The 109,991-nt window shown below is 66.3% G+C and carries 120 protein-coding genes, 1 tRNA gene and 2 pseudogenes (2 of these 123 cut by a window edge); 64 read left to right on the forward strand and 59 right to left on the reverse strand.

Annotated features, from left to right (window positions below; genetic code table 11):
* Together D3D02_RS07500 and D3D02_RS07505 are read right to left on the reverse strand one after the other, a co-directional pair.
* Window positions 1-425: the 5' portion of a type II toxin-antitoxin system VapC family toxin gene (locus tag D3D02_RS07500; protein WP_121569359.1), read on the reverse strand. It extends 4 nt beyond the left edge of the window; only the first 425 of its 429 coding nucleotides appear in the window; the start codon lies at window positions 423-425; its stop codon lies off the left edge, out of view.
* Entirely contained in the window at window positions 422-697 is a 276-nt protein-coding gene (locus D3D02_RS07505) for a hypothetical protein (protein WP_199723033.1), read from the reverse strand. Before D3D02_RS07505 ends, D3D02_RS07500 begins: the two co-directional genes overlap by 4 nt.
* A 570-nt stretch (window positions 698-1,267) precedes the next feature.
* On the opposite strand from D3D02_RS07505, the gene D3D02_RS07510 reads away from it, so the two are divergent.
* On the forward strand, window positions 1,268-2,101 hold the full coding sequence (locus D3D02_RS07510; RefSeq protein WP_121569361.1) for a universal stress protein: 834 nt from the start codon (window positions 1,268-1,270) through the stop codon (window positions 2,099-2,101).
* A 211-nt stretch (window positions 2,102-2,312) separates the two neighbouring features.
* On the opposite strand, the gene D3D02_RS07515 is transcribed toward D3D02_RS07510, so the two are convergent.
* Window positions 2,313-3,605: an MFS transporter gene (locus tag D3D02_RS07515; RefSeq protein WP_121569362.1), complete on the reverse strand. Its 1,293-nt coding sequence runs from the start codon at window positions 3,603-3,605 to the stop codon at window positions 2,313-2,315.
* Between the two features lie 178 nt (window positions 3,606-3,783).
* Here D3D02_RS07515 and D3D02_RS07520 point away from each other — a divergent pair, with 178 nt between their 5' ends.
* The gene (locus D3D02_RS07520) at window positions 3,784-4,518 is read left to right on the forward strand and encodes a helix-turn-helix domain-containing protein (protein WP_121569363.1); all 735 of its coding nucleotides are present in this window, start codon (window positions 3,784-3,786) and stop codon (window positions 4,516-4,518) included.
* A 182-nt stretch (window positions 4,519-4,700) separates the two neighbouring features.
* On the opposite strand, the gene D3D02_RS07525 is transcribed toward D3D02_RS07520, so the two are convergent.
* Together D3D02_RS07525 and D3D02_RS07530 are read right to left on the reverse strand one after the other, a co-directional pair.
* On the reverse strand, window positions 4,701-5,111 hold the full coding sequence (locus D3D02_RS07525) for an SRPBCC family protein (RefSeq protein ID WP_121569529.1): 411 nt from the start codon (window positions 5,109-5,111) through the stop codon (window positions 4,701-4,703).
* 77 nt (window positions 5,112-5,188) lie between these two features.
* Window positions 5,189-6,301, reverse strand: coding sequence for an alanine--glyoxylate aminotransferase family protein (locus tag D3D02_RS07530; RefSeq protein WP_121569364.1), 1,113 nt, complete (start codon window positions 6,299-6,301; stop codon window positions 5,189-5,191).
* 224 nt (window positions 6,302-6,525) lie between these two features.
* Between D3D02_RS07530 and D3D02_RS07535 the strand changes: the two genes are divergently transcribed.
* The 4 genes from D3D02_RS07535 to D3D02_RS07550 all read left to right on the forward strand — a co-directional run bounded on the left by D3D02_RS07535 (window position 6,526) and on the right by D3D02_RS07550 (window position 9,205).
* Complete coding sequence (locus D3D02_RS07535) at window positions 6,526-7,203, forward strand: energy-coupling factor ABC transporter permease (protein WP_121569365.1); 678 nt, start codon at window positions 6,526-6,528, stop codon at window positions 7,201-7,203.
* Window positions 7,203-7,526, forward strand: a complete 324-nt coding sequence (locus D3D02_RS07540; protein ID WP_121569366.1) for a cobalamin transport operon protein — start codon at window positions 7,203-7,205, stop codon at window positions 7,524-7,526. Before D3D02_RS07535 ends, D3D02_RS07540 begins: the two co-directional genes overlap by 1 nt.
* Before the next feature lie 6 nt (window positions 7,527-7,532).
* Complete coding sequence (locus tag D3D02_RS07545; protein ID WP_121569367.1) at window positions 7,533-8,336, forward strand: energy-coupling factor transporter transmembrane protein EcfT; 804 nt, start codon at window positions 7,533-7,535, stop codon at window positions 8,334-8,336.
* Window positions 8,337-8,404: 68 nt separating this feature from the next.
* Window positions 8,405-9,205, forward strand: a complete 801-nt coding sequence (locus D3D02_RS07550; RefSeq protein ID WP_121569530.1) for an energy-coupling factor ABC transporter ATP-binding protein — start codon at window positions 8,405-8,407, stop codon at window positions 9,203-9,205.
* 11 nt (window positions 9,206-9,216) lie between these two features.
* On the opposite strand, the gene D3D02_RS07555 is transcribed toward D3D02_RS07550, so the two are convergent.
* Entirely contained in the window at window positions 9,217-10,551 is a 1,335-nt protein-coding gene (locus D3D02_RS07555) for a RimK family alpha-L-glutamate ligase (protein WP_121569368.1), read from the reverse strand.
* A 172-nt stretch (window positions 10,552-10,723) separates the two neighbouring features.
* Window positions 10,724-11,644, reverse strand: coding sequence for a sodium:calcium antiporter (locus tag D3D02_RS07560; protein WP_121569369.1), 921 nt, complete (start codon window positions 11,642-11,644; stop codon window positions 10,724-10,726).
* Between the two features lie 159 nt (window positions 11,645-11,803).
* Between D3D02_RS07560 and D3D02_RS21480 the strand changes: the two genes are divergently transcribed.
* The 3 genes from D3D02_RS21480 (at window position 11,804) to D3D02_RS07570 (ending at window position 12,962) form a co-directional block, all read left to right on the forward strand.
* Entirely contained in the window at window positions 11,804-11,938 is a 135-nt protein-coding gene (locus tag D3D02_RS21480) for a hypothetical protein (RefSeq protein ID WP_255410148.1), read from the forward strand.
* A gap of 212 nt (window positions 11,939-12,150) precedes the next feature.
* Window positions 12,151-12,558, forward strand: coding sequence for a hypothetical protein (locus D3D02_RS07565; protein WP_121569370.1), 408 nt, complete (start codon window positions 12,151-12,153; stop codon window positions 12,556-12,558).
* Window positions 12,555-12,962, forward strand: coding sequence for a hypothetical protein (locus D3D02_RS07570; RefSeq protein WP_121569371.1), 408 nt, complete (start codon window positions 12,555-12,557; stop codon window positions 12,960-12,962). Before D3D02_RS07565 ends, D3D02_RS07570 begins: the two co-directional genes overlap by 4 nt.
* Window positions 12,963-12,997: 35 nt before the next feature.
* On the opposite strand, the gene D3D02_RS07575 is transcribed toward D3D02_RS07570, so the two are convergent.
* The 3 genes from D3D02_RS07575 to D3D02_RS07585 all read right to left on the reverse strand — a co-directional run bounded on the left by D3D02_RS07575 (window position 12,998) and on the right by D3D02_RS07585 (window position 15,241).
* Window positions 12,998-13,735, reverse strand: coding sequence for an isopentenyl phosphate kinase (locus tag D3D02_RS07575; protein WP_121569372.1), 738 nt, complete (start codon window positions 13,733-13,735; stop codon window positions 12,998-13,000).
* Complete coding sequence (mvk, locus tag D3D02_RS07580) at window positions 13,732-14,805, reverse strand: mevalonate kinase (protein ID WP_121569373.1); 1,074 nt, start codon at window positions 14,803-14,805, stop codon at window positions 13,732-13,734. Before mvk ends, D3D02_RS07575 begins: the two co-directional genes overlap by 4 nt.
* 139 nt (window positions 14,806-14,944) lie before the next feature.
* Complete coding sequence (locus tag D3D02_RS07585; RefSeq protein ID WP_121569374.1) at window positions 14,945-15,241, reverse strand: hypothetical protein; 297 nt, start codon at window positions 15,239-15,241, stop codon at window positions 14,945-14,947.
* 105 nt (window positions 15,242-15,346) lie between these two features.
* Here D3D02_RS07585 and D3D02_RS07590 point away from each other — a divergent pair, with 105 nt between their 5' ends.
* From D3D02_RS07590 to D3D02_RS07625, 8 genes are all read left to right on the forward strand, one after another.
* Window positions 15,347-16,411, forward strand: coding sequence for a M20/M25/M40 family metallo-hydrolase (locus tag D3D02_RS07590; protein ID WP_121569375.1), 1,065 nt, complete (start codon window positions 15,347-15,349; stop codon window positions 16,409-16,411).
* Between the two features lie 123 nt (window positions 16,412-16,534).
* The gene (locus tag D3D02_RS07595; RefSeq protein ID WP_121569376.1) at window positions 16,535-17,014 is read left to right on the forward strand and encodes a 50S ribosomal protein L11; all 480 of its coding nucleotides are present in this window, start codon (window positions 16,535-16,537) and stop codon (window positions 17,012-17,014) included.
* A 348-nt stretch (window positions 17,015-17,362) separates the two neighbouring features.
* Complete coding sequence (locus tag D3D02_RS07600) at window positions 17,363-18,001, forward strand: 50S ribosomal protein L1 (RefSeq protein WP_121569377.1); 639 nt, start codon at window positions 17,363-17,365, stop codon at window positions 17,999-18,001.
* The gene (locus tag D3D02_RS07605) at window positions 17,998-19,050 is read left to right on the forward strand and encodes a 50S ribosomal protein L10 (RefSeq protein ID WP_121569378.1); all 1,053 of its coding nucleotides are present in this window, start codon (window positions 17,998-18,000) and stop codon (window positions 19,048-19,050) included. Before D3D02_RS07600 ends, D3D02_RS07605 begins: the two co-directional genes overlap by 4 nt.
* An 18-nt stretch (window positions 19,051-19,068) precedes the next feature.
* A complete protein-coding gene (gene rpl12p / locus D3D02_RS07610; protein WP_121569379.1) occupies window positions 19,069-19,407 on the forward strand; it encodes a 50S ribosomal protein P1 in 339 nt (112 codons plus the stop codon).
* Between the two features lie 188 nt (window positions 19,408-19,595).
* Window positions 19,596-20,873: a tripartite tricarboxylate transporter permease gene (locus D3D02_RS07615; RefSeq protein WP_121569380.1), complete on the forward strand. Its 1,278-nt coding sequence runs from the start codon at window positions 19,596-19,598 to the stop codon at window positions 20,871-20,873.
* Window positions 20,874-20,918: 45 nt separating this feature from the next.
* Window positions 20,919-21,098, forward strand: a complete 180-nt coding sequence (locus D3D02_RS07620; protein ID WP_081927459.1) for an HVO_2753 family zinc finger protein — start codon at window positions 20,919-20,921, stop codon at window positions 21,096-21,098.
* Between the two features lie 3 nt (window positions 21,099-21,101).
* Entirely contained in the window at window positions 21,102-21,368 is a 267-nt protein-coding gene (locus D3D02_RS07625; protein ID WP_121569381.1) for an elongation factor 1-beta, read from the forward strand.
* 15 nt (window positions 21,369-21,383) lie between these two features.
* Here D3D02_RS07625 and D3D02_RS07630 read toward each other — a convergent pair whose 3' ends face one another.
* A complete protein-coding gene (locus tag D3D02_RS07630; RefSeq protein ID WP_121569382.1) occupies window positions 21,384-21,668 on the reverse strand; it encodes a hypothetical protein in 285 nt (94 codons plus the stop codon).
* A 148-nt stretch (window positions 21,669-21,816) separates the two neighbouring features.
* On the opposite strand from D3D02_RS07630, the gene D3D02_RS07635 reads away from it, so the two are divergent.
* The 8 genes from D3D02_RS07635 (at window position 21,817) to D3D02_RS07670 (ending at window position 28,219) form a co-directional block, all read left to right on the forward strand.
* Window positions 21,817-22,107, forward strand: a complete 291-nt coding sequence (locus tag D3D02_RS07635) for a 50S ribosomal protein L21e (protein ID WP_121569383.1) — start codon at window positions 21,817-21,819, stop codon at window positions 22,105-22,107.
* Between the two features lie 12 nt (window positions 22,108-22,119).
* Window positions 22,120-22,476 (forward strand): RNA polymerase Rpb4 family protein, encoded by a 357-nt coding sequence (locus D3D02_RS07640; protein ID WP_121569384.1) that lies wholly within the window; start codon window positions 22,120-22,122, stop codon window positions 22,474-22,476.
* 64 nt (window positions 22,477-22,540) lie between these two features.
* The gene (locus tag D3D02_RS07645) at window positions 22,541-23,185 is read left to right on the forward strand and encodes a DUF655 domain-containing protein (RefSeq protein ID WP_121569385.1); all 645 of its coding nucleotides are present in this window, start codon (window positions 22,541-22,543) and stop codon (window positions 23,183-23,185) included.
* Between the two features lie 185 nt (window positions 23,186-23,370).
* Window positions 23,371-24,237: a 16S ribosomal RNA methyltransferase A gene (locus D3D02_RS07650; protein WP_121569386.1), complete on the forward strand. Its 867-nt coding sequence runs from the start codon at window positions 23,371-23,373 to the stop codon at window positions 24,235-24,237.
* 10 nt (window positions 24,238-24,247) lie between these two features.
* Entirely contained in the window at window positions 24,248-25,444 is a 1,197-nt protein-coding gene (locus D3D02_RS07655; protein ID WP_233560601.1) for a mechanosensitive ion channel family protein, read from the forward strand.
* A 38-nt stretch (window positions 25,445-25,482) separates the two neighbouring features.
* Complete coding sequence (locus D3D02_RS07660) at window positions 25,483-26,085, forward strand: HemK2/MTQ2 family protein methyltransferase (RefSeq protein ID WP_121569532.1); 603 nt, start codon at window positions 25,483-25,485, stop codon at window positions 26,083-26,085.
* A gap of 59 nt (window positions 26,086-26,144) precedes the next feature.
* The gene (locus tag D3D02_RS07665) at window positions 26,145-27,158 is read left to right on the forward strand and encodes a 5-methyltetrahydropteroyltriglutamate--homocysteine methyltransferase (RefSeq protein ID WP_121569387.1); all 1,014 of its coding nucleotides are present in this window, start codon (window positions 26,145-26,147) and stop codon (window positions 27,156-27,158) included.
* Window positions 27,155-28,219 carry a methionine synthase gene (locus tag D3D02_RS07670; RefSeq protein ID WP_121569388.1) on the forward strand — a complete coding sequence of 355 codons (1,065 nt, stop codon included), beginning with the start codon at window positions 27,155-27,157 and terminating at the stop codon, window positions 28,217-28,219. The genes D3D02_RS07665 and D3D02_RS07670 overlap by 4 nt, the downstream gene beginning before the upstream one ends.
* A gap of 104 nt (window positions 28,220-28,323) precedes the next feature.
* Here D3D02_RS07670 and D3D02_RS07675 read toward each other — a convergent pair whose 3' ends face one another.
* The 5 genes and pseudogenes from D3D02_RS07675 to rpl7ae all read right to left on the reverse strand — a co-directional run bounded on the left by D3D02_RS07675 (window position 28,324) and on the right by rpl7ae (window position 30,002).
* Entirely contained in the window at window positions 28,324-28,596 is a 273-nt protein-coding gene (locus D3D02_RS07675) for a hypothetical protein (RefSeq protein ID WP_147435584.1), read from the reverse strand.
* A 156-nt stretch (window positions 28,597-28,752) separates the two neighbouring features.
* Window positions 28,753-29,217 carry a nucleoside-diphosphate kinase gene (gene ndk, locus D3D02_RS07680; RefSeq protein WP_121569390.1) on the reverse strand — a complete coding sequence of 155 codons (465 nt, stop codon included), beginning with the start codon at window positions 29,215-29,217 and terminating at the stop codon, window positions 28,753-28,755.
* A gap of 5 nt (window positions 29,218-29,222) precedes the next feature.
* Window positions 29,223-29,405 (reverse strand): annotated as a pseudogene (locus D3D02_RS07685) (50S ribosomal protein L24e); the annotation flags it as partial.
* A 3-nt stretch (window positions 29,406-29,408) separates the two neighbouring features.
* Complete coding sequence (locus D3D02_RS07690) at window positions 29,409-29,633, reverse strand: 30S ribosomal protein S28e (RefSeq protein ID WP_049986948.1); 225 nt, start codon at window positions 29,631-29,633, stop codon at window positions 29,409-29,411.
* 6 nt (window positions 29,634-29,639) lie between these two features.
* Window positions 29,640-30,002 carry a 50S ribosomal protein L7Ae gene (gene rpl7ae / locus D3D02_RS07695; protein ID WP_121559418.1) on the reverse strand — a complete coding sequence of 121 codons (363 nt, stop codon included), beginning with the start codon at window positions 30,000-30,002 and terminating at the stop codon, window positions 29,640-29,642.
* 285 nt (window positions 30,003-30,287) lie between these two features.
* On the opposite strand from rpl7ae, the gene tmcA reads away from it, so the two are divergent.
* The 3 genes from tmcA (at window position 30,288) to D3D02_RS07710 (ending at window position 33,690) form a co-directional block, all read left to right on the forward strand.
* Window positions 30,288-32,582, forward strand: coding sequence for a tRNA(Met) cytidine acetyltransferase TmcA (gene tmcA / locus D3D02_RS07700; RefSeq protein ID WP_121569392.1), 2,295 nt, complete (start codon window positions 30,288-30,290; stop codon window positions 32,580-32,582).
* A 51-nt stretch (window positions 32,583-32,633) separates the two neighbouring features.
* Window positions 32,634-33,113, forward strand: a complete 480-nt coding sequence (locus D3D02_RS07705) for a DUF456 domain-containing protein (protein WP_121569393.1) — start codon at window positions 32,634-32,636, stop codon at window positions 33,111-33,113.
* Window positions 33,114-33,198: 85 nt separating this feature from the next.
* Entirely contained in the window at window positions 33,199-33,690 is a 492-nt protein-coding gene (locus D3D02_RS07710) for an N-acetyltransferase (RefSeq protein WP_121569394.1), read from the forward strand.
* Between the two features lie 33 nt (window positions 33,691-33,723).
* Here D3D02_RS07710 and D3D02_RS07715 read toward each other — a convergent pair whose 3' ends face one another.
* Window positions 33,724-34,572: a translation initiation factor eIF-2B gene (locus tag D3D02_RS07715; protein WP_121569395.1), complete on the reverse strand. Its 849-nt coding sequence runs from the start codon at window positions 34,570-34,572 to the stop codon at window positions 33,724-33,726.
* A 91-nt stretch (window positions 34,573-34,663) separates the two neighbouring features.
* Window positions 34,664-34,939: a DUF5822 domain-containing protein gene (locus D3D02_RS07720; protein ID WP_121569533.1), complete on the reverse strand. Its 276-nt coding sequence runs from the start codon at window positions 34,937-34,939 to the stop codon at window positions 34,664-34,666.
* Between the two features lie 125 nt (window positions 34,940-35,064).
* Here D3D02_RS07720 and panB point away from each other — a divergent pair, with 125 nt between their 5' ends.
* Window positions 35,065-35,850, forward strand: a complete 786-nt coding sequence (gene panB / locus D3D02_RS07725; RefSeq protein WP_121569396.1) for a 3-methyl-2-oxobutanoate hydroxymethyltransferase — start codon at window positions 35,065-35,067, stop codon at window positions 35,848-35,850.
* A gap of 68 nt (window positions 35,851-35,918) precedes the next feature.
* On the opposite strand, the gene D3D02_RS07730 is transcribed toward panB, so the two are convergent.
* Window positions 35,919-36,686 carry an alpha/beta fold hydrolase gene (locus tag D3D02_RS07730; protein ID WP_121569397.1) on the reverse strand — a complete coding sequence of 256 codons (768 nt, stop codon included), beginning with the start codon at window positions 36,684-36,686 and terminating at the stop codon, window positions 35,919-35,921.
* Window positions 36,687-36,877: 191 nt separating this feature from the next.
* Here D3D02_RS07730 and D3D02_RS07735 point away from each other — a divergent pair, with 191 nt between their 5' ends.
* Window positions 36,878-37,126, forward strand: coding sequence for an Hsp20/alpha crystallin family protein (locus D3D02_RS07735; RefSeq protein WP_121569398.1), 249 nt, complete (start codon window positions 36,878-36,880; stop codon window positions 37,124-37,126).
* Entirely contained in the window at window positions 37,123-39,384 is a 2,262-nt protein-coding gene (locus tag D3D02_RS07740; RefSeq protein WP_121569399.1) for a CDC48 family AAA ATPase, read from the forward strand. Before D3D02_RS07735 ends, D3D02_RS07740 begins: the two co-directional genes overlap by 4 nt.
* A 41-nt stretch (window positions 39,385-39,425) precedes the next feature.
* Here D3D02_RS07740 and D3D02_RS07745 read toward each other — a convergent pair whose 3' ends face one another.
* The 6 genes from D3D02_RS07745 to D3D02_RS07770 all read right to left on the reverse strand — a co-directional run bounded on the left by D3D02_RS07745 (window position 39,426) and on the right by D3D02_RS07770 (window position 45,077).
* Complete coding sequence (locus D3D02_RS07745) at window positions 39,426-39,836, reverse strand: hypothetical protein (protein ID WP_121569400.1); 411 nt, start codon at window positions 39,834-39,836, stop codon at window positions 39,426-39,428.
* 328 nt (window positions 39,837-40,164) lie between these two features.
* Complete coding sequence (gene bcp / locus D3D02_RS07750) at window positions 40,165-40,635, reverse strand: thioredoxin-dependent thiol peroxidase (RefSeq protein WP_121569534.1); 471 nt, start codon at window positions 40,633-40,635, stop codon at window positions 40,165-40,167.
* Window positions 40,636-40,685: 50 nt separating this feature from the next.
* Window positions 40,686-41,804 carry a hypothetical protein gene (locus D3D02_RS07755; RefSeq protein WP_121569401.1) on the reverse strand — a complete coding sequence of 373 codons (1,119 nt, stop codon included), beginning with the start codon at window positions 41,802-41,804 and terminating at the stop codon, window positions 40,686-40,688.
* A complete protein-coding gene (gene priS, locus D3D02_RS07760; RefSeq protein WP_121569402.1) occupies window positions 41,801-42,958 on the reverse strand; it encodes a DNA primase small subunit PriS in 1,158 nt (385 codons plus the stop codon). The genes D3D02_RS07755 and priS overlap by 4 nt, the downstream gene beginning before the upstream one ends.
* A gap of 176 nt (window positions 42,959-43,134) precedes the next feature.
* Window positions 43,135-44,193: an HTH-type sugar sensing transcriptional regulator TrmB gene (gene trmB / locus D3D02_RS07765; RefSeq protein WP_121569403.1), complete on the reverse strand. Its 1,059-nt coding sequence runs from the start codon at window positions 44,191-44,193 to the stop codon at window positions 43,135-43,137.
* A gap of 143 nt (window positions 44,194-44,336) precedes the next feature.
* Window positions 44,337-45,077 carry a proteasome assembly chaperone family protein gene (locus D3D02_RS07770; protein WP_121569404.1) on the reverse strand — a complete coding sequence of 247 codons (741 nt, stop codon included), beginning with the start codon at window positions 45,075-45,077 and terminating at the stop codon, window positions 44,337-44,339.
* A gap of 103 nt (window positions 45,078-45,180) precedes the next feature.
* On the opposite strand from D3D02_RS07770, the gene D3D02_RS07775 reads away from it, so the two are divergent.
* Complete coding sequence (locus D3D02_RS07775) at window positions 45,181-46,314, forward strand: mechanosensitive ion channel family protein (RefSeq protein ID WP_121569405.1); 1,134 nt, start codon at window positions 45,181-45,183, stop codon at window positions 46,312-46,314.
* 33 nt (window positions 46,315-46,347) lie between these two features.
* On the opposite strand, the gene D3D02_RS07780 is transcribed toward D3D02_RS07775, so the two are convergent.
* The 6 genes from D3D02_RS07780 to D3D02_RS07805 all read right to left on the reverse strand — a co-directional run bounded on the left by D3D02_RS07780 (window position 46,348) and on the right by D3D02_RS07805 (window position 50,462).
* Window positions 46,348-46,755: a universal stress protein gene (locus D3D02_RS07780; protein WP_121569406.1), complete on the reverse strand. Its 408-nt coding sequence runs from the start codon at window positions 46,753-46,755 to the stop codon at window positions 46,348-46,350.
* A 103-nt stretch (window positions 46,756-46,858) separates the two neighbouring features.
* Window positions 46,859-48,253, reverse strand: coding sequence for a bifunctional UDP-sugar hydrolase/5'-nucleotidase (locus D3D02_RS07785; RefSeq protein WP_121569407.1), 1,395 nt, complete (start codon window positions 48,251-48,253; stop codon window positions 46,859-46,861).
* Between the two features lie 101 nt (window positions 48,254-48,354).
* On the reverse strand, window positions 48,355-48,564 hold the full coding sequence (locus D3D02_RS07790; protein WP_121569408.1) for a dodecin: 210 nt from the start codon (window positions 48,562-48,564) through the stop codon (window positions 48,355-48,357).
* A 105-nt stretch (window positions 48,565-48,669) separates the two neighbouring features.
* Entirely contained in the window at window positions 48,670-49,332 is a 663-nt protein-coding gene (locus D3D02_RS07795) for a hypothetical protein (protein WP_121569409.1), read from the reverse strand.
* Complete coding sequence (locus tag D3D02_RS07800; RefSeq protein WP_121569410.1) at window positions 49,329-50,039, reverse strand: hypothetical protein; 711 nt, start codon at window positions 50,037-50,039, stop codon at window positions 49,329-49,331. Before D3D02_RS07800 ends, D3D02_RS07795 begins: the two co-directional genes overlap by 4 nt.
* A gap of 81 nt (window positions 50,040-50,120) precedes the next feature.
* The gene (locus tag D3D02_RS07805) at window positions 50,121-50,462 is read right to left on the reverse strand and encodes a hypothetical protein (protein WP_121569411.1); all 342 of its coding nucleotides are present in this window, start codon (window positions 50,460-50,462) and stop codon (window positions 50,121-50,123) included.
* 99 nt (window positions 50,463-50,561) lie between these two features.
* Here D3D02_RS07805 and D3D02_RS07810 point away from each other — a divergent pair, with 99 nt between their 5' ends.
* Window positions 50,562-50,939: a hypothetical protein gene (locus tag D3D02_RS07810; RefSeq protein WP_147435585.1), complete on the forward strand. Its 378-nt coding sequence runs from the start codon at window positions 50,562-50,564 to the stop codon at window positions 50,937-50,939.
* Window positions 50,940-50,968: 29 nt separating this feature from the next.
* Here D3D02_RS07810 and D3D02_RS07815 read toward each other — a convergent pair whose 3' ends face one another.
* Window positions 50,969-51,220 carry a DUF5816 domain-containing protein gene (locus tag D3D02_RS07815; RefSeq protein WP_121569535.1) on the reverse strand — a complete coding sequence of 84 codons (252 nt, stop codon included), beginning with the start codon at window positions 51,218-51,220 and terminating at the stop codon, window positions 50,969-50,971.
* A 110-nt stretch (window positions 51,221-51,330) separates the two neighbouring features.
* Entirely contained in the window at window positions 51,331-51,696 is a 366-nt protein-coding gene (locus D3D02_RS07820) for an iron-sulfur cluster assembly accessory protein (RefSeq protein WP_121569413.1), read from the reverse strand.
* A gap of 111 nt (window positions 51,697-51,807) precedes the next feature.
* Here D3D02_RS07820 and D3D02_RS07825 point away from each other — a divergent pair, with 111 nt between their 5' ends.
* Complete coding sequence (locus D3D02_RS07825; protein WP_121569414.1) at window positions 51,808-52,233, forward strand: universal stress protein; 426 nt, start codon at window positions 51,808-51,810, stop codon at window positions 52,231-52,233.
* Window positions 52,234-52,294: 61 nt separating this feature from the next.
* Here the strand turns inward: D3D02_RS07825 and D3D02_RS07830 are convergent, their stop codons facing one another.
* The 9 genes and pseudogenes from D3D02_RS07830 to D3D02_RS07870 all read right to left on the reverse strand — a co-directional run bounded on the left by D3D02_RS07830 (window position 52,295) and on the right by D3D02_RS07870 (window position 62,192).
* A complete protein-coding gene (locus D3D02_RS07830) occupies window positions 52,295-53,101 on the reverse strand; it encodes a bifunctional 2-polyprenyl-6-hydroxyphenol methylase/3-demethylubiquinol 3-O-methyltransferase UbiG (protein ID WP_233560602.1) in 807 nt (268 codons plus the stop codon).
* 6 nt (window positions 53,102-53,107) lie between these two features.
* A complete protein-coding gene (hisD, locus tag D3D02_RS07835; protein ID WP_121569415.1) occupies window positions 53,108-54,454 on the reverse strand; it encodes a histidinol dehydrogenase in 1,347 nt (448 codons plus the stop codon).
* Between the two features lie 91 nt (window positions 54,455-54,545).
* Window positions 54,546-55,094, reverse strand: a complete 549-nt coding sequence (locus D3D02_RS07840; protein ID WP_121569416.1) for a hypothetical protein — start codon at window positions 55,092-55,094, stop codon at window positions 54,546-54,548.
* A 166-nt stretch (window positions 55,095-55,260) separates the two neighbouring features.
* Window positions 55,261-55,605, reverse strand: a complete 345-nt coding sequence (locus D3D02_RS07845; RefSeq protein WP_121569417.1) for a hypothetical protein — start codon at window positions 55,603-55,605, stop codon at window positions 55,261-55,263.
* A 111-nt stretch (window positions 55,606-55,716) separates the two neighbouring features.
* Window positions 55,717-57,025, reverse strand: a pseudogene (locus D3D02_RS07850) (RNA-guided endonuclease InsQ/TnpB family protein).
* A gap of 193 nt (window positions 57,026-57,218) precedes the next feature.
* Window positions 57,219-57,950 carry a cyclase family protein gene (locus tag D3D02_RS07855; protein ID WP_255410151.1) on the reverse strand — a complete coding sequence of 244 codons (732 nt, stop codon included), beginning with the start codon at window positions 57,948-57,950 and terminating at the stop codon, window positions 57,219-57,221.
* 24 nt (window positions 57,951-57,974) lie between these two features.
* Complete coding sequence (locus tag D3D02_RS07860) at window positions 57,975-59,690, reverse strand: glutamate--tRNA ligase (RefSeq protein WP_121569418.1); 1,716 nt, start codon at window positions 59,688-59,690, stop codon at window positions 57,975-57,977.
* 95 nt (window positions 59,691-59,785) lie between these two features.
* Window positions 59,786-60,832, reverse strand: coding sequence for a geranylfarnesyl diphosphate synthase (idsA3, locus tag D3D02_RS07865; RefSeq protein WP_121569419.1), 1,047 nt, complete (start codon window positions 60,830-60,832; stop codon window positions 59,786-59,788).
* 1 nt (window position 60,833) lies between these two features.
* Window positions 60,834-62,192, reverse strand: a complete 1,359-nt coding sequence (locus D3D02_RS07870) for a ribonuclease J (protein WP_121569420.1) — start codon at window positions 62,190-62,192, stop codon at window positions 60,834-60,836.
* Window positions 62,193-62,738: 546 nt separating this feature from the next.
* On the opposite strand from D3D02_RS07870, the gene D3D02_RS07875 reads away from it, so the two are divergent.
* The 4 genes from D3D02_RS07875 (at window position 62,739) to ilvD (ending at window position 65,899) form a co-directional block, all read left to right on the forward strand.
* Complete coding sequence (locus D3D02_RS07875; protein WP_121569421.1) at window positions 62,739-62,972, forward strand: LSM domain-containing protein; 234 nt, start codon at window positions 62,739-62,741, stop codon at window positions 62,970-62,972.
* Window positions 62,969-63,145: a 50S ribosomal protein L37e gene (locus D3D02_RS07880; RefSeq protein WP_121569422.1), complete on the forward strand. Its 177-nt coding sequence runs from the start codon at window positions 62,969-62,971 to the stop codon at window positions 63,143-63,145. Before D3D02_RS07875 ends, D3D02_RS07880 begins: the two co-directional genes overlap by 4 nt.
* 141 nt (window positions 63,146-63,286) lie before the next feature.
* Window positions 63,287-64,042, forward strand: a complete 756-nt coding sequence (locus D3D02_RS07885) for a molybdenum cofactor biosynthesis protein B (protein ID WP_121569423.1) — start codon at window positions 63,287-63,289, stop codon at window positions 64,040-64,042.
* 105 nt (window positions 64,043-64,147) lie between these two features.
* Window positions 64,148-65,899 (forward strand): dihydroxy-acid dehydratase, encoded by a 1,752-nt coding sequence (ilvD, locus tag D3D02_RS07890; RefSeq protein ID WP_121569424.1) that lies wholly within the window; start codon window positions 64,148-64,150, stop codon window positions 65,897-65,899.
* Between the two features lie 199 nt (window positions 65,900-66,098).
* Here the strand turns inward: ilvD and D3D02_RS07895 are convergent, their stop codons facing one another.
* Window positions 66,099-66,581 (reverse strand): redoxin domain-containing protein, encoded by a 483-nt coding sequence (locus tag D3D02_RS07895; protein WP_121569425.1) that lies wholly within the window; start codon window positions 66,579-66,581, stop codon window positions 66,099-66,101.
* An 85-nt stretch (window positions 66,582-66,666) separates the two neighbouring features.
* Window positions 66,667-67,701 (reverse strand): aspartate-semialdehyde dehydrogenase, encoded by a 1,035-nt coding sequence (gene asd / locus D3D02_RS07900; protein WP_121569426.1) that lies wholly within the window; start codon window positions 67,699-67,701, stop codon window positions 66,667-66,669.
* Window positions 67,702-67,973: 272 nt separating this feature from the next.
* Here asd and D3D02_RS07905 point away from each other — a divergent pair, with 272 nt between their 5' ends.
* A complete protein-coding gene (locus D3D02_RS07905; protein WP_121569427.1) occupies window positions 67,974-69,821 on the forward strand; it encodes an acetyl-CoA carboxylase biotin carboxylase subunit in 1,848 nt (615 codons plus the stop codon).
* Between the two features lie 10 nt (window positions 69,822-69,831).
* Window positions 69,832-70,794: a biotin--[acetyl-CoA-carboxylase] ligase gene (locus D3D02_RS07910; RefSeq protein ID WP_121569428.1), complete on the forward strand. Its 963-nt coding sequence runs from the start codon at window positions 69,832-69,834 to the stop codon at window positions 70,792-70,794.
* Between the two features lie 156 nt (window positions 70,795-70,950).
* Here D3D02_RS07910 and D3D02_RS07915 read toward each other — a convergent pair whose 3' ends face one another.
* Window positions 70,951-71,232: a hypothetical protein gene (locus D3D02_RS07915; protein WP_121569429.1), complete on the reverse strand. Its 282-nt coding sequence runs from the start codon at window positions 71,230-71,232 to the stop codon at window positions 70,951-70,953.
* Between the two features lie 266 nt (window positions 71,233-71,498).
* Here D3D02_RS07915 and D3D02_RS07920 point away from each other — a divergent pair, with 266 nt between their 5' ends.
* From D3D02_RS07920 to D3D02_RS07930, 3 genes are all read left to right on the forward strand, one after another.
* The gene (locus D3D02_RS07920) at window positions 71,499-72,296 is read left to right on the forward strand and encodes an inositol monophosphatase (RefSeq protein ID WP_121569430.1); all 798 of its coding nucleotides are present in this window, start codon (window positions 71,499-71,501) and stop codon (window positions 72,294-72,296) included.
* An 89-nt stretch (window positions 72,297-72,385) separates the two neighbouring features.
* Complete coding sequence (locus D3D02_RS07925) at window positions 72,386-72,835, forward strand: Lrp/AsnC family transcriptional regulator (RefSeq protein ID WP_121569431.1); 450 nt, start codon at window positions 72,386-72,388, stop codon at window positions 72,833-72,835.
* A gap of 89 nt (window positions 72,836-72,924) precedes the next feature.
* On the forward strand, window positions 72,925-74,064 hold the full coding sequence (locus tag D3D02_RS07930; RefSeq protein WP_121569432.1) for a DUF63 family protein: 1,140 nt from the start codon (window positions 72,925-72,927) through the stop codon (window positions 74,062-74,064).
* 356 nt (window positions 74,065-74,420) lie between these two features.
* Here D3D02_RS07930 and D3D02_RS07935 read toward each other — a convergent pair whose 3' ends face one another.
* Window positions 74,421-76,115 (reverse strand): YcaO-like family protein, encoded by a 1,695-nt coding sequence (locus tag D3D02_RS07935; RefSeq protein ID WP_121569433.1) that lies wholly within the window; start codon window positions 76,113-76,115, stop codon window positions 74,421-74,423.
* A 141-nt stretch (window positions 76,116-76,256) separates the two neighbouring features.
* On the opposite strand from D3D02_RS07935, the gene tbsP reads away from it, so the two are divergent.
* The 3 genes from tbsP (at window position 76,257) to D3D02_RS07950 (ending at window position 79,441) form a co-directional block, all read left to right on the forward strand.
* Window positions 76,257-77,078, forward strand: a complete 822-nt coding sequence (tbsP, locus tag D3D02_RS07940; RefSeq protein ID WP_121569434.1) for a transcriptional regulator TbsP — start codon at window positions 76,257-76,259, stop codon at window positions 77,076-77,078.
* Window positions 77,079-77,207: 129 nt separating this feature from the next.
* Window positions 77,208-78,455 (forward strand): serine hydroxymethyltransferase, encoded by a 1,248-nt coding sequence (glyA, locus tag D3D02_RS07945; RefSeq protein WP_121569435.1) that lies wholly within the window; start codon window positions 77,208-77,210, stop codon window positions 78,453-78,455.
* 98 nt (window positions 78,456-78,553) lie between these two features.
* Complete coding sequence (locus tag D3D02_RS07950) at window positions 78,554-79,441, forward strand: bifunctional methylenetetrahydrofolate dehydrogenase/methenyltetrahydrofolate cyclohydrolase (RefSeq protein ID WP_121569436.1); 888 nt, start codon at window positions 78,554-78,556, stop codon at window positions 79,439-79,441.
* A 41-nt stretch (window positions 79,442-79,482) separates the two neighbouring features.
* On the opposite strand, the gene D3D02_RS07955 is transcribed toward D3D02_RS07950, so the two are convergent.
* The 5 genes from D3D02_RS07955 to D3D02_RS07975 all read right to left on the reverse strand — a co-directional run bounded on the left by D3D02_RS07955 (window position 79,483) and on the right by D3D02_RS07975 (window position 82,835).
* Window positions 79,483-79,896, reverse strand: a complete 414-nt coding sequence (locus D3D02_RS07955; RefSeq protein WP_121569437.1) for a hypothetical protein — start codon at window positions 79,894-79,896, stop codon at window positions 79,483-79,485.
* Window positions 79,897-80,095: 199 nt separating this feature from the next.
* A complete protein-coding gene (locus D3D02_RS07960) occupies window positions 80,096-80,674 on the reverse strand; it encodes an HAD family hydrolase (RefSeq protein WP_121569438.1) in 579 nt (192 codons plus the stop codon).
* Between the two features lie 60 nt (window positions 80,675-80,734).
* Entirely contained in the window at window positions 80,735-81,940 is a 1,206-nt protein-coding gene (locus tag D3D02_RS07965; protein WP_121569439.1) for a DHHA1 domain-containing protein, read from the reverse strand.
* 76 nt (window positions 81,941-82,016) lie between these two features.
* Window positions 82,017-82,544, reverse strand: a complete 528-nt coding sequence (locus tag D3D02_RS07970) for a multiprotein-bridging factor 1 family protein (protein WP_121569440.1) — start codon at window positions 82,542-82,544, stop codon at window positions 82,017-82,019.
* Window positions 82,545-82,750: 206 nt separating this feature from the next.
* A tRNA-Leu gene (locus tag D3D02_RS07975) sits at window positions 82,751-82,835 on the reverse strand.
* Between the two features lie 121 nt (window positions 82,836-82,956).
* On the opposite strand from D3D02_RS07975, the gene D3D02_RS07980 reads away from it, so the two are divergent.
* Window positions 82,957-83,517: a DUF420 domain-containing protein gene (locus D3D02_RS07980; protein ID WP_121569441.1), complete on the forward strand. Its 561-nt coding sequence runs from the start codon at window positions 82,957-82,959 to the stop codon at window positions 83,515-83,517.
* A gap of 136 nt (window positions 83,518-83,653) precedes the next feature.
* Window positions 83,654-84,046, forward strand: a complete 393-nt coding sequence (locus D3D02_RS07985) for a MoaD/ThiS family protein (RefSeq protein ID WP_233560603.1) — start codon at window positions 83,654-83,656, stop codon at window positions 84,044-84,046.
* A 66-nt stretch (window positions 84,047-84,112) separates the two neighbouring features.
* Here the strand turns inward: D3D02_RS07985 and purF are convergent, their stop codons facing one another.
* The 6 genes from purF to D3D02_RS08015 all read right to left on the reverse strand — a co-directional run bounded on the left by purF (window position 84,113) and on the right by D3D02_RS08015 (window position 91,587).
* Window positions 84,113-85,687, reverse strand: a complete 1,575-nt coding sequence (gene purF / locus D3D02_RS07990; RefSeq protein WP_121569443.1) for an amidophosphoribosyltransferase — start codon at window positions 85,685-85,687, stop codon at window positions 84,113-84,115.
* Window positions 85,688-85,792: 105 nt separating this feature from the next.
* Complete coding sequence (locus D3D02_RS07995) at window positions 85,793-86,143, reverse strand: hypothetical protein (RefSeq protein WP_121569444.1); 351 nt, start codon at window positions 86,141-86,143, stop codon at window positions 85,793-85,795.
* 150 nt (window positions 86,144-86,293) lie between these two features.
* Entirely contained in the window at window positions 86,294-88,207 is a 1,914-nt protein-coding gene (gene dnaK / locus D3D02_RS08000; protein ID WP_121569445.1) for a molecular chaperone DnaK, read from the reverse strand.
* 226 nt (window positions 88,208-88,433) lie between these two features.
* The gene (locus D3D02_RS08005) at window positions 88,434-89,177 is read right to left on the reverse strand and encodes an alpha/beta hydrolase (protein ID WP_233560604.1); all 744 of its coding nucleotides are present in this window, start codon (window positions 89,175-89,177) and stop codon (window positions 88,434-88,436) included.
* A gap of 87 nt (window positions 89,178-89,264) precedes the next feature.
* A complete protein-coding gene (locus tag D3D02_RS08010) occupies window positions 89,265-90,278 on the reverse strand; it encodes an amidohydrolase family protein (protein WP_121569446.1) in 1,014 nt (337 codons plus the stop codon).
* Between the two features lie 79 nt (window positions 90,279-90,357).
* Window positions 90,358-91,587 (reverse strand): HD domain-containing protein, encoded by a 1,230-nt coding sequence (locus D3D02_RS08015; RefSeq protein ID WP_121569447.1) that lies wholly within the window; start codon window positions 91,585-91,587, stop codon window positions 90,358-90,360.
* Between the two features lie 649 nt (window positions 91,588-92,236).
* Between D3D02_RS08015 and D3D02_RS08020 the strand changes: the two genes are divergently transcribed.
* The 4 genes from D3D02_RS08020 (at window position 92,237) to D3D02_RS08035 (ending at window position 96,328) form a co-directional block, all read left to right on the forward strand.
* Window positions 92,237-93,904: an ATP-binding protein gene (locus D3D02_RS08020; protein WP_233560605.1), complete on the forward strand. Its 1,668-nt coding sequence runs from the start codon at window positions 92,237-92,239 to the stop codon at window positions 93,902-93,904.
* Between the two features lie 75 nt (window positions 93,905-93,979).
* A complete protein-coding gene (locus D3D02_RS08025; protein WP_121569448.1) occupies window positions 93,980-94,309 on the forward strand; it encodes a cupin domain-containing protein in 330 nt (109 codons plus the stop codon).
* Between the two features lie 99 nt (window positions 94,310-94,408).
* On the forward strand, window positions 94,409-95,398 hold the full coding sequence (locus tag D3D02_RS08030; RefSeq protein WP_121569449.1) for a beta-ribofuranosylaminobenzene 5'-phosphate synthase family protein: 990 nt from the start codon (window positions 94,409-94,411) through the stop codon (window positions 95,396-95,398).
* 93 nt (window positions 95,399-95,491) lie between these two features.
* Complete coding sequence (locus D3D02_RS08035; protein WP_121569450.1) at window positions 95,492-96,328, forward strand: HTR-like protein; 837 nt, start codon at window positions 95,492-95,494, stop codon at window positions 96,326-96,328.
* Window positions 96,329-96,347: 19 nt separating this feature from the next.
* Here the strand turns inward: D3D02_RS08035 and D3D02_RS21145 are convergent, their stop codons facing one another.
* A complete protein-coding gene (locus D3D02_RS21145) occupies window positions 96,348-98,684 on the reverse strand; it encodes a response regulator (protein WP_121569451.1) in 2,337 nt (778 codons plus the stop codon).
* Window positions 98,685-98,829: 145 nt separating this feature from the next.
* Here D3D02_RS21145 and D3D02_RS08045 point away from each other — a divergent pair, with 145 nt between their 5' ends.
* Window positions 98,830-99,624 (forward strand): VOC family protein, encoded by a 795-nt coding sequence (locus D3D02_RS08045; protein ID WP_121569452.1) that lies wholly within the window; start codon window positions 98,830-98,832, stop codon window positions 99,622-99,624.
* Window positions 99,625-99,672: 48 nt separating this feature from the next.
* On the opposite strand, the gene D3D02_RS08050 is transcribed toward D3D02_RS08045, so the two are convergent.
* Window positions 99,673-99,957 (reverse strand): DUF5779 family protein, encoded by a 285-nt coding sequence (locus D3D02_RS08050; RefSeq protein ID WP_121569453.1) that lies wholly within the window; start codon window positions 99,955-99,957, stop codon window positions 99,673-99,675.
* Between the two features lie 428 nt (window positions 99,958-100,385).
* Here D3D02_RS08050 and D3D02_RS08055 point away from each other — a divergent pair, with 428 nt between their 5' ends.
* From D3D02_RS08055 to ptsP, 11 genes are all read left to right on the forward strand, one after another.
* Window positions 100,386-101,645 carry a LeuA family protein gene (locus D3D02_RS08055; RefSeq protein WP_121569454.1) on the forward strand — a complete coding sequence of 420 codons (1,260 nt, stop codon included), beginning with the start codon at window positions 100,386-100,388 and terminating at the stop codon, window positions 101,643-101,645.
* A 117-nt stretch (window positions 101,646-101,762) separates the two neighbouring features.
* Complete coding sequence (locus D3D02_RS21485; RefSeq protein WP_255410152.1) at window positions 101,763-101,885, forward strand: hypothetical protein; 123 nt, start codon at window positions 101,763-101,765, stop codon at window positions 101,883-101,885.
* Between the two features lie 168 nt (window positions 101,886-102,053).
* Window positions 102,054-103,802 (forward strand): biosynthetic-type acetolactate synthase large subunit, encoded by a 1,749-nt coding sequence (gene ilvB, locus D3D02_RS08065; RefSeq protein ID WP_121569456.1) that lies wholly within the window; start codon window positions 102,054-102,056, stop codon window positions 103,800-103,802.
* Window positions 103,799-104,464 carry an acetolactate synthase small subunit gene (gene ilvN, locus D3D02_RS08070; RefSeq protein WP_121569457.1) on the forward strand — a complete coding sequence of 222 codons (666 nt, stop codon included), beginning with the start codon at window positions 103,799-103,801 and terminating at the stop codon, window positions 104,462-104,464. The genes ilvB and ilvN overlap by 4 nt, the downstream gene beginning before the upstream one ends.
* Window positions 104,461-105,501 carry a ketol-acid reductoisomerase gene (gene ilvC, locus D3D02_RS08075; protein WP_121569458.1) on the forward strand — a complete coding sequence of 347 codons (1,041 nt, stop codon included), beginning with the start codon at window positions 104,461-104,463 and terminating at the stop codon, window positions 105,499-105,501. The genes ilvN and ilvC overlap by 4 nt, the downstream gene beginning before the upstream one ends.
* Before the next feature lie 52 nt (window positions 105,502-105,553).
* Window positions 105,554-106,975, forward strand: a complete 1,422-nt coding sequence (leuC, locus tag D3D02_RS08080) for a 3-isopropylmalate dehydratase large subunit (protein WP_121569459.1) — start codon at window positions 105,554-105,556, stop codon at window positions 106,973-106,975.
* Window positions 106,972-107,580 (forward strand): 3-isopropylmalate dehydratase small subunit, encoded by a 609-nt coding sequence (gene leuD, locus D3D02_RS08085; protein ID WP_121569460.1) that lies wholly within the window; start codon window positions 106,972-106,974, stop codon window positions 107,578-107,580. Before leuC ends, leuD begins: the two co-directional genes overlap by 4 nt.
* A complete protein-coding gene (gene leuB / locus D3D02_RS08090; protein WP_121569461.1) occupies window positions 107,573-108,553 on the forward strand; it encodes a 3-isopropylmalate dehydrogenase in 981 nt (326 codons plus the stop codon). Before leuD ends, leuB begins: the two co-directional genes overlap by 8 nt.
* A gap of 47 nt (window positions 108,554-108,600) precedes the next feature.
* Window positions 108,601-109,077, forward strand: coding sequence for a PTS sugar transporter subunit IIA (locus D3D02_RS08095; RefSeq protein WP_394337720.1), 477 nt, complete (start codon window positions 108,601-108,603; stop codon window positions 109,075-109,077).
* Window positions 109,077-109,346, forward strand: coding sequence for an HPr family phosphocarrier protein (locus tag D3D02_RS08100; RefSeq protein ID WP_121569463.1), 270 nt, complete (start codon window positions 109,077-109,079; stop codon window positions 109,344-109,346). Before D3D02_RS08095 ends, D3D02_RS08100 begins: the two co-directional genes overlap by 1 nt.
* Window positions 109,347-109,350: 4 nt before the next feature.
* Window positions 109,351-109,991: the 5' portion of a phosphoenolpyruvate--protein phosphotransferase gene (ptsP, locus tag D3D02_RS08105; protein WP_121569464.1), read on the forward strand. Its footprint extends 1,060 nt past the window's final position; only the first 641 of its 1,701 coding nucleotides appear in the window; the start codon lies at window positions 109,351-109,353; its stop codon lies off the right edge, out of view.

The raw sequence follows: 109,991 nt of genomic DNA on the forward strand, positions 1-109,991 counted from the left end.
TCCCCTGGATCTACTCGTTCTACGAGGCCGCCAAAATCATCGTCGAAGCTCAACACCGCGTCGATGCCACGCGAGTCACACAGGTGGATACTGGATGCGTCCGTGAAACTCAGCTCCTGGTCTCTGTATCGCCGAAGCGTCTCTAACGACGCCTGCACGTCGTCGGGCCCGAGATGGATCGTTTCGAATACGTTCGGAAACGGATCCTCACCGAGGATACGGCTAGCCACGGTATCTGCGGCATCGAATGAACCGGTTCGGACGCGGGTGAGAGTCACCGTCTCGTCAAGAACGTAGTCGCTCGTGTACGGTTGTCCGTACTCGCCATCGAGAAGTTTATCGAACGCTGTCACTGCGTCTGCGTGTCGTTCGGCATCGGTGTCGTGATGCGCAAAGAAGACGCCGGTATCGACGAAGACGCTCATCCGTAGAGGACGTCGTCGATGTCGTCTTCGCCCGTCGATGTCCCGGACGATACCATCTCGTCGTGGAAGGCCTCACGGTCGGTCTCGGAGACGGGAACGCGTTGTTCTCGAAAGGAATCGACGAGATCTGCCTTCGATTCGATTGCTCGCTCGACGAGCCGGGACAAAATCTCCTGCTGTGTGACCCGCTCTCCTGTCTTTAGCCGAATTTCCGCCTGCAAGCGCTCCAGGCGGGACTTAGTGTCGTCGTCCATCTTCACCGAGGTAGCCATACGCTAGAGTGGAATGTTCTACTGGGTAAATGTTACTACCCGATTTGCGTCATTCACAGCTACTGGTAGCCTCTCGCCCGGTAGTGTTCCGGGCGATATCTTCAACTTTACCGGTAGAATCCAGTCACCGACGTTGAGTTCGGGGTACCAGGGTCTCGTCGTCGGAGATCTCGACTTTGGCCCGTCCACCCTGGTCAAGAATTCCCACGGTGGACGAGGCGACATCGCTCTCGCCGTCACCGAGACATCCCGGGAGTACGGAGACCCCCATTCCACCCATCGTAATCAACAGACAGCGACGTTCCTCGTCGGGGCAGATTCCGATGGTTTGCAGCGCTTATCTTCGGGCCGCAGGACGGTTGGCGAGCGCTGGGGGTCTGTCGTTCGTCCATACGCTTGAGAAATGGCGGCATCGACAGAAGCCATACTGTCGCAACACAGCCGGTGATTTGGGTTCACTTGCTCGTTCTCGTCTTTCGTAGCCCCCTTGGTACACGTCTTCCACACAAACCACGTGTCCACGACGTATGGTACACAAGAACATAGTAACGTGGCCGCCAAGATTACTCTATGTACGACCGGATACTCGTTCCGACCGATGGAAGCCCCTCTGCCGAAGCCGCCGCTCGTCACGGACTCGTGATCGCAGAGGCATTCGACGCTTCCCTCCACGTCATCAGCGTCACTGGTGATACCGAGCGTTCCGAGCGCCTGGCAGACGCACAGGCTCAAGACGCCATATCGAAACTAGCGGAACTCATCGAACAGGAATCAGACCTTTCCTGCCAATCAGCCATCGAGCACGGGCGTCCGCACGAAGCGATCCTTTCCTATTCATCGGAGAACGATATCGATCTCATCGTTATGGGGACGCACGGGCGACGTGGGCTGAGTCGGGTCCTCCTCGGCAGCGTCACCGAGCGCGTGATTCGGTTGAGCAACGATCCCGTGTTAGCAGTACCACCACACGCAATCGGTCGAGAGCGCGAGGGATACGACAGAATTCTCATCCCGACGGACGGGAGCCCTGGTGCTGCTGCGGCGGTCGAACACGGAATATCAATTGCCGAACGGTCGGGTGCCTCTGTACGCGTGCTCTATGTGATCGAAGGTGAGACGGGACTGCCGCCAATTGGTGACTCGCTGCGCGATGAAGCGGTCGAGGTACTTGAAGCAGTTACGGAAGAAGCATCTGACCGCGACGTGTCTCTCACTACCCATATACAGCCTGGGACACCCCACGAGGTGATCAACAATTTCGTCAGTGCTCACGGAATCGACCTCGTTACGATGGGAACACACGGACGCTCGGGAATACGCCGCCATCTACTTGGCAGCGTCACTGAGCGGGTCTTGCGCACGAGCGATGCACCCGTACTCACCGTACGACAAGACACTGAATGACGTCATTCGGGACTGGAATTTGCCAATTATGAGCTCGATCGATTAGTCAGATGGACGGTGTTTACGTTCCCTTGCCGTCGACTGTGTTCGGCCGGAACGCGCGGACTCTTCTCGAAATCCATTACCTGATCGGTCGTCAGATCTCTCCAGAATAGCACAAACCGTCGATATCACTTTCGCGGTACCCAGAATTCAATTGCAAACGCGAAAGTTAGTCTTGCGCGACCGTCTGACTCGCCTGCTCAGGCGCGGGCGCAGGCGGTTCGTGGGTTCCGAAGTCGGGGTGCGTCTCCTCCATCCAGACGTACACGACCGCACCGGAGACGAACATCAGAGCGGCAATGATGTAGAACGCCGCCTCGGCGTTCACGAACTCCATCGAGAGGCCGATCAGGATCGCACCGACGCCATACCCCGAATCGCGCCACATACGGTAGACGCCCATCCCGGTCGCGCGCCACGTCGGATGGGCGGCGTCGCCGGGAACGGTCATCAGATTCGGGTAGAGCAACGCCATTCCGAGCCCGGACACACCAGAGAGCACGGTCCACGGGAGATAGCCCTCGACGAGGACCATCCCGAGGACGCCAGCCCCCGTGAGGAACATTCCGGCGAGGACAGGTGGCCGGCGGCCGATGCGGTCGGCGAGTCCGCCGGTCGCAATCTGCAGGAAGTACATCGCGCTGTGAACGCCGACGACGAACCCGACCGCCGCGATTCCAAGCCCCTGGCTGGTGAGATACAGCGGGACGGCGAGCCAGAACAGCGTATCGACGAACTTCTCGATGTGGCCGGCCTGTGCCGCCGCGAACAGCGTCTTGTCGCCGTAGGTCGCGCGCTTCAGTACGTCGACGAACGGGAGGTTCGCGTCGTGGTGGTCTTCGTCGTCGACCTCCGCCTCTGCGAGTTGGACGGTCTCTTTGATCAGGAAGATCGAGATGAGGAACGCGAGCACGACGACGGCCGCGAGGAAGTAGAACGGCTCTGGCCGGAGGCTCGTCCGGGCCGCGATGACGCCGGTGATCCAGGCCCCGACGGCGACGCCGGTGTACCCGAACGCCTCGTCGATGCCGACGGCGAGACCGCGCTGATCCGGCCCCGCGATGTCGATTTTGGCGTTGATCGCCATACTCCAGGTCAGCGCCTGGTTGATGCCCAGCAGGACGTTCCCGACGGTGATCCAGCCCCAACTGGGCGCGAAGATGAGAATGACGGGAAGCGGGAGCGCAGTCGCCCACCCGAGGACGAGCACGGGCTTGCGGCCGTACTCGCCGCCCCACTTGCCGGCGTAGAGGTTCAAGAGCCCTTTGACGAAGCCGAAGGAGACGACGAACGAGCCGATCACGAACAGCGACTCGACGCCGAGCACGTCCCGGCCGAGAACGGGGACGACCGCCCGTTCGGACCCGATAGTCAGTCCAGTCGCGAACACCAGGAGGACGTGCAGCGAGAACTGCCCGAGGTGTTCGCGGATGCCCTGTTCGAGTGCAGTGTCTGTACTCATAGATCACTCTCGTCGAACGTCACGGCGCGCTGCGCTCTGTTGCCGTCCGGTAATTCGTTACTGGCTCGATCAGGGCCGCGTTCCGGCATCAGTATACACCCGTATGAGACATACTAAAATATAGATACTGCCGGACATAGCCGGCACCGTTAATGTATTTTAGCACAGATACGACACGATGAGTCTGTACGAGGCTTCGTTTCGGGTCAAACACGAGTGTCCGTATCGCGAAATTTCGGAGCGTCATCCGGATCTCACGATCCGGGAGTGGTATCTGAGCGACTGTCAGGTGGTCGAACTCACGTCGCCAGGAACGCCGGCGAGTGAACTCCTCGACGAGATAGACGACCTCGGAACGGTTCTGCACAGGTCGGTCGACGAATCGGGCCTGCACGTCGTCACCCAGTCTTGTCTCTGCTCGCTCGAAGACTCGATCATCGAACGGTTCGAGAAGTACAACACCCTGTATCAGCCACCGACGGTTCACCGCCAGGGTTGGGAGCACTACTCGGTGATCGCATTCGACGAGAGCGACGTCCGCGCACTCCTGCGGGATCTGGAAGCCGACCGCGACATCGAGGTGCTCTCGAAGACAGCGATCACGGAACAGCAGATTCCCCACAGTATGCTCGCCCCGGTCGATCAGTTGTTCGAAGACGTGACCGACCGACAGCTGGCGGCGTTGCGGTTGGCGTTAGAGAGCGGGTATTACGAGCAGCCCCGGAAGACGTCGCTCCGAGCGCTGGCAGAGCAGACGGCCGTCGCGCGCTCGACGTACGAAGAACACCTCCGGAAGGCGGAGAACAAGATTCTCACGAACGCCGGACAGTTTTTGCGACTGGTTACGACGACGTCGACGGGAGACCCATTAGTGGTAGAACGGAACCGACAGCCCGAGCAGCGAGCAGACTGATCAAGCCGTTTCATACGGACGGCATCGGTACTCCGGCCGGGGCGATCGTGAGGGTTGTAACGGCGCCCTCGACGATCCCGAGACAGTCCTGTTGTCTCGTGTGACTGCACGCACTGGTATCGAGCACGTTTCAGACAGACAGAATCCACCGACTCGCATCCAGATGCTGGAGTCGGCGCCGCTCAGGACGTGGTCGCGAGCGCGTCGAGATTCCGCAGCGCCCGCCGGCAGACGGCCGCGTACGGGGCTGCGAGCAGCGGGATCTCGAAGGCGGCGCGGCAGCCCTCGTCAACTCTCTCGACGCGGTGTCCCGTCGCCGGAATGCCGGCGACGCGCCAGGTCCAGCGGTGGTCGGCACAGGCGGTGACGACGAACGAGACCCGGAGGCCGCCGACAGTTCGAATGCGGCCAGTCGTCCCCTGGCTGATCCGACGGTCCCGACACTCGACGGCAGTTATCGATGGCCCCCACCGCGGCCACTGCTGGGTGTCGATGAACAGGTCCCACACGCGGTCGGGGGCGGCGTCGATCTGCCGGGAGACGATCAGTCGGCGGCCGTCCGGCGTCTCCGCGATCTCGCGGTGCGTCGTCACAGCGTAACTGACGACCGCCGTGTGAATAACACTCACGGCGGCGCACGGCGGTTGCCGAGGAGTTGCTCGCCGCTCGATTAGATGCCGGCGACGTCTTCGATGGCGTCCGTCAGGGCCTTGATCGACTCGAGGTCGTGTTCGCCCATATGACCGATGCGGAACGTCTTCTCGCCGAGGGTCGAGCCGTAGCCGTTCGAGAAAACCATATCGTACTGCTCGGAGACGGCGTCGATCGTTTCGGCGACGTCGATGCCCTGCGTGTTCTCGATGCAGGCCACCGTCTGAGACTCATAGCCCGTCTCGGGGAACATATCGAAGTGTTCGTGCGCCCACTCGCGCGTGTACTCGGCCATCTCCCGGTGACGGTCCGAGCGCCCCTCGTGACCCTCTTCGAGCATATACTTCATCTGCTTGCGGTACGCCAGCATTATCGGGATCGCCGGCGTGGAGTGCGTCTGACCTTTCCGGTCGTAGTAATCGAGGGCGCGCTGGAAGCCGCCGTACCACGACGCCTCGTCCTTCTCGAGTTCGCGCTCGTAGGCGTCGTCGCTGACGGCGCAGACGGCCAGTCCCGGCGGCATCGCGAACGCCTTCTGCGTCGAGGCGAAGATGACGTCGATGTCGTGTTCGTCGATGTCGACGTAGTCGCCGCCCAGCGACGACACCGCGTCGACGACGAAGTAGGTATCGGGGTACTCGGCGACGACGTCGCCGATCTCCTCGATGGGGTTTCGGACGCCGGTCGAACTCTCGTTCATCACGCACGCGACGACGTCGTAGTGTTTGTCGCTCTCTTCGATCGCCGCCCGCACGTCTTCGGGTTTGACCGCCTGCCCCCACTCGTATTCGAGGCGGTCGACGTTCTTGCCGAGCCGCTCGGCCACGTTGGCGTGGCGCTCACTGAAACTTCCGCAGGTCGGCACGAGGATGTTCTCGTCGACGAGGTTCAGCGTGGACGCCTCCCAGAACTCCGTCCCCGACGCCGTGAGGATCATCACGTCGTTGTCGGTGCCGAGGAAGTCCTTCGTGTCCTCGACGATCGTCGTGTACAGGTCAGTCATCCGGTCCATTCGGTGACCGAACATCGGCTGGCACATCTCCTCGATGACGTCCTCGCGTACCTCTGTCGGCCCCGGAATGTACAGCGTCTTCTCCGGATAGTCGTCTTTGTATTCGCGTTTCTGGGTCACGGAATCACCTAGCTACGGTCCACTGCGCAGCGGGAGGTCATGGTACTTTTGATTCCCCACTGGGATGGACGGCGGTGCTCCTGGCGTGGCTACCTGTGCGGGGCCAGTTGGGATCTGACCATTGATGAGCTGTCCTCGCCTGCTGCTGTACCGCGAGCCACATTAATAACAAGAGAATATCGAATAGCCAAATTTATTATTTTGTGTCGTAGAATTATTACTCGATGGCACACATTCACCTCGGTGAAGGTTCGTTCCCGCTCTGGGCGCTCGCTCTCTGGACACTCATCGGTGCCGGGCTAATCGGCGTGGTCGTCTACCGCATTCGGAAAGGCGGTATCGAGACCCGCCAGATCGCGCTCGCTGGCATCGCCGGCGCGGCGAGTTTTGCGGTCTTTCAGCTGAACATCCCCGTGTGGGGCGGGATCCATATGAACCTCACCGGCCTCGTCGGCATCCTCGCCGGGCCGCTCCTCGGCGCGCTGATCGCGCTCGTGGTGAACATCTTCTCGGCGGCGCTCGGGCACGGGGCCGTCGGACTGTTGGGTGCGAATACCCTCGTCAACGCGTCAGAGGCTGTCGTGGCCTACTACGCGTTCCGCACGCTGGTCGGATTGGACTGGGACGTCTTCCCCGCGAGCACGGGGGCGGCGACGCTCGGTCTCTCGGCCGGCGCGGTGTTGATGGGTGCGATCATCGTCGTCAGCGGCGTCAACGGGAGTGCCCTCCCCCGTGCTGACCTCACGGTCGCCGTCGCCGGATTGGTCGGGTTGAATCTGGGCGTCGCCGTGATCGAGGGGCTCTTGACCGGGTTCGTCGTGCAGTTCCTCGCGTCAGTCCGCCCCGACCTCGTCGGCCTCGTCGACCGTCTCGGCCGCGACGCCTCGGAGGTGACGGCCTGATGAAGCGCTGGACGCAGTACGGCAGCCTCCTGGGCCTCCTGGCGGTGTTCTTCGCCGCGGGGCTGTGGGGCTTCGCTGCCACCGGCGGCGCGGTTCCGTGGGCCAAACGGTCGGCGACGACGCTGCAGCGCGGGATTCAGGAGGGCGGCGGCGCGCTCGTCGACCTCGGACGCGGAGTCGTCGTCGCCGGCCCGATCCGGAACGGTGGTCTGGTCGTCGAGTTCCTCGCCGTCGCGACTCTCTTCGCGCTCGTCGGCGTCGGACTGTACGTCTACGCCGACCGATACCGCGGCCTCGACGAGGCAAAACGGACGGGACGGTAACCGAAGATGCTCTCGAATCACGTGCCGGACCCGCGACTCGTCACGGCCTACGCCGAGCGCCGCGACGGGCCGCTTCACCACGTCAACCCCTGGACGAAACTCGGCGTCGTCGGCGCGCTCGTGCTCGCCGTGACGGTGGTCGACCGGGCCGCGGTGCTTGCAGGCCTCTACGCCGTCGTCCTTCTCGTGTACGTCGCGGCGGGACTCCCGGCCGGGCGGTTGCTGCGCTGGTACACGGTCCCGATGCTCTTCATCGTCTCCGTGGCGGGCCCGCTGGCGTTCCTCGAACCGGGCACGCCGATCGGTGCCGCGTTCGCGACGCCGCTCGGCGACGTTTCGGTGACGGTCGCCGGTCTCGTGTTGTTCCTCGAACTCGGCTTCCGGTCGCTGACCGTCGTCACGTTCACGCTGGCGGCCGCGATGACGACCCGGTACTCCGACGTCGCCTACGTCTTGGGTCGGGTCCTTCCGCGGCCGGTCGACCAAGTCGCGCTGCTCACCTACCGGTTCACGTTCGTGATGATCGAGACGCTCGAAGACCTGGTGAAAGCCGCTGTGGCCCGCGGCGGGAACCTCTCGGAGTTCTGGTCGAACAAGCGCCTCTACGCACGCATCCTCGGTATGACGATGCTGTCGGCCATCGAACGGGCCGAACGGCTCGTCAAGTCGATGGAAGCGCGCGGGTACGACGGCGATCTGACGCTGTACGGTGACGTGCCGCGGCCGCCGGTCCACGAAACCCTTCTGGTCGGCGGTTCCTACGCCGCCGTGCTCGGGTACGCCGCGGCCACGACGGGGGTGGTGCTGTGAACCGCGCGGAGACGCCCCTCGTCGATCTGCGATGTGAAGCGCACACGTACCCGGACGGAACGGTCGGAATGCACGACGTCGAGTTCAGCGTCTACCCCGACGAGGTCGTCGCGCTACTCGGCGGGAACGGCGCGGGGAAGTCGACGTTGCTCGAACATCTGAACGCGACGCTCGTCCCCGACGAGGGCGAACTCGTGATCGAGGGAACGCCGGTCGCCAACGGCGACGAGCGACGCGCCCGGAAGACGGTCGGCTTCGTCTTCCAGGACGCAGACGCCCAACTCGTCGCGCCGACCGTCCGCGACGACGTCCTGTTCGGGCTCCAGAACTACGGCGTCTCGGGCGACGAAGCGATCGAACGCGCTCGCGACGCGCTCGATGCGGTCGACGCTGGCCACCTCGAAGACCGGATTCCGCACTACCTGAGCGGCGGCGAAAAACGGCTCGTGGGGCTGGCCGGCGTGCTGGCGCTGCAGCCGAGCGTGATCGTCCTCGACGAACCGCTCGCGGGGTTGGACCCCGAACGCTCTCGGCTGGTCGCCAGACAGATCGAACAGGTCCACAGGGACGGCGTCAGCGTCGTGCTCTCGACGCACGATCTCGATTTCGCGGCCGAGGTGGCAGACCGCGTCTGCGTGATGGCCGACGGCAACATCGTCGGCTGTGGGACGCCGCGAGAGGTGTTCTACGACGACGAACTGCTTGCGACGGCGAACCTCCACCCCCCGAGTCCGGTCCGCGTCGCCCGGTCGGCGGGCCTCGACACGTCCGAACGGCCGGTCACCGAGAGCGAACTCGCCGCCGCCATCGCGGACGGGTCGACGGCCGATCGAACCGCTCGCGCAGTCACAGACGGACCGGACGCCTGAGCGCTGGGGGATTACTCCTCGCCGGACACTTCCGCGTGATCTTCGACGCGGCGGCTCACGTCGAGGCGGTAATTCTTCAGGATGTCGCGCCCCAGGAGAAGCGGATGCGTCATATGCGTCCGGTCTTCGATGTTCGCGGCGACGGTGTACTGCTCGCCGCCGATCCCGACGACGAGGTCGACGACCGGCCGCGTCTTGGACTGCTTCGAACTCCCCGAGCGCACGCGCGAGACAGTATGGATCGGGCCCGCACCGATGTCCGCGGCGAGCCGCAGATCGATGCTCGTTCTAGACGCTCCGGAGTCTGACTTGGCCACGACCGTCTTCCGTCCGCTGGTCCCGCTGACGACGACCTGTTCGGTGAAGCCGATCGTGATCGCCTCATCGGGAGAGACCGACGTCGGCGCCGGTTTGCAGGCGGGCACCGAGTCGTCGAGCGTCGACGAGAGACTCTCCACCCGCTCGGGGTCGACGGAGGCGCCAGCGTGTTCGATCGCCTGCCGAGCGATGTACGGGGCCGGGCTGCGCCCCGTCGCCTGATAGAAGCCTTTGAAGCCGGCCGTCGGGTTCACTTCCAGAATGTACCAGCCGTCGTCGCCCTCGATGAGATCGACGCCGGCGTAGTCGAGGTCGACCGCCGCCGCTGCCTGCCGAGCGAGTTCCAAGACCTCCGCTGGAACGGATTCTGTCACGTCCTCGACACTCCCGCCGCGGGCGACGTTCGTTCGCCAGTCGCTGTCGGCGGCGTAGCGGCACATGGCGCCGATCACCTCGTCGGCGACGACGTACACGCGGAGATCGTGCGGGGGTTCGTCGTCCCGACCGACGAGCTCCTGCAGAAACGCCCGTCGCTTCCCGACGCGGGCTGTCAGCGGATCGCTAGTTTTCACCTTCCACGCGCCGCCGCCGTGCGTCCCGATAGCCGTCTTGTAGACGGCTTCCTCCCCGAACTCCCCGCGGAGTTCGTTGAGCCGGTCGTTGCTGAGCGCCAGTGCGGTGCGCGGAACCGGCAGCCCCTCGTTGATCAGTTCGACTGCGGCGGCGGTCTTGTGCGCCGCCCGCGCTGTCGCATCCGGAGTATTCAGCATCGGTCGCACGCCCGCCAGCGTCCGCGCTAGCCCGAGTTCCTCGGCAGGCTGATCCGTATTCGAGAGGAGGAGTCGATTGACGACCACGTCGACGTCGGGATCGAGCGTCGCCTCGTCGCCGCCGAATCGCACGACTGTGTTCTCAGACCGAAGCCACTCGGTGTCGTGGCCGAGCGCCTCGACGGCGTTCAGAATCGCTTTCGTCTCCTTGCTGTTGTGGAGACTCAAGACGCCGACGCGGACCGGCGTCTCACTCATCAGTAGGTCTCTCCGCGTATCGGATGATTTCGTCCATCGGTGGCACGCTCCGGGGCGGACCGTACCGTCACGAGTGCAATTGTTATGCGGAGATTTCTCACGGACCGAGAACGAATACGGCCGGATTACCGGACGCTGCCGGTCGAGAACGGCGACGCACTCCGCCCCGATCTCAGAAGAGCACGAACGAGGGGAGATACAGCAGCACGCACACGACTGCACCTCGCCGGTCGATGCCGCGCTGCCAGTACATCAGCCCGAGGACGGCCAACGAGACGGCCAGCATATACCCGGTCGAGACGAACACGGTCTGTGAGTTGGTGACCGCCACGTCGGCGACGAGCGCCCCGACGCCCAGCGAGAACACCGGATCCGTGATGTTGCTCCCCAGGAGCGAGCCGACCGAGATGCCGGCTTCGCCGCGCCTGGCCGCGAGTCCGGCGACGGCGATCTCGGGCGCGGTGGTTCCGAGGCCGGTCAGGAGGCCGACGAGAAATTCGGGGACGCCGAGGAGTCGAGCGATGGCGATCCCGTTCGTCACCATCAGATACCCGCCGACGACGACCAGCGCGATCCCGGCGACGATCCAGGGAATCGCCCGCTGTGGTGGCGTCTGCTCTTCGGCGACTTCTCGTGTCACCTCCCCGCCGCCCTCGTGTGAGTAGAGGTCGTGGATGAACGCGACGTACGCGAGCATCATCAGCGCCCCCTCCGAGCGGATCATCTCCCCGTCTTCGAGAACGAGGATCATAATCACCATCGCGAGAATCATCGCGCCGCCGTAGACGAGGACGTTCCGTCGCTCGGCTTCGATCCGGGCGATGAAGGCGACGACGCCGATCGCGAGCGTGATCTGCGCTGTCTCCGACCCGACGATGTTTCCGACGAGGAGGTCGCCGGCGCCGTAGACCGCCGCGTAGATCGAGGTGGTCATCTCGGGGATCGACGTCCCGATCGAAATGACGGTGACGCCGATGAAGAAGGCCGGCACCCCGTAGTACAGTGCCAACTCCGCAGCCGCGTCGATGGTGCGGTCGGCACCGACTAACAGGAGCGCCAGGCCGGCGAGAAAGCCGGCGGCTTCGAGGAGCATCCGATATCGGACAGACGCTCTGATCCGAGTAAAAGGTGGGCGCCGACGGCGGCGGATGCCGTTCCTCCGAGACGGGGACAGTGCTACGAGGTGGGGGCTGCTTCCAAGAAAACAAGAACCGAAGTGAGAGTAAAACACGAATAGATCGAACAAGCGGATATGGCGGGGCCACAGCAGTCCAGCGGTGGGGACGACGACGCGCTCGAGGAGGGCGAACTGCCGAGCCCGGAGAGCGATGCCGCACGCTCCTGTAAGGCATTCATCGACCGGGAGTGGCGCAAACTGCAGGAGTGACCGACAGCCCGGCGCACTGCGGCAGGTCTGCGCGCTACGCTTCGCTGTGGTTCGTCCCCACATAGTCGCCGGTGGGGAGAGCGCGCCGGCTGCAAACCCGAAGAAAGCGGACTTAATCGGGCTGAAACGGGGCCGAAGCTGCTGAAATCCGCACGCACCGTTTTCACCTTTGATATGGCATCCGCACCGAGGGCGGACCGGAGGCACCACCGATGAAACTCCAGACGATGGTCGCGATCGGTCTCGCAGCACTGATGCTCACCACGGGAGCGGCCGTGGCTGTGCCCGGTGCAGCGCCGACCGACGCAGCCGGTTCGACGAACGGCGCCGCCGACGCACACGGCGAAGCCACCCACGGAGCCGATACAGCAGCCGCTGACCGAGCGGCCGACCGACCAGAAAACGCGGCGGAAACACCTCACGACGCGAGCGCCGCGTCGGTGGGCGGTCCGCGCGCGGACCTCCCCGGCCCGGTCCCGGACCGCGTCGCGCAGATCCATTCGCTGATCCGCCGGTCGCTGGACGGGACGCTCGGTGAGCCGCTCGGCCAGGCGATCGACGGCCTGAGCAGCGACGACACAGCCGCTGAACACCCCGCTGACGGACCTCGATACCGATGATCGCTCTCCAGTACACCGGACCCCCGCCGCTGGCCGGCGGATTCGATCCCCTCGAAGGGCTCGTCGTCTTCGCCGTGAGTCTCCTCATCGGCGGGGCGGCGATCCACGTCGCGGCCGAACACGTCGTCTCTCGGCGACGGACAGCCAGCCTGACGTTCGAACACGCCATTCTCACAGCGCTCCTAGGTGCGGTCGTCTGGGCGCTGCTCGCCTGGATCCCGCTTGTCGGCTCGCTGCTCGCACTCGTCGGCTGGGTCAGCGTCATCCGCTGGCGCTATCCGGGCGGCTGGGTCAAGGCGGGCGTGACCGGTGCGGCCGCCTGGGCCGCCGCGGTCGTCGCGCTCGCGGCCCTGGAACTGCTCGGCATCAGCGCCGTGTCTGCCCTGGGCGTTCCCGGGGCCTGACGGACACCCGATTCGTCTCCGTAGCCGGCGCGGCGCTACCCGCTGATGACGGTTCCCGCGGCGTCGCCGGCCAGGAACGCCTCCAGCGTGTCGGGACCGAACACGTGCGCCGGCGCGCCGAGTTCGAGGAGCGCGCGCACTTTCGCGGCCATACCTCCCGTCACATCCGTCGACTCGGAGCCGCCGAGCGCGTCCGCGACGTCGTCGAAAGCCGTGATTTCGGGGATGACCTCGTCGTCGTCGTCGTAGACGCCGGGCACGGTCGAACAGAGCCCGACGCGGTCGGCGTCGAGACCGATCGCGAGCCGTGTAACCAGTTCGTCGCCGCTAATGATCGTCGCACCCGCGTCCGCCTGCGCGATGACGTCGCCGTGGAGGACGGGAACGAACCCCTCGTCGAGCATCGTCGCCGAGGAGTCGAGCGGGAACGCCAGATCGGCGTCGGCGTCGCGCGCCCCGACGGAGAACGGGTGGACCGGGAGCGCCGGGACGCCGGCGTCCTGCAGCCGTCGGATGACTTCGTCGTTCAGGCGACGCATCGCGTCGTGGATCGCCCACACGCCCGCGGCGTCGTGACTCCCCTCCGAGAGGCTGACGCCGTGTTTCTCCGCCTGGTGGTGGCCGAAGCTCCCCCCGCCGTGGACGAGCGCGAGCCGGGAGACGTCGGCCGCGGCGATCGTCTCGACCGCCGCGTCGAGAGCTGCGTCGTCGACAGTCTCGGGCGTCTCCTTGTCGGTGACGACGCTCCCGCCGAGTTTGAGGACGACCGTCACCGGCGCTCACCCTCCGCGTTCGGCTCCGCGTCGGAACGCGCGCTCGCGTCCGGCCCCGACGCCTCCACGCGGACGCCCTCGCGGTCCAGTTCGGCCCGGAACGCGTCGCGGCACTCGGCTGTGTAGCGCAGCGCCGTCCGCGTCTCCGGCGTCTCGTCGAGCGCGACGATGCAGCCGCCGCCGCCCGCGCCGGTGAGTTTCGCGCCGTGGGCCCCGGCCTCGCGGGCAGCCCAGACCATATTGTCGAGCGTGCGCGAGGAGACGCCGAGCGCTTCGAGCAGCCCGTGATCGAAGTTCATCAGCCGGCCGAGTTCGGAGAGCAGTTCGTCGGTGGGTTCGGCTTCGGGGTCGGCGTCGGAGAGCATCGACTCGCCGGTGCGGACGATGTCCCCGATGCTCTCGACGGTGTCGGCCGCGAAATCGTACTCCTCGCGGAGCGTCCGGACGCCCGCGACGAGTTCGCCGGTGTCGCCCGCGCCGCCGTCGAAGCCGACGACGAACGGGAGGTTCGGCGTGTCGATCTGTCGGCAGTCGTCGCCCTCGACGCGCACGGCGCCGCCCATCGCCGAACAGAACGTGTCCGCCCGCGAGGCCTGGCCGTCCTGGACGTCGTACTCCGCGCGGTAGGCGCGGTCGGCCAGTTCCTCGGGCGCGAGTTCGACGCCGAGTTCGCGCGTCGCGGCGTCGATGCCGGCGACGACGACGGCCGCCGAGGAACCGAGCCCCGCGCCGAGGGGGATCTCGCTCTCGACGGTGATGTCGAAGCCGGCGTCGGGTGCGTCTGCGGCGTCGCGAGCCTGTTCGACGGCGGCGTCGATGTAGCCCACCGCGGCGTCGACGAGCCCTTCCGGAACGTCGACGTCGGGGCGGTAGTCGGCGTCGCCGGCGTACTCGACGGTGAAGCCGTCGAGACTCAGGTCTCGCGCTTCGACTCGGATGTGGTCGTCCGTGCGCGCGTCGACGGTGACTGTGGCCCGGCGCTCGATCGCGCAGGGGACCGCCGGTTCGCCGTAGACGACCGCGTGCTCCCCGAAGAGATAGACCTTCCCGGGGGCGCTGGAGACGATCATAGGGGAGGAATACCGGGGGTCCCGCTTAAGCTATCCGACCGGAACCGAGCGACGCACCGGTAGGCGTACGGAATCCGACGGCGGGAACGAGCTACCGGAAGAAACAGAGACGACGGGAGAGACAGAGCCGACAGAGCGGTTACTCCTCGACGAAATCGTCGAGTTCGGTCACCTCGTCGTCTCCGCGGAGGTATTTCGCTGCGGCGGCGAGCGCGACGAGGAACCCGACCGCGACTAGCGCACCGAGGAGGCGACCGCCGGAGGTCGGGCACATCCCGCTCGATTCGTCGGTCGCGTCCTCGGTCGCGTCGCCGTCAGACGACGCGCTGCCCTCGTCGTCAGTGGAACCGCCGATCGCGGGTGCGGTGTTCGTCGCCTCGAAGTTGAGGCCGTCGTGCAGATGAATCTCGAAGAGCGTGAACGATTTCTCGGTCATCTCACGTTTCGATACGCCGACACGAAGCATAATCGTTGTGGAGGCAGACGCGTGCGCGACACCGAGAGCCGGTGGTTTCAGGTGTCAGGCAATCAGAGCAGGCCTATGGACGACGACAGACACGCGTTTCTGACGGATCTGCTGACGACGCCCAGCCCCTCGGGATTCGAGGCGGTCGGGCAGCGAGTGTGGCTCGACTACGTGCGCCAGTTCGCCGACGAGGTCTGGACCGACGAGTACGGCAACGCCGTCGCGGCCCACGAGGGTAGCGGGGACGCCGACGTCTCCATCGCGTTCACCGGCCACGCCGACGAGATCGGCTACATCGTCCGCGACATCACCGAGGGCGGCTTCCTCCGGATCGGCGCGATCGGGGGCGCAGATCGGACGGTGTCGAAGGGCCAGCACGTCACCGTCCACGCCGAGACCCCCGTCGCCGGCGTCATTGGGCAGACAGCGATCCACCTGCGCGATTACGAGGGCGAGGAGTACGACGACATCGACGAGCAGTTCGTCGACGTCGGGGCCGACGGCGAGGACGAGGCGCACGACCTCGTCGAGGTCGGCGATCCAGTGACCGTCGAAACGCGCGTCCGCCCGCTCCACGAGACGAGACTCGCCGCCCGCGGAATGGACAACCGCGTCGGAATCTGGGCCGCCGCCGAGGCGCTTCGCTCGGCCGCCGAAGCCGACGTCGGCGCGACAGTCTACGCCGTGAGTACGGTCCAGGAGGAAGTCGGCGTCCAGGGGGCGAAGATGGTCGGATTCGACCTCGACCCCGACGCGGCTATCGCCGTCGACGTGACGCACGCGACCGACAACCCCGACATCCCGGGCAAACGCACCGGCCCCGTCGAACTCGGCGCGGGACCGGTCGTCTCCCGCGGTAGCGCGAACCACCCGTCGCTCGTCGACCTCGCTCGCGACGCCGCCGAAGACGCCGACGTCGACGTGCAACTTCAGGCGACCGGGACCCGAACGGGAACCGACGCCGACGCGTTCTACACCGCTCGCAGCGGCATCCCCGCGCTGAACGTCGGGATCCCGAACCGCTATATGCACACGCCCGTCGAAGTCGTCGACACCGACGACCTCGACGCCGTCGGCGAACTGCTCGGGGCGATGGCAGCCGCGGCCGTCGACGCCGCTCCGTTCGGCCTCGACCTGTGAGCCGTCCGGGGAGCACGGACGGTCGGTCGTCCGCTGGGCGTGGAACGAGCGGCGTGTCGTACCCTCACACGGCCGTTCGGGCGAAAGAAAACCGTTAAAAGTCGCCGCAGGGTGTTGTGAGGTATGGCTGGAACTATCGAAGTACTCGTTCCCGGCGGGGAGGCGAACCCTGGTCCGCCGCTCGGTCCGGAACTCGGACCGACTCCTGTGAACGTGCAGGACGTCGTCCAGCAGATCAACGACGAGACGGCTGCGTTCGACGGGATGGAAGTCCCCGTCACCGTCGAGTACGAGGACGACGGCTCCTTTACGATCTCTGTCGGCGTTCCGCCGACGGCCGAACTCGTCAAGGACGAGGCCGGCTTCGAGACCGGATCGGGCGAACCTCAGGAGAACTTCGTCGCCGATCTGACCGTCGAACAGGTGAAGAAGATCGCAGAGCAGAAGTCCTCTGACCTGCTCTCGTACGACTCGTTCAACGCCGCGAAAGAGGTCGTCGGTACGTGTACCTCCCTCGGCGTCACGATCGAGGGCAACGACCCGCGCGAGTTCAAAGAGCGGATGGAAGACGGCGAGTACGACGACGTCTTCGCCGACGAGTAACTCGCGGTTCAGACTCCCCCGACGGAATCGGGCACGGTGCGTTGTCGCCGTGACCCACTCACTGCGGACGCCTTTCTCTCTGCGGTTCGATCGGTCGCGAGCGGCGCGTCTCTCGACGCCGACCGTCGCCACAGGACCGTCAAGCGACCGCCACATCGGGGCCGGTGCGACCGCGTTCTACCGTGTCGACTATTCCCACGAATACGGGGTTTCGCGCCCGAAAACGGCCGGTACGTGGGATCTGCTTCGACGGACTTAAGTCCGCCATTCCCGTTCGATTCGACGAGACAGGCAGACGCCTGTTTCACTGACCCGTAGGAGCAATCCTGCGTACTACGGAGGTGAATAATGGCAGATACGATAGTTGACGCAGTCTCTCGCGCACTCGACGAGGCACCCCCACGGAACTTCCGTGAGACGGTAGACCTCGCCGTTAATCTGCGCGATCTCGACCTTAACGACCCGTCGAAACGTGTCGACGAGTCTGTGGTTCTGCCCAGCGGCACGGGCCAGGAGACACAGATCGTCGTGTTCGCGAGCGGTGAAACCGCGCTCCGAGCCGAGGAGGCCGCCGACCAAGTTCTGGACGGCGACGACCTCGAAGAACTCGGAGACGACACCGACGCGGCAAAAGACCTCGCCGACGAGACCGACTTCTTCGTGGCCGAAGCCAGCATGATGCAGGACATCGGCCGCTTCCTGGGGACGGTTCTCGGTCCGCGCGGTAAGATGCCGACGCCGCTCCAGCCGGACGACGACGTCGTCGAGACAGTGAATCGAATGAAGAACACGGTGCAACTCCGCTCCCGCGATCGCCGGACGTTCCACACCCGCGTGGGTGCACAGGACATGGACTCCGAGGAGATCGCGGACAACATCGACGTCATCATCCGTCGTCTGGAGGCGAACCTCGAGAAGGGTCCCCTCAACATCGATTCGATGTACGTGAAGACGACGATGGGACCGTCCGTGGAGGTGCCCGCATGAGCGAGAGCGCATCCGCCCGACGAACGGAGACGATCCCCGAGTGGAAGCGCGAGGAAGTCGCCGAACTCGTCGAGTTCCTCGAGCGTTACCAGTCGGTCGGCGTCGTCGCCGTCGCCGGCATCCCGAGCCGCCAGCTACAGAGTATGCGGCGCGACCTTCACGGCAGCGCCGAACTGCGGATGAGCCGCAACACGCTCGCTGTCCGCGCGCTCGAAGACGTCGACGACGGCCTCGAAGAACTCGTCGAGTACGTCTCGGGCCAGGTGGCGCTCGTCGGTACCAACGACAACCCGTTCGGGCTCTACAAACAGCTCGAAGCGTCGAAGACGCCCGCACCGATCAGTGCCGGCGAAGTCGCGCCCAACGACATCGTCATCCCCGAGGGTGATACGGGCGTCGACCCCGGCCCGTTCGTGGGCGAGCTGCAGCAGGTCGGCGCCGCCGCGCGCATTATGGACGGTTCGATCCAGGTCACCGAGGACTCGAAAGTCCTCGAGGCCGGCGAGCCCGTCTCCGAAGAACTCGAAGGCGTGCTCTCCGAGCTCGGTATCGAGCCGAAGGAGGTCGGTCTCGACCTCCGCGGCGTCTTCTCCGAAGGCGTCCTCTTCGAGCCGGACGAACTCGCGATCGACGTCGACGAGTACCGCGCGGACATCGAGTCCGCCGCTGCCGCCGCACGGAACCTCGCGGTCAACGCGACGATCCCGACGGCGCAGTCCACGCCGACGCTGCTCGCGAAGGCCGCTGGCGACGCGAAGGCCCTCGGGCTCTTCGCCGCCATCGAGGACCCCGACGTGCTGCCTGACCTCGTCGCGAAAGCCGACGCCCAGGTCCGCACGCTCGCGGCGCAGATCGACGACGACGAGGCACTCCCGGAGGAACTCCGGGGGGTCGAGGCGCCCGCACCGGCTGCCGAGGAGGCGGCCGAAGCGGACGCAGAAGAGGAATCGGCCGACGAAGACACTGACGAACAAGAAGCCGACGCCGACGACACCGACGACGACGATGACGACGACGGTGCCGAAGGACTCGGCGCGATGTTCGGATAACACACGAGGTATACGACAATGGAATACGTTTACGCAGCTCTCATCCTGAACGAATCGGGCGAAGAGATCAACGAAGACAACGTCACCGCAGTTCTCGACGCCGCTGGCGTCGACGTCGAAGAGTCCCGCGTGAAGGCGCTCGTCGCCGCACTCGAGGACGTCGACATCGAGGAGGCCGTCGAGACGGCCGCCGCCGCACCCGCACCCGCTACGGGCGGCGCCGCTGGCGGCGAGCCCGCGGCCGCTGACGAGGGCGAAGAAGAGGAAGAAGCCGAAGAAGAAGCCGAAGAAGAAGCCGACGAGGAAGAAGAGGACGAAGAGGCCTCCGGCGAGGGTCTCGGCAACCTCTTCGGTTAAATCCGATACGCCCGAAGCCGACGACGCCGACCGTCCGATCCGGACGTCGCGCCGACTCGTCTTTCGATCCGATTTCTTTCGACGCTCCCGCTTGAGCGACAGCGATTCGTCGCAGTATCCAGTCGCCCGTCATCAGCGCCCCGTTCGACGCGAACGTTCAAATACGAGTCCGAGACCACTCCGTCGCGATGGCGACGCCGGCAACGATACTCGCGTACGCGTGTCTGGGCGTGGGACTCGGCACGCTCACCGGGCTCGTCCCGGGACTCCACGTCAACAGCGTCGCGTTCGTCCTCGTCGGCGTCGCACCGGGCATCGACGGACCGCCGGCCGCCGTCGGCGCGGCGGTTCTCGCGGCCGGCGTCGTGCACACGTTCCTCTCGGTCGTCCCCGGACTCGTGCTCGGCGTCCCGGACGCCGCGACCGCACCGGGAGCGCTCCCCGGGCATCGACTCGTGCTGGCCGGTCGCGGCCGCGAGGCGATCCGACTGTCCGCACTCGGAAGCGGTATCGCGCTCCTCGTCGCTGTCGGGGTCGCGCTTCCGCTGTCGCACGTCGTCGCCGGCGGACGGGAGTGGCTGCTCGCCGCCCTCCCAGTGCTGCTCGCGGGCGTCACTGCGCTGCTCGTCCTCGCCGAACCGACGCGTCGGAGCCGGCTGGGTGCCCTCCTCTGTGTGGCACTCGCGACCGGGCTGGGACTCCTGACGCTCGATCTCTCCGTGTCGGGGCCGCTGTCGCCCGACGGAGCGGCGTCGATGCTCGCCCCGCTGTTCGGCGGGTTGTTCGGCGCGCCCGTGCTACTGGACGCGCTGGACGCGCACGGATCGATCCCGCCACAGGACGGCGTGACGCTCGGCCTATCGCGGCTCGAAGCACTCCGGGCCGGCCTCGCGGGCGTCGGCGGGGGCGCGCTCGTCGGATATCTCCCCGGCGTCTCCGCGGGTGTCGCGGCAGTCCTCGCCCTCGGCGGTTCCGGAGGGAGCGGGCCGGCGGGCCGCGGCTCGGATCGGGCGTACGTCGTCGCCACGAGCGGTGCCGACACGGCGACGGCCGTGTTCGCGGTCGCGTCGCTCGCCGTCCTCGGCGCGCCGCGGAGCGGCGTCACCGTCGCGCTCACCTCGCTCGGCGTGGCGGGGCGGACGACGGCGACGGGTACGGGCGGAGCCGCGAGCGTCCCGTTCGGTCTCCTCGATATGCTGCTCGTGATCGCGCTGGCCGCGAGCCTCGGTATTGTGGTCCTCGTCACTCTCGGTGATCGGTATCTCCGTCTCGTGCGCGTGCTCCCGCGACGGCCGCTCGTCGTCGCCGTGCTCGGACTGCTCTTCGCGCTGGCGTTCGGGTTCGGTGGCGTCCTCGGAGGCGCGGTGTTCTGTCTCGCAGCGTTCGTTGGGCTGATACCGCCGCGCGTCGGCGCGCGACGCGTGCACCTGATGAACGTGCTCCTCGGTCCGATCGTCCTCGGATGAGCGGGAAAGACAACCGTTAAAAGTCGCGGACGGGTGCTGTAGTGTATGAGCCAGTCCGAGCAGCGACACGCCCGGCAGTGCGTGTCCTGTGGCATCAACATCTCCGGCATGAGCGCGGCAACGTTCAACTGTCCGGACTGTGGCCACGAGATCTCGCGGTGTGCGAAGTGCCGAAAGCAGAGCAACCTCTATGAATGCCCCGACTGTGGGTTTATGGGACCCTGAACGATGGGAAAGGTAGCCGCTAAGATCAAGGTGATGCCGAACAGCCCCGAAATCGACCTCGACGAACTGCAGGAGCGACTCGAACAGTCGCTCCCCGAGGGCGCGAAGATCAACGGCTTCGAACGCGACGACGTCGCGTTCGGGCTGGTCGCGCTGCTCCCCACCGTGATCGTTCCCGACGACGCCGGCGGAACGGAAGCGGTCGAAGAAGCGTTCTCCGACGTCGACGGCGTCGAAAGCGTCTCCGTCGAGAACGTCGGCCGAATCTAAAAGCGGCGACTGCGGTTACGCCTGCTTTCTCTCGTATCGCTGTAAGAAGAGAACACCGACCACTGGCGAGACGAGAAAGCCCAGCCCCAGCGCCACGAACAGGGGGACGGCACCGAAGTTGAGACTCGCCACGGCCGCGACGCCGAGCAATGCCCCGAGGAGGATACTCACAGAAACGCCCATCCCGAACTGTTCGAGACGCGAACTCGAGTCACTGTGCGACGATCCGTCGTCTCCATCAGTTAGCGCGGCATCGACCTCGTCGGGAAGCTGGCCGCCTGATGCGTATTGCTGTGCCATACCTGATGCTACGACGGCCTCCGTTTTAGATTTTGCCGGCGATTCCCAGCCTCACAGAAGCTCCCGCAGGAGCCACAGAGACGGCGCGGGCTCACGAGACGGGAACGTGCGTTTTATAACCGCGTCGAAAGTACTGACTCCAACGACTATGCCGAGTTCCAACGGTCCACTTCACGGAACGCGAGGAAAGCTTTCGAACAAGCCGCGCGACCGCGGGACGTCGCCGCCGCAGCGCGCGATCCAGGAGTACGACGAAGGTCAGAAGGTCCACCTGAAGATCGACCCGAGCGTGCGCGAAGGCCGCTTCCACCCGCGCTTCAACGGACACACGGGCGAAGTCGTCGGCAAACAGGGCCGCGCGTTCAAGGTCCAGATCGTCGACGGCGGCAAAGAGAAGACCCTCATCACGCGTCCCGCTCACCTGCGCGCCCAGGAGTAACACGCTCCGCCGATGACCATCTTCAAGGAAAAAGTCGACGAGGAGTATCTGACAGTCTCAGAAGTCAAAGCACTCCTCGAGGACGTCGAAGCCGAGCGTGCCGCGGACGAGGAGCGCGAACTCCAGTACGAACTGGCTCGCGCCGTCGAACACGTGAACCGGTTCGCCCACCTCGACCCCGAGGAGTCGCGTGAACTCGTCGAGGAACTGCTCGAACTGGAGAAGGTCGACGCCCCGACGGCGATCAAGATCGCGGACCTCCTCCCGCAGAGCCGGGACGAACTCCGCGCAGTGTACGCACAGGAACGGTACGCCCTGAGCGGCGAGGAACTCGACGACGTGTTGAACGTCGTCGCGAAGTACGTCTAATCCGAGCAGACGGTTCGTCGCCGTCGGCCAACTATTTAAATAGGCCGTGGGCGTACGTCATCGTATGACCACGACCGAGAGCGGAGACGCCGACGACGCGAGCGAGTCGGAAGGCGGCGACGACTCCGGCGCGCGGGGCGAGACGGACGCCGCAGCGATGCGCTATGCGGTCGTCCTCGATCACCTGCCGCACGGCCGCGCCGACGATGACCGCCCCCGACACCGGAAGTCTCCTCTCGCGTACGCGCTCGGTGAGCGCGATTTCCGCCTCTTCGAACTCACGCTGAGCGACGACGCCGACATTTCGATCGGCGACCGGGTCGTGATCGGCCCGACGGAAGCCCGCGACGCCGTCGAAGGGTTCAAAGAGGTGCCGTACGACGACATCTCGAACACGGCGAACGCCGAACTGGAGTACGCAATCGAGGAGATCGTCGACGCCAACGAGCAGCGCTTCGTCGACTTCTACAACGACGCCCAGCCGATCACGCTGCGGCTGCATCAACTGAATCTCCTACCCGGTATCGGGAAGAAACTCCGAAACAACGTCCTCGATCAGCGCAAGCGCGGTCCCTTCGAGAGCTTCGAGGACGTCGAAGAGCGGGTTTCGGGCCTCCACCGACCGAAAGAGATCCTCGTCGAGCGGATTATGGAGGAACTCCGCGACGACGACTTGAAGTACAAGACGTTCGTCGGACGCGAATCGTAGCGCGGCACCGCCGAGAGTCGTTCGGCGGCCGTCTACTTCCTACAGTAGTGTTTGCAAGTCTTCACGCACCGAATCGCACGCAGTCGCGCGATCGGCTGTGTGATCAGTTGCAAACGGTACTATCGCTCGAGTCGAGTAGACCACGAGCCGAGACGTTTACACGCGCCCGCCTGCAATCGACGCCAATGACAGATTCGACGCCCGACGCCGCGCCCGATCTTCGCGACCCCGACGAGTTGCGCCGTCGGGCCGGCGTGCGCGGCGACCCCGACCGCGATCAGCACTTCCTGATCGACGACCGGGTGCTCGATCGGATTCCGACGTACCTCCCCGAGGATGTGGACACGACACACATTCTCGAAATCGGCGGCGGGACCGGCGCGCTCACGGATCGCCTGCTCCGTGTCGCCGAGCGGGTCACCGTCGTCGAACGCGACCCCGCGCTCGCGGCGTTCCTCCGCGAGGAGTTCGACGACGAGGTCGAAGCCGGGACGCTAGAAATCGTCGAAGGCGACACCCTGGAGGTCGAACTCCCGGCGTTCACCGCGTGCGTCGCGAACCTCCCGTACGGGATCTCCTCTGAGATCACCTTCCGACTGCTGCCGACGCAGCGCCCGCTGGTGTTGATGTTCCAGCGGGAGTTCGGCGAGCGGATGGCGGCCGAGCCCGGCACCGACGACTACGGTCGGCTGTCGGTCAGCGCCCAGCACTACGCGGACGTCGAGGTCGTCGAGATCGTGCCGCCGGAGGCGTTCGACCCCGCGCCGGCCGTCGAGAGCGCGATCGTTCGTCTCCAGCCCCGAGAACCGGACTACGAAGTCGCAGACGAGGCGTTCTTCTTCGACTTCGTGAAGGCGCTTTTCACCCAGCGGCGCAAGACGATCCGAAACGGCATCCGCAACACCGCACACATCTCGGGGCTGTCCGATCCCGAGGCCGTCGTCGACGCGGTCGAGAGCGTAGACGAGGACCTCCTTCGCGCCCGGGCGGGATCGCTCTCGCCCGCGGCGTTCGCAGAACTGACCGCCATCGCCGACGAACACGGCCGCTGAGGTGTCTCACGTGGGAACCCTCCTCGCACTGCAGATCTTCTCCGACGGGGTCGGCAGTACGCTCGCGGGCCTCCCGCAACTCGTCCCGTCGACCGCCGGTCGGATCGCCGTCACGTTCGCCATCGGCGTCGCGGTGATGACACTGCTCGCCCGGACGGAGCGGCTCCACGCGATCGAGCCCGAGCAGGTCCCACAGACGCTGTGGCACGTCTTCGTGACGTTCGGCACGATGATCCTGGCGCTGACGGGCGGCGTCGCGATCGTTGCCGTGTGGGGGCTTTCGGCGGAACTGCTCGGCGTCTTTGGCGACAACTACGGTCCGGAGACCCTCGTCCGGGTCGGCATCTCGGTGCTGTTCCTGATCGGCGCGTACACGATGACGGGGCTCGTCCGACAGCTCATCGAGGAGATCGCCGAGACGCGGTCATCACTCGGTGAGCACGAGCGCGAGATCGCGTTCCGGATCGGGCAGGTCACGCTGTATCTCCTGGCGTTCACGATCGTGCTCTCGCTGTGGCGGGTGAACGTCGGCGGCATCCTCGTCGGGGCGGGGTTCCTCGGGATCGTCGTCGGTATGGCCGCCCGACAGACGCTCGGGGCGCTCATCGCCGGGTTCGTGCTGATGTTCTCGCGCCCCTTCGAGATCGGCGATTGGATTCAGGTCGGCGAGTACGAGGGGATCGTCACCGACATCACGATCGTCAACACCCGGATCCAGACGTTCGACGGCGAGTACGTGATGATTCCCAACGACGTCGTCTCTTCGGAGAGCCTCGTCAACCGGAGCCGGAAGGGACGGCTCCGCATCGAAGTCGAGGTCGGCGTCGACTACGATGCCGACCCGGAACGGGCCGCCAAAGTCGCACAGAAAGCGGTCTCGGGGCTCGACGATCCGATGAGCGTGCCGACGCCGCAGGTCGTGCTCAAGCGACTCGGCGACTCCGCGGTCGTCCTCGGCGTCCGGTACTGGATCGATAACCCGAGCGCGCGCCGGAAGTGGCGCTCACAGACCGCGGTGATCGGCGCGGTCAAGGAAGCGCTCGAAGCCGAGGACATCAAGATCCCGTTCCCGCAGCGCGAACTGACCGGTCGGGAGGAGGCCGGCGGCTTCGTCCTCGCGGGCGACGACACGGACGCCGAAGCAGCATCGAACGAGGAGCAAGCGCCGCCGGCGGAAGCGGCGAGTGACGGAGGTGAGTCGTCGTGAGCGAGGAGACGAAGCAGGACCTCGCGGATCGACGCGGGATGGAAACGAAAGTCTACCAGCCCGCAGAGGACTCCGGGCTCCTCGCGGCCGCCGTCGAAGCGCGTGGCCGCGGGCGGTTCCTCGAAGTTGGTACCGGCTCGGGGTGGGTCGCCGAACAGGCGGCCCGCGAGGTCGACGCCGTGACCGACGTCGTCGCGAGCGACCTCAGCCCGCACGCCTGCCGGGCGGCGCGTCGTAGGGCACTCGGTGACCGCGGATCTCCTCTCTTCGACGGTGTGCGCGGGAACCTCGTCGAACCGTTCGCCACCGGCGCCTTCGACACGGTCGCGTTCAATCCACCGTATCTCCCAACCGATCCCGAAAACGAGTGGGACGACTGGATGGAGCAGGCGCTCTCGGGCGGGGAGTCCGGCCGGGAACTCGTCGATCCGTTCCTCGACACCGTCGGTCGCGTCCTCGCACCCGGCGGCGTCGTCCTGTTGCTCGTGAGTTCGCTCACGGGATACGATGCTGTGATCGACCGCGCGGAAGCGTGCGGCTTCGCCCACGAGGTCGTCGTCGAGGAGTCTTATCCGTTCGAGTCGCTCTCGGTGGTCGCGCTGACACAGACGGAATCCGATTCCGCACCCGATAGCGAATAACCAACACGCATTTTCTGCTTTAGCAAATATTAAGCCGCGGCATTTCGTAGCGTCTGTCGATGACAGAACTCGTAGCGACGACGCCCGGCCTGTTCCCGCTGCCGGACTGGGCGAAGTCGGACCTATCGGACCTCAAAGGACACCAGAAAGGCGATCTGATCTCCGGCGACGAGTCCGAAGCGATCGTCTCCACGTACGAGAACGCGCGGTCGGAAGTCGTCGACGACCAACTCGATGCCGGCCTCGACCGCGCCGTCGAGGGACAGCTCCGCTGGGACGATATGATCGCGCACCCACTGACGGTCCACGACAACGTCGAGACCGGTGGCATCGTCCGCTACTACGACAACAACAACTTCTATCGCGACCCGCGCGTCGTCGACGACCTGACTCCCTCCGGTGACGTTGCGGCCGAATTAGCGCAGGCGTCCGAACTACTCGACGGCGCCGCACCGCTGCAGGCGGTTCTCCCCGGCCCGTACTCGCTCGCGGATCTGGCGACCGACGAACACTACGGCGACGCGGAGACGTTCCTCTCGGCCATCGCGGAGTTCCTCGGCGGCGAAGTCGAGGCGTTCCCCGAGCACGAGACCCTGTTCCTCTTAGAGCCCTCGCTCGTGGAGTCCGCACCCGACGACGACCTCGCCGAGGCCGTCCCCGAAGCGATCGACGCCGTCGCGAGCGCAACCGACGCCGACGTCGTCGTCCACACGTACTTCGGCGCGCTCGACGAGAAGACCTACGCGCACCTGCTGGACGCGGACGTCTCGGCGGTCGGCCTCGACGTCGTCGCCGGCGACCGCGAACAGACCGTCTACAACGCCAGCGAGTACGGCGTCACCGACGACGTCGCGCTCGGCCTCTCGGACGGGCAGAACACCCTCGTCGAATCGCCCGAGACGCTCCGCGAACGCGTCGAGTGGTTCGAAGAGCAGCTTCCTGCGACCGACTTCGAGACCGTGTATCTGAGTACGAACACCGAGCCGTTCTATCTACCCGTGAACAAACACCAAGAGAAACTCGCCGCCCTCGCTGCGGCCGCTGACCTCGACGCGGAGGTGACTGCGGAATGACGCGTCACGCCGACAACCGCGAGCAGTTCCGCCCGGACGACCACGACGCCGATCACTTCCTCCTGACGACCGTCGTCGGGAGCTACCCCAAGCCGAAGTGGCTCAACCGCGTGCGCGAACTCTCCGAGGACCCCGAATCGAAGTTCGACGCGGAGGACCTCGACGAAGCGCACGACGACGCGGCCCGCCTCATCACCGAGGAACACGAACGAGCGGGCCTCGACACCGTCGTCGACGGCGAGATGCGCCGCGAGGAGATGGTCGAGTACTTCGCCCACCGGATCCCCGGCTACGAGTTCAACGGCCCGGTGAAAGTGTGGGGCCACAACTACTTCGACAAGCCCTCGGTCGTCTCGTCGGTCGAGTACGACGAACCGTGGCTCGTCGACGAGTTCGAGTTCACCTCGAACGTCGCCACGAAGCCGGTGAAGGTTCCGATTACGGGGCCGTACACCCTCGCGCGCTGGTCGTTCAACGAGGCCTACGAGGACGAGGAAGCGCTCGCGTACGACCTCGCGGACCTCGTCAACGAGGAGATCGAACAACTGGTCGACGCCGGCGCGCGCTACATCCAGATCGACGAACCCGCGCTGGCGACGACGCCGGACGATCACGCGATCGTCGGCGAGTCGCTCGAACGCATCGTCGACGGCATCTCCGAGGACGTCCGCATCGGGCTGCACGTCTGCTACGGCGACTACTCGCGGATCTACCCCGAGATCAACGACTTCCCGATCGACGAGTTCGACGTCGAACTCTGTAACGACGGCTACGAGCAGATCGGCGTGTTCCAGGAGCCGGCGTTCGAGCCGGATCTCGCGCTCGGCGTCGTCGACGTTCACGACGCGGAAGTCGAATCCGTCGAGGAGATCAAGCGCAACATCAAACAGGGGCTGAAGGTCGTCCCGCCGGAGCGACTCACCATCTCGCCGGACTGCGGCGTGAAGCTCCTGCCGCGTGAGGTCGCCTACCAGAAGATCGAGAATATGGTCCAGGCCGCCCGCGAAGTCGAGGCCGAACTCGACGCCGGCGAGATCGACGTGACCGCGCCACAGGCGTAATCACAGCGGCTCTGTTCGGCATTTTTCTTGCCACTGCGTGTCTGCTGATCGCCCGGAGTGCCGGCTTCGAGACAATAAAAACTCGCGATAGCGCTGGGACGGCGTTACTCGGCGTCTTCGACGTCCGCGGCGTCCTCGTCGCTCTCGCTACCGCACGTAGAGCCGTATTCGAGCGCGAGGACGACGCCGCCGGCGAGGGCCGAGAGCGCCGACTGTGCGCGCGTCGCCGAGACGTACCACTCGGAGGGTTCGAGATCTTCGGGGTTCTCGTAGCCCACGAGGACGAACCGCTCGGCGAGGTCGAGGACGCGACGCGGGAACAGCGCCCCCACGAGGCCGAAGATCATCGTCGATGCCGCCATCAGCTTCGTACACATACCACGCATAGCCGCAGATAGGAACTGGTGAAAAAAGAGGGACGCGGTCGCTCCCAGTCGGTGAGAGCCGCGGGGGCTGTCGGACGGGGCCGACCGCGAAGCGCCGCTGGCGAGCGCAGAAAGCGAGAGCGAGAGAGAAAGACGCGTGTGGCCGCGTTATTCGTACAGCCAGGCCGCGTCGATCCGCTCGTAGTCGAGCAGTTCGTCCTCGTCGAAGAAGAGGTCGATCTCGCGTTCGTTCGCACCCTCGTCCTCGTGGTCCGACGCGTGGATGACGTTGCGACCGAGGTCGAGACCGAAGTCGCCGCGGATCGTACCGGGGTCGGACTCGGCGGGGTCGGTCTCGCCGACCATCGAACGGACCTGACGGGTCGCGTCCGCGCCTTCCCAGACCATCGCGAAGACCGGACCGGAGGTGATGAACTCGACGAGGTCGTCGAAGAACGGCTTGTCCTCGTGTTCACCGTAGTGGTCGTGTGCGAGGTCCTGGTCGATCTGGATGAACTTCCCGCCGACGAGCTTCAGACCGCGCTCTTCGAAGCGGGAGACGATCTCGCCGATCAGCCCGCGCTGGACGCCGTCGGGCTTGACCATCACGAAGGTGCGCTCGTCGTTGCTCACTGTTCGCCCTCGGCGGCGCTACCTGCTTCGGTCCACTCCAGATCGCGGGGCTCGCGACCGAGACGGTAGTTCTTCTCGGCCTTCGAGTCCACGAAGTGGAGGATCGTTCCGTCGTTTTTCACGAGCATCGTGCCCGTGCCGGGTTCGATCTCCTCGCCGGTGTAATCACACGTACGCGTTTCGACCATTGGTTATCGACCTCCGATGGAGTCGGCGTCGCGCTGCGTCTCGCGGAGCTGCAGGATGTCGCCCTCTCGGACGGGACCCAGGACGTTTCGGGTGATGATGCGACCCTGGTTCGAGCCCTCGCGGATGCGGCACTTGACCTGCATGGCCTCGCCGTGCATCCCTGTCTTGCCAACGATCTCGATGACCTCCGCGGACGTCGAGTCGCTGGCGGTCTCTTCTGCGCTCATCGTCGCTTACCGCAGTTCCTCGACCTTCGCGGCGATGTCTTCGACCTGACTCTGGGACTCGCCCGCGTCGACGATGGCGGCGGCGGCCGAACCGACTTCGAGGCCGGCGGCCTGACCGACTTCGTCCTGCGTCTCGATGAAGACGTAGGGGATGCCCTTCTCGTCTGCGAGTTCGGGCAGGTGCATCACGATCTCTTCGGGCGAGACGTCCTCGGCGACGAAGACGAGCTCGGCGGTGCCGCGCTCGACAGCTTTGGTCGTCTCGTTGGTTCCTTTCTTTACTGTACCGGTATCTCGGGCGACCTCGAGGGCCTCGAGGGCGTCCTCTGCGAGGTCGGCTGGGACGTCGAATTCTACGTAAACTGGCATTGGTTGTTCACCTCTCCTGCTCGCGGGCTCGACTGCCCCGCCGGCGAGTGCCGAGGACAACGGTCCTCGAAAGCGGATTTCCCTGACGGCGAGGAGCATCATCAACCCCGGGCAGGCTGTACACCTGGATAACTCGGGATGCCATAAAAGCGCTTTCAATGGCGTCCTGCCGTGGCACGCCGCCACACGCGGTCCCCCGATTGGCGAGAGCCCGTTCGACTCGATGCGGCTCGCTCCGCCGCGACCGAGCGCAATTCCCTTACTCTCGCGTCCCAATCCCGGCGTATGAACGTTGCCGCCCTCGCCGCGGACCTCCGCGCGGCAGCGCGTCGGACCGACCATCGACGCCTGCTCGTCCTCGCGGGCGATCGGGACGCCGGCATCGACGCCGCCTACGACGCCGTCGAGGGGGCCGAGATCCCTCCGTCGGAGACGACCATCGTCACGGCGCGGGAGGGGTTCAAATTCGACCGCGTTGACCCGAAGCAGGCGCGTGAACTCCTCGGGACGACGCGGACGGCCGTCGTCTGTGACGCCCACGAGTCGTTCTCGCCGAACGTCCTCGGGCGACTCGTCGGCACTGTCGACGGCGGCGGCCTCTTTATCCTCCTCACGCCCCCGCTCGACGCCTGGCCAGCGCGGCCGGGCTCTTTCGAGTCGTCTCTCGCGGTTCCGCCCTACGACGTCGACGACGTCGGCGGACGGTTCCGCGAACGCCTCGTCGCGACGCTCCGCGATCATCCAGGGGTCGCGATCGTCGACGTCGATTCCGGAACGATCGAACGCCGCGGCGCGGCCGCCGACGACGCGCCGATCCGCTCGTCGCCGACGCCGCCGCGGGCCGGGACCCGCGTATTCCCCCCGGCGGCCTACGAGGCCTGCGTGACCACAGACCAGTCACGCGCACTCCACGCGCTGGAGGCACTAGCGCGGCGTGAGACAGACGAGAAGCAGGCCGTCGTCGTGGAAGCCGACCGCGGCCGTGGGAAATCGAGCGCGGCGGGCCTCGCGGGGGCGTCGCTCGCGGCGGCCGGACGCGACGTCCTCGTCACCGCGCCGGACCGGCGGAACGCCGCAGACGTGTTCGCGCGGGCGCGAGAGCTGTGTGCCGATCTCGATCTGCTCGCGTCCGAGGAGGACTGGGATCTCCGAACGACGAGCGGCGGCCGCGTTCGCTTCCGCTCGCCGGCCGAGGCGGCGACGCTCCCGGGCGATCCCGACGTCGTCCTCGTCGACGAGGCCGCCGCGATCCCCGTCAGGCTTCTCTCGGCGTTCCTCGACGCGCCCTCGGTGGCGTTCTTCACGACCGTCCACGGATACGAAGGAGCCGGTCGGGGCTTCTCGGTGCGGTTCCGCGAGCAGTTGACAGAGGCCGACCACGACGTCGTCGACGTGTCACTCGGTGAGCCGATCCGATACGCGCCGAACGATCCCGTCGAGACGTGGGCGTTCCGGGCGCTGCTCTTGGACGCCCGGCCGCCGGTCGACGGGGTCGTCGCCGACGCGTCGCCGTCGTCGGTCACTTACCGGACGCTCACGGCGGACGAACTCGCCGCCGACGAGCACCTGCTTCGAGACGTGTTCGGGCTGCTCGTACTCGCACACTACCGAACCGAGCCGGACGACCTCGCGCGCCTCCTGGACGCGCCGAACCTCCGGGTTCGCGTCCTCGAACACGCGGGACACGTCGTCAGCGTCGCGCTGCTCGCGCGGGAAGGCGGCCTCGATGCGGAGACGCGCTGTGCGATGTACGAAGGCGAGCGCGTCCGCGGGAATATGCTGCCGGACGTGTTCACGAGCCAACTCCGCGACGAGGACGCCGGCGTGCCCGTCGGCTACCGCGTCGTGCGGATCGCGACCCACCACGCCGCGCGCTCGCGGGGACTCGGCTCGACGCTGCTGGCGGAGCTCCGCGCCGAGTTCGAGAGTGCGGCGGACTACCTGGGCGTCGGCTACGGCGCGACACCGGAGCTGCTCTCCTTTTGGGCCGAGAACGGCTACGAGACAGTTCACCTCTCGACGACGCGAAACACATCCAGCGGAGAGTACTCTGCGCTGATGCTCGACCCGCTTTCGGACGCGGGCAGCGCGCTCTGTGACCGCCACGCGGGGTGGTTCCGCGATCGGGTGCCCGACGTGCTCGTCGACCAACTCCGTGACGCCGACCCCGACGTCGTCCGAGGGACGCTCGCGGCCTGCTCACCGGACGGAGAAGTCGGCCGAGGCACCCCGAACCTCTCGGACCGCGAGTGGCGCGTCGTCGTCGGGGCCGCGTCGGGTCCCGGACAGTTCGCCACTGCACCGGGAGCGTTCCGCCGGCTCGCGCTTCACGCGCTCGTCGGGGGAGCGGCCGACGACGACGGCGGAGAGGCGGCTCGAACGCTGACCGCCCGGGAAGAGCGCCTGCTCGTCCGGAAAGTGTTGCAGGCCCATCCCTGGGAAGTCGTCGCCGACGAACTCGAATACATCTCGACGCGTCAGTGTATGCGGGCGTTCGGCACGGCCTGTGAGGCGCTCGTGGATCGGTACGGGGCTGGCATCGACGTCGTCGAGGCCGAGCGCGCGCGGTTCGAGGACTAGCGTTCCCGCTCGATCCGCCGCGTTCATCACCGTTGGCGACGACGTCTCCGTATGGAGCCGCTCACCTGGCTCGCACTCGTGCTCGTCGCCCTCGGCGTCCTCGGCGCGGTGCTGCCGCTCGTTCCCGGCGGATTGCTCTCCGTCGTCGGCGTTCTCGTCTACTGGTGGTCGACCGGCTACGCGGAGCCGTCAGTCCTCCTCGTGGCCGTCCTGGTCGGCGTCGGCCTGCTCACGATGCTCGTCGACTACTTCGGCGGGGCGATCGCCGCGCGGGCCGGTGGGGCCTCGGCCCTCACGACGGCCGCGGCGGTGCTCGTCGGCCTCGTACTCCTCCTCGTCGCCGGCCCGATCGGGTTCGTGCTCGGACTCGCAGCGACCGTTTTCGCCGTCGAGTTCGCCCAGCACGCGGACGCCGAGGCGGGACTCCGCGTGGCGCTGTACTCGACCGTCGGCGTGCTCGCCTCGACCGTCGTGCAGGTCGCGTTGACCGGCGCGGTCTTCGTCGCGCTCGCGCTCGTCGTCTGGCTGTGAGTGGCGCGTTACGACGACTTCGGGCCGGCCGGCAGCATTAGGAGGCGACGGAGGAATTATATCGGTCGTGGTTCTATTCAAGCGCGTGAGCGTCAACGTCGAGATGCGGGTGGACGCCCCAGGTTCCGCGGAGTACGCCGAAGACGCGTGGGACCTGAAAGAGCGCATCCGAACGCGCGAGGGGGTACTCAAACAGCGCCGGACGTTCTTCGTCGACGCCTACCGGCGCGCGCGCGATCACCTGCTCTACGAGGAGGAAGAACTCGTCGGCTTCGCGTCGGTTCGCCGGGACGGCTACATTCTGTTTCTCGCGGTCTCGCCGGAACATCGCGGCGAAGGCTACGGCAAGCGACTCGTCGCCGCCGCGCTCCAGGAGCACGATTCGATCTCCTGTCACGCCCGGGCGACCAACGAGTCCGCACTCTCGTTTTACGACCACCTCGGCTTCGAGATCCAGCGGCGGATCACCGGCTACTACGAGGACGGCGGCGACGCGTACTACCTCCGCCTCGGCGACGGCTCCTCGCTTCGCGAGAAGTTCGCCGACTTCTTCCGCCGGTCCGTCGTCGGCGGGTGATACTGTCCGACAGTATGAGTCGTCTCCGCGCGACTAGAGGTTCTCGACGCCGTTGTCCGTGATCACTTCGTCGACCAGTTCCACGGGCGTCGCGTCGTAGGCGGGATTCTCGATTACGACGTCCTCGATCGGTTCGAGCGAGACCTCCGCGGGCGAGCGGAACTCGTTCTCGAAGACGAAGCCGTCGTCGACGATCTTCGCCGCCGAGCCGACGACCGTCACGGGGACGTCGAGGTGGTTCGCGGTCGCGACGATCGGATACGTTCCGACGCGGTTGTACAGCGTGTCCTCGACGATGCAGTCCATCCCGACGACGACGCGGTCGCAGTCTTCGAGGAAGGTCCCGGCCGCGCCGTCGACCATCAGATGCGTGTCGACGCCGTCGACCTCGGCGAGGCGGCGTGCCGTCTTCCGACCGAGGAACCGTGGACGGGCTTCCGTGACGTACGCAGTGAGGTCGTTGCCGTCCGCTGCAGCCGTCTCGACCGCTTCGAGGACCGTCGACGAGAAGTCGTGTGTGAGGAAGGTCTCGCCGTCCTCGAAGATCGAAACGGCGTTTTGCGCCGCGCGGGATTTCCCCTGCTGGACGTCTTCGACGACTCGGTCGATCACGTCTTCGAGGAGCGACTTCGCCTCCGCGACGGTGTCTTCACGATCGACGACGTTGACGAGGACAGTCTGCATCGCGTTGAACAGCGACGCGTGCGAGGGGTTCGCGCGCTTGAGCGCGCTCACGTTGCGTTCGAGGTCGCGCTCGAACTCCTCGACGGTGGCGTGATCGCGCTCTGTGAGTTCCGAGAGCGCCCGCGTCGCCTTCACGGCGACGACCGACGAACTGTGCGTCTGCATCTCTCGGATCTCCGCTATGGTCTCGTCGATCATATCCGAGAGTCGGTGACTCGGGTGAAAGGCCTTCCGACGAGGCGCCGGAAGCGTCGGATGTCGCTGCCGAGGGCGGCGGGTCGGGGTCCGGTCAGTCGTCGCTGTCGGGGATCTCGTCGGGGTCGCGACCGCCGTCGCCGGCGTCGAACCGCCGCGCGTAGAGGAAGACCGCGAGGGCGACGACGATCCAGACCACCGCGCCCACTCGGATCGCGAACTCGACGCGCGCACCCCAGGTCGGCAGGGTCGTCTGGATCGAGAGCGCGGCGACGACCGGCGCGCCGACGACGATGGTGAGCACGAACGTGGTCTGCATCACCCACCCGTAGTCGACACCCTCGGGATCGGACGTCTCGACTGGTTGCACGTTCGAGCCTTCGTCGGCCGCGCAAAAGCGATGCCGGTTTTCGTCGGCGCGTGGGACGGTCCAACAGCCACTCGCCGGCTCGCCGGCAACGAACGATTTAATCGCGCTGACGACGACCTCGGCCTGTGACGACGGTACGCGACATCCGCGAGCGAGCCGGGGCCGACGCACAGCCGATCACGATGCTGACGGCGTACGACGCGACGACAGCCGCCGTCGTCGAGGAGGCGGGCATCGACGTGATCCTCGTTGGCGACAGCGTCGGTGACACGGCGCTGGGTTACGACTCGACGCTCCCGGTGACCTACGACGAGATGGCCTCCCGGAGCGCTGCGGTCGCCCGCGCGACCGACGAAGCGCTCGTCGTGGCCGACCTGCCGTTCCTCTCCGTCGGCGTCGACGAGAGCGAGAGCGTCCGCAACTGCGGGCGGTTGCTGAAGGAGGCCGGCGTCGACGCGGTGAAGATCGAATCCGGCGAGCACACCGTCGAACTCACCGGGCGACTCGTCCAGTTGGGGATTCCGGTGATGGCGCACGTGGGGCTGACGCCGCAGCGGGTCAAGGAACTCGGCTACGAGAAGCAGGGCACGGGTGCCGAAGACGCCGATCGGATTCACGACCTCGCGAAGCGCCACGCCGAGGCCGGTGCCTTCGCTATCGTTCTCGAACACGTGCCCGCGTCGCTGGCGGCACGCATCACGGCAGATCTTGACATTCCAACGATCGGAATCGGGGCCGGGCCCGACTGCGACGGGCAGGTGCTCGTCGTCGACGACGTCCTGGGGCTGAGCGAGCGCTCGCCGCCGTTCGCGCGCCGGTTCGGATCGCTCCGCGAGGAGATGTCCGACGCCGTCGAAGCGTACCGCGACGCGGTCGCGTCAGGTGAATTCCCGCCCAGCGAAGACAGCTAAGCGGTGAACACACCCGGGAGCGGGCTGAACCGGCAGACAGTCGATAAGAGCCGGAACGAGCCCCGCTGTCACTCCGTCAGGAACCCGCTGACGGCGTCGTTGAACTGTTCTGGGACCTCTAACATCGCGAGGTGTGCGGCGTCGTCGAGGACGGTCACTTCGCAGTCCGGCAGTTCGGCGCAGAGTTGTTCGTGGTAGTACGGTGGCGTGAGGCGGTCGTACTCCCCGACGAGCGCGAGCGTCGGCACGTCGATCACCGAGAGTTCGCCGCGAACGTCGAAGGCGTGGGCCGTCCGAAAGTCCCGTTCGAGGATGTCGCTCCCCGTCTCGCGAAGCGCCGCCTGCGACAGTTCTAGCGTGGCGTCGTCGGCGTCGTGAAAGAGGTGATCGGGCTCCTGGAAGAACTCGAGGACGCGCTCGAAGTCCGCTGAAACCCACCGAAGGAGGTCGTCGAGGACCGGCAGTCGCGCGCCAGCCCCTGCGAGGATCGTTTCCGAGACGTCGAGGTCACGCTCCAAGAGCGTCGTGAGCACGACTGCCCCACCGAGCGAGTTCCCCAGGAGGACGTCGGCGTCGACGGCCTCGGCGACCGCGACGACATCGTCTACGTACGCGGAGAGCGCTTCGTACCCGGGTTCGGCCGAGACGTCCTCGCTTTCCCCGTGACCGCTCAGATCGAGCGCGACGAACTGGAACTCGGTAGCGAGTTTCGACTGCGGGGTCCAGACGCGGTGCGTGCCGCCGCTGCCGTGGACGGCGAGGATCGTCGGCCCGTTCGCCCCCCGATCGAACGTCCGGTAGGCCGTCTCTCGGCCGTGGTGTGTCACGGTTTGCATACCGTTTCGTTGGACTGGCGGCGATATAAACCCTCAGCGCGGCCGTGTAGCGAACCGACGGCGTCACCGGAAGCCGACGCACACCCCCGAATCGCAATTCAACCGTTATTTCGGTATACCCTCCGCAGTGATGCGATTTGTGCGCGACAGATTTAAATATCTACGCGACTAACTTGGAGTTAGGAATACCAATGAGTAGCAATCAATTGGCCGGTGAAAACGAGCGGATCGTCCGCCGGTACGAGTACGACGACTGCTGGGTTCTCGCCGCAGACGTCGGCCTCGCCTCCGAGGACATCGACGTCGACGTCGTCGGTACGACCGCGATCGTCGTGGCCGACACGGGCGAGCAGATCTCCGAGACGGAGTTCGAACTCCCCGGTGAGGAGGCATCGGTCGCGACGAACAACGGCGTGCTCACGATCACGGTCGAAAAATGAATCTCACGGTCAAACCGCTCAAGCAGAAGGACGCCGGACGCGGCCTCGCGGCGATCGACCGCGAGGCGGCCGAAGAGCTCGGCCTCGAAGGCGGTGACTACATTCGCATCGACGGCAACGGCGGCACCGCCATCGCTCGCGTCTGGCCCGGCTACCCCGAGGACAGCGGCACCGGCGTGATCCGAATCGACGGCCGGCTCCGCCAGCAGGCGAACGTCGGCATCGACGACCGCGTCGAAGTCGAGAAAGCAGATATCAAGCCCGCCAAACACGTCTCTGTGGCCCTCCCGCAGAACCTCCGGATCAGCGGCAACATCGGCGCACACCTCCGCGACAAGCTCGCCGGCCAGCCTGTCACGCAGGGGCAGAACATCCGCGTGCCGTTCGGGTTCGGCTTTATGACCTCCTCGAATCAGCCGATTCCCCTGAAGATCGCTTCGACCGAGCCGAGCGGCACGGTCGTCGTTACGGACTCGACCGAGGTGTCGATCAGCCAGACGCCCGCCGAGGAGATCCAGTCCGCAGAGGAAGCCGAGAGCGAGACGCCCTCGGTGACCTACGAGGACATCGGCGGCCTCGACCGGGAACTCGAACAGGTCCGCGAGATGATCGAGCTCCCGATGCGACACCCCGAGCTGTTCCAGCGGCTCGGTATCGAGCCGCCGAAGGGCGTCTTACTCCACGGCCCGCCGGGCACGGGGAAGACCCTGATCGCGAAGGCCGTCGCCAACGAGATCGACGCCTCCTTCCACACCATCTCGGGTCCCGAGATCATGTCGAAGTACTACGGGGAGTCCGAAGAGCAGCTCCGTGAGATCTTCGAGGAGGCCGAGGAGGAAGCCCCCGCGATCGTCTTCGTCGACGAGATCGACTCGATCGCCCCCGAGCGCGGCGAGGCCGGCGGCGACGTCGAACGCCGGGTCGTCGCCCAGTTGCTCTCGCTGATGGACGGCCTCGACGAACGCGGTGAGGTCGTCGTCATCGGCGCGACGAACAGAGTGGACGCGATCGACCCGGCGCTGCGCCGCGGCGGCCGCTTCGACCGCGAGATCGAGATCGGCGTGCCGGACCGCGAGGGCCGAAAGGAGATCCTCCAGGTCCACACGCGGAATATGCCGCTCGGAGACGGCGTCGACCTCGACGAGTACGCCGACAACACCCACGGCTTCGTCGGGGCCGACATCGAGAGCCTCGCGAAGGAGGCCGCGATGAACGCCCTCCGGCGCATCCGCCCAAAACTCGACCTCGAATCCGACGAGATCGACGCCGAGGTGCTCGAATCGCTGTCGGTGACGACGAACGACTTCAAGGAGGCGATCAAGGGTATCGAACCCTCGGCGCTCCGCGAGGTGTTCGTCGAAGTCCCCGACGTGACCTGGGAGAACGTCGGCGGGCTCGAAGACACCAAAGAGCGGCTCCGCGAGACGATCCAGTGGCCGCTGGAGTACCCGGAGGTCTTCGACGCGATGGATATGCAGTCTGCGAAGGGCGTCCTGATGTACGGGCCGCCCGGGACCGGGAAGACCCTCCTGGCGAAGGCCGTCGCCAACGAGTCCGAGTCCAACTTCATCTCGGTGAAGGGGCCGGAACTCCTCGATAAGTACGTCGGCGAGTCGGAGAAGGGCGTCCGCGAGATCTTCAAGAAGGCCCGCGAGAACGCACCCACTGTGGTCTTCTTCGACGAGATCGACTCTATCGCCACCGAGCGTGGCCGCAACACGGGTGATTCGGGCGTCTCAGAGCGCGTCGTCTCACAGCTGCTAACCGAGCTCGACGGCCTCGAATCGCTTGAGGACGTCGTCGTCGTCGCGACGACGAACCGGCCTGACCTCATCGACTCGGCGCTCCTCCGCCCGGGCCGGCTGGACCGCCACGTCCACGTGCCCGTCCCCGACGAGGACGCGCGCCGGGCGATCTTCGAGGTCCACTCCGAGCACAAGCCGCTGGCCGACGACGTCGACCTCGACGAACTGGCGTCGCGGACCGAGGGCTACGTCGGCGCGGACATCGAAGCGGTCTGCCGCGAGGCCTCGATGGCTGCGAGCCGAGAGTTCATCAACAGCGTCTCGCGCGAGGAAGTCGCCGAATCCGTCGGCAACGTCCGCGTGACGATGGCGCACTTCGAGCAGGCGCTCGAGGAGGTCGGCCCCAGCGTGACCCAGGAGACGCGCGAGCGCTACGAGGAGATCGAACAGCGCTTCCAGACCAGCGAGGTCGAGCGCGAACCCGACGCCGAGTTCAGTCGGACGTTCCAGTAGGGGACGCCCACCGAACTGTTTCGTCTTTTTACCGACTCGCTTCACGCCGACGAATCGTCGCTGTCGGCGTCATCACTGTTGGACTGTGTGACCCCGGCATTCGGGAAGAAGTACTCGTAGTGAGTCAAGAGATACAGGAGCACGAGCAGCGAGACGACGACCGCGACGGCGAACCGTGAGTCGCCCGCGAGAATGTTGCTCATCGCGAACAACGCGCCCAACCCGTAGACGACCATCGCCCCCCACCAGCCCCATCGATGGCGCGTCCAGAGGAGCGCCGCGACTGCGACGAGCACGAGACCGTAGCCGACGCCGAGAACGCTCCCGGCGGTGGCGCCACCCACGACGAACACGAGTCCGTAGAGGCTCGTGAGGGCGGCCGCCACGCCGACGCCGAGGGGTGGCCAGGGGCGACCCCACCGATTCGATCGCTCTCCCGCTGTGTCCGACATATCCACCTCTCGGGGCCGACCCATCAAAGACCCACAGGTAGCCACGATTTTCGGTGGCTGATCGAGGATCGAGACCCGGCGGTGACCGCGATCTGACTCGATTGATCCGCCGGGACGTGCCCGCTCGGACCGCCCCACGTTCGACCGATCGACGAGTTTTTATCCGGACTGTGGAGTATGTAGTAGTACGTTCTTCTCGATAGCTTCAAGATACAACCAGTTTAGAGTTCATTTCAGCGGAACTCTGGTGTTCGCCCCGGTCGACCAGGACGCTATCGAGCCACCTATAGATTCGACCACGGTGTTCCAGATGCGACCTCGCTACGCCTTACGCGGCGTCGAGTTCCGCGAGATCGTCGAGGATCGCTCCGGCGTGTCCGTCGGGGGAGACGCCCTCGTACGCGAGGACGACGTCACCGTCGGGACCGACGACATAGGTGTTCCGGAAGACGCCGTCGAAGGTGTTGCCGAACATATTCTTCTCCCCGTAGGAGTCGTACGCGCTCGCGACGTCCCCGTCCGGATCCGAGAGCAGTCGGAACGGGAGGTCGTACTTCTCGGCGAACGACGCCAGGTCGTCGACGGAGTCGTCGCTGATCCCGACGACGGTCACATCGCGCGCCTCGAACGCCTCGAAATTGTCGCGAAACCCGCACGCCTCCGTCGTACATCCAGGGGTGTCCGCACGCGGGTAGAAGTAGACGACGACGTACTCGCCGCGGTGTGCTGACAGCGAGGCGGTCTCGCCGTCTTGATCGGGCAACTCGAAGTCTGGGGCGGTCTCTCCGGTGTCGAGCATCACCGGCAGTTTCGCAGAGAGGCGCTTCAACGTACCGCTCGGCGGTGCGGTCAGTCGAGGCGTTCGGCCGCGTCGCGGTCCAACAGCGGCCCCGCATTGGTCGACGGGAGCGTCACGACGTCCTCCGATGCGAGGTCGTACTCGCGCTCGTCGACGCCGAATATCTGCCCCACGTCTTCGGTGATGCGGAGCGTGACGCGGTCGGCGTCGTCGGTTTCGGAACTATCCGACGGACCAGCGTGGACGCTCTGTGTGGCGGCAGATTCCGGTGCTGCGTCTGCGTGTTCCGGCACCGGTGCGGCGCCGACGACGCCGCCGTCGGGTTCCCGGTCGTCGCCGTCGCCGTTACGACCGTCACCGACGCTCTCGACGACGGGCGCATCTTGCGCTGCGGCGTCCGGCGGCGCGTCCGGGGGCACGTCCGGCGACGGCCCAGACGACTCCCTGCCAGTGGAATCGTCGGCCGACGAGTCGGCGTCGGCGGAATCGGCGTCTGTCGCCCCCATCGCCTCCGCGAGGACGTCGTCGGGCGCTGTGGCCCCCGACGGGGTGGGTGCATCCACGTCCGCCCCGGTCTCGTGAGACTGGGGATTCGACGGTTCAGTGGTCGACGCCGACGTCTCGGGCGTCTCAGCAGCGTTCGCTTCGGACGGTGAGGGAGTGGACGGCGCAGGCGGCGTTGGGTCGGAATACTCCGCCGGTGCCGGCTCCTGGGACGACGACGCAGGAGCGGGCGCGTCCCCGGTCACGGCTTGGGTGTCGTCCGGCGTCGCATTCTCGCCTTCGCCCGAGAGGACGTCGAGGACGGTTCCGCGGCTCTGTTTGATCCGAGCGACGAGATCGTCGAACAGCGCTTTCTCCTCGGCGGTGAGTCCGTCGGTGTCGGCGCTCATATCCGCGGCCGCGAACGACGCGAGTTTGACCACTTTGCCGACGCGGCGCTCGTAGATCGACTCGACGACGTCTTCGGCCGTCTCGATCTCGTCGGTGAGCTGTCCGACCTCTGGATCGGCGAAGGGGTCCGCGGCTTTCTCGGCCGCGCGCTGTCGCTCGGCTTTGCGCTCTGCGATGTAGGCGGCGACGTCTTCGTAAAACGAGTCGCGGAGGTGCTGGAGGCTATCCTTTTGGCGCTCTGTGCGTCGGACGCTCCGCAACTCGTCTAAATTCATTCTTTAATTTTCTCCGCGCGCCCTCGGGTCATCAAGAAGATTCCGAGGCACTCTTCGAGGGATTGCTCTCCCTCCTCGATAGTAAACGTGTCGCCGTCGAACGTCGTCGGGCCGGGGTCGGTGACGTTCACCTTGATTTCCCGCCCGCGGAATCGGTCCGGGATCGCGTCTTCAAGCGGCCTGAAATCGTCGAGTTCCGCGCGATCCAACGGCATCACAGTCAGCCCCGAGCCACCGTGGAGACTCCCCGGGAGACGAATGAGCCGCTTCGTGTCGGTCGTCACCGGCTCGTCGATCGGTGCCGTCTCCGATTCGACGGCCTCGGCCGTGAGCGCGTCGACGAGAATGCGAGTCCCGGGACCGCCGGCCTCGACGTTGCCCTCGCGGATCGCCTCGAAGTTGTGCTGGATCTGCCCCAGAATCGTCTGTGCTCGTCCCTCGCCGATGCCGTCGAGTTCCTGGAGGCGGTCGAGCGCGTCCGCCTCGTCCATCTCGCGGAGCGATTCCGCCAGGTCGACGAGGCGGGAGTGGACGCGCGCGCCCCAGCCACCGCGACGGCGGAGCACGCGGCGGGTCGTACCGCGGTTGGATTCGGTGTCGATGAGGCCATCGACATCCAGGTCGATCGCGCGGACGTAGTCGACGATTTCGCGACGCGCCTCGCTGTCGAGGCCTCTGACGGACGGGTCGCGGACGTGGACGTGGTAGCCGCGGCCGCCGGAGAAGACGACTTCGGTCTCCTCGAAGTCGAAGTCGTCGTCGATGAACGACAGGAGGTTCAGCAGTTCGTCCTTGCAGGCCGCGAGCATCTCCGCGTAGGAGGTCTCCTCGGGGTCGACGCCCGGGAGGTGGTCGGCGTCGAGGTCGAAGACTAGATCGGCGGACTGCCAGCCCTTCTCGTCCATCGAACTCGCGCCGGGGTCCGAAAACCGGGCCGACGAGAAGTAGACGTGCCGCGGAGCCGTGCGGTGGAGGAAATCGCCCAGATCGCCCACGTCGAGCAGCGACTGGTGGCGGATCATCGTCGTCGCCCCGGCGCTCCAGGGGATGTGGCCCCACTCGCGGCGCTCGGCGGCGGGCGGGAGGGAGACGTCGCTACGGCGGTAGTAATCGCCGAATCGGCCTTCGAGATAGGTCCGCGTGCGCGCCTCCATCGGTCGATGGCGATAACAGAGGGACTCCTAAAGCGGTTGCGTCTCGCCGACGGCGGCACGGGACTCGTGACGCGCCGGGCGGGACGCGGGGCTGTTCATACCGTCGGACAGAACGGTGTGATGAGTATCGGCACCCGTGGGTGCCACCATCATTCGCGAACTGCTGTCCGGCAGTATCAGAACTGCTCGCGCTCGGGGACGCCGTCGCGGCCGAGGATGATCTCTTGGGCCTCGACGTCTTCGAGCGCGGCGACGAGTCCACCGACTTCGAGGACGCCGTCGTCCGTCTTGAGGCGAAGCGATGCGACTTCTTCGGTCTCCTCGAACGTCGTCGTCTCGACTTCCCCTTCGACGATCACCGGATCGCCCGTCTCGATGTCGCGGCCCGTGATCGACGCGTAGAACGGACCGTCGAGCTCGCGGACGTCCTTCACGGCGCGGCGGATCGACGCGTAGCGGCGTGGGAACGGGCGGCGCTTGCCGTCAGTGACGAGCGTCTCCGCGGTCGACCAGAGGACGGTCCCGAAGAAGCCCGAGACGAGGAATCCGAGCGCCGAGCGGTTGAAGATGACGCCGTAGCGGTCGCGGTCGTCGCGAAGCGCGTCCTGAGTCGCGTAAATCGAGTAGTTGCCGTCGGCGACGGCGAGCACCGGCGAGGTGATGCCGCGGCGGGCGCGGGCGACCGTCGCGACTTCCTGGTAGTCGAACTCCGAGGGATCCGGTGCGCGCGAGGCCGGCGTCACGAGCAGGTCGATGCTCACGCCGTCGTCGAGGGCGGCGGCGAGGTCGTCGCGGAAGCGGCGGAGCAGATCGGGGGTGAGCGAGAGCACCAGTTCGTACTCGGCGTCCTCGATGATCTCCTCGAAGTAGCGCAGGATCGTCGAGCGCGACTTGACGAGCGAGACGGCTTCGGTGTCTCGCGCCGGGGCCGTATAGCGGGCCTCCAGTTCGGAGACGAGGTCGTCGAGCGACTGCTGGACGTTGCCGAAGGCGTCGTCGGGCGCGACCGCGACGATCTTCATCGGCCGCGACTCACGGAGTTCGACGAGGCCGCGGTCCGAAAGACTACGGACGGTGTCGTACACTCTCGGCTGCGGGATCTCGGTTCGGTCGGCGATCTCGGAGGCGGTCAGTTCGCCGTGTTCGAGCACGGCCAGATACGCCTCGATCTCGTATTCGCCGAGGTTGAAGCGCTCTCCGACCCGCTCCAACGTCGTGCGGAGTTCGTCTGCCATACGTGAGCCTCTCGCCCCCCTCACTTACCATTTACTATTGTTCGAGTAGCACAGTGTTTCGGAACAGGGTTGCATCCGGCCGCGCGCGGCTGAGTCGGTCGCGTTTCCTCAACCAATCGACCACTGCGTGCCAGGCAGATCGGTCACATATACATCCTGTCTTCGGGGAGCTCGTCGTCACGCGTCTGCATTCGATCTACGAGTTCGGCGTAGTACTGCTCAACTTCGGCCGCGAACGCTTCGAGCGGCTCGGAATCGATGTCGATGCCGTACACGTCCCCGACCGTCTCGACCAGGCGGATCGCGGCCTCGACGTCCGGGACCTGCGCGTGGACGGGCGTGACGAACGTACAGACTCCGAGTGGCGAGTCGAGGCCGCGTTCGATGAGCGCAGCGTTGGTCCCGTCGAGAAAGCCCTGCCCCATCGGCGGTATCGACCCGTCGGCGAGTCGACGCTCGCGGTAGTCGTCGGTCGCGATGTAGTACGTCCGGTGTTCGTTCGGGCCGTGTGGGATGGGGACGCCCGAGAGGATAGCCACCTCGCGGACGCCGTTCGCTTCGGTCCAATCGAGGATCACGTCGGCGAACGTCCGGCCGGCCCCGACGGGGACGAACAGTTCTCCGACCAGAACGCTCACCTCGAGGTCGTCGCGGGAGAACAGCCGCGTGTGGTGTCGTGGACGCCCCTCCTCGAACGGCGTCACAGTCGGCAAGCCCTCCGCGGAGAGGTGTCCCTGCTCGGTCAGTTCGAGGTGGTCGACGAGGTAGTCGACGGCGGTCAACCCCGCGAGGCCGAACGACGAAAATCCCGCGAGGAGCGTCTCGCTCGGCTCGGAGTCGTGAGTGATCGTGAAATCCGGCTGTAGTGGCGGGGGATCGGCCATATTGAGTGTGACGGTAACATACCTCTTATGATTTTCTCGCAGACGACGCCTGCGCCGCCCTCGGGAAGAACGCTTATGCTTCGCCCCCGTCGTGGACGCAGATATGCAGTCGGCGACGACGTCCACGGGAACGCCGGTACCGACCCCTACGCCGTCCGTCGGCGAATCGCTCGGAGGCGTCGTCCCCCAGTGGCTTCAGTTCCCCGGCTGGCGGTGGGTGTTGGCCGCGCTGATCCTCGGATTCGGGATCCTCCTCTCACGATACGTCGTCCGACTCGTCGGGCGCTCCGTCGCGAAACAGTTCCACCGGCAGAGCGTCGCACAAATGGTGCTGCGGCTGGTTCGCCTCGGGGTGGTCCTCGTCGCGCTCGGCGTCGCCGCCAGCGTCCTCGGGCTGGAGATCGGCGACCTCGTCCTCTCGGTGACGGTTTTCTCGGCCGTCCTCGGTATCGTGCTCGCGCCGATCGTCGGGAGCATCATCAACGGGCTGTTCATCCTCGCCGACCAGCCGTACGAGATCGGGGATCTGATCGAACTGGACGACGGCCGGCGCGCCTTCGTCGACGAGATCACGATCCGCTACACGAAGCTGTTTACCCTCGACAACACGTTTCTCGTCATTCCGAACTCCGCGATCCGGGATCACTTCGTGACGAACTACTCCGCGGAAGACGAACGCGTCCGGCTCAGTCTCGACGTCGTCGTCACCTACGAATCCGATACCAAACACGCCCGAAAGTTGATGCGGCGCGCCGCCGCCAGAGACGACGAGGTCGTCGAGGGCGGGCCGGACATCCGGATCGGCAGTGCTCGGTATCCCGCCCGTCCGACGGTCCTCCGGTCAGCCTTCGGCGACGACGGCGTCGTCCTCACGCTCCGCTACTGGGCGCAGAAGCCCTACAAGATCCCGACCATCGAGTCGCGGGTCCGCGACCGGATCTGGGACGCCTTCCACGACGCCGATATCGAGTTCGCCTATCCGCACCGTCACCTCGTCTTCGACGACACCAGCGGCACGCTCGATGCACGAGTGAGCGGGCAACGCGGGCCGCTGGACGGACGCGAATCGAGCGGCGGGGTCGCACGCGGTGAGGAGGTAACAGGTGGAGAAGCAAGCGGTAGCGACGAACGAGGCGTAACCGAACACGCCGCAGTCGAGCGGGGGGCGGTCGACGAGTCACCCACCGAGACCGACGCGACCGACGACGCAGACGAGTCGTCAGTCGACGACGCATAGGAGACGCGTCGGGCCGTCGGAAAACGCCGTCCGCTACCCGTCGGCGCGGACGGTGATCACCGTGCAGTCGAGTTTCTCGCGGAGGTACGCCTCGATGTCGGGGTCGTCGAGGAACCGGCGGAGCATCTTCCGCCACCGACTCGCCTGCTTCGAGCCGAGGACCACGACGTCCGCCTCGTCGGCCGCGATCTCTTCGAGGATCGTCTCCTCGACGAGAAAGCCACGGCGAACGACGTAGCGCGTGCGTTCGAGCGGCCCGAACGACGCTTCGACGGCGCGCTTCAGTTCGGCGCGAGTCACGCCGCGGTTCTCCTGATAGAGGTCGACGTGGAGGACCGTCAACTCGGCCTCCCGGTCCTTGGCGATCCGGATGGCCTCCGAGAGCGTCGCTCGCGAGTGCTTCGACAGCGGATACCGGACGGGAACCACGACGCGCGTCATCGTCGGATCTGACGCCCCCACGGCTCCTGAACGTTTTCACTCCGGAGGGTTTCGCGGCCGCGACCGTCTCGAAAGCGCCGACGGAGTCCCTCGGTCGCGGCCGTCATTCGTCCGCTCCAGCGGGCGCCGTTCGACCGCCCGAAACGCGCTCGATCCGCCCGTCGACTGCGGCGTCGATACCGAACTCGCGAGCGTAGGCGGCGAGCACCTCGAACTGGATGTCGCCCTCGCCCGCGCGGTGCCGTTCTTCGAGCGTCGGGAACTCGTGGTCGGTGTGCAAGAGGTACGCGGAGGTCGCGATCGTGTAGGTTGCCTCGGGATCGATCGGCTCGCCGCCGACCCGCGCTGCGAGGAGTTCCGTCGCGTCGTCGTCCCACCGGAGTTCCGCCCCGGAGACGTGGCCGTGCCACCACTCGGGTTCGCCGAAGTCGACGACCGCCGCCGCCGACTCGCGGAAGACCTCCCAGAGTTCTGCGCCGGTGAGTTCCGCGCGGACGACGTGTTCCTCGAAGGGAATGACGCTCACGAGGTCGGCGACGGTGACGTCGCCCGAGAGCGGCGGACCGTCGCGGATTCCGCCGCTGTTCTGGAGGCCGACGTCGGTTTCCAGGGACCACCGGTAGGCGTCGGCGACGAAGTTACCGATTCGGGCCTCGCCGCCGAACACCGCCGGTTCGCTGCGGTCGATCGGCTGGTCGACGTGGGCGACGACCTCGTCGAGTCCGGCGGCGTCGACGCGCCCCTGGAGTGCGGACACGACGTCGTCGGCAACGGGGGCGTCGGCGGTCTCGTGGCGTTCGACGTCGATCGACCCTGACTCCTCGAGCGCCACCTCGAAGACGACTCGGCCGTTCGCGCCCGGACGGAGCAACAGCGTCTCGTCGACCCACTCACGCCGCTCCGCGTGGACGTGCCCGCCGAGGATCACGTCGACGTCGACGCGGCGCGCGAGGTCGTCGTCGCCGCCGCCGAGATGTGAGAGCGCCACGACGCGGTCGACGCCCGCCGCACGCAGTTCGGCGACGGCCGTCCCGGCGGCCTCGTAGGGATCGCTGAACTGCAGTTCCCCGGCCATCGGGTTGAGCGAGGGCGTCGCGGGATCGGTGACGCCGACGAAGCCGATCCGGACACCGTCGATCGTCTCGATCGTATGCGGAACGACGTCGTCGGCCGCGAAGCGCTCCCCGTCGCTCTCGTAGACGTTCGCCGACACCCACGTCTGGGGCGCGGCGGCGACGAGCGACCGCGTCGCCTCCGGGCCGTAGTCGAAGTCGTGATTGCCGAACGTCTCGACGTCGGCGTCGACGGCGCGAAAGAGATCCAACGCCTGTCGACCCCGTTCGATCAGCGAGAGCACGCCCGGTGCGGTGTTGTCGCCGCTCCCACAGACGAGCGCATCGTCGCCGGCCAGAGAGCGGAGCGCGCCGGCGAGGCGCCCCACGCGGGCCGGGTCGTCGTAGACGTTCTCGACGTCGGAGTAGTGGAGGAGACGCGGCATTCACGCTCTCTGGTGGGGCGACAGAAAAGAAGTCGTCGGTGTGTCGTCCATATCGCCACAGCGGGGTCGTACCGCCGCGCAGGGTGCGACGACCTCGTACGCTACTCCGCGCCCTCGCGGAGTTGGAACGCGACGGTGACTTCCGCCTGGTACTCCCGTCCTTCTACCGAGGCGACCTCGACGCCGAGTTCCTCCACTTCGATCCAATGTACGTTGTCGAGCGTCTCTTCCGCACGGTCGATCGCATCGTCGACCGCTCCGTCGAAACTCTCTCCGCTCCGTCCGATTAGTGTTACTTTTTTGAAGACCATCGCCGTGCTGGGATACAACACGGAGCACGATAAGTCTCGGGGCCGTCCGGCGGCCGCGTTGCACTCTGCTGCCGCCTCGGTAGCCGTCCCCGTGACGCTGTCGACTCACGGCCCGGCCCGCCGCTCTTCGAGCCGAGCCGTCAGTGCGTCGATCACCTCCCCGAGCTGTCTGCTGCCGAATATGGCGACGAGGATCGCCCCGACGGTGTCGAAGACGAGATCCAGCATCGAGTCTTCGAGCCCGTACTGCGTGAGGACGCCCTTCGTTCCGGTATGCGATGCGGCGAGGCCGATCCCGAACTCGATCACCTCCCAGAAGACGCCAAAGGCGAGGACGAAGAGCAGGATGAAGACGAAGTGAAACCGCGGCGGAAACGAGACCGAATCGGAGTGGATGTCGACCGCGCGGGTCGTCGCGTAGCCGACGGCGGCGACGAGACTCGCCGAGAGGGCGTGCGTGAGGTGGTCCCACCACCAGACGTTCGCGTAGGGCTTTCCGATTCCGGGGATCGTGAGCGTGCCGACTGCGTGGAGAAACACCGCCGCAGAGATCCAAAGCGTCAGCCCGGCGTCCATCGGAATCCCGGCGTCGCGTTCGAGGATGCCAGGGAGAAACGTCACGACGAGCCCGATGAGGGCGTTGACGACGACGCCGGCACTTCGGAGCAGCAAGCCCGCCAGGAGCATCAGCACCAGAAACGCCTGCATCCCGCGGGCGGCCTGTCGCTGGCGGCGGTCAGTGATGTGGAGGATGTCGCGGATCCTCATCGGTCATCAGCCTCCTCTGTGGAGACGCCGACCTCGCCTGGGGGCCGCGTCCCAGCGTCCTCATCCGGCCGTGCACCCGGGTCGCTCTCGGGGATGCGCCGGACGAGACGGGCGTGACGCCGGAAGTAATACTCGAAGAGAACACCCGCGAAGATCCCGGCGAACGTCGCGGCCACGAAGTCCCACATCAGCGCCTCCTCGATGACGGCCTCGGGGCGGCCGTCGTAGAGGAATCGCGTCCCGAGCAGGACGTCGGAGAGCCAGCGGACGACCGCCCAGATGCCCGCGGCGGCCATCGTGGTCACGACGACGAACACGACCGCGAAGCGGTGGCTCATCTTCACCTCGGTGAACACGTCGAGTTCGACTGCGATCAGGAGCGCCACAGCAGCGACGGCGACGTACGTGACGATCCGGCCGGAGAACGTCATCCCGCCGACGGTCTCGCCGGCGACGAGCGCTCGCGAGACGATGGGGAGGGCCGCGAGAAGCACGACCTCCCAGGGGAGCATCGCGGTCGGGCTCCGGCGGGCGATGGGCGGCACGAGCGCGACGGCGAGGACGGCAATCGTGAACCCGGCCCACTCGTGATCGCCGTCGACGAGCTGTGCGACCGCGGCGACGGCTAAAAACAGGAGGATCGAAGCGGCCAACGCGGCGTTGAGCCGCCGGCTCTCGACGACAGTCGATAGGCCGGAGTTCGACATACCGTCGGGTAGGCGGCTCTGGGTACAAAACGGTTCGTGCGGCCGCGGTCGAATCGCTGCGGCCGCAGATCGGAGACGGCGCTAGCTCGCGTCCGGGAGGTGAACGTCGTAGTCGCCGTCGTCGTCGACGCCGATCACGGCCCACTCGTAGCTCGGATCGACGCTCGCGAGTCGATTCTGTACGTCCCCTGTGGCATCTTTCGGTGCGACAAAGCATCGGAATCGATAGTCGTTAGACGGCTCGCCGCCGTCCGCGAGCACGCGGCGTCCGCGTAGATCTTCGCCGTCCGAAAGCGCCGTGACGCGAACGGTGCGCCACTTTCGCTCGGCGACGAAGTCCGGTCCGTCGCCCGAGACACTGTAGCCCAGCCGACTGAAAATCGCCCGGGCGTCCTCCGAGGGAGGCATGCTGACAGGGGGCATGTATCTGAGGATACTGCACCCGACAGCATAAATCTTGTTACGATATGACACACGGATGGTCGCGGACGTTTATCTCCCATTGGGAATCAGTTCGCCCGGATGAACTGCCCATCCTGCGGCACGTCGCGTCGGTACCGGTCGGTGCTCTGCTTCGCTTGTGTGCGAGCGGGCGTGGACCCAACAGCGGTTGCAGGCGTCGACAGCGCGGTCCGCGACCGACTGGAACGCTACTTCGTCGTCTCCGCGCTCAGGTGCGCCGACTGCGGCGATCCGCACGAAACTGTGACTGTCGGTGAAACGTCGTACACCGCCGCCGACTTCGGTATCGACTCTCCCGCCGAGTGGGTGCGAGAGATGGACAAAGAGGAGGCCTGGATCGCGAAACACGCCTCGGCCGTCGATCGCGCGCTCGACGCGCTCGAACGCGAGTGGCCGACCGCGGTCGCCGCCGTCCGCGACCGCCGTCACCCTCGGTGAGGCCGGCCCTGCTCACGCAGACGGAGGGGTCACTCGTGTGCTGCGTCCCACTCGTCGGGCTTTCGGATGTTACCGCAGACGTTGCACTCGATGCGTCCCATCGTGTCCATCGCGTTGTCCGTCGACTCGCAGTTCGAGCAGTAGTAGCCCCACCGTTGCTCGTGGTCAGGTGTCGTGTACACGACGAAGAACGGTCCCTTCGCACCCCGGAGCGTTTCAGTCCGGTCGACGTAGACGGTCTCTCCGTCGGGCGTCTCGACGGGATCGAGTTCGACAGCCATACCCGCGATTGACGGGGTGTCGGTATAGACCTCACGCTCGGTCGAGTCGCCGATAGATCGCGGAGCCGTCGCGGACCGGAAACGGTGAGTCCCGAAAACAGTCGACGTCGCTACGTCCGGAACGACTCGCCGCAGCCGCACTCGCTGACGACGTTGGGGTTCTCGACGTGGAAGCCGGCGCCCTGGAGACCGCCTTCGTAGCGCAGCGTCGAGCCGCCGACGTAGTTCTGGCTCGCGGGGTCGACGAACACCCGCAGGCCGTGCTGTTCGACGATCGCGTCGTCCGCTTCGGGTTCGTGGTCGAAGCGCATCCCGTAGGAGAGCCCCGCGCACCCGCCCTGTTGGACGAACAGTCGGAGACCCGCCACGTCGGTGTCGAGCCCTTCGGACTCGATGAGTTCGAGCGCTTCCGATGCGGCCTCCTGCGTGACGGTCACCGCCGGATCGCCACTGCTGTCGGCCGTTTCGGTACTCATATTGCTATATTATAGCAAGCGCAGCGTGTTAATGTTGACGCTGCCGGCGATGCACTCTGGCCAAGCCCTCACGACGGGAGATATTTGTCCGGGGGTTTCGAACCGCCGCGTATGTACGAGACGATTCTCGTTCCGACCGACGGCAGCGACCAAGCGGACGCCGCACTCGACCACGCCGTCTCGCTCGCCCGGGAAAATGACGCGACGATTCATCTCCTCTACGTCGCCGATACGAACCGCGACAGCGTCACGACGGTCGGCGGCCGGGTCGTCGACGCGCTCGAAGCCGAGGGCGAACGGGTCACCTCGGAGACGAGAGAGCGACTCGACAGCGACGTCGAAATCGTCGACACAGTCGAGACGGGCGACCCAGTGGAGACGATTCTCGATTACGGCGAAATGGTCGGCGCCGACCTCATCGTGATGGGGACCCACGGCCGCTCGGGCCTCGATCGATACCTCCTCGGCAGCACGACCGAGCGAATCGTCAGACTGTCGTCGATTCCGGTGTTGACCGTCCGCGAGGAGTCGGAGTGAGCCGCCAGGAGACGTAACCCGGCGCCTCAAGTCGTCGAACACCGCTACGCGCCGAGAACGGCTACTCGTCGAGCACCGGAGGGCCGGAGGTCCCCACGTCTGCGGGACCGCCGGTATCGACGGGGCGAACGCCGGCCCCGACGACGATGCCCGGCACGTCGCTCTCGCCGGCGACGAGGACGTTCTCGAACCCCGCCGTTCGGAGCGCCGCGGTGAGTCCATCGGCGGACGTCGTGTGGACCGCCCGCTTTTCGGTCGTGACCGCGGTCTTGCCCGTCCGGCGGTCGGAGATCCGATAGTCTATCGTGGCGACGCCGTCGGCCGCGACGTCGACCGCACGTTCGAGCAGGTAGCGCGACCCGCTGTAGGTCTCGACGCCGGAGTCGAGGACAGCGGTCGGATCGGTCGGCGCGGCGACGACGAAGATGCCGCCCGGCCGAAGCGCCCCGTAGGCCGCGACGGAGAGGTCGACCGGCGGCACGTTACTCGCCACGTCCTCGACGGCGCAGACGCCGTCGAATACCGGTCGGACGGGGGGCCGAGTCGGGTCGCCACGGACGACGGCCGCGCCGCGCGCCGCGGGGAACCGAACGTACTCGCGCCTGGAGTCGACGCCGACGACGTCGTACTCCGTTCCCAGTTCGCGGAGGAGCGCTCCCACGCCGCACCCCAGTTCGAGCACGCGGTCGACGTCCGCAGAGAAACGCGAGGCGACGAGTCGCTTCCGGCGCTCGCCCCACCCGTCGGGAATCGACCGCGCGTGCACGGGAGCGAGCGTCGTCTCGGCACCGTGGTCGTCTCCCGGATTCGAAAGCACGGCCTCACAGGCGTCCGCGAAGGTCGGAGGACGGCGACCGCGGTCCGACATCCCGGATCACTCCGCGTCCGTCGGTTCTGTACCCGCGCCGTCGGTGTCCACGCCCTCGAACCGCGTGCGGACGCTCTCGGCGTGCGCTTCGAGCCCTTCGGCTTCCGCGAGCGTCGTCACCGTCTCGGAGAGCGCCGCGAGGCCGTCGCGGTCGAGGCGCTGGACGGTCGTCGAGCGGAGGAACGTGTCGACCGAGAGCCCGCCGTAGCGCTTTGCCCCGCCGGAGGTGGGGAGGACGTGGTTCGTCCCGGAGGCGTAATCGCCGGCCGCGACGGGCGTGTACGGGCCGAGGAAGACGCTGCCGGCGTTCGTGATCCGATCGAGCAGCGCCTCGTCGTCGTCGGCCTGGATCGAGAGGTGCTCGGCGGCGTACTCCTCGGCGAACAGGACGGCCTCGGACATCGACCGCGCGTAGAGGACGCCCGAGGCGTCGTTTTCGAGCGCCGCGCGGACCACGTCCGCACGCTCGCGGTCGTCGGCCTGCGCTTCGGCCGCGGCGACGACGTCCTCTGCGAGGCTCTCGTCGTCGGTGACGGCCACGACGGACGCGTTGGGGTCGTGTTCGGCCTGCGCGACGAGGTCGGACGCGACTAACTCGGGGTCGGCGGTGTCGTCGGCGAGGACGAGCACCTCCGAGGGGCCGGCGAGGAAGTCGATGTCGACGTCGCCTCTGACTTCGGCTTTCGCCGCCGTGACCCACTTGTTTCCGGGGCCGACGACCTTCTGGACGGCGGTGACGCTCTCGGTCCCGTACGCGAGCGCGCCGATGGCCTGCGCGCCGCCGACGCTGTAGATTCGGTCCGCGCCGGCGACGTGTGCGGCCGCCAGCGTGACGGGATTGAGGTCTTCCGCCGGTGGCGTCGCGAGCGCGACGTGTTCGACCCCCGCGACCTTCGCGGGCACGACGCCCATCAGGACGCTCGAGGGGTACGCCGCAGTGCCGCCGGGCGCGTAGACGCCGACCCGTTCGAGCGGCCGGAAGCGCCGGCCGAGTTCTCGGCGCCCGCTTCCGGACTCGCCGCCGTCCGAACCGAACGACGCCCGCCAGTCGTCGGGGACCTGACGCTCGTGGAACTTTCTGATGTTTTCCGCGGCGGTCTCGATCGCCTCGCGCACGTCGTCGTCGATCGCCTCGTAGGCGCGCTCGGCGTCGTCGGTGATATCCAGGTTCCCGACCTCGACGCCGTCGAACTCACGGCAGTATTCACGGACGGCGACGTCGCCCTCCTGGCGCACGCGGCCGACGATCTCGCTGACGTCGGCCCGGACGTCGCTCACGCCGGCGTCGCGATCGAAGAACGCCGCTCGCTCGTCGGGCGAGAGGTCAGAAATAGCCCGAACTTCCAGCTTCATACGGCGCGATTCGACGCGGGCGGGTAAGGACGTTCCGGATATGCGACCGCAGACCACGGTCTCGTGGCCGATCGAACGGGCCTGCCGCTGATCAGGCGACCTGTCGTTCGTCGGTGAACGTGACGGTCTGGTCGGCGGTCTCGACAGTTGTCTGAACGGTGATCCATCCGTCGGCGTTCTGCACCGCCAGCGCATCCTGGAATCCGAGTTCGACGCGCCGCGTCGTCGTGTAGGACTGTCCGGGACCGAGCGTCCCGACGCCGGCGTCACCACGCCAGACGACGTCCCCGTCGGTCCCCTGACCGGCGAAGATGCGGGTGTAGACGACGACGTCTTCGGCCGTCGTGTCCTGCTGATTCGTCAGCGTCGACGTGACGTCGCGGCAGGTCTGGCCACACTCCTCGATGTTCTCGATCGTGAAACCGAACGGTGGGGTCGGTGTGGCCGTCGGCGTGGCCGTCTCCCCACCCGAGCCACTGGCGACCTGCGTCGTCTCCTGTGCCGACGGTGCAGCCGTCTCCGTCGGGAACGGGTCGGCCGCACCGTCGTCGTTGCCGGGAAGAACGTCCGTGCCCGTGACGACGAGGCCGGCCCCGAGTGCGATGACAAGCGCGATGACGATGATCGGTTTTCCTCTCATAACTCGTGTGTGCGTGTGATCGTGAGTTGGCGTGTAGCCGGGGTCGGATCCGAAGCCCGTGGGGACGTCCGGGACCGCACCGGCTGCCGTCGAATACCGGATTGGTCTTCGAGCACGCGGATATGGGTATCGATATCTGTGCTGACAGGTGAGTGCGCCGGTGGCGTCACGCGTCCGCCGTCGACTCTCCTGCGGTTCCGGCCGCGTCGGCCGCGTCGGCCTCGTCGCCGTTACCGGCGGCCTCGCTCACCTCGGGACCGAGTGAGTCGAGCGTCCCGTCGAGGAACTGCTGGATCACGCCGTGTATATTCGAGACGAAGTCCGGAACAGGGCCGGGGAGGTCGTCCGGCGGCCCGGCCTGTCCGGCCGCACCCGAACGATCGGTTGCGTCGGTCGCCGCTGGCCCGCTGCCAGTGTCTGCCGGGGCTGTACTGCCGGGCGTCGCGGCCGCCGCACCCGTCACCGCGAGGAGTGCGGCGAGCGCGACGGCGAGTAGCGTCGTTCGTTTCATCGTCGATCCTCATCCGGAGCCAACAGCTGCACTGACGTTAAACGGGCCGTCCGTCAATCGCGTTTTCGTCCGGTTTACGCGACGTTTTACTCGGATGTCAACTACCCCGCCCTACTCGCGCTGACGCGCTCGTTGAGGACGGGGCTTGTCCATGAACTCGGCCTCGAACCCTTCCGGGTGGGCGGTGAATCCGTCGCTCGGCGTCACTGTTCCAGACTTGAGGGCAAGTTGACTGTTGCCCGTCCGCCGAGACGACTGTTGGCCTCGACGGACGTACCGCAGTCCGATGTTCTTCGCCGTCGCAAAGTCACGCAGTGACTTTGCTGCCCGCCGGATGTAATCCGGCGACCGCGTTGTAATCCGCGTTCGCCTCCGCCTCGCACTTCACGCACCGGAAGTCGTTTCGAGTCGAGCGGTTCTCATCCGCCGTGAACCCACACTCGGCGCACCGCTGAGACGTGTACGCCGATCCCACTTGCTTCACCGAGATACCCTCTGGCTCGGCCTTGTACTCCACTTGCTCGTACAACGTTCGGAACGCCCATTTGTGCCCCCACGACGCACCCGTTCGGTCGCGGATGTCCGTCAAGTCCTCGAACGCTATCACGTCGCACTCATAGCGGAGTGCTTCGTCTACGATAGCGTTCGACGCCCGGTGAAGCACATCGCGGACGTAGCGAAGTTCGCGGCCACTCGACTGTTCGAGCGTTCGGTGGGCGCTTCGCGTCCCGGTCTGTTGGAGTCCAGCACGTACCTTCTCAAACTCACGGAGGTCGTGAGCTAGCTCTCGCCCGCTGAAGAAGGAGGCGGTACTGGTGACGGCGAGGTTTTCGATCCCGAGGTCAACCCCGAGGACCGTTCCGTCCTCGGCGGTGTTCCGCTCGGTGTCGGTCTTCGATCGGCGGAAGCCGATATGCAAGAAGTACTCGCCGTCACGGGCGGTGAGCGTGCTTTCCGTGACACTCCACTCGTCGGAGTCAAGGTACTGCCGTTGGTAGCCTTCGTCGGCATCGGGCAGCGCAAGGTCACATCGGACGCGACTCTCCGTGGTGGAGAGCGACACCGTATCGTCGTCGAACAGCGTCATAGTCCGCGTATCGTATTTCACGGTCGGTGCGGTGAAGGTGGGCTTGCTCACCGTCTTGCCTTTGGAGCGGCGTTCGATACAGCCGGTGATGGCTTGGGCGGCTTGGTGAGTGGCAAGAATCGCGTGCTGACTCCCGAGGTCGGTGTGTTCGCGTATGTCATCGTAGGCGAGGGGCTGGACGTCGCTCTTAGCGTTGCAGACGTTCCACGCCATATCCGTGGCGAGTTGGCAACCACGCTTCCACTCGGAGATGGTTTCTTCGAGGAGGTCGCGTTGCTCGTCCGTAACTTCGAGACGAGTGATTGCCGTCCGACGCACGTAGTCGTCTGCCACAGTTTCAATGTGGACCTACTGCTACTTATAAGCCAGTGCTCATTGTCTATACGAACGCGCTCCTCCCCTCCCTACTCACTCGCTCCGCTCATTCCTTGAGGAAGGGGACTCCGCGCTACCGCCTCAGTTGAACTCGGAGTTCGCGCCGCCGCCTGCCAGCGCGTGGAGTGGGGAAAAGGCGTGCCCAGAAATCTCAGACCCGCGCGAGAACGCGCGCCGGTGCGCCGTCGGCGTCGATCTTCAACGGGCAGACGATCAACTCGAAGACCCCTGTTTCAGAGAGCGCACCGAGGTTGCAGACGTTCTCGACGATGGGGAGTCCCGCGCCCAAGAGCGCGCGGTGGGCCGGGAGGTCGTGACCGGGATCGGCGTGAGACGCGTTGTCGGAATCTTCCGCTCCGCCCGATGGATCGGGACTGAGCGCGTCGGTCACGACGGCGACGTCGGCCTCGGCGCATCGGCGCGCGGTTTCGGGCGCTAGATACGGGTGCGCGAGCATCCGGTCGGACCCCCACGCGTCGGCCCACCCGGTGCGGAAGACGAGCGCGGACACGCCGTCGAGACCGGCGTTCGCCCCGTCGGGTTCCAGCACGTCGGGAGCGATCGCCTCACCGGCCCCGACGTCCCGGCAGTCGACGACGCGGGCGTCGAACCGGAGGTCCTCGAGGTCGAACGCGCCGAGCGTCGCCCCGTCCGGTTCGGTGTGCGCGGGCGCGTCGACGTGCGTGCCGGTGTGGGACCCAAGTCCGACCCGGGAGACGCGGTAGCCGTCGGCTTCGTGCGTCGCGTGCGGTTCGATCCGCACGTCGGGATCACCGGGGTACGTCGGCATCCCCGACTCGACGGCCCGCGTGAGGTCGATCAGGCTGCCGTCCGCCGCGGGTTCCGAAACCGAGTCCGAGTCCGGGTCCGCCTGGTCGCTCACGAATGTGCCCTCACGAATGCGTCCTCAGGGATGCGTCCAGTAGACGACCGACTCCTCGGCGCCGTGTTCGTCGACGCGGGCGAAGCCGATCCGCTCGAACTGGACCACGTCGTCGACCGCGGTGTCGGCGAAGTCGGGTTCGGCGACGCCCGTCACGTCGCCGTCGGGCGAGCGCATCCGGACGTCGACGACGTCTTCGGCGGGAGCCCAGTGGACGACGTCGACGTCGCCAGCGCGGACCACGTCGATGTCGTCGTCGGTCGCGACGAGGTCGTCGCCCTCGCGGCGGACGCAGGCGTAGCCCTTCAGCCAGACGCGCTCGCCCTCCGCGGGCACGTCGTCGGCTTCGAGCACGACGCCGTCGGTCGCGGGGATGGTCCGCTCGCCGCGCTCCTCGTGGTCGGGGTGCAGCGGCGGGTGGCCCGCGTCCGGACCGCCCGCGACCGCGAAGCGCTCGCCGTCGCGGACGAGGAAGTAGCGCTCGGCGTCGTCGTCGACGAGATCGCGGTTCTCGGCGTAGATCGAACTCATCGAGAGGTCGACGTTCGAGGTCGACGTGCCGAGCGTGGTCAGCGCCTCGACGACCGCCTCACCGCGGATTCCGCGGCGGCGGAGGCTCTTCAGCGTCGGCGCGCGCGGGTCGTCCCAACCGTCGAGTTCGCCGGCCTCGATCTTCTCCTTCAGCGTCGAGGTCGAGAGTTTCACGTCGTAGGCGTCGACCTGGACGTGGCCCCAGTGGATCACTTCGGGGTACTCCCAGTCGAAGTAGTCGTAGACGAACTGCTGGCGCTTCGCGGAGTCCTGGAGGTCGATGCCGCGGATGATGTGCGTGACGCCCGTGAGGTGGTCGTCGACGCCGGACTGGAAGTCGAGCATCGGCCAGCACCGGTACGCTGCCGCCTCCTCGCGCGGGTGGGGCGTGTCGATCATCCGGAAGGCGACCCAGTCGCGGAGCGCGGGGTTCTTGTGCTCGATGTCGGTCCGCACGCGGAGGACCATCTCGCCGGCGCTGTACTCGCCGTCGATCATCGCCTCGAACTCGTCCATCGTGGTCTCGGCGTCTTTGTCGCGGTGCGGACAGGCCTCGCCGCTGTTCTTCAGGTCGGAGAAGGTCTCGCCCGAGCACGAGCAGGTGTACGCGCCGCCGGCGTCGATGAGGTTCCGGGCGTGCTCGTAGTAGGTTTCCAGTCTGTCCGACGCGATGATGACGTCGTCGGGCTCGAACCCGAGGTAGTCGATGTCGTCGAGGATGGCGTCGTAGGCGTCGAGATCCGGGCGCTTGGTCTCGGGGTCGGTGTCGTCGAACCGGACGATGAACGACCCGTCGTAGCGCTCCTTGTAGGAGCCGATGACGGCGGGCATCCGGGCGTGGCCGATGTGCCAGGGGCCGTTCGGGTTCGGCGCGGCACGCATCCGCACCTCGTCGTACGCCTCGGCGTTCGGGAGGTCCGGGAGATCGTGTTCGTCGCCCTCGTCTTCGGCTTCGATCTCCTCGAGTTCCTCCGGTGCGAGCGTCTCCAGACGTTCGCGCTTCTCCTCGGTCGAGAGGTCGTTGACGCGGGCGACGACGCCGCCGACGACGCCGGGGATCTCATCGCCGTGCGGGCGGAAGTCGGGATTCTCGCCCATCAGCGGCCCCATCACGGCGCCCACGTCGGCGTCGCTCTCGTACTTGACTGCGTTGAGCAGCGCGTGCTTTTCGGCCTCGCGCTCGACCTGCTCGCGTAGATCGTCGTCCATTACGCGGCAGTGCGTCCTCCCCGGTAAAAACAGACCCGGATTGGGTGGGTGGACGGCGCAGCGGTCCACGCGAGCCGACCGCTGATCGGCGGACGCTAGTATCCGCGCGAGATCAGGTAGTCGGCGATGTCACACAGCAGCGCGCGCGCCTCGTTGTCCGGGAGGACGTCGAGGTGGTCTTTCGCGTTCGCCGTGAGCTCTTGGGCCTTCTGCTCTGCGTACTCGATCGACCCGGCGGCGTCGAGTTCGGCGACCGCCTGATCGATCTCGGCTTCGGAGACGGACTCGACGTCGTTGGCATCGACGAGGTCGTCGACGTCGACGCCCTGCTGCCGTGCGTGCAGCGTGATGAGCGTCTCCTTGTTCTCGACGAGGTCCGAACCGCGCTGTTTGCCGAGTTTCTCCGAGGGGACTGTCAGATCGAGGACGTCGTCTTGGATCTGGAATGCGCGTCCGGAGTCGATCCCGTACCGATAGAGCGCCTCGACGGTCTCGTCGTCGGCGTCCATCAGGGTCGCCGCCGTCGCCGTCGCCGCGCCGTACAGCACGGCGGTCTTCAGTTCGATCATCTCGAGGTACTCCTCGGGGAGCACCTCGGTGCGGCGCTCGAACTCGACGTCCAGCGCCTGCCCCTCACAGATCTGTGTACAGGTCGTCGCGAGCCGTCGGACGGCTTCGAGACCGTTCGCGGGATCTGCGCCGGTCTCAGACAGCAACTCGAAGGCCTTCGCGTAGAGCGTGTCGCCCGCGAGGATCGCCGTCTCGGTGTCGTACTCTTTGTGGACCGCGGGGACGCCGCGACGGAGGTCGTCGTCGTCCATAATGTCGTCGTGGATCAGCGTGAACGACTGGATGACCTCGATGCTCGTCGCCGCCGACATCACGTCGATCTCCGAGCCGTCGAGCGCCGGGAACGCGTGGTAGTCGGCCGAGAGCGGTTCGACGTCTGCGAGCGCCTCTGCGGTCAAAAGCGACACCGTCGGCCGAAGCCGCTTGCCGCCGGCCTTCAGCAGGTAGCGGGTCGCCTCGTAGAGCCGCTCCGGGGACTTCATCGGGACGTCCTCGTCGAGCGCCTCGTTGACGAGCTCGCGTCGCTTCGTGACCGCTTCGAGTACCCGTTCCTCCGCCGCTTCCGAACTCATCTCACTCCACCAGCTGGATCATATTCCCGTTCCGCGTGACGTGCAGATCCCGGCCCATCGCGTAGCCCTGCGACTCCGCGAGGTCGACGTACGGCGCGAAGCCTTCGAGGTCCTGGTGGGCGGGGATGATGTGCTGCGGCTGGAGCGCATCGAGCATCTGGTAGTGGCCCTCCTCGCGCAGGTGGCCCGAGACGTGGATCTCGTCGTAGATGCGCGCGCCCTGCATCCGCAGGAGGCGCTCGGACTGGTAGCGCTGGCCCTCGTTCGTCGGTTCGGGGATGACCCGCGCCGAGAAGATGACCTTGTCGCCGTCCTCGATTTCGTAGGGGGTCTCGCCGCGGCCCATCCGGGTGAGCATCGCGCGCGGTTCGCCCTGGTGTCCCGTCACGATGGGGAGGTAGTTCTCCTTGCCTTCCTTCATAATCCGCTTGAACGTCCGGTCGACGGACTTCCGGTGGCCGTACATCCCGACGTCGTCGGGGAAGTCGACGAAGCCGAGGCGTTCTGCGGTGCCGGAGTACTTCTCCATCGAGCGGCCGAGCAGGACGGGCTGGCGACCGATGTCCTTCGCGAACTCGACGATCGAGGAGACACGCGAGACGTGTGAGGAGAACGTCGTGGCGACGATCCCGCCGTCGTAGTCTTCGATCGATCGGATCGTGTCTTCGAGGTGCGAACGGGCGTGCGACTCCGAGGGCGTCCGTCCCTTGCGCCCCGCGTTCGTACAGTCTTCGATGTAACAGAGGACGCCGTTGCCCTCGCGGCCGATCTCACGGAAGCGCTGCATATCGATCGGATCTTCCAGCACCGGCGAGTGGTCCATCCGCTTGTCGAGGCCGTAGACGATCGCGCCCTCGGGCGTGTGCACGACCGGGTTGATCGCGTCGATGATCGAGTGCGTGACGTGCACGAACTCGAGTTCGACGTTGCCAGAGTCGCCGATCGACATCGTCTCGCCGGCCTGCATCTTGACCAGGTCGTTGTCGAAGCTCTCGCTGAACTTGGTCTCGCCTTCGACCTGCTGTTTCACCAGTTCGATGGTGAACGGCGAGGCCACGACCGGCGCGTTGTACCGGTGGGCGAGCTTCGAGATTGCGCCGATGTGGTCGAGGTGACCGTGCGTGGGCACGATGGCCTGCACGTCGCCCTCGAGGTCGGACATCACCCGGTCGTCCGGGATGGCGCCCATATCGATCAGATCGAGGCTGTGCATCTTTTCGGTCTCCACGTTGTCGTGGATGAGGACCTGACTGAGGTTCAGGCCCATGTCGAAGATGACGACGTCGTCGCCCGCGCGAACGGCCGTCATCTGTCGACCGACCTCTTCGTATCCGCCAATTGTCGCGATTTCGATTTCCATAGTTGAATCCGAGCATCGAAAGCCACTGACGTGGCGAGGGTGCTCACTCAAACGTCCCGTCGTGTTCGACGGCCGCCCACAACTCGTGAGCGACGCGTCTCGGGACCGATCGGCCCCGGCGTCTTACAGCGCGTCGGTCGTCGGTCCCGCGTGCCCCGGAACGGCCGAAGCACTTACCCGCGGGAGTCTTGGTACAAAACGGTTCTCGGCCGGGTACTAAAAACTATCCGGGTTGGATACGCGCGGCGAATCTCTGCGCGAGAGTGCGGCAACGCACGCCGAGAAGACCCAGCAGCGGCGATCGTTCCCAGTACGACAGCCCACAGGGACGCACAGCGTCGGGGGACGCACCCACATAGGGTCGGAAACACTCGTATGTCGACCAGCGAGAGGGATTACCGTACGTCCGCATAGATTTCTCGCCGGATAGTACGGCGAGAATCTCTGAACAGTTACGATAATCCCTATGAGAACGTTCGCCGCCGTACGCCGACGATTCGGCGGTGGTCCGGCACATTTAATACCGAAACGGGAGGCGCTTGGGGTATGAGCGGACGACCCCTCGACGTTCTCGAAGCCGCACTCGAAGACGTCGTCACGGTCACTCTGAAGGACGGCACCGCGTACTACGGAACTCTCGCCGGGTACGACCAACATATGAACGCCGTTCTCGAACCGGCGACGGACGCGGACGCGACCGTCCTCGGGGAGCTGGACGTCACGGCGGTCGAAGACACAACGATTATACGCGGTGACAACGTCGTCACGATACAAACATGACGGGTGCTGGAACCCCTAGCCAAGGAAAGAAGAACAAGACGACGCACGTCAAGTGCCGCCGCTGCGGCGAGAAGTCCTACCACGTCAAAAAGAAGGTCTGCTCGTCCTGTGGCTTCGGCAAATCGGCGAAACGTCGCGACTACGAGTGGACGTCGAAGGCCGGCGACAACTGAACTGGCGGTCTGACACTACGTCTCTTCTCGCTTCGTTCTCCCGAGTCGCCGTCGGACGGCCGACACGGGACTCTCGAACTCGACACCCGCGAGCGCCCGGTATCGGGTGACATTTTGTCACCGGGCGCCAAACCGCGTGGTGTGACCCACGACGAGCAGTCCCACTCTGGAGCGGACACGCACGATACCGACCACCAGCACGAGGACCGCGGCCACGATCACGACGAGGATCACCATCACGGCCACGGAAACGACGATCACCATCACGGCCACGGAGACGACGATCACCATCACGACCACCATCACGCCCACGACGTCGCGTCGCTGTCTGCGGCCGTCGTCACGGTCTCCACGTCGCGGACGATCGACGACGACGCGGCGGGCGACGTGATCGCTGCTGCGTTCGACGATAGCGGCCACGACGTCACCGTCCGAGACGTCGTCGACGACGATTTCGACGGTGTGCAGTCGACCGTCGATCGGCTCGTCGACCGCGACGACGTCGACGTGCTGGTGACGACGGGCGGCACGGGCGTCACGCCTGACGACGTGACCGTCGAAGCCGTCGGCGACCTATTCCAGAAGGACCTCCCGGGCTTCGGCGAACTGTTCCGCCGACGCTCGGAGTCCGAGATCGGCACGCGCGTCGTCGGGACCCGTGCAACGGCGGGCATCGTCCAGGGCGTGCCGGTGTTCTGTCTGCCCGGCAGCGAGAACGCGGCCCGCCTCGGAAGCGAGGAGATCATCGTCCCCGAGGCGCCCCACCTCGCGGGGTTGGCGACGCGTGCGGAAGAAGCGGAAGAAGCGGAAGAAGCGGAAGAAGCGGAAGAAGCGGAAGAAGCGGAGGAAGAAGAACCCGACGCAGCGGACGACGAGGACGCACAAGACGCCTCGTAAGGTCCCGAGAACGGTACCGGCAAGGGGGGCGGCCGCAACGACGCATAACCGGCGAGCGAGAGGGTATGCGTGGCCTTTTAATGCCACTGCGACAACGACTCGTGTATGAGCAAGCAGGAACCCCCCGAACGCGAGGAGGACGGCGAACCGTTCTCCAGCGGGAAGGACCCCGACCTCCCCAGCACGGACGTCACCGAGGGGCCGGACAAGGCCCCGCACCGGGCGATGTTCCGCGCGATGGGCTTCGACGACGAGGACCTCGGCTCCCCGATGGTCGGCGTCGCGAACCCGGCCGCGGACATCACCCCGTGTAACGTTCACCTCGACGACGTCGCCGACGCGGCGATCAAGGGCATCGAGGACGCCGGCGGGATGCCGATCGAGTTCGGGACGATCACCATCTCGGACGCGATCTCGATGGGCACCGAGGGGATGAAGGCGTCGCTGATCTCCCGAGAGGTCATCGCCGACTCCGTCGAGCTCGTCGCGTTCGGCGAGCGGATGGACGCGCTCGTCACGGTCGCGGGCTGTGACAAGAACCTCCCCGGAATGATGATGGCCTCGATCCGGACGGATCTGCCCTCGGTCTTCCTCTACGGCGGGTCGATTATGCCCGGCCAGCACGAGGGCCGCGACGTGACCGTCCAGAACGTCTTCGAGGGCGTCGGCACCTACGCGCAGGGCGATATGAGCGCCGAGGAACTCGACGACCTCGAACGGCACGCCTGCCCCGGCGCGGGTTCCTGCGGCGGGATGTTCACCGCGAACACGATGGCGTCGATCTCGGAGGCACTCGGGATGGCCCCGCTCGGCACGGCCGACGCGCCGGCCGAATCCGACGAGCGCTACGACGTCGCGCGGCGCTCCGGCGAAGCGGTCCTGCAGGCCGTCGAGGAAGGCCTTCGTCCCTCCGACATCCTCTCGAAGACGTCCTTCGAGAACGCCATCGCCCTGCAGGTCGCGATCGGCGGTTCGACCAACGCCGTGCTGCACCTGCTCGCACTCGCCGCGGAGGCTGGCATCGACCTCACGATCGAGGAGTTCGACGAGATCTCGAAGCGGACGCCGAAGATCGCGAACCTCCAGCCCGGCGGCACGAAGACGATGAACGACCTCCACGAGGAGGGCGGCGTCCCGGTCGTGATCCGTCGCCTCCTCGACGCCGGCCTGTTCCACGGCGACGCGATGACCGTCACCGGGCGGACGATCGCCGAGGAACTCGAGGCGATGGACCTCCCCGACGAAGAGGAGGTCTCAGACGAGTTCATCTACACCGTCGACGACCCCTACCAGGAGGAAGGTGCGATCAAGATCCTCACCGGAAACCTCGCGCCCGACGGTGCGGTCCTGAAGGTCACCGGCGACGACAAGTTCCACCACTCCGGCCCCGCCCGCCTCTTCGAGAGCGAGGAGGAGGCGATGCGCTACGTCCAGGAGGGCCACATCGAATCCGGCGACGTCATCGTCATCCGTAACGAGGGACCGCAGGGCGGCCCCGGGATGCGGGAGATGCTCGGCGTCACCGCCGCCGTCGTCGGCCAGGGCCACGAGGACGACGTCGCGCTCCTGACCGACGGCCGCTTCTCCGGTGCGACCCGCGGCCCGATGGTCGGCCACGTCGCCCCCGAGGCCGCGGTCGGCGGCCCGATCGCGCTCTTAGAAGACGGCGATGAGGTTACCGTCGACATTCCCGAGCGCGAACTCTCCGTCGACCTCTCGGAGGACGAACTTGACGAGCGCCGCGACGAGTGGGAGCCCAAGGACCCGCAGTACACGACCGGCGTGCTCGCGAAGTACGGTAACGACTTCGGCTCGGCCGCGAACGGCGCGGTGACGAACCCCGGCGCGAAGCAATAAAACTACCCCACCTTTTTACCGGGGACTCGCGGCGCTTCGCACCGCTGCGGGAACCCAGCGCGCGAAAAAAGTCTCACTGAGCGGAGCGATGTGCGGCTCGTGAGACGCTTGCGTCTCGCGGTGGAGCAAAAACCGCGAGGCTCGCGTGGCTCGCCTCGCTGTGTGACCTCAGGGGATATTTTGGCGTCGTGGTCGACGCTTAGAGGTCCTGCACTTCCGAGAGCAGTTCCTCGTAGTCGGGTTCGTTCGTCGGATCCTCGGCGATCCAGTCGTAAGCGATCGTGCCGTCGTCGTCGATGATGAACACCGAACGGTTCGCGACGCCGAGGAGGCCGAGGTCGTCGATGTCGATCTCGACACCGTACTTGTCGATGGCGCTCCGTGCCATATCGCTGAGCAGCGGGAACTCGATGCCGTGTTCCTCGCGGAAGGCGTTCTGGGAGAACGCCGAGTCGGCGCTCACCCCGTACACGCTCGCGCCGGCGGCCTCGAACTCATCGCTGTGCTCCTGCAGGGCAACCATCTCGTTCGTACACGGTGGCGTGAACGCGCCCGGGAAGAACGCGAGAACCACGGGGCCGTGACCGATCACGTCGTCCAGATAGAACGCCGACACGTCGCCGTCAGCCTGGGTTACGGAGAACGTCGGTGCGTCGTCGCCGATAGTGGGGGTCTGTGACATCGTCACTCACCATATCGGACGCGAGCGACCAAAATGTAATGGGTGCAACTGCTAGCTGGACACGGGTCGAGCGGCGCCGGGGCGCTTAGACCCAGCCTTCTTCGACGAGGAGTTCGCCGTTGAGCAGCGAGGCGCCCGCTGCGCCGCGGATCGTGTTGTGCGCGAGGCAGTTGTACTTCACGCCGTTGTCGGTCGTCTGGATGCCGCCGGCGGAGATCTGCATCCCGTCGCCGCGCTCGCGATCGAGGCGGGGCTGCGGCCGGTCGAAGTCCTCGAAGACGTGAATGAGCTGGTCGGGCGAGGAGGGGAGATCCACGCTCGGGAATTCCCGCATCGCTTCGGCGACGTCCTCGGTCGAGACGTCCTCGGCCGTTTCGGCGAAGACGTTCTCGAGGTGGCCGTCGAGCGTCGGAATGCGGTTACAGGAGGCGGCGACGTCCATTCCGTGGAGGTCGATCTCCGCGCCGTCGAACTCGCCGAGGAGCTTTCGGGACTCGGTTTCCATCTTCTCGTCCTCGCCGTTGATGTGCGGGATGGCGTTGTCGATGATCTCCATCGACGTGACGCCGGAGTAGCCCGCGCCGGAGACCGCCTGCAGCGTCGAGACCTGCACGGCTTCGAGACCGAACTGGTCGAGCGCCGCGAGCGTCGGGACCATCGTGATCGTCGAGCAGTTCGGGTTCTTCACGAGCGCGCCGTCCCAGCCGCGTTCGTCGCGCTGCACCTCGATGAGGTCGAGGTGCTCGGCGTTGATCTCGGGGATCGTGAGCGGGACGTCCGGGGCCATCCGGTCGTTCGAGGAGTTCGAAGAGACCACGTAGCCCGCGTCGAGGAACTCGGGTTCGACTTCGGCCGCGACGCCGGACGGGAGCGACGAGAAAAGCAGATCGACGTCGTCCGGAACGTCTCCCGGCGTCGTCGCGCCGACGGTCATCTCTGCGACGTCGTCCGGGATCGGCGTGTTCACGCGCCACTTCGCCGCCTCGCGGTAGGTCTTGCCCGCGCTGTCTTCCGAGGCGGTGAGCGCCGCGAGTTCGAACGTCGGGTGGTCGTCGAGGAGTTGGATGAATCGCTGTCCCACTGCGCCCGTTGCGCCGAGGATACCGACACGTACTGTCATTACCGTGGGCGTGGGAGACACACACATAAGGCGGTTTGGATTTCCCGCGTATTTCACGAACGTTCAGATACGTCGCTAACATCGGGAGAGAAATTGAGTAATATACGGTATCCGAGATACTTGAATAAGATTTTTCACCAAAACTGCGTCTGCCCCCCTCGATGTCGGCGCTTTTTTGAGTTCGACAGGCCGCGGACAGATCGACGATCGTCGAATACCCCTTCGTGCAGAACCGACAGATAGACGTGCCGCGTTTCAGAACGTTTCGACAAATGTTCAGCAAGGTTCTCGTCGCCAATCGCGGAGAGATCGCCCTGCGAGTGATGCGGGCGTGCCGCGATCTCGGTGTCCGCACCGTCGCGGTCTACAGCGACGCCGACAAGCACGCCGGGCACGTCCGGTACGCCGACGAGGCGTACAACGTCGGTCCCGCGCGCGCCGCGGACTCGTATCTCGACCACGAGGCCGTCATCGAGGCCGGACGCAAGGCGGGCGCCGACGCCGTCCACCCGGGCTACGGCTTCCTCGCGGAGAACGCCGAGTTCGCCCGAAAGGTCGAGGAGAGCGAACTGACCTGGATCGGCCCGTCCGCTGACGCGATGGAGCGCCTCGGCGAGAAGACGAAAGCCCGCGCGCTGATGCAGGAGGCGGACGTGCCGGTCGTCCCGGGGACGACAGAGCCGGTCGAGTCCGCAGACGAAGTCAAGGACATCGCCGCAGAGTACGGCTATCCGGTCGCGATCAAAGCCGAGGGCGGCGGCGGCGGGCGCGGGCTGAAAGTCGTCCGCTCCGAAGACGAGGTCGAAGAGCAGTTGGAGACGGCCCAGCGCGAGGGCGAGGCGTACTTCGACAACGCCTCCGTCTACGTCGAGAAGTACCTCGAAGCGCCGCGGCACGTCGAGGTGCAGATCCTCGCCGACGAGCACGGGAACGTCCGGCACCTCGGCGAGCGCGACTGCTCGCTCCAGCGACGCCACCAGAAGGTGATCGAAGAAGCGCCGTCGCCGGCGCTCGACGCCGACCTCCGCGAGCGGATCGGCGAGGCGGCCCGCCGCGGCGTTCGCGAGGCCGACTACACCAACGCCGGGACGGTCGAGTTCCTCGTCGAGGACGGGGAGTTCTACTTTATGGAGGTCAACACGCGGATCCAGGTCGAACACACCGCCACCGAGGAAGTCACCGGGATCGACGTGGTGAAGTGGCAACTGCGCGTCGCCGCCGGCGACGAGCTCGACTTCGCACAGGCGGACGTCGAGATCGAGGGCCACGCGATCGAGTACCGGATCAACGCCGAGGACGCCGCAAACGACTTCGCGCCCGCGACGGGGTCCCTGGAGACGTACGATCCGCCCGGCGGCATCGGCGTTCGCGTCGACGACGCCGTCCGACAGGGCGACGAGATCGGCGGCGACTACGACTCGATGATCGCGAAACTGATCGTCTCCGCAGGCGACCGCGAGGAATGTCTCGCACGCTCGGAGCGGGCGCTCTCGGAGTTCGAGATCGAGGGGATCCAGACGATCGTTCCGTTCCACCGCCTGATGCTGACCGACGAGGCGTTCCGCGCGGGCGAGCACACGACGAAGTACCTCGACGAGGAACTTGACCGCGAGCGGATCGACCAGGCAGTCGAGAAGTGGGGGTCGGCCGACACGGTTGCCACCACCGACGCGGACGGTGAGAGCGACGAGACCGACGCCGAAGAAGTGACCGAGCGCGAGTTCACCGTCGAGGTCAACGGCAAGCGCTTCGAGGTCAACCTCGAAGAGCGCGGTGCCCCTCCGATGCCAGACGTCGAAGCGATCAGCAACGGCGGCGGGGCTGGCGGCCAGGGTGCACAGGCGACGCGCTCGCGACCCGAAGAAGCGACGTCGGAAGACGACGACGAAGTCGTCATCGAGGGCGAGGGCGAGCAGGTCGCTGCCGAGATGCAGGGCACGATCCTCTCTGTCGAAGTCGAGGAGGGCGAGGAGGTCGCCGCCGGCGACGTCGTCTGCGTCCTGGAGGCGATGAAGATGGAGAACGACATCGTCACCGAACGCGGCGGCACCGTCACGCAGGTCCTCGTCGAGGAGGGCGACAGCGCGGATATGGGCGACGTGCTCGTCGTCCTGGAGTAGGAGAAAGCAGATGAACGAGACCCGACGCGCGCTCGTGGCCGCGCTCGCCGACGGTCCCGTCTCGGGGCCGGTGCTCGCCGAGCAACTGGGCGTCTCGCGAGCGGCCGTCTGGAAACAGGTCGAGGCGCTCCGCGAGGAGGGCTTCGCGGTCGAAAGCGGCGACGACGGCTATCGCATCGTCGACGTGCCGGCGTACGGGGCCGCGGCGATCGAGTTCGGACTTGAGGCACCCTACCGGATCGAGTATCACGACGAAATCGGGAACACGAACCATCGCGCCCGTGAACTCGCCGACGAGGGGGAATCCGACGTCGTCGTCGTCGCCGACGAGCAGACCGGGAGCCGTGGACGCTTAGAGCGCGAGTGGACCGCGCCGTCGGGCGGCATCTGGGCGAGCGTGCTCGTCCGCCCGCAACGCCCGCCCAGCGAGGCCCCGATGTACACGCTCGCGGCCGCCGTCGCCATCGCCAGTGCAGCGCGGGAGGTCGGCGTCGACGCGCAGATCAAGTGGCCAAACGACGTGCTCGTGGCCGGGGGCGGGGAGACGGCCGAATCCACGCAGACGGAGCGAAAGCTCGCCGGGATTCTGACCGAAATGGAGGGCGAGGCCGACCGCGTCTCGTGGCTCGTCGCGGGCTGTGGCGTGAACGCGAACATCGACCGGGAGGACCTCCCGTCGGGAGCGACGAGCCTCCGCGCGGAAGTCGGCGACGTGGATCGACGCGTGTTCCTCCAGCGGATGCTGGAGACGTTTTACGATCTGACGGCCGAAGACGCCGATCTCGACGCAGTCCTCGATGCCTGGCGCGAGCACGCCGCGACGCTCGGCCGACGGGTCCGGGTCGAAACCCCGCGTGGAACGATCGAAGGGGAAGCTGTCGACATCCGCTTCCCCGGAAGTCTCGTCGTACAGACTGACGACGGCGAGGAAGTCGTCCACGCGGGCGACTGCGAACACTTGCGGCCCAGCTAGCGCTCGATCTTCGAACAGCGGCCTGCAGAAAAAGCCGAGCCGAACGTGGTCCGCGTCCGCGGCAGACAGCGTCGTGGTGTCTGGTGTGACTGCCTACGAGATTCGCGACCCCGGAGTCGCGACACCCGACAGCCGACGGTCGGATAGCCGACAGTATCAGTTCCCGTCGCCGCCGTCAGTGAGCGGGCGGCCGCCGGCGGTGAGAACGCCGTCGGCGATCTGGCGGGCTTCAGCCGGTGACGGGCGGGTGCCGTCGACGAAGCGCGAGCCGAGTTCCTCGACGACGTTCATCACGTCGGAGAGGTCGCCCTCTTCGGCGACCTCGGCGAATACGTCCTCGTACGCGTGCGTTTCCCAGTGGCTGATCTCGTAGTCGTAGGTGTCGGTCTTCGAGGCGACTGCGTACCGAAGCTGTCGTGCCGCGTCGGACGGGTTCATACCTGTAATAACGGGAGCTGGATACTAAAATGTACTCAGACTCGAAATCGAGTTAATAGTGCAGTAGCGGCGCTGTCTATCGGTTCTTCGCCCGACGGAACGCGACGCGGCGCTGGTACGACACGCACCGAGTATAGTCGCGTTTGCAACTGAGTACACAGCCAATCGCACGACTGCGTGCGATTCGGTGGGTGAAGACGTGCAAACGCTACTATAGAGACGTTTACAGCCGAGACGTTTAGGACCGCCGCGAACCGTGCGCACGTATGGTGAACGAAGACCGGACGGCGGTCGCACGGCAGGCGGCCGAGGCGGGCGCGGCCGTCGCAGTCGAGCGCTTTCGGACCGAGATCGACGTCGAGCAGAAAGAGGGAAAGACAGACGTCGTGACGCAGGCCGATCGCGACGCGCAGGTGGCCGTCATCGACGCCATCAGGGAACCGTACCCCGAAGACGCGATCGTCGGCGAGGAAGAGGACGAACTGAAAGTGATCCCCGACTCCGGCGCGGCGTGGGTGATCGACCCGATCGATGGGACGAACAACTACGTCCGCGGCACTCGCGTGTGGGGGACCGCGGTCGCTTCGGTCCGGGACGAGGAGCCGCTGGCGGGCGCGACGCACTTCCCTGCGCTCGACGACGTTTACTGGACGGACGGTGAGCAAACGTACCGGAACGGTGATCCCGTCACCGTCTCGACCACTGACGATCCGGAGGCCGGCGTCGTCGCGCCGACGCTGTGGTGGGACTTCGACGCCCGCGATCAGTACGGGCGGGCCTGTCAGGCCATCGTCGACCGCTTCGGTGACCTCCGGCGCGTCGGTTGCGCGCAGGCCGCCCTCGCGGGCGTCGCCGACGGGTCGCTCGACGGCGTCGTGACGAATCTGCGAGCCAACCCCTGGGACACAGTCGCCGGCGTCGCGATGATTCGCGCGGCCGGTGGGACCGTCACCGACCTCGATGGCGAGCGCTGGCGACACGATTCGGTCGGCCTGGTCGCCTCGAACGGGCACGTCCACGAGACGATGTTGGACGCCGCCCAGGAGATCGGCCGGATCGAATGAACCGGTATTCGGCGGACGCCTCCGTCGTTCGGCGTATGTAGCCCCACCACATCCAAAGCGGCAAGTCGCTGGGGGTATCACCGGTTACTATGCAACTGGACGAGACGGACAGGGCGATTCTGCGGATCCTCCAGTCTGACGCGCGGACGCCGTTCAGCGAGGTCGCACGGCAGATCGAGATGTCGAGTGCGACCGTCCACGATCGTGTGAGTCGGATGGAGGACGCCGGCGTCATCGAGGGATACCACGCGAAGATCGATCCGCGGGCGATCGGTCTCGGAACGTCGGCGCTCGTCGGTCTCCGAATCGAGCAGGGGAACGAGAACGACGCGCTCGAACGGCTACGGGAGATCGAAGGGGTCCAAGAAATTCATCTCACGACGGGCGAGTGGGACGTCGTGCTCCGCGTCTACGCCGAAGACACCGACAGCCTCCGCGAACTGATGTTCGACAACATCGCGAACGTCGAGGGGTTCTCCCGATCGCAGACGATGGTGATCCTCGCGACTGATCTCGAAGAGCGGCCGCTGCCGATCTGATAGCCGGGATCGCTCGACCGGCCTGCGGGCACGCGGACGGCGCACCACAGACCGGAATCCTCAACACGCCCGCCGTCGGCTTTTCGCGTATGTCAACAGTCGCCGAACGCGTCGGCGTCGATCCCGAGCGGCTCTGGGCCGGGGGCGTGGCAACCGCGCTCGTCGCGCTCGTGATCGGATCGCTCGTCCTTCCCGAGACCGTCTACGACGGCTTCATCTGGCACTACTTCTGGGGCCCCGTGCAGGCGGACGCGAACTCCGCCGTCTGTGCTATCCGCCCCGGAAGCACCGTCGAGTATCTGTACAGCTCGCAGGCGTGTGCGAGCGCCGCTGAGCCCGTTGCGTACCCCGGCTACACGCTCGTCTCCGAAGTCGGCTATATGGTGACGCTGCTCGTCGCGCTCACCGGCGTCGTCTTCCTGCTGCGGCGACTCGACCTCGGCACCGACAGGGAGTTCTTCTACGCGCTGCTCCCGTTCGTCTTCTTCGGCGGGGCGCTCCGCGTCGTCGAGGACGCCAACGACGCCGTCCCCGCCGCGGACGCCCTCATCACCTACCCGCTCAACACGCTGTTTATCAGCCCGATCATCTACTTCACCGTCTTCGTGATGACGCTCGTCGCGGTCGTCGCCACCGTCTGGGCGTCGCGTTCCGGCCTCGTCGAGCGGTACGACCGCCTCCTGTTCGGGGTCGGCTCCGTCGTGTTGGTCGTCACGCTCGGTTACCTCTTCTCGCTCTTTCTCACGGGGGCTGAGGGCGTCGAGTTCTATCCGCAGGTCCTCGGGACCGTGCTCGTCGGAGCGACGATTACCGCGGGCGCGACGTGGTGGCTCATCGAGCGGTTCGCGCCGGCCGTGAACGAGGGGACCGGGCGAATCGGCTTCGTCATCCTCTGGGGGCACGCCATCGACGGCGTCGCGAACGTCATCGGCCTCGACTGGATGACCGCTCTCGGAGCGGGGCCGAATCTGGTCCCGAAACACCCGGTCAATCAGTTCGTCGTCGACGTCACCGGCTCGCTCCTCCCGGCGTCGGTGCTGGCGGTGACCGGCGACACGTGGCCGTTCCTCCTCGTGAAACTCGTCGCTGCGACGTTCGTGCTCTGGGTGTTCGAAGACGAAATCTTCGAGGAGAGTCCGCGCTACACGATGTTGTTGCTCGTGGCCGTCCTCGCGGTCGGGCTCGGTCCGGGCACCCGAGATATGCTCCGCGCGACGTTCGGCGTGTAGGCGGTCGACTGTTCGTATCCGGACAGAACTTCGCGACGAACGCTTTTATACTGAGACGCGGCCAGTGCCCGCATCACTCACTAGCGTACCGCGCGACGATTTGCGGGAGTCCGACACCCCGTCGCGCGAGCCGCGCCGTCGGTGTCGGCTGTTATATAGGGATCATCGTAACTGTTCGGAGAGTCTCGCCGTACCGTCCGGCGAGAAATCTATGGACACTTACGATAACCCCTATAGTAGCATTTGCAAGTCTTCACGCATCCGATCGTACGCTGTCGTGTGATCGGATGGGCAATCAGTTGCAACTGCTACTATAGCTCCGCACGCCAGCTCACGCCGCCACGAGGGAGACCGAGTCACGGGAACGGGTGGTAGGGCCGATCGGGCTCCGGTTCGAATCCGAGGTCTGACGGGACGGACCGCGCGCGTTCCCCGAAGAACGGGCTCCCCTGGAACAGCGGTTGGGCTTCGGGCACGAGTACCCGGACAGCCTCGAAGCCGAGCGAGGCGACGTCGGCCGTCGTCGTCCGCGCAGCGTAGGCGTCGAGTCCGGCGTCAGCGACTCGCTCGACCGCCGCTGTGAGTTCTGTGGTGCCACTCGGGGGCTCCTCGGGGCCGACGCGTTCGGCCGGGACGCTCGCGTCGCCGTCGACGAAGTCGCGAGCGGCCTCGGGGAAGTCGGCGTACTCGCCGATCGCGCCGCCCTCTGCGGAAGCCTGCTTCGGTCCCATAGACCGCAGTTCCATCCAGTTCTGCAGCGCCTCCGCCAGTGCCGACCTCGCGGCGTCGGTCGGATCGAGCGACGCCCCCGACCCGACGGCGAACCGCGGCCACTCCCCGTCTCTGTGGACGGCCGCGGCCACGACCGGCACGTCGACGTCCTGGGTCACGAGCAGCGCCGTCACCGACAGGTCTTCCGCCCGCGCCCGCTTGCAGAGTTCGTCGTAGCCGGGGTCCGAGACCGTGAGTTCCAGCGGTTCGAACGTCGAGTACCACGCGAGCATCGTCGCGTCCCGCTCGACGACCTCGTAGAGGCCCGACAGCAAGGCTTCGACCCCCGAGTTTCCGAGCCCCAGTCCCGTCGTGATCGCCGGCTTGTACTGCTCGGCTGGTGGCGGGTAGTGAACGAACTCCGCCGGCAGCGACACCGTCTCGTCGGTTCCGAGGTCGACGCCCGAGACCCAGGGAATCGGCGTTTCGGGGTCCGGGGCCTGATAGTCGTCGGGCCGGACGAAGCGCGACGGCGAAACCGGGCGCGCCCGCGTCCGCTCGGGAGCGACGGTGAACTCCGAGCCGCGGTAGACGCCGGCGCAGTAGCGTTCCAGCGCCTCCCCGAGTGCCTTCATAAACGCGGCGTCCCAGTCGGGATCGACGCCGGCCGCGAACTCGGCCGCGCGAGCGTCGCTGAACCCTTCGGTGTCGGCCGTCTGTGCGAGGTAGTACGGGACCGGAAACGACTCGCGCTCGCCGACCTGCGCGACGATTCCCGTCCGCTCGTCGAGGGCCCGTTCCGCGCGGGCCAGTGAGTCGTCGAGGTCGACTGCTCGGTACTCCCGCCGAACGCTTCGATCGCGCGACGTCGGGTCGGGTACCGGGAGAATCGGCCGCTCTGCGGTTATCTCCGTGCCGGAGACTTCGACGACCGTTCCGGAAACGTCGTCATCGCCCGTGAGAAGTGCGATGGCCCGTCGACCAGCGATCGCGCCGGCGAGTCGAACCGCGCTGCGCTCCCCAGACGGCGTTCCGGTGGAGTCGGTCGTCGCAGCAACACGCGCACGCAGATCAGCGAAACTGACTCCCGCGGCGCCGAACACGGAGACGCCGGCGTCGACGGATTCGACCACGTGCCCACCGACGCCGCCGATTTCGACCACGACAAGACGCTCGCGTGGGCCGACAGCGTCCTCGACGTCGCTTCCCGCCGGGACGACGACGAGCGTCAGTGCCGGGTCCTCGGCAGCCTCCACTACGCGTGCGTCGATGTCCTCGAAGGCGGCCGCCGCGGCCGCTGCAGCGGGACCGCTTCCGACGAGTTCGATCTCGTTTGTCACAGATTCGCCGTCGGCCGTGACGAAGAAAAAGCAGCGGGGTCCGACTCGATGGCCCAGGCTCGGGGCGTCTCCACCGGGATCAGAGAATATACAGACTATACTGCGTTAAAATTAAATACACACTGGTAAATTATACAACGTATGTCCTCTGAATCGAACGTGCTCGATTCCGACGTCGAGCACGTCATTTCGTCGGCCCTCCAGTCGGCTTCGGACGTCGTGTACGTACTCGATCCGACGCCGGAGATCGTGGTATCGCTCGTCGAGGTCGCCGCCGAGGCAGCGTCCCCGCCCACGATTCGTGTGCTCGCTGACAAGCAGTTGTTGAAGGACGTGATGGACGATTTCCTCGTCGCGAGCAACGCCGCCGATCTCGTTGTTTCCGGAACCCTCGAACTCCGCGTTACGGCGGAGCCGGTCGAAAACACCCTGCTCGTGACCGACTCGTCGGTCGTCGCCGTCGTCAGCGCCGGTGACCAGGTGGCCGGGTTGCAAACCGACGACGAGGCGTTCGTCGAGGGCGCAAACGACGCCTACAGTGAGCAGTTCCAGGAAGCCGAGGAATTCCGACTTCGAACACCCGCGCTTTCGGCAGTCCGTACGTCCCTCGAAGAGGACCTCGGCGAAGCGGTCCGTTCGGACTTCGACGCGGTTCTCGGGGTGCTCGAAACGGTCCGAAGCGACGGACCGGGACTCGACGAAGTCACGATCAGCCTGCTCGTCGCAGCGAAGAACGACGTGCTCCTGTACGACGTCTCGAAGTGGGGCGAGGACGTGGGCATCGCCAGCAAGGCGACGTTCTCGCGGACGAAGACCGAACTGGAGGATCTGGGCCTGATCGAGACGGAGAAGGTCCCAATCGACGTCGGTCGACCGCGCCTGCGGTTACGACTCGGCGACGACCGGCTCCACGATGCGGATCCCGACGAACTCGTGACCGCCGCGCGCGACGTTCTGGAGTGACGGTTGTCGGAAGACAGACGGGCGGATGAGAGAGCCGTCCCGCCATTCTAATGCACGTTTGTGACGATTTCACCGTCAGTCGGATCCAAAGTGAACACACTTATTGGGTGGACGGGCCCCCTATGACGTATGGACTACAGCCACGTCCGCGACGTCGACCCGGACGTCGCAGACGCGCTCTCCGGCGAAGTACAGCGACAGCGGGACACGCTGGCGATGATCGCGAGCGAGAACCACGCGAGTGAGGCGGTTCTCGAAGCGCAGGGGAGTGCGCTCACGAACAAGTACGCGGAGGGGTACCCGGGCGAGCGGTACTACGCGGGCTGTGAGTACGCCGACGAGGTCGAGAACCTGGCGATCGAGCGAGCGAAGGAGCTGTGGGGCGCAGAGCACGTCAACGTCCAACCGCATTCGGGGTCGCAGGCGAATATGGGCGTGTACCTCGCGATGCTGGAACCGGGCGACAAGATCCTCTCGCTGGATCTGACACACGGCGGGCACCTCTCGCACGGTCACCCGGCGAACTTCGCGGGGCAGACCTACGAAGTCGAACAGTACGAGGTCGACGCCGAGACGGGTTACGTCGACTACGAGGGCCTCGCCGAGATCGCCGAGGAGTTCGACCCCGACATCATCGTCTCCGGGTACTCCGCGTACCCCCGCGAGGTCGACTTCGAGCGCGTGCAGGAAGTCGCAGACGACACCGACGCGTACCACCTCGCGGACATCGCACACATCACAGGCCTCGTGGCAGCGGGCGTCCACGAGTCGCCGGTCGGCGTCGCGGACTTCGTGACGGGGTCGACGCACAAGACGATCCGCGCGGGTCGCGGCGGGATCATTATGTGCGACGAGGAACACGCCGACGCGATCGACAATGCGGTCTTCCCCGGCGCTCAGGGCGGCCCCCTGATGCACAACATCGCGGGCAAGGCCGTCGGCTTCGGCGAGGCGCTCTCCGAGGAGTTCGACGCCTACGCCGAACAGACGGTCGACAACGCCAAAGCGCTCGCCGAGACGTTCTCCGAACACGGTCTCGAAGTCGTCTCTGGCGGCACGGACAACCACCTCGTGTTGGTCGACCTGCGGCCCTCGCATCCCGACACGACGGGCAAAGACGTCGAGTCGGCGCTCGAAGAGGCCGGGATCGTGATGAACGCGAACACGGTCCCCGGCGAGACGCGCTCGGCGTTCAACCCGAGCGGAATCCGTCTCGGGACGCCAGGCGTCACGACGCGTGGCTTCGACGAGGCGGCCACCCGCGAGGTCGGCGAACTCGTGGTCCGCGTGGTCGACAACTACGACGACGAGGACGTCGTGGCAGACGTCGCAGACCGCGTACAGGAACTCTGCGAGGAGTTCCCGCTGTACGAGTAAGCCCCGAAACACACGACACGCCGTTTTTTCGACGCATCTGTCTCGTTTTCAGCGCGGAAACCCACACGTTTGAAGTGTGCTACCGACCCCTATAGCGTATGACCGAGATCATCGACGGCAACGCTGTCGCCGAAGACGTCCGAAACGGCCTTCTGGACAGCATCGAGACGCTGACCGACGCAGGGACGACGCCCTGTCTCGCCACCGTCCTGATGAACGACGACCCTGCGAGCCAGACGTACGTCTCGATGAAGCACAAAGACTGCGAGGAAGTCGGAATCGCGACGCGTGATATCGAGATCGACCCCGAAGCCCCCGCAGACGAACTCTTCGAGACGGTCGACGAGCTGAACGCCGACCCCGAGGTACACGGCATCCTCGTCCAGATGCCGCTGCCGGACCACGTCGACGAGCGGGAGGTCCTGCGGCGTATCGACCCCGCGAAGGACGTCGACGGCTTCCATCCCGAGAACGTCGGTCGACTCGTCGCCGGCAACGCCCGATACAAGCCCTGCACGCCCCACGGCGTCCAGAAGCTCCTCGCGGCCGCGGACGTCGAAACCGAGGGCGCAGACGCCGTCGTCGTCGGCCGCTCGAACATCGTCGGCAAACCGATGGCGAACCTCCTGATCCAGAAGGCCGAGGGCGGCAACGCGACCGTCACTGTCTGTCACTCCCGAACTGATGACCTCGCCGAAAAGACGCGTGCGGCCGACATCGTCATCGCCGCGGCTGGCGTCCCCGAGATGATCACCGGCGAGATGCTCTCGGAGGGGACCGTCGTGATCGACGTCGGAATCAACCGCGTCGAGACCGACGAGGGCTCCGAACTCGTCGGTGACGTCGACTACGAGAGTGCAGAAGAGAAGGCGAGCGCGATCACGCCCGTCCCGGGCGGCGTCGGGCCGATGACGCGCGCGATGCTCCTGTGGAACACTGTCAAGGCCGCAGGCGACGTGGCCGGGATCGAGGTCGACCTGCCGTAGGCCGCGGGCGACTCCCTGTTACGATATCGCCGTCCCGCTTTTCAGCCACCGAAACCGCTCGGTCCCCCCGGGCCGTCTGTACCCCGTGGTCGGGACGGTCCGCCGCCCGCGATCGTCGTGTGCGTGGCTTCCGGCCGTGGTTCGACTTCTTCGCCGTCGACGAATCGGACGAACGAGAGGTAAAACGGTCGTCCGCACGGACTCCCCGCGGTCGGATCTTCGACGTCGTCCGCGTCGCTCCGCTCACCCGTCCACCGCAGAGCGTCGACCTCGTCGCCACCCTCGCCACAGACGAAGCGAACGCCGTCGGTCGCCTCGAAATCCTCGTCGGGCTCGGCGTACTCCCACCCAGCGAGGGGGTAGGGTGTGACCGACTTATCAGCGAGGTAGCCCTCCCGTTCCAGTTCGACGACGGCACCGCAGTGTGGACAGTAGTACGTGACCGGATAGCTCATTACGCAGGTAACGGGCTCGAATGGACTTAACGCCCGCGCCGACAGGGATTTAGGCCGCATCGAACGCTCGGGATGGGCTACCCAGCATTCAAATACGATTGGGGGACCAGCGACCGCGTGCGCTGATGACGGCCGGGAGACGTGACGCGGGAGTGCGGCACGGCGTCTCGCCGGAACGCGGGTGCCGCCTGTTCGCCAGCTACTCTGAGACGGTCGATGTAGCGGACCGCCCGTCGACGTAGCGGAACGCGACGCCCGCGCGTCGGGCCGCCTCCTCGTCTCGCTGGGAGTCGCCGACGAACACGGCGTCGGCGGGGTCTACGTCGATCTGACGGAGCGTTTCGAGCAGCGGCTCCGGATCGGGTTTCCGCGTCGCCACGGTGTCGCGTCCGACGACGGCGTCGACGTGGGGGTCGAGCCCGTGAACGTCGAGCGCGGTCCGGCAGGCGTCTTCGCAGTTCAGCGAGCAGACGCCCTCTGCTTGGTACTGGCCGACTTCGTCGGCGTGCGGAAGCCGTTCGGAGCGCTGTGCGCCGTCGCGCTCGTGGCTCGCGATGACGGTCTCGACGTCGTCGCGGAGCCCCGACTCGTCGGCGAGTTCCAGGAGCTCCCAGAGATCGATCCCGGCGGCGTCGATCCCGGCGTTTTCGAACACCGTGGCGACGTCACCGGTGACGATCTCCCAGTCCACAGGGAGGTGTACGATGGTCCCGTCCAGATCCCAGACGACGGCATCGAACTCCTCGAGGGGTGGCACCTGTGTCGGGTGGTTAGTCATCAGCGGTCGTAGGAGCGCGAGGTGAAAAGGCGCTTCGGAAGACCTGACGCTTCGGAAGGCCTACTCCGCTGATTCCCACTCGCGAAGCGCGTCACGGACGTCTGCGGGGTCGGCGTCGAGACCGCCACCCTGTGCGAACGGCGGCCCGCCACCGCCACCGCCCCCGTACTCGTCGGTGACGGCGTCGACGACGTCGCCGGCGTGGACACCGCTCTCGGATCCGGCCGCGACGACGACGTAGGGTCGCTCGTCGCCACCGACAGCACCGACGACGCCCGCGTCGTCGACCGCTTCTTTCGCCGCCTCGCCAGCGTCGTTGGGATCGACGCCGTCGAGCACGCCGAGTCGCCACGTCGCACCCTGCTTCTCGACGGCTTCGAAGCCGTCGATCGCGTCAGCGACGGCCGCCTGTTCGAGTTCGCGAACGCGGTCCTGGAGATCGTCGCGCTCGGACCGGACCGCGACTGCCGTCTCCGCGAGGTCGTCGACGTTCGTTTCGAGCGCCGCCGCGGTCTGCCGGAGCGCGTGGTGCCGCTCTGCGCTACGGTCGATACCACCCGGTCCGACAGCGAACTCGACGCGAGTGAGTCCCTCGCCCGGATTCGACCGATCGAGGACCGTGACCGGGCCGATCTCTCGCGTGTTCCCGACGTGGGTGCCCCCACAGGCGGCGACGTCCCAGCCGTCGATGTCGACGATCCGGACCGTGTCGGCGTCGTCCATCACGCCCTCTTCGGTCTTGGTGTTGAACGCGACGTCCTCGCGAGCCGTCGCTTCCTCGGTCGGGACTTCCTCCCAGCTCACGTCCAGGGAGTCCCACACGGCTCGATTGGTCAACCGCTCGAGCTCGACGAGCGTCTCGTCGTCGATGTCGGTCGGCGTGGTGAAGTCCACGCGAACCTTCTCCTCGGCGATGTCGAAGCCGCCGTAGCCGAGATCCTCGAGGAGGCGACGTCCCGCCCCGTAGAGCACGTGGCTCGCCGTGTGGGCGCGCATACAGTAGGTGCGGAAATCGTCGTCGATCATACTGGAGACTGTGTCGCCGACCTCGAAGTCGGGCGAGGACGCAAGCGTGTGGTGCACGGCGTCGCCGTCGTCTTGTACGTCGACGACCCGGATGCCGTCGATCGTTCCTCTGTCCGCAGGCTGTCCGCCGCTCTCGGCGTAAAAGTACGTGGTGTCGAGCGTCACCGTCCGGTCGTCGAGAGCGACGACCTCGGCGGTGAACTCGCGAACCTCGGGGTCTGCCGGGGCACGTGTTCGCATACGAGCCGCTGAGGGTGTCGGGAGACAAAAATGGTGGCAGTTCACCCGCCCGGTGCGCCGTCGCTTCGAGGGCTGACTACTCGTCGACCAGTTCGACGTCGAGCCGCTCTTCGAGCGCCCGGACGAGTGACCCGCCGACGCCCGCGCGCGTCGCACGTCCCTGCTCGACGGCGACGACGTCGGCCTCTTCGACGTCGAGTTCGGCCGCCAACTCCTCGGTCGTCAGTCCCGCGTCCTGTCGTGCCGCCTCGACGCGGTCCCCGTAGCCGGTAACGAGGTACGGGAGCCGGTCCTGTTCGTAGTCGGTCCCCTCTTTCTCCCAGTGGCTCGCGTCGCCTTTCGCCTGGTCGTACATCCGCGCTTGTTTCTGGGCCGCGCGCTTGCTGCGGGACGTCTCAGAGTCGTCGTAGCCGGCCCCGGAGTCCGCTCCCGAGGACGCGCTGGTCGTCTTTTGTGAGTCGTCGTGTGGCGCACAATCCTCACAGACGAGGAGTTCCGCGCCGGCGACGTTGGCCCGGCGGAGATTGCCGGTCGAGCGACCGCAGAGTTCGCAACTGTCGCCGTCGCCACCGCCGCTTCCGCTTCCGGTGGAGTATTTGGGCATAGCACTCCGTACTGGCTCCACGGTTTAAAACGTAGCCCCGTCGACGCCGCGCCGCCTGTTGCCGGGGCTGACAGCCGTCGACGACTTTCGGAACCGAGCGCGACGGCCGTGGCTATCGAGTGTAGCTTCGGAAGGATTGTGCGTGGGTGCTGTGTCCCCGAAGGGATGAGCACCTGCATCGAGTGGCGGATTGTTCCGCCGTGCGATGCGTGGGACCGGATTTGAACCGGCGGACCCCTATGGGACAGCGCCCTCAACGCTGCGCCGTTGGCCTAGCTTGGCTACCCACGCTCGCAGTGTCGTATCGTGCAATCACTGGTTGTCCGGGGTAATTTAAATGAGTTTCCTTTCGACGGCGGGAGTCGCTTCTCGCAGCCGGCACCGTTTTTACCGCTCCGTCCGGCCATCAGGTATGGAACTGCGTGCCCGCGATCACGTTCTCGAACTCACGACGGCACTCACGGTGGTTTCGCTCGCCGCGGTGTTCGGAGCCGTGCTCGGTGCGATCCCTCCCTCTGTCGTCCCTGAGGCGCCCGCAACGCTACTCGAGGCGATTCCGCATATCAACGCTGCGCTCAGCACGGCCGCGATCGTGACGATCCTCCTCGGCGTGCGCTTCATCCGACAGGGCGACGTCGGGCGGCACCGCGCGATGATGCTCACGACGCTCGGGTTCTTCGTCGCGTTCCTCGTGCTCTACCTCTACCGGCTCATCCTCGTGGGAACCGCCGACTTCCCCGGACCGGAGATCGTCTACCAGTTCGTCTATCTGCCGATCCTCGCGATTCACATCCTGCTGGCGATCGTCTGCATCCCGCTGTTGTACTACGTGCTGTTGCTCGCGGTCACACGTTCGATCCCCGAGATCTACGACTCCGCGCACAAACGAATCGGTCGCATCGCCGCCTCACTGTGGCTGATCTCTTTTTTCCTCGGCAACGTCGTCTACGTGATGCTGTACGTCGTGTACTGATACCGTCGGATCCACCGATGAGAATGTGCTCGGCACCTGCCGGGGTCCACACTACTTCTCGAACGTCTATCCGGCAGTACGAGGCTCCGAACATATTCGGCGGCATCGACATATGGATCGGCGGCTTACGGACAGTATGGCGCAGCCTCAGGCTCGGTCGACGACGGAGACGACTGTCGACGTGCGCGCGACGGGCCACGTCCGCGATGCGCTCGGCACGTCACGGCTCACGTACACCTTCGAGGGCGACACGCTACGCGAGTTCGTCGAGGCGTTCTTCGCGGAGTACGACGTCCGCGACCTCGTGATCGCCGAAACCGAAGCAGACTCGACCACTCGGGGCTGGGCGCCAATCGACGCGGCCGACGTCCCCGGGCATCTCCGAAAGAACCCGGACGGCGAGCGAACGCGCGCTTACGCGCGAATCCTGATCAACGGGCAGTTCAACGAGAACCTCGAGGGATTCGATACGGAACTGCAAGACGGCGACAGGATCGCGCTCGTCTATCCGTTCCTCTTCTGTCTGTAGCCCGTCGCTGTCTGACAGTACTGTAAGGGGACTGCAGAACGTTGCCGTCGACGGGACTGCAGAACGTTAGTCGTCGGCGTGGGCGGGCTCACCCTCGCCGATGACCGGCCGCTGGACGTCGCGGTCGGTCTCCTCGCCCTCGATGTCGTAGGGATACTCGCCGGTGACGCAGCCGAGACAGAGATCAAGCTTCGACGCTCCGAGAACGTCGGCGACGGAGTCGACGGAGAGGTAACCGAGACTGTCGGCGCCGATCTCCTCGCAGATCTCCTCGATCGAGCGATCGGCCGCGATGAGTTCCTCACGGGAAGCCATATCGATCCCCATATAACACGGCGCGACGATCGGCGGCGCACCGATGCGGACGTGGACCTCCTCTGCGCCGGCGTCCCGGAGCAGCGACACGAGCTGTCGGGACGTCGTTCCGCGGACGATGCTGTCGTCGATGATCGTGACCGAGCGTCCCTCGATGGTGCTCTTGATGGGGTTGAGCTTCAGTCGGACCGCGCGCTCGCGCTCGTCCTGCGTCGGCATAATGAACGTCCGACCGACGTAGCGGTTCTTCATCAGTCCCTCGGCGAACTCGACGGCGTCGTCCGCTTCGTCGCGTTCCGTCCCGTCGGCGGTCGTCTCGTTGGCTGCCTCGGCGTAGCCGGAGGCGAACGCGCGGCCGGAGTCTGGGACGGGCAACACGACGTCCGTCTCGACGCCGGACTCCTCCCAGAGCTTTCGCCCGAGGTCGCGACGGGCCTCGTAGACGAGCGTGTCGTCGATGACCGAGTCGGGGCGGGCGAAGTAGACGTGTTCGAAGAAGCAGTGGGCGGTGTCGTCGTTCTCGACGAGTTGATAGGTATCGTATCCGGAACCGTCCGGTTCGAGGACGACGAGTTCGCCCGGTCGAACGTCCCGGACGAGTTCGCCGCCGAGCGTGTCGATCGCAGCCGACTCGGAGGCGACGACGTAGCCGTCCTCCAGTTCGCCGATGCAGAGTGGACGGTTCCCCTGCGGGTCGCGGACGGCGAGGACGGTCTCGTCGTGCATAATCGTCAGGGCGTACGAGCCGTGAATTCGATCCATCGTCCGCTTGACGGCGCGGACGAGGTCGGCCTCCAGGAGGTTCCGCGCGAGGTCGTGAGCGATGACCTCCGTGTCACCGTCGGATGTGAACGCGTGGCCCAGATCGGCGAGTTCCGCGCGGATCTCGTCGGCGTTGACGAGGTTGCCGTTGTGTGAGAGCCCGAGCGACCCGGACTTGAACGAGACCGAAAACGGCTGGGCACAGGAGGCGTTGACGCCGCCCGAGGTGGGGTAGCGGACGTGACCGATTCCAGTCTGTCCCGCCAGCGAGTCGAGGTCGGACTCGTCGAAGGCGTCGCCGACGAGGCCCATCTCGACGTGGCTGTGCTGTTGGAAGCCGTCGTGAGTGACGATTCCCGCGGACTCCTGCCCGCGGTGCTGGAGCGCATACAGCGAGTAGTACAGCGGACGTGCGGCCGCCCGCTCGTCGAGCGCGACACCGACGACACCGCACTTCTCGGTCGGACCGGAGAGGTCCGCGCTCGTCGGTGTCCCGTGTGTCGGTCCCGCGTTCGTCGTCTCGCGTCCGGGAGTGGGGTTCGAAGGGTCCCGCCCGTCAGGCATATGCGAGGATACGGATGCCGGGGGCTAAAAACCCGTCCATATGCTACCTTCGTCCGATAATCCGGGGCAGAATGTACACACACGTGTATATCCGCGTGGCCGCTATCAACCGAGGAAGGCGCCGTTCGATCGTCGGTAGTAGGTGGTCGTTCCACCGTCGGTTTCGATCCGTTTCGACGCGAGGTACTCTGCGTCGCGCAGGTTTATGACGGCTTCGCGGACCTGGCGCTCAGTCACATCCATCGGTGCGACGTCGACCTCGTCGTCATCGTCGTCCTCGCAGTCACTCCACGTGTCAGTTTCGGGCGTGGCGACAGTGCCACCATCTGCGAGGAGGTCGTGGAGCTCGGGGACGGTGTAGGCTCGCGGTTCGATGGCGTCGAGGAACTCTGCGACCGAACGTTCGACTTCGGTCCACTGCTTGCCGGACTCCCACTCGTCGTCACTGATAGGCATACGCGCCGGTCGAACGGCACCGGAAAAAGTATTTTGCCAGATTAGACTCGGTCCGGCCGACACTCACTGCGGGCCTGTGAGGTCGACGCGCTGTTCTACCGTATCGACGGCCGTGATTACAAAAAAGCTCCCAGACGGCGTAGACGCGAGCTACTCCTCGTCGTCTTCGTCGACGTCCTCGAAGTCAGCGTCGACGTACTCGTCGCCATCGCCGGCAGCGCCGCCCATATCACCCATTCCGCCGGGGCCAGCACCGGCAGCGCCGCCAGGACCTGCTCCTGCAGCACCCGCGCCGGCGCCGCCCGCACCGGCTGCCTGCTGGGCTTCGTACATCTGCTTGCCGATCTCCTGCAGTTCGGTGGTGAGCGCTTCGGTGACCTCTTCGAGGTCCTCTTTCGTCGCGTCCTCGTCTTCGAGGGTCGCCTCGACGTCGTCGATCTTCGCTTCGATCGACTCGCGGAGGTCGTCGTCGACGTTCTCTTCGTTCTCTTCGAGGAGCGTCTCCGCGCGCTGGATCGTGCTCTCGGCCTCGTTGCGGGCCTCGATGCGCTCGCGGCGCTGTTCGTCCTCTTCTGCGTGCGCCTCGGCTTCGTCCTGCATCCGCTCGATCTCCTCGTCGGAGAGGCCAGCGCCGCCCTCGATGGTGATGGACTCGGCGTTGCCGGAGCCTTTGTCCTCGGCTTCGACGTTCACGATTCCGTTCTCGTCGATGTTGAACGAGACTTCGATCTGGGGCGTTCCGGCTGGGGCCGGCGGGATGCCGGTGAGCTGGAACTCGCCGAGCAGTTCGTTTTCGTCTGCGATCTCACGTTCTCCCTGGAAGACCCGAACGTTCACGGACGTCTGATTGTCCGCGGCCGTCGTGAAGATCTTCGATTCCTCGGTCGGGATCGTCGTGTTCTTGTCGATGAGTCGCTCGAAGAGGCCGCCCTTGACCTCGATACCGAGGCTCAGCGGCGTCACGTCGAGCAGGACAATGTCGTCGACCTCGCCACCGAGGACGCCACCCTGGATCGCCGCGCCGAGCGCGACAGCCTCGTCGGGGTTGACGTTCTTCTTCGGCTCGATGCCGAGCATCTCCTCGACGTTCTCGTGGACCTGCGGCATCCGGGTGGAGCCGCCGACGAGGATGACTTCGTCGATGTCGCCCTTATCGTAGCCGGCGTCTGCGAGCGCCTGCTCGGTCGGGCCGACGGTGCGCTCGATCAGATCCTCGGTGAGCGACTCGAACTTCGCGCGCGAGAGCGTCTCTTCGAGGTGGACCGGGCCGGTGTCGGTCGCCGTGATGAACGGCAGGTTGATCGTCGTCTCCTTTCGCGAGGAGAGTTCGATCTTCGCTTCCTCGGCGGCGTCCTTCAGTCGCTGGAGCGCCTGCCGGTCCTCGCGGAGGTCGATGTTGTGCTCGTTTTTGAACTGCTCGGCGAGCCAGTCGATGATGGCCTCGTCCCAGTCGTCGCCACCGAGGTCGTTGTCACCGTTCGTCGCGACGACCTCGTAGACGCCGCCGCCGAGGTCGAGCACGCTCACGTCGAACGTCCCGCCACCGAGGTCGTAGACGAGAATCGTCTGATCGGAGTCGTCGTCGAGACCGTACGCCATCGACGCCGCGGTCGGTTCGTTGACGATGCGCTCGACCTCGAAACCGGCGATCTCGCCGGCGTCCTTGGTCGCCTGGCGCTGGCGGTCGTTGAAGTACGCCGGGACCGTAATGACGGCCTTCTCGATCTCGTCGCCGAGATAGTCTTCGGCGTCGCGCTTGATCTTCTGGAGGATCATCGCCGAGATCTGCTCGGGCGTGTACTCGTCGTCGTCGATCTCGACGCTGTAGTCGTCCTCCCCCATATGCCGCTTGATCGAGCCGATCGTGTGCTCTGGGTTCTGGATCGCCTGATTCTTCGCGGGCTTGCCCACGAGTCGCTCGTCGTCGTCGGTGAACGCCACCACAGAGGGCGTGGTGCGGTCGCCCTCGGAGTTCACGATGATCTCCGGGTCGCCCCCTTCCATCACCGCGAACGCGCTGTTCGTGGTGCCGAGGTCGATACCGAGGATCTTGTTGCTCGCCATCTTGCCGCCAACTACTGGTCTAAATCGGTTAAAGGTTACTAGACGGTGGCAGCCGGGGGTGAATCGAGAGCCTCCGCTGTACTGCGGTTTTCCTGTGTGGTTGCCTGTCAGGTAGTAGGATTTATATTGAAGCGCACGTCAGCCGCCTCGGGCCGGCCGGGGAGGAGACGGCGACGACCGACTGGTCCAATTGGATGATTGCGTCCGCTCAGATGATCGAGTCCGATCAGATCACTTCCGGCCCCGAGTCGAGTGCCCCGAGCACCCCTTCGAGGACCGACTTGCGCCCCTGTGACGCGAAGAACTCGTGGCCGCCGTCGTACTGGCGACGGTTCGACGGTGGGGTACGCGCTTCGATCGCCGCCGGATCGACGACTCGATCGGCCGGGGTGTAGAACACGGCGTCGTCGTCGTCGAAGGGACCAAGTCGCGACTGAGCGTCCCGAATCGTCGCCAGGAACGCCGGCGAGAGTCCGCTCGGACCGGTCTCGGCTTCCGCGGGCGACTTCAGCGTGCCGACCGCGTCGGCGTCGAGTTCCGGATCGTAGAGCCGCCTCGCGGTCGGGAGCCGCTCGAAGACGGCGAGGATTGCGCGGTCGAGCAGGCCGTCGGTTTCGACGCCCCACCACGGACTGAGGAAGACGTTTCGAACGTCGTGGTTCCTCGCGAGGTGTTCGGCGATCAGTCCGCCGGTGCTGTGACTCAGGAGGACGTCGAAGTCGTGCTCGCGCACGTACTCGTCGAGTGGTGCGAGATACTGGTCGTCGAAGTCCCAGACGTTCGTCGGAATCGTGACCGCGTGGACCCGGTAGTCGGCTTCGAGCAGCCGCGTGAGGAGCCACGCGACGTGTTCGTGTGTCGGCTTGTTCCCCCAGCCGAGGACGAAAAGCAGATCGTCGCCATCGGTCCCGCGGCGCGTAATCTGCATCCGCGGGGTCGCGCGGCCGAGGGACGAGCGTGGAAGGTGCATACGCCCGAACCGTTCGGAGCGCAGAAAAGTCCTCGCCACGACGGTACTGCCGGACGGGCCCCCGGCGTCCGGCGTCTGCGCTGCGACTCAGACGATGACGTCTCGCACGTCCGCTGCGCCCGCACGGCGGACGACCGCGCGGACCACGTCTTGGGCGCCCGCGAGGTTGTCGGAGTCGCCGTCGAGGACGAGGAGTTTCGCCTCGCGATCGGGCTCGATGACGCCGTAGTTCAACCCTGCAATCTCCGCGCCGTTGACAGTCGCCATCTGCAACACCTCGCTCGCCGACACGTCCGCGAGTTTGGCGGCGAACTCCATCTCGCGGAACATCGACGGCGAGTTCAACATCACGTTGTCGGTGCCGAGCGCGACCGTAGTCCGTTCGGTCAGTTCCCGGATCGGCGGCACGCCGACGCCGGTGACGAGGTTCGATCGCGGACAGACGACCACCGGGATGTCGTTGTCGGCCAGCCGTTCGTAGTGGAGCGGTTCGGGGTGGACCATATGGACGAGAAAGTCCGGATCGAGGTCGAGCGCGGCGTTGATGTCGTGGGGGTCGCGCTCGCCAGCGTGGATTCCGAACAGCTTCTCGGCCTCGCGGGTGGCGTTCCGCAGGCGGTCGAAGTCGGCGTCGCGCGCGCCTGAGGCACCGAACCCGTCGGATGCGTGCATCGCGTCCTCGGATTCGCGGCCGAGGACGACCGGGTCGATCGGGAGGCTGGCGGCCGCCTCACGGATGTATTCGACGCCCTCGACGCCGCCCTCGCGGAACTCGATGCAGGCGGCCGTCCCGGTCTCGCTCATCAACCGGAGCGAGCGACGCATCGCGTCGACGGTCTCCTCGCGGCTCGCCGCTCTGAGGAGTTGGTGCTTCAGTCCGTCCGGCGGCGCGACCAGTTCGTCCAGCGAGAGGCCCGCACCCGCTTCCTTGGCGATCGAGTCGCCGATGTGCGTGTGCGCGTTGACGAACGCCGGGAGCACGATGTCGTCGGAGTAGACGTCGGCTTCCTCGACGGCCGTGATCACGCCGTCCTCGACGACGACGCGGCCCCGGATGGGTTCGAGTTCGGGCCCTCTGAGTACGGTCCCCTCGACGATCATTGCGCGAGTGTCGCCAGCCCAGCGGCTTGAAACTCCCGAAGCGGAACGATCTCGTCGTGCGTGGCGAATAGCGATATCATCACGATTCCGTGAACTCGTCCAGCGTCGCCGTCACACCCGGCCGTACGTCCGAGACGAGCGCGCCATCGACGTCGAGGCCGAGCGTTTCCACGGCGAGCCGCCCCGCACGGTCGGTCTCGTCGGCAGGAACGTAGACGCCGAGCCGCCACTGTTGCTTCTGGGCGGTCCGCAGCGCCGACACCAGCGGCGACTGCTTGCCCAGCCGACGCATCTCGCCGCTCACCATCACCCGCGACGTCGACTCGGTCATCGACGGCCGGTCGGGGACGTCGACGACGACTTGCTCGGCCGGCAGTCCGGCGCGGTCTGCGATCTCCGTTTCGAGGTCGCGCAGCGCCTCGTAGTCGGCGTCGACGACGCTTTCGGGGACGGCCTCCAGTTCGGCCCACACCGCGCGTTTGTACAGATCCCGAGTCCGGAGCCGACGGGCGAACTCGCTCGTCGCCGGCGTCGTCCGGAGCGCGACCAGGAGGTCGTGGTCGTCCATCCGGCGAAGCCGTCGGGGCGTGATATCCGGCTGTTCGAGCAGCCGTTCGGCGCCCCGTCGGAGCATCGCCTTCGAGATGCGGGCGACGTGGTGCTGATAGACGGTGGGATTCATCAACGCACGCGCGAGCAGCAGCGACTCGGCGGTCTGGACGTTCCCCTCCGCGAGGACGAGTTCGCCGTCGACGAAGGTGAGCTCCCGGATCAGGCGCTCGTGGTCGATCGTGCCGTAGGGGACGCCCGTGTGGTGGGCGTCGCGCACGAGGTAGTCCATTCGGTCGACGTCCAACTCGCCCGAGACGAGCTGTCCGTACTTGGCGTCGCCGGCGACGAGGTCGGCGATGTGCGCGGGATCGAGATCGTGATCGCGGAGCACCGCGCCCACCGTTCCCTCGTCGAGGAGTTCGTGCACGTCGTCGTGGTACTTGCCCGTGTGACGATGGGTGACGTCTTCGACGTTGTGACTGTAGGGGCCGTGACCGACGTCGTGGAGGAGCGCCGCTGCGCGGAGTCGCTCGGCCTGGATCCCGTCGATGCCGAGGTGCTCGAGCGCGCGGTCGGCGAGGTGATAGACCCCGAGCGAGTGCTCGAACCGGGTGTGGTTCGCCGACGGATAGACCAACTGGACCGTCCCCAACTGCTTGATGTGGCGGAGCCGCTGCACCGGCTCGGTGTCGAGGAGGGCCGCCGCAACGCCCTCGACCTCGATGTGATCGTGGACGCTGTCTTTGATCGTCGCCATACGTCGGGTTGCGCGGCATCGTACAAAAAGCGTCGGCCGACGACGACTACTCTCGGTGCTAGCCACACGCTACGACCTCACCCGTGAGACGTGTCGAAATCGACTGAACGCTGGGACGGCGAAAACAACGGTGTTGTGGAAAACAGCGATCTGAGCGCCTCAGTCCGGTGATTTAGAGGACAGTTTAGCCGAATTTAGCCGAATTTCATTCGGCGCGTGGCCCCGAATCCGAGTTGACCGTCGCCCCAGTTGAAGTGGGTCCCCGAGCAAGGGGAAGTTGCGACGTCGTGCAGATAGTTCGACGTCGCAGTGCGGCCACCCCGCTGGATGGACGGGGACGCCGCTACGACACAGCCCGCACTCCGGGACGCTGCCCCCACCCGCGTCCCGCCGCGCTGACAGTGGTGCTGGCTACAGTCGCGAACGCGACTGTCGGATTCACGCACCGACGCCGTCGACCGCCCGTCACGGCGGCGTCGGCACCGCTGCGGCCGGGGTGACCACCCGCCCGTAGTCGGCGCATCTCCAGGTCGTCGCCGACATCCGACGACCGACCGATGCAGAGGCACCCAATGGAGGGTTCGCCTCCGACGGGAAGATCGACACCCCTTTCTGGCCGATACCGTCACACCCTGTGGTCGGTGGGTTGATGATGCTCCCCGTTAATCCCGGATTACAACCGATCCAGATGTTGCCGCCACTCTCTCCGAGCGCGTTATACGGCGCGTACGTGTTCGCATTTGCCGCTGCCGCCGTGCTCTGTTTCGGGATGCTCCGTCGGACGCGGCGTATCGAACACGAAGATACGCGCCGGGGGGTCTTCTGGCTTCTCGTCACCAGCGGGGGCTGGGCGGCCGCCCACGTCGGGTATCTCACGATGCCGACTCCCGACCTCCAGTACGTGTTCTACGTGATCGGTCTCGTCGTCGGCTTAGCCTCCGTCGGGCCGTGGCTGTACTTCTGTGCGGCGTACACCGGTCGACAGGTCCACCATAACTCGGCCGCGCGGAAGGGGCTGCTCGTGGTCTTTCTCGCGTTCGTCGCGGTGAAGATGACGAACCCGATCCACAACTGGTACTTCGTCGCGGAGGAAGCGAACACGCCGTTCGTCTACCTGCAGGTCAGCCACCGCCCGTTGCACTGGATCGCGATGGGGCTGGCGTACGCGCTCGCGTTCGTTGGCTTCTTTATGCTCTTCGAGCTGTTCATCCGGGTCAACTCCAACACTCGCCCGCTGTTCGCGCTCCTCTCGCTCACCGGAATCCCGGTGGTCTTCGACGTGCTGGGCGCCATCGCCCCCGGCATCCTGGACATCACGTACTCGTCGATCGGCGTCGCCGTCTTCGCAGTCGGCGTGTTCTCGACGTACTTCGATCGGTTCCAGTACGTCCGCGTCACCGGCGAGAGCACCGACCCGATCCTCGTCGTCGACGACGGGAGAGAAATCAGGGACTTCAACACTCGCGCGGGCGACCTCTTTCCGTCGCTTTCGGGGGCCATCGGGAAACCGCTCTCGGACCCCGTTCCGGCGCTCGCGGACACGATGGAGGAGTCCGACCCGATCATCGAAGTCGAGGTCGACGGAACGAATCGCTACTACAACGTCACGTCGAACCCGTTCACAATGGGGAGCGCGGAGACGGGTCACTCCGTCGTCCTGACAGACGTGACCGAGCGCGAGCAGTACCGGCAGGAACTCGAAGCGAAGAACGAGAAGCTCGAACAGTTCGCGAGCATCGTCTCCCACGACCTCCGGAACCCGCTTCAGGTCGCGAAAGGACGGACGGAACTCGCTCTGGAATCGGAGGACACCGACCACCTAGAGCCCGTCGTCCGGGCCCACGAACGGATGGAACAGTTGATTGAGGAGATGTTGACACTGGCGCGTGAGGGAATGTCGATCGACGACACAGAGCGCGTCGACATCGCCGCACTCGCAGAACAGGCGTGGCGGATGATCCCCGCCGACCAGGCCACGCTCTCAATCGAAGACGACGTCGAGCGGACGGTCTCTGCGGACCCCGAACGGCTGCAACAGCTGTTCGAGAACCTCTTTCGGAACGCGATCGAACACGGCGGCGACGACGTCGTCATCTCCGTGGGCGCGACCGCAGAGGGGTTCTACGTCGCGGACGACGGCGACGGAATCCCCGAGGACGAACGCGAGGACGTCTTCGACGCAGGGTTCACGACGGCTGCCGACGGGACCGGGTTCGGCCTCGCGATCGTCTCCGAGATCGCCGACGCGCACGACTGGGAGATCCGCGCGACCGAGGGGGCCGACGGCGGGGCTCGCTTCGAGATTCAAACCGAATAGCGCGCCGCCGAGAACCGGGCGCATCGCGTTCGGGCGACCGATAGTATATATGCGATCCCGACGCAGTCCATACTGATGGCTTCACTCGATCTGTACGACGAGGCGCGAGCCGCGCTCGACCCCGACGACGGCGAAATCGAGACGACGGAACTGGTCGTCACCGACGACGTCCTCGTGAAGGGGTTCGCACTCGGCCCGGGTGCGGAACTGGACCCTCACGAGCATCCCGACAGCACGAACGTCTTTCACGTTCTGGAAGGCAGCGTGGTAGTCGTTCGCGACGGTGACGAGGAGACCGTCGACGCGCCGGGCGTCGTGCGCCACGACCGCGGTGTCGTCCACGGCGCACGCAACGAGACCGACGACGTCGCCGTCTTTACCGCGAGTCTCTGCCCCCTGCCCTGACAGACGACGAGCGACTCGGCGTCAGTGCGGGAGTTCCGACACCGGGCCGGCTTGCCCACGTCGAAACCCACAACGAGGTGCCCCCAGTAGTAAGAGTCGATGAGACGCGCCCGCGTCGCGACCAGCGCCCGCATTCACTTCGGGTTCTTGAACCTCAGCCTGGCGCTCGATCGACTGTACGGCGGCATCGGCGTCGCCGTCGACGAACCGAAGACAGTCGTGACCGCCGAACCGGCCGCGAGCGTCGACTGCGACGACCCGGTCGCCTTCCAGTACGCCGAGCGCGCCGTCGACCTGCTCGACGTGCCCGGCGCAGCCGTCACCGTCGAATCCGCGCTCCCGCGGCACTCGGGGCTCGGAAGCGGGACCCAACTGGCGCTGGCCGTCCTCACGGCCATCGGACGAGCGCACGACCGCGCCCCCGACGTCCGGTCGTTGGCCCCCGATCTCGGCCGCGGCGGTCGCTCCGGCGTCGGTGTCGGGACGTTCGAGCACGGCGGATTCGTGGTCGACGGCGGCCACCCGACCGCCCAATTCACGACCGAGCGCCCGGCCGACGGCGACTGGACCGTGCCCTCGGTCACCGTCCGGCGATCAGTCCCCGACGACTGGCGGTTCCTCCTCGTCCTCCCGGACGTCGAACCGGGGCGGAACGGCGACGCCGAAGAGGAGAGTATGCGATCGGTCGTCGAACGGGCCGATCCGGGCGTCGCGGACCGCATCGCTGGCGTCGCGACGCGACGGCTCCTCCCGGCGGTCGCCGAGGGCAACGCGAAGCGTTTCGGGGCCGCGATCGAGTCTCTCGGTCGATTGAACGGGACGTGGTACGCCGACGAACAGGGCGGCGTCTACCGCCCTCCGGTGGGCGAGTTGGTCACCGCGTTAGACAGCGACCCGGCGTGCTACGGCGCGGGCCAGTCGTCGTGGGGGCCGTGCGTCTACGGCGTCACCGACGCTTCACACGCCGACGCGGCCCGGAACGCCGGAACCGAGGCGCTCGACGCGGCCGGCATCGACGGCGACGTGCGAATCGTGTCCGGGCGGAACGACGGGGCAGAGATCGAGACCGTCGACGACGTCGTCGCGTAGGCGTCGCTCCGTGAGTGGATAGACCGACTGCGCTCTCGCATCGGCCGCGCCGTCGCCCGAAACGATTAACGGCACCGCCCGAGACGGACGGGTATGGATCGCATCCCGTTCGGGGTGTCCCGATTCGACCGCGTCGTCGGCGGCGGCGCACCGCTTGGGACGGTCGTCCTGCTCGTCGGCGAACCCGGGGCCGGCGCCCGTGAGTTTATGTACACGAGCGCGACGATGAACGCCGTCGCTCACACCGACCGGGACGTATTCGAGTTGCACTACGGCGACCTCCACGCCGACGCCACGCTCCCGCCGGAGGTGCACTATCTGTCGTTCACCGACGACGAGTCGAACGTTCGCCGCGAGATGTCGTACGTGCTGGACGACGACATCGTGAGCGCGGCCGCAGAGCACATCGCCGTTCGCGACTTCTCGCCGGAGTACTTCCAGTTGAGCCCGGTCCCGCGGGAGTGGTACCTCGGTGAGACGACGACGCTGCAAGACCTCGGCGGTCGCGAGGAGCGCGCCGACGTGCTGACGGCGCTCGGTCAGTACCTCAACGACAACGCCGCGGACAACCTCGTCATCATCGACTCGATCACCGATCTCGTCGCGGCCATCTCCGACGAGATGGCGTGGAACGACATCGCGATGCTGATTCGCGGCCTCGGCAAGGCCGCACACCGTTGGGGCGGGCTCGTGCTCGCGTACGCGAGTCGGGAGACGCTCGAACGGACCGAACTCGGGCACCTGATGGACGCAGCGGACGGAACGCTCCAGTTCGAGTGGGAGTCCGGCGGGTCCAAGCGTGCGCGGACGATGGTCGTCCAAGAGTTCCGCGGCGTCCTCTCACAGATCGAGAGCGAGGACATCGTCCGGTTCGAGACCGAGATTCACGAGGGGGGCTTCGACGTGAGCGACGTGCGGAAGATCCGGTGAGGCTGAAGAGCGACAGCGGTCAGACGTCGGAGGCGTCGTCTCCATCGAGTGCGGCGTCGACGCCGCTGATCTCGAAGCGAGCCCCGCCGTCGGCCCCCTCGGTCGCGCGGATCTCCCAGTCGTGCGCGTCGGCGATCTCGGAGACGATCGAGAGCCCGAATCCCGTGCCGCTCTGTGACGTCGAATAGCCGTACTCGAAGACGTGATCGCGCTCGTCTTCGGGGACACCGTCGCCGTCGTCCGCGACGTAGAAGCCGTTCTGGAAGGTGCCCACGCGGACGGTGACGTCCGGTCCGCCGTGCTCGACTGCGTTCCGAAAGAGGTTCTCGAACAGTTGTCGCAACTGTGATTCGTCGCCGGTGATCGTGCCGTCATCATCGACGACGAGCGTGGCCGCACCGGTGTCGACGTTCCGCCACGACGTCCGGACGAAGGGCTCAAACTGGATGGGCGTCGGATCGAGCGTCGTCTCGCGGTCGCGAGCGAGCGTCAGCAGGTCCTCGATCAGATCCGCCATCCGCTCGTGGGCGCCTGCGACCTGCGTTAACTGGTCTCTGGCCTGCTCGTCCCCACAGAACTCCATCGCGAGTTCGAGCCGCCCCTCGGCCACGTTGAGCGGATTACGGAGGTCGTGTGAGACGACGCTCGCGAACTCTTCGAGTCGGGCGTTCTGTCGCGTGAGTTCCCGTTCGCGCTCGTGGAGGCGCTCGTTACGCCGGACCTGTTCGAGCGCCCTGACGATGTTGACGGCGAGGAGTTCACCGAGGACGACGTCCTCGTCGTCGAAGGCCCCCGGGGTCGGCGAGCCAGCGATGAAGTGGCCATAGCGGCCGAGCGGCAGGTGGATCTCGCTGCGAATCGGCGTCTCCGGGTTGTACACGTCGGGGTCCTCACGAACGTCGTCGATCGAGTACACCTCGCCCTGTGCGAAGGACCGCCAGGCGATCCCGTCGTCGGTGAACGTCGGCAGCGAGCCGACGAGTTCGCGAGCGGCGTCGCTGGAGGCGACTGGAACCAGTCCGGCATCCTCCTCGTAGAGGTGGATCGCGCTCGCGTCCAGATCGAGCACCTCGGACGCCGCGTCGACGCCGATCGATGCGACCTCCTCGCGACTCGCCGCAGTCATCAACTCCCGCGCCGTCTCGTTCAGCGCTTCCAGCCGTCGCTCCCGGACCTTCCGATCGGTGACCTCGTAGTACACCCAGAGGTGGCCCTGACCGTCCGGCAGTTCGATCGGCCGGTAGCTCCGCTCCAGCGCTCGCCCGTCTTCGAGGAGCAGTTCGTCGTTCCACGCCGGTTCGCGCTCGTCGACGAGCGTATCGATCCGGGAGACGAACCCGTCGGGATCGACGAACATCTCGCTGACGTCCTCGGCGAACGCCGCACAGTCCGCGCCGACGACGTCTTCGGGCGATCCCGGTAGCTCGAACAGGTCGAACAGCCGGTCGTTGGCCGTGAGCACCTCTCTGTCGGCGTCCTCGGCGAGCACGCCGATCGGAAGCGTCTCGAAGAGCGTCGAGAGGACGGCGTTCGTCCGCTCCAGCTCCCGCCGCTGGGCGTGTTCTGCGGTCACGTCCTCGAACTGCGAGAAGATCGTGATGACGCTACCGTCCTCGTCGGTGACGGCTCGGTTGTGCCACGTACAGAGCCGCCGTTCACCGTCTTTCGTCACGATCTCGTTGACGCTCTGGTAGCCGCCGCGATCGTCGAGCAGTTGCCGTTCGATCTCGGCGACGTGTCGCTTCTCCTCGTCGGGGACGATCGGGAGCCACGTGCCACCGACGAGCTCGGAGTCCTCGTAGCCAGTGATCTCGGTCGCGGCGTCGTTGGTCTTGACGATCGTGAACGTCTCGTCGTACTCGATCGTCCCCAGCGGGGACTGTTCGATAAAGCGGGAGAGCCGCCGCTGGCTCGCGGCCAACGCCTGCTGGGACCGGGTCTGTTCGACGGCGTTTTCGATCCGGTTCGCGAGGACGGCGTACTGGTCGGTGCCCATCCCCTTCTGAAGGTAGTCGGTAACGCCGGCAGAGATCGCCCGGCTCGCGATCTCCTCGCTCCCCTCCCCGGTGAACAGGATGAACGGTACCTCGGAGTCGCGCTCTCTGACCCGTTCGAACAGTTCGAGTCCGGACATCTCGGGCATCTCGTAGTCGCTGACGACGCAGTCGAGGGTGCCGTCCTCGATGCGGTCGAGCGCCCGACCGGGGGTAGTGGAGGTGGACACGGAGAACGTGTCGTTCTGCCGGGTCAGAAACGACGCGGTGAGGTCGGCGAACTCGGCGTCGTCGTCCACGTGGAGGATGCGGATTTCTTCCGGGGACTCGCCGATCGGATACTCGCTCGGTGGCCCGGACATACACTGGCGTACTGACACCAGGATCAAATATGTTTGCACGCCATCGAGGCGTGTAAGCTACGTGCCGTGTGCGGACTGCGAACTCGAACGTCCGTTTTCCCGGGGCGACAGTAGCCCTTTCACGGTTGCCGCCCGAGAGACAGATATGCTCACCGGCCTCCGTCGACTCGGCCTCGAAGTGAAGGATCTCGACGCGACGCGTGCGTTCTACGAAGACCGGCTGGGTCTCCAGGCAGCGCCCGGATCCGCGTCGGAGTCGCACGTCGCCTACGACGTGGGCGCGTCTGCCAGCGGGGCGGCCGTGGAGGGAGCCGACGCCGACCTCACGAGCCTCGTTCTCCGCCGTCCCACAGCACGACCGCGCGGAGGCGTCCACACGCACTACGCGTTTGCCACGACGCGAGCGGCGTACCCCCGCTGGCGACGCCGACTCGCCGATCTCGACCCCGTCGAGTTCTCGTTCGGGTCCAGCGACTCGCTGTACGTCTACGACCCCGCGGGCCAGTGCGTCGAGATCGGCGGCATACACGAGACAGCGGCCGCCGAGAACGACACCGAGACAGCGGCGACAGAGGACGACGCCGACGACGTGCCGCCGCTCACGGGCGTCTTCGAGGTCGTCTTGGAAGTGACCGATCTGTCGCGAGCGGAGGCACGCTACCGACGGCTCGGCTTCGAGGTCGTCGACCGCGGCGAGGCGCGGCGCCGCGTCCGGCTGACGGGACCCGTCGACCTCGAACTCTGGGAGCCACAACTCGGCATCGCGGACGCTCGCGGCGGCCTTCACGTCGATCTCGCATTCACGACCGGAGACGCAGCGGCCGCCGTCGAAGCCGGCGCGCCCTGGGCGGTCGGACCGACGGACGTCGAGGAGGGCGTCCGCGTCGTCGACGACGACGGGCACGTGTTGACGTTCGTGCCACCGCAGTCAGGTGAGTGATCGTGCGACCGTGAGGCCCGGCGCGGAGGCGGGACCGTTCAGCGCCGATCAGAGTCGGTCGGTGTTGATGTCGACGCCGGACGGCGAGACGATCAGAAAGTCTCGGAAGTGCGTGAGCGTGCCGTCCATATCTCTGACCGGGCGGGCGAAGCCCTTCGCGAGTTCGTTGAGGTCGCCCTCGACGGCGAGAACGAGGACGTTACCCGCCTCGACTGACCGGACCCACTCGTCAGGGTCCGTAGAGCCGTCGAGGACGCCGAGCACGACGTTGCCGGTGCCCTCCTCGTCGAGGTGTTCTTCGGCCTCCGAGAGGTTCAGGTTGAAGTCGCTCATACCAGGGGCCACGCAGACCGGTACGAAAAGGATTCGGACGCGTTCTCCCGAATTTTGTCAGAAAATTTATTATGCTCTCTCGCGCCGACATCCCTCAGCTGACGGGCCACACAGACGTGGATGTTCGAGCGGCCGTCCCGCAACGCGCGCACCTGAACGTTCGTCCACTCAACGCCGCGCGCGAGTAGTTCAGGTGGGCGATCGGCCGCACTCGCGGCGGAATTTGCACCAAACGGCCACTCCTCACACGGTCCGGGTCGTGAACGACGGCCGCGTTCGATTGTAGCCGCGTCTGTCCGCGAAACCCCCGCGATCGGCAGGTACGGTCCCCGCTCGGCAACCCTGAGATCGGCGATGCGCGGACGCGCCGTCCCGGGATCAGACCCCCGACAGCGAAACCTTTTAATATCTTTCCGGGCAGTGAACAGATACAATGTCTAACGACGACATGGAGGCTCAGTCGGACACCCCGGCTGGTCGAGTTCTTCCAGGGCACATTAGCCCAAATAACTGAATCCGAGATCGAGAACGTACGGATTTTCGACACGACGCTCCGCGACGGCGAACAGTCGCCACGCACTTCGTTCAGCTACGACGAGAAGCGCGACATCGCGGCGACGCTGGACGAGATGGGGACGCACGTCATCGAGGCGGGATTCCCGGTGAACTCCGAAGCCGAGTTCGAATCCGTCAGCGACATCGCCGCCGCGACGGACACGACCGTCTGCGGGCTGGCTCGCGTCGTCGACAAAGACGTAGAGGCCGCACTCGACTCCGGCGTCGAGTTGGTCCACGTCTTCGTCAGCACGAGCGACGTCCAGCTGGCCGACTCGATGCACGCCTCCCGCGAGGAGGCCGTCGAGCGCGCGGTCGAGAGCGTCGAGCGAGTCAAAGAGGCAGGTGCCCAGGCGATGTTCTCGCCGATGGACGCCACCCGGACCGACGTCGACTTCTTAGCCGAGATCCTGAGCGCTGTCGACGAGGCGGGCGTCGACTGGGTCAACGTCCCCGACACCACCGGCGTCGCGACGCCGACGCGCTTTGCGAGTCTGATCCGCGAGATCAGAAAACACACCGAAGCGCAGATCGACGTGCACGCCCACGACGACTTCGGGCTGGCCACCGCGAACGCGATGGCCGGCTTCGAGGCCGGGGCCGCGCAGGCGCAGGTGTCCGTCAACGGCATCGGCGAGCGCGCCGGCAACGCCGCCTTCGAGGAGGTCGTGATGGCGGCGGAGTCGCTGTACGACGTCGACACGGGGATCGACACCACACGAATTACCGAACTGTCGCGGATGGTCGAGGAGGCGAGCGACATCCCGGTTCCGGCCAACAAGCCGGTCGTGGGACGGAACGCCTTCTCACACGAGAGCGGCATCCACGCCGCGGGCGTCATCGAGAACACGGACACGTTCGAGCCGGGTGTGATGACGCCCGATATGGTCGGGGCCCAGCGCGAGTTCGTCCTCGGGAAGCACACCGGGACTCACTCCGTCCGCAAGCGACTGGAGGAGTCGGGCTTCACGCCGACCGACGCGGAAGTGCGCGACATCACCCGCCGCGTCAAAGACTACGGCGCCGAGAAAGAGCGCGTCACCGTCGACGTGCTGACGCGCTTCGCCCGCGAGTCGGGCGTCGAACGCGCCGAGGAAGGCGAGGACGAAGAACAGGAGGAGGTCCGCGCCTGATGGCGCGCGCCCCGTTTGCTCGAATCGACGAGCCACGGGTGCGCCGCCGACCGACCTCCCGAAACGGACCCGCGGCGCGAAACGTTCATTACGGGCGAGAAGAATCTGTGGGATACGATGCGACGACGGATCACCGACGCGACGGCCGGCGCTTCAGCGGCGGCGCAGGTCGCGCGTGTGCTCCAGTCGGCCGGCGTCGAAACGCTCGACGTCGACGTGCGTATTGTAGGGGCCGCCTAGCCCCTCACACCCAATTTTCGATTTTCGGTTCCCGTACGCGCCCGCCAACTAATCCACCAGCGACCGTTACACAAGGCCAATGGAGCACCACGCTCGACCCACACGACCATCGACGTATCGACCACGAACGACACCCGCGGACCCGCCCGCAGACGGCGGTGATGCACGATGAGTAAGCAGGCACCGCCGGACGCCGAGGAAGCAGACGAACCCGAGACGACGCAGTCGCCCGTGACGACCGGATCCGAGTCCGTCATTCGCGCCCTAGAGAACGAGGGCGTCGAGGCGGCGTTCGGCGTCCAGGGCGGGGCGATTATGCCCGTCTACGACGCGCTGTACCACTCGGACATCCGCCACGTCACGATGGCGCACGAGCAGGGCGCGGCCCACGCCGCCGACGCGTTCAGCGTCGTCCGGAACGAGCCGGGCGTCTGCCTGGCGACGTCGGGGCCGGGGGCGACGAATCTCGTCACCGGCATCGCCGACGCGAATATGGACTCCGACGGACTGCTGGCGCTCACCGGCCAGGTTCCCTCGGATATGGTCGGCTCCGACGCGTTCCAGGAGACCGACACCACCGGCGTCACCGCGCCGATCACGAAGCACAACTACTTCGCGAGCGACGCCGACACCGTCGGCGACACCGTCGGTGAAGCGCTCGCGCTCGCCGACGAGGGCCGTCCGGGGCCGACGCTCGTCGACCTCCCGAAGGACGTCACCCTCGGCGAGACCGACGCAGAACCCGGTCCGGCGGCGCCGCCGGAGACGACGCGCCCGCAGTACGTCGCCGACGAGGACGACGTCCAGACCGCGGCCGACGCGATCGAGGCGGCCGAGCGGCCGCTGCTGCTCTTCGGTGGCGGCGTCATCAAGGCCGACGCGACCGACGAGGCCCGCGCGTTCGCACACGAGTACGAGATCCCGGTCGTCACGACGATGCCCGGCATCGGCTCGTTCCCCGAGGACGACGACCTCTGTCTCTCGTGGGCGGGGATGCACGGCACGGGCTACGCCAATATGGCGATCACCCACACCGATCTCCTCATCGCGGTCGGGACGCGCTTCGACGACCGCCTGACCGGCGGCATCGACACGTTCGCGCCGGAGGCGGAGGTCATCCACGTCGACATCGACCCCGCGGAGATCTCGAAGAACGTCTACGCGGACTACCCGCTCGTCGGCGACGCGGGGATCGTCATCGACCAACTGGACGACGCCATCGACACGGCCCCCGAGGCCGAGGAGTGGCGCGAGCAGGTCCAGACGTGGAAGGACGAGTACCCGATGGACTACGCGACGCCCGACGACGAACCGCTGAAGCCGCAGTTCGTCGTCGAGGTCCTCGACGAGGCCACCTCCGACGAGGCCATCGTCACGACCGGCGTCGGTCAGCACCAGATGTGGGCCGCCCAGTACTGGACGTACCGCGAGCCGCGCACCTGGGTGTCGAGCCACGGGCTCGGGACGATGGGCTACGGACTGCCAGCAGCGATCGGCGCACGGATCGCGGCCGACGACGACCAGGAAGTCGTCTGCGTCGACGGCGACGGATCGTTCCTGATGACGATTCAGGAGCTTTCGGTCGCGGTCCGCGAGGAACTTGACATCACCGTCGCGGTGCTCAACAACGAGTACATCGGGATGGTCCGCCAGTGGCAGGACGCCTTCTTCGAGGGGCGTCGGATGGCCGCCGAGTACAACTGGTGTCCCGAGTTCGACAAACTCGCAGAAGCGTTCGGCGCGCGCGGTTTCCGCGTCGACGATTACGACGAAGTCGCAGACACCGTCGAGGAGGCCCTCGCATACGACGGTCCGTCCGTCATCGACTTCCACATCGACCCGGCGGAGAACGTCTACCCGATGGTTCCCTCTGGCGGCGCGAACGGACAATTCGCTCTGACGGATGATCAGCTATGAGTTCTGACGACGACCTGCCCAAGCACGGACTGCAAGGACCGGCACCCGAAGAGCGCCCGCACCCCGAAGGGCGACGTAACTCCCAGGGGATCCGTATCGACCCCGAGGCGGAAGCCGAACACGAACCGCGGCGTGCGGTCATTTCGGCGCTCGTCGAGGACGACCCGGGCGTGCTCTCTCGCGTCTCCGGGCTGTTCTCCCGCCGGCAGTTCAACATCGAGAGCCTCACCGTCGGGCCGACCACCGTCGAGAACCACTCGCGGATCACGATGGTCGTCGAAGAGCCCGATCCGGGAATCGACCAGATCGAGAAGCAACTCGCCAAACTCAAGCCCGTCATCTCCGTCGGTGAACTCGACGCCGACGCCGTGCGGACCGAGCTCGTCCTCCTGAAAGTCGAGGGCGACGACCCCGACAAGGTCCACGCCGTCACGGAGATGTACGACGGGCAGACGCTCGACGCCGGACCGCGGACCATCACGGTCCAACTCACCGGCGACGAACAGAAGATCGACGACGCGATCGACGCGTTCCGCCAGTTCGGTATCATCGAGATCGCCCGAACGGGCTACACGGCGCTGGCGCGCGGCGATCAGGCGACCGTGCCGGGCGAGAAGCCGGGCACAGCAGACGAACCCACACAACCCACAAACGCACAATGACAGACCTGAACACGACAGTATACTACGACGACGACGCGGACCGCTCGTATATCGACGACAAGACCGTAGCAGTACTCGGATACGGCAGCCAGGGGCACGCGCACTCGCAGAACCTCGCAGACAGCGGCGTCGACGTGATTGTCGGCCTGCGCGAGGACTCCTCCTCGCGTGCCGCCGCCGAAGCGGACGGCCTGCGCGTCGAGACGCCGGCCGACGCAGCCGCCGAGGCGGACATCGTCTCCGTGCTCGTCCCCGACACCGTCCAGCCGGCGGTCTTCGAGGAGATCAAAGACGGACTCGACGCGGGCGACACGCTCCAGTTCGCACACGGGTTCAACATCCACTACAACCAGATCCGCCCGCCCGAAGACGTCGACGTGACGATGGTCGCGCCGAAGTCGCCGGGCCACCTCGTCCGCCGGAACTACGAGGCCGGTCAGGGCACGCCCGGTCTCGTCGCCGTCTACCAGGACGAGACGGGCGAAGCGAAGGACGAAGCGTTCGCGTACGCGCACGCGATCGGCTGTACTCGCGCCGGCGTCATCGAGACGACGTTCCGCGAGGAGACCGAGACCGACCTCTTCGGCGAGCAGGCCGTCCTCTGCGGTGGGATGACCGCGCTCGTCCGCGAGGGCTTCGAGACACTCGTCGACGCCGGCTACTCCCCGGAGATGGCGTACTTCGAGTGTCTGAACGAACTGAAGCTCATCGTCGATCTGATGTACGAAGGCGGCCTCTCCAATATGTGGGACTCTGTCTCCGACACCGCCGAGTACGGCGGCCTGACGCGCGGCGACCGCATCATCGACGAGCACGCGCGCGAGCAGATGGAGGAGGTCCTCGAAGAGGTCCAGGACGGCACGTTCGCCCGCGAGTGGATCGCGGAGAACCAGGCCGGCCGACCGTCCTACACCCAGCTGAAGCACGCCGAGGAGACCCACGAGGTCGAAGCGGTCGGCGCACCGCTGCGCGACCTGTTCTCGTGGGCCGACGAGGGCGACGAAGCCGAAGCCGCCGAAGCGGCCGCTGACGACTGAACGACGGAGATGACAGTGACACAGGTATACACGGCAACCCGCGGTGATGTAGATGAGTGAGGGAACGCTGTACGACAAAGTCTGGGAGGAACACACGGTCTCCAAACTGCCGACCGGACAGACGCAACTGTTCGTCGGCCTCCACCTCATCCACGAGGTGACGAGTCCGCAGGCGTTCGGGATGCTGCAGGAGCGCGACCTGGAAGTCGCCTACCCCGAACTGACGCACGCGACGGTCGATCACATCGTTCCGACGTCGGATCAGTCGCGGCCGTACCGCGACGACGCCGCCGAGGAGATGATGTCCGAACTCGAACAGAACGTCCGCGAGTCGGGCATCCAGTTCTCGGACCCGAACTCGGGCGATCAGGGGATCGTCCACGTCATCGGGCCCGAGCAGGGACTCACCCAGCCCGGTAAGACGATCGTCTGCGGCGACTCTCACACCTCGACGCACGGCGCGTTCGGCGCGTTGGCGTTCGGAATCGGGACGAGCCAGATCCGCGACGTGCTCGCGACCCAGACCGTCGCGATGGAGAAGAAAGACGTCCGGAAGATCGAGGTCACGGGCGAACTCGGCCCGGGCGTCGAGGCGAAAGACGTGATCCTCGAAGTGATCCGTCGTCTCGGTACCGAGGGCGGCGTCGGCTACGTCTACGAGTACGCCGGCGAAGCCATCGAGAACCTCGATATGGAAGGTCGGATGAGCATCTGTAATATGTCCATCGAGGGCGGCGCCCGCGCGGGCTACGTCAACCCCGACGAGACCACCTACGAGTGGCTCGAAAACACCGACTACTTCCAGGAGAACCCCGAGAAGTTCGACGAGCTCAAGCCCTACTGGGAGTCGATCCGCTCCGACGACGACGCCGAATACGACGACGTCGTCACGATCGACGGCTCCGAACTGGAACCCGTCGTCACGTGGGGTACCACGCCCGGGCAGGGCGTCGGCATCTCCGAGCCGATCCCCGAGCCCGAGTCGCTGCCGGAAGACAAACAGGACACCGCGCGGCGCGCCCAGGAGCATATGCGCGTCACCCCCGGTGAGACGATGGAGGGCTATCAGATCGATGTCGCCTTCCTCGGCTCGTGTACGAACGCACGCCTGCCCGACCTCCGTCGGGCCGCGAACGTCGTCGAAGGCCGACAGGTCCACGAGGACGTCCGCGCGATGGTCGTCCCCGGGAGCCAGCGCGTGAAAGCCGCCGCCGAAGCCGAAGGCCTCGACGAGATTTTCGAGGACGCCGGCTTCGAGTGGCGCAACGCGGGCTGTTCGATGTGCCTCGGGATGAACGAGGATCAACTGGAGGGCGACGAGGCGTCCGCCTCCTCCTCGAACCGGAACTTCATCGGACGGCAGGGCTCGAAAGACGGCCGCACCGTCCTGATGAACCCGCGGATGGTCGCCGCGGCGGCGATCAAAGGCGAGGTAACTGACGTGCGCAAACTGAAGGAGGTGACGCTGGCATGACCGACGAGATCCCAGAAATCGACTCCGTGACGGGGACGGGCGTTCCCATCCGCGGGAACGATATCGACACCGACCAGATCATCCCGGCTCGCTTTATGAAGGTCGTCACGTTCGACGGCCTCGGCGAGTTCGCGTTCTTCGACCTCCGGTTCGACGAGGACGACAACCCGAAGGACCACCCGTTCAACGAACCGCAGTTCCAGGACGCCTCGGTGCTCGCCGTCAACGCCAACTTCGGCTGTGGCTCCTCTCGCGAGCACGCGCCGCAGGCGCTGATGCGCTGGGGGATCGACGCCATCGTCGGCGAGTCATTCGCCGAGATCTTCGCCGGCAACTGCCTCGCGTTGGGTATCCCGACGGTCACGGCCGATCACGAGGAGATCGTCGCCCTGCAAGAGTGGATCGACGAGAACCCCGACGGCGAGATCGACGTCGACGTCGAAGCCGAGACCGTCACCTACGGGGACACGACGATCGAAGCGACGGTCGACGACGCCCAGCGACGGGCGCTCACCGAGGGCGTCTGGGACACGACGGCGCTGATGAAGTCCAACGCCGACGCAGTCGCCGAGAAAGCCGCCGAACTCCCCTACGTCGATGTCTGAGGAGATCGTCGTCATCGAGGGCGACGGCATCGGCGGAGAGGTCGTCCCCGCGGCCGTCTCCGTGCTCGAAGCCGTCGGCGATTTCGACTTCGTCGAGGCCGAGGCCGGCGATGCCGTCAAAGAAGCCACCGGCGAGGCGCTCCCCCAAGAGACCTACGACACCGTCGCCGAGGCCGACGCGACGCTGTTCGGCGCGGCCGGCGAGACGGCCGCCGACGTCATCCTCCCGCTTCGGGAGGCCGTCGGCTCGTTCGTCAACATCCGCCCGGCGCGAGCGTACCCCGGCGTCGACGCGGTGCGCCCGGAGACCGATCTGGTCTTCCTGCGTGAGAACACCGAAGGCGTCTACGCGGGCCACGAGGACGAACTCTCGGAGGATCTCTCGACGCTGACGCGCGTGGTCACGACCTCCGCGTCCGAGCGACTGGCCGAGTTCGCCTGCGAGTACGTCGACGAGCGCGAGGAGGACGGTTTCCAGGTCGTCCACAAGGCGAACGTGATGCGCGAGACCGACGGCCGGTTCCGCGACGCCGTCGTCGACGTCGCCGAGTCCGAGGGCGTCGAGACCGAAGAAGTGCTGATGGACGCGTTCGCGACGCGCGTCTGTCTGGACCCGACGCAGTTCGACGTGGTCGTCTGTCCGAACCTCGCGGGCGACGTCCTCTCGGACCTCGCGGCCGGTCTCGTCGGCGGCCTCGGTCTGCTGCCGTCGGCGAACGTCGGCCCCGACAACGCGCTGTTCGAACCGGTCCACGGGACCGCCCCGGACATCGCGGGCGAGGGCGTCGCCAACCCGTCGGCGGCGATCCTCTCGGCGGCGATGATGCTCGAACACCTCGGCTACGACGACGAAGCCGCGAACGTCCGGAACGCGGTCGAATCCGTGCTCGAAGACGGTCCGCGGACGGCCGACCTCGGCGGCGACGCCGGGACCGAAGACGTCACGAACGCGATCATCGACCGACTCGAATAACGGCGCTGTCGCGTCGTTTCGTTTTCTCGTTGGCGTCGCGGACACCCATCTGCTCAGGTATGCTCGAAGACGACATCGACCGGCTGTTTCCGCGGGCGCACATCGCGCTCTCGGACCCGCCGGCGAACAAACAGGCCGCGATCGAGTTCCTTCTGGATCTCGTCGCGGCCAACGACCGCGTCTCCGACCGCGGGGCCGCGTTCGATGCGTTGTGCGAGCGCGAGAAAGTGGCCACGACCGGCGTCGGAATGGGAATCGGGATCCCACACGCCAAGACGGCAGCCGTCGCGGAGCCGTCGGTCGCGTTCGCCCGCTCCCGCGCGGGCCTCGACTTCGACGCGGTGGACGACGAGCCCGTGCGCTTGCTGTTTCTGATCCTCGTGCCCGAGGTGGGAGCCGAGGAACACTTACAGATCTTGAGTTCCCTTTCGCGAGCACTGATGCACGAAGACGTTCGAGAGACGCTGTTCGGGGCCGACGACGCAGAGACCGTCCAGAACACCGTTCGGGAGGCGATGGACTGATGTCCGAGCGCGTCGTCACCGTCGTGCCCGAAGACGGCCTCCACGCGCGGCCCGCCTCGAACTTCGTCGAGGCGGCGAGCGAGTACGATATCGAGATCCAGGTGGGACACGTCGACGGCGACCTGGTGAACGCGGCGAGTATGCTCGCAATCACGGGACTCGGCGTCACCGCGGGCGAGGACGTGCGACTGGTCGCGGAGGGCCGAGAGGCCGAGGCCGCGCTCGACGAACTCGAACGCATCCTCTCGACGCCGGAAGGCGAAGGCTGAGTCGATGACCGAGCGTCGACTCTCCGGCGTCGGCGCGACGCCGCTGTCGGGCGTCGGCACCGCCGTCTGGTACGCGCCCGACGCCGGACTCGGGCCGCCGCCGGACCCGGAGACGATCGACGCTGACGTCGAGCGCGAGCGGTTCGAGACGGCGCGCGACGCGGCACGCGAGGAGATCCGCGCCGAACGCGAGCGCACCGCAGCGCGCCTGGGCGAGGCGGAAGCCGAGGTGTTCGACGCCCACGTCCAGTTCCTCGACGATCCGCAGATCACCGAGGGCGTCGAAGCCGCGATCGACGACGGACTCCCGGCCGAGCACGCGGTCGATCGTACCTTCGAGCAGTTCATCGAGCAGTTCGAGGGGATGGAGGGGCGAGTGGCCGAGCGCGCAGACGACCTCCGCGACGTCAGGGGTCGACTCGTGCGCGCGCTCGGCGGCGGCGAACGCGCCGACCTCGGGTCACTGCCGGAAGGCAGCGTCGTCCTCGCTGAGCGCTTGACGCCGAGCGACACCGCACAGCTCGATCCCGATCGCGTCGCCGGCTTCGCCACCGTCACCGGCGGGCGGACGTCCCACGCCGCGATATTCGCGCGCTCGCTCGCCCTGCCGGCGATCGTCGGCGTCGGCACAGCGCTACGGGCCGT

The organism is Halobellus sp. Atlit-38R (genome assembly GCF_003665925.1).
Taxonomy (GTDB): domain Archaea; phylum Halobacteriota; class Halobacteria; order Halobacteriales; family Haloferacaceae; genus Haloquadratum; species Haloquadratum inordinatus.

Bases quoted from the DNA above. Each gene is read 5' to 3' on its own strand.
- D3D02_RS07505 (WP_199723033.1), bottom strand. From the start codon at position 697: ATGGCTACCTCGGTGAAGATGGACGACGACACTAAGTCCCGCCTGGAG.
- D3D02_RS07510 (WP_121569361.1), top strand. From the start codon at position 1,268: ATGTACGACCGGATACTCGTTCCGACCGATGGAAGCCCCTCTGCCGAA.
- D3D02_RS07515 (WP_121569362.1), bottom strand. From the start codon at position 3,605: ATGAGTACAGACACTGCACTCGAACAGGGCATCCGCGAACACCTCGGG.
- D3D02_RS07520 (WP_121569363.1), top strand. From the start codon at position 3,784: ATGAGTCTGTACGAGGCTTCGTTTCGGGTCAAACACGAGTGTCCGTAT.
- D3D02_RS07535 (WP_121569365.1), top strand. From the start codon at position 6,526: ATGGCACACATTCACCTCGGTGAAGGTTCGTTCCCGCTCTGGGCGCTC.
- D3D02_RS07540 (WP_121569366.1), top strand. From the start codon at position 7,203: ATGAAGCGCTGGACGCAGTACGGCAGCCTCCTGGGCCTCCTGGCGGTG.
- D3D02_RS07545 (WP_121569367.1), top strand. From the start codon at position 7,533: ATGCTCTCGAATCACGTGCCGGACCCGCGACTCGTCACGGCCTACGCC.
- D3D02_RS07550 (WP_121569530.1), top strand. From the start codon at position 8,405: ATGCACGACGTCGAGTTCAGCGTCTACCCCGACGAGGTCGTCGCGCTA.
- D3D02_RS07555 (WP_121569368.1), bottom strand. From the start codon at position 10,551: ATGAGTGAGACGCCGGTCCGCGTCGGCGTCTTGAGTCTCCACAACAGC.
- D3D02_RS07560 (WP_121569369.1), bottom strand. From the start codon at position 11,644: ATGCTCCTCGAAGCCGCCGGCTTTCTCGCCGGCCTGGCGCTCCTGTTA.
- D3D02_RS21480 (WP_255410148.1), top strand. From the start codon at position 11,804: ATGGCGGGGCCACAGCAGTCCAGCGGTGGGGACGACGACGCGCTCGAG.
- D3D02_RS07565 (WP_121569370.1), top strand. From the start codon at position 12,151: ATGAAACTCCAGACGATGGTCGCGATCGGTCTCGCAGCACTGATGCTC.
- D3D02_RS07570 (WP_121569371.1), top strand. From the start codon at position 12,555: ATGATCGCTCTCCAGTACACCGGACCCCCGCCGCTGGCCGGCGGATTC.
- mvk (WP_121569373.1), bottom strand. From the start codon at position 14,805: ATGATCGTCTCCAGCGCCCCCGGGAAGGTCTATCTCTTCGGGGAGCAC.
- D3D02_RS07585 (WP_121569374.1), bottom strand. From the start codon at position 15,241: ATGACCGAGAAATCGTTCACGCTCTTCGAGATTCATCTGCACGACGGC.
- D3D02_RS07590 (WP_121569375.1), top strand. From the start codon at position 15,347: ATGGACGACGACAGACACGCGTTTCTGACGGATCTGCTGACGACGCCC.
- D3D02_RS07595 (WP_121569376.1), top strand. From the start codon at position 16,535: ATGGCTGGAACTATCGAAGTACTCGTTCCCGGCGGGGAGGCGAACCCT.
- D3D02_RS07600 (WP_121569377.1), top strand. From the start codon at position 17,363: ATGGCAGATACGATAGTTGACGCAGTCTCTCGCGCACTCGACGAGGCA.
- D3D02_RS07605 (WP_121569378.1), top strand. From the start codon at position 17,998: ATGAGCGAGAGCGCATCCGCCCGACGAACGGAGACGATCCCCGAGTGG.
- rpl12p (WP_121569379.1), top strand. From the start codon at position 19,069: ATGGAATACGTTTACGCAGCTCTCATCCTGAACGAATCGGGCGAAGAG.
- D3D02_RS07615 (WP_121569380.1), top strand. From the start codon at position 19,596: ATGGCGACGCCGGCAACGATACTCGCGTACGCGTGTCTGGGCGTGGGA.
- D3D02_RS07620 (WP_081927459.1), top strand. From the start codon at position 20,919: ATGAGCCAGTCCGAGCAGCGACACGCCCGGCAGTGCGTGTCCTGTGGC.
- D3D02_RS07625 (WP_121569381.1), top strand. From the start codon at position 21,102: ATGGGAAAGGTAGCCGCTAAGATCAAGGTGATGCCGAACAGCCCCGAA.
- D3D02_RS07630 (WP_121569382.1), bottom strand. From the start codon at position 21,668: ATGGCACAGCAATACGCATCAGGCGGCCAGCTTCCCGACGAGGTCGAT.
- D3D02_RS07635 (WP_121569383.1), top strand. From the start codon at position 21,817: ATGCCGAGTTCCAACGGTCCACTTCACGGAACGCGAGGAAAGCTTTCG.
- D3D02_RS07640 (WP_121569384.1), top strand. From the start codon at position 22,120: ATGACCATCTTCAAGGAAAAAGTCGACGAGGAGTATCTGACAGTCTCA.
- D3D02_RS07645 (WP_121569385.1), top strand. From the start codon at position 22,541: ATGACCACGACCGAGAGCGGAGACGCCGACGACGCGAGCGAGTCGGAA.
- D3D02_RS07650 (WP_121569386.1), top strand. From the start codon at position 23,371: ATGACAGATTCGACGCCCGACGCCGCGCCCGATCTTCGCGACCCCGAC.
- D3D02_RS07660 (WP_121569532.1), top strand. From the start codon at position 25,483: ATGGAAACGAAAGTCTACCAGCCCGCAGAGGACTCCGGGCTCCTCGCG.
- D3D02_RS07665 (WP_121569387.1), top strand. From the start codon at position 26,145: ATGACAGAACTCGTAGCGACGACGCCCGGCCTGTTCCCGCTGCCGGAC.
- D3D02_RS07670 (WP_121569388.1), top strand. From the start codon at position 27,155: ATGACGCGTCACGCCGACAACCGCGAGCAGTTCCGCCCGGACGACCAC.
- D3D02_RS07675 (WP_147435584.1), bottom strand. From the start codon at position 28,596: ATGTGTACGAAGCTGATGGCGGCATCGACGATGATCTTCGGCCTCGTG.
- D3D02_RS07690 (WP_049986948.1), bottom strand. From the start codon at position 29,633: ATGAGCGCAGAAGAGACCGCCAGCGACTCGACGTCCGCGGAGGTCATC.
- rpl7ae (WP_121559418.1), bottom strand. From the start codon at position 30,002: ATGCCAGTTTACGTAGAATTCGACGTCCCAGCCGACCTCGCAGAGGAC.
- tmcA (WP_121569392.1), top strand. From the start codon at position 30,288: ATGAACGTTGCCGCCCTCGCCGCGGACCTCCGCGCGGCAGCGCGTCGG.
- D3D02_RS07705 (WP_121569393.1), top strand. From the start codon at position 32,634: ATGGAGCCGCTCACCTGGCTCGCACTCGTGCTCGTCGCCCTCGGCGTC.
- D3D02_RS07715 (WP_121569395.1), bottom strand. From the start codon at position 34,572: ATGATCGACGAGACCATAGCGGAGATCCGAGAGATGCAGACGCACAGT.
- D3D02_RS07730 (WP_121569397.1), bottom strand. From the start codon at position 36,686: ATGCAAACCGTGACACACCACGGCCGAGAGACGGCCTACCGGACGTTC.
- D3D02_RS07735 (WP_121569398.1), top strand. From the start codon at position 36,878: ATGAGTAGCAATCAATTGGCCGGTGAAAACGAGCGGATCGTCCGCCGG.
- D3D02_RS07740 (WP_121569399.1), top strand. From the start codon at position 37,123: ATGAATCTCACGGTCAAACCGCTCAAGCAGAAGGACGCCGGACGCGGC.
- D3D02_RS07745 (WP_121569400.1), bottom strand. From the start codon at position 39,836: ATGTCGGACACAGCGGGAGAGCGATCGAATCGGTGGGGTCGCCCCTGG.
- bcp (WP_121569534.1), bottom strand. From the start codon at position 40,635: ATGCTCGACACCGGAGAGACCGCCCCAGACTTCGAGTTGCCCGATCAA.
- D3D02_RS07755 (WP_121569401.1), bottom strand. From the start codon at position 41,804: ATGAATTTAGACGAGTTGCGGAGCGTCCGACGCACAGAGCGCCAAAAG.
- priS (WP_121569402.1), bottom strand. From the start codon at position 42,958: ATGGAGGCGCGCACGCGGACCTATCTCGAAGGCCGATTCGGCGATTAC.
- trmB (WP_121569403.1), bottom strand. From the start codon at position 44,193: ATGGCAGACGAACTCCGCACGACGTTGGAGCGGGTCGGAGAGCGCTTC.
- D3D02_RS07770 (WP_121569404.1), bottom strand. From the start codon at position 45,077: ATGGCCGATCCCCCGCCACTACAGCCGGATTTCACGATCACTCACGAC.
- D3D02_RS07775 (WP_121569405.1), top strand. From the start codon at position 45,181: ATGCAGTCGGCGACGACGTCCACGGGAACGCCGGTACCGACCCCTACG.
- D3D02_RS07780 (WP_121569406.1), bottom strand. From the start codon at position 46,755: ATGACGCGCGTCGTGGTTCCCGTCCGGTATCCGCTGTCGAAGCACTCG.
- D3D02_RS07785 (WP_121569407.1), bottom strand. From the start codon at position 48,253: ATGCCGCGTCTCCTCCACTACTCCGACGTCGAGAACGTCTACGACGAC.
- D3D02_RS07790 (WP_121569408.1), bottom strand. From the start codon at position 48,564: ATGGTCTTCAAAAAAGTAACACTAATCGGACGGAGCGGAGAGAGTTTC.
- D3D02_RS07795 (WP_121569409.1), bottom strand. From the start codon at position 49,332: ATGAGGATCCGCGACATCCTCCACATCACTGACCGCCGCCAGCGACAG.
- D3D02_RS07800 (WP_121569410.1), bottom strand. From the start codon at position 50,039: ATGTCGAACTCCGGCCTATCGACTGTCGTCGAGAGCCGGCGGCTCAAC.
- D3D02_RS07805 (WP_121569411.1), bottom strand. From the start codon at position 50,462: ATGCCCCCTGTCAGCATGCCTCCCTCGGAGGACGCCCGGGCGATTTTC.
- D3D02_RS07810 (WP_147435585.1), top strand. From the start codon at position 50,562: ATGAACTGCCCATCCTGCGGCACGTCGCGTCGGTACCGGTCGGTGCTC.
- D3D02_RS07815 (WP_121569535.1), bottom strand. From the start codon at position 51,220: ATGGCTGTCGAACTCGATCCCGTCGAGACGCCCGACGGAGAGACCGTC.
- D3D02_RS07820 (WP_121569413.1), bottom strand. From the start codon at position 51,696: ATGAGTACCGAAACGGCCGACAGCAGTGGCGATCCGGCGGTGACCGTC.
- D3D02_RS07825 (WP_121569414.1), top strand. From the start codon at position 51,808: ATGTACGAGACGATTCTCGTTCCGACCGACGGCAGCGACCAAGCGGAC.
- D3D02_RS07830 (WP_233560602.1), bottom strand. From the start codon at position 53,101: ATGTCGGACCGCGGTCGCCGTCCTCCGACCTTCGCGGACGCCTGTGAG.
- hisD (WP_121569415.1), bottom strand. From the start codon at position 54,454: ATGAAGCTGGAAGTTCGGGCTATTTCTGACCTCTCGCCCGACGAGCGA.
- D3D02_RS07840 (WP_121569416.1), bottom strand. From the start codon at position 55,094: ATGAGAGGAAAACCGATCATCGTCATCGCGCTTGTCATCGCACTCGGG.
- D3D02_RS07845 (WP_121569417.1), bottom strand. From the start codon at position 55,605: ATGAAACGAACGACGCTACTCGCCGTCGCGCTCGCCGCACTCCTCGCG.
- D3D02_RS07860 (WP_121569418.1), bottom strand. From the start codon at position 59,690: ATGGACGACGATCTACGCGAGCAGGTCGAGCGCGAGGCCGAAAAGCAC.
- idsA3 (WP_121569419.1), bottom strand. From the start codon at position 60,832: ATGAGTTCGGAAGCGGCGGAGGAACGGGTACTCGAAGCGGTCACGAAG.
- D3D02_RS07870 (WP_121569420.1), bottom strand. From the start codon at position 62,192: ATGGAAATCGAAATCGCGACAATTGGCGGATACGAAGAGGTCGGTCGA.
- D3D02_RS07875 (WP_121569421.1), top strand. From the start codon at position 62,739: ATGAGCGGACGACCCCTCGACGTTCTCGAAGCCGCACTCGAAGACGTC.
- D3D02_RS07880 (WP_121569422.1), top strand. From the start codon at position 62,969: ATGACGGGTGCTGGAACCCCTAGCCAAGGAAAGAAGAACAAGACGACG.
- ilvD (WP_121569424.1), top strand. From the start codon at position 64,148: ATGAGCAAGCAGGAACCCCCCGAACGCGAGGAGGACGGCGAACCGTTC.
- D3D02_RS07895 (WP_121569425.1), bottom strand. From the start codon at position 66,581: ATGTCACAGACCCCCACTATCGGCGACGACGCACCGACGTTCTCCGTA.
- asd (WP_121569426.1), bottom strand. From the start codon at position 67,701: ATGACAGTACGTGTCGGTATCCTCGGCGCAACGGGCGCAGTGGGACAG.
- D3D02_RS07905 (WP_121569427.1), top strand. From the start codon at position 67,974: ATGTTCAGCAAGGTTCTCGTCGCCAATCGCGGAGAGATCGCCCTGCGA.
- D3D02_RS07910 (WP_121569428.1), top strand. From the start codon at position 69,832: ATGAACGAGACCCGACGCGCGCTCGTGGCCGCGCTCGCCGACGGTCCC.
- D3D02_RS07915 (WP_121569429.1), bottom strand. From the start codon at position 71,232: ATGAACCCGTCCGACGCGGCACGACAGCTTCGGTACGCAGTCGCCTCG.
- D3D02_RS07920 (WP_121569430.1), top strand. From the start codon at position 71,499: ATGGTGAACGAAGACCGGACGGCGGTCGCACGGCAGGCGGCCGAGGCG.
- D3D02_RS07925 (WP_121569431.1), top strand. From the start codon at position 72,386: ATGCAACTGGACGAGACGGACAGGGCGATTCTGCGGATCCTCCAGTCT.
- D3D02_RS07930 (WP_121569432.1), top strand. From the start codon at position 72,925: ATGTCAACAGTCGCCGAACGCGTCGGCGTCGATCCCGAGCGGCTCTGG.
- tbsP (WP_121569434.1), top strand. From the start codon at position 76,257: ATGTCCTCTGAATCGAACGTGCTCGATTCCGACGTCGAGCACGTCATT.
- glyA (WP_121569435.1), top strand. From the start codon at position 77,208: ATGGACTACAGCCACGTCCGCGACGTCGACCCGGACGTCGCAGACGCG.
- D3D02_RS07950 (WP_121569436.1), top strand. From the start codon at position 78,554: ATGACCGAGATCATCGACGGCAACGCTGTCGCCGAAGACGTCCGAAAC.
- D3D02_RS07955 (WP_121569437.1), bottom strand. From the start codon at position 79,896: ATGAGCTATCCGGTCACGTACTACTGTCCACACTGCGGTGCCGTCGTC.
- D3D02_RS07960 (WP_121569438.1), bottom strand. From the start codon at position 80,674: ATGACTAACCACCCGACACAGGTGCCACCCCTCGAGGAGTTCGATGCC.
- D3D02_RS07965 (WP_121569439.1), bottom strand. From the start codon at position 81,940: ATGCGAACACGTGCCCCGGCAGACCCCGAGGTTCGCGAGTTCACCGCC.
- D3D02_RS07970 (WP_121569440.1), bottom strand. From the start codon at position 82,544: ATGCCCAAATACTCCACCGGAAGCGGAAGCGGCGGTGGCGACGGCGAC.
- D3D02_RS07980 (WP_121569441.1), top strand. From the start codon at position 82,957: ATGGAACTGCGTGCCCGCGATCACGTTCTCGAACTCACGACGGCACTC.
- D3D02_RS07985 (WP_233560603.1), top strand. From the start codon at position 83,654: ATGGCGCAGCCTCAGGCTCGGTCGACGACGGAGACGACTGTCGACGTG.
- purF (WP_121569443.1), bottom strand. From the start codon at position 85,687: ATGCCTGACGGGCGGGACCCTTCGAACCCCACTCCCGGACGCGAGACG.
- D3D02_RS07995 (WP_121569444.1), bottom strand. From the start codon at position 86,143: ATGCCTATCAGTGACGACGAGTGGGAGTCCGGCAAGCAGTGGACCGAA.
- dnaK (WP_121569445.1), bottom strand. From the start codon at position 88,207: ATGGCGAGCAACAAGATCCTCGGTATCGACCTCGGCACCACGAACAGC.
- D3D02_RS08005 (WP_233560604.1), bottom strand. From the start codon at position 89,177: ATGCACCTTCCACGCTCGTCCCTCGGCCGCGCGACCCCGCGGATGCAG.
- D3D02_RS08010 (WP_121569446.1), bottom strand. From the start codon at position 90,278: ATGATCGTCGAGGGGACCGTACTCAGAGGGCCCGAACTCGAACCCATC.
- D3D02_RS08015 (WP_121569447.1), bottom strand. From the start codon at position 91,587: ATGGCGACGATCAAAGACAGCGTCCACGATCACATCGAGGTCGAGGGC.
- D3D02_RS08020 (WP_233560605.1), top strand. From the start codon at position 92,237: ATGATGCTCCCCGTTAATCCCGGATTACAACCGATCCAGATGTTGCCG.
- D3D02_RS08025 (WP_121569448.1), top strand. From the start codon at position 93,980: ATGGCTTCACTCGATCTGTACGACGAGGCGCGAGCCGCGCTCGACCCC.
- D3D02_RS08030 (WP_121569449.1), top strand. From the start codon at position 94,409: ATGAGACGCGCCCGCGTCGCGACCAGCGCCCGCATTCACTTCGGGTTC.
- D3D02_RS08035 (WP_121569450.1), top strand. From the start codon at position 95,492: ATGGATCGCATCCCGTTCGGGGTGTCCCGATTCGACCGCGTCGTCGGC.
- D3D02_RS21145 (WP_121569451.1), bottom strand. From the start codon at position 98,684: ATGTCCGGGCCACCGAGCGAGTATCCGATCGGCGAGTCCCCGGAAGAA.
- D3D02_RS08045 (WP_121569452.1), top strand. From the start codon at position 98,830: ATGCTCACCGGCCTCCGTCGACTCGGCCTCGAAGTGAAGGATCTCGAC.
- D3D02_RS08050 (WP_121569453.1), bottom strand. From the start codon at position 99,957: ATGAGCGACTTCAACCTGAACCTCTCGGAGGCCGAAGAACACCTCGAC.
- D3D02_RS21485 (WP_255410152.1), top strand. From the start codon at position 101,763: ATGCGACGACGGATCACCGACGCGACGGCCGGCGCTTCAGCGGCGGCG.
- ilvB (WP_121569456.1), top strand. From the start codon at position 102,054: ATGAGTAAGCAGGCACCGCCGGACGCCGAGGAAGCAGACGAACCCGAG.
- ilvN (WP_121569457.1), top strand. From the start codon at position 103,799: ATGAGTTCTGACGACGACCTGCCCAAGCACGGACTGCAAGGACCGGCA.
- ilvC (WP_121569458.1), top strand. From the start codon at position 104,461: ATGACAGACCTGAACACGACAGTATACTACGACGACGACGCGGACCGC.
- leuC (WP_121569459.1), top strand. From the start codon at position 105,554: ATGAGTGAGGGAACGCTGTACGACAAAGTCTGGGAGGAACACACGGTC.
- leuD (WP_121569460.1), top strand. From the start codon at position 106,972: ATGACCGACGAGATCCCAGAAATCGACTCCGTGACGGGGACGGGCGTT.
- leuB (WP_121569461.1), top strand. From the start codon at position 107,573: ATGTCTGAGGAGATCGTCGTCATCGAGGGCGACGGCATCGGCGGAGAG.
- D3D02_RS08100 (WP_121569463.1), top strand. From the start codon at position 109,077: ATGTCCGAGCGCGTCGTCACCGTCGTGCCCGAAGACGGCCTCCACGCG.